Source organism: Thioalkalivibrio sp. ALJ16, assembly GCF_000377345.1.
Lineage (GTDB): Bacteria > Pseudomonadota > Gammaproteobacteria > Ectothiorhodospirales > Ectothiorhodospiraceae > Thioalkalivibrio.
On the sequence record NZ_KB898043.1, the window covers coordinates 1 to 112,819 of the forward strand.

The following is a 112,819-nucleotide window of genomic DNA, read 5'->3' on the forward strand; positions in this document are numbered from 1 at the left end:
TCCAGCCCTCGGTGGGCCGGGTCGGTGACTCCTACGACAACGCCCTGGCGGAGACCATCAACGGGCTGTACAAGACCGAGGTCCGGGCCTACTGGGGGCGTCTTAACGATCTACGCGACGTCGAGTGGGCTACGCTCCAGTGGGTCGACTGGTTCAACCGGCGACGCCTGTTGGAATCCAACGGGTATCGACCGCCGGCAATGATCGAAGCGCAGTACCATCAACCACTTCAGGGGTCCGTTCGTGCAGCGTGACCCAAACCAACGGGTCTCCGGGAAACCCGGGGCGGTTCATGATGTCCCCAGGCGCGGCTTCAGGAGCCGTCCAGGAGATAGAGGCATTGGAGTCGAGGAATGAAGAGCTCAAGGAAAAGATCGAATTGCTAGAGGAGAAATTGGCTGAACGGATGGATGACGATGATCGAGAGCAGGATGCGGGCCGCCGTTTGTTCTTTCGAAACTGAGTTGGTGGTACCCAGTACCTCCGATCTCTCCGAGGGACACTCGTGTTTGGCGGGCGAGTGATCATATTAGGGTCTGATTGGGGAGGGGGCCTCCGCAGGATGAACCGGTGTCCCATACGGAATGAGAGAACGAGGAGGTACCCATCATCTCGGCTAGTGTTTCGCCCGCGTGCCGGAAACGGTCTGGCAGCGCCCGGACCTGGAGTTTATCCGTTGGCACAACGAACAGGTGTACCGCGGCTGAGGGCGGGGCCCTGGTCCGTGTCCACGCGCAATGCCGCAACTTAATGAACACCCACGACTGACCGTCGAAGGAAACAGAATCCGACCATGGCCCTGAAGAAATCCCAGCTCTATTCGTCTCTGTGGCAGTCCTGCAACGAGCTTCGCGGTGGCATGGATGCCTCGCAGTACAAGGATTACGTGCTGACGCTGCTGTTCATGAAGTACGTCAGCGACAAGAAAGATTCGCTGATCGAGGTGCCCGAAGGTGGCAGCTTCGCCGACATGGTCGCGGTGAAGGGCGACAAGGAGATCGGGGACAAGATCAACAAGATCATTGGCAGGCTCGCCGAGGCGAATGACCTGAAGGGCGTCATCGACCAGGCTGATTTCAACGACGAGACCAAGCTCGGCTCCGGCAAGGACATGCAGGACCGGCTCCAGAAGCTGGTCGGCATTTTCGAGACGCTGGACCTGGGGGCAAACCGTGCCGACGGTGACGACCTGCTGGGTGATGCCTACGAGTATCTGATGCGCCACTTCGCCACCGAGTCCGGCAAGAGCAAGGGACAGTTCTACACCCCGGGCGAGGTATCACGCGTGATCGCTCAGGTGGTCGGCATCGGGAGGGATACGCGCCAGGACGAAACGCTTTATGACCCCACATGCGGATCGGGGTCCCTGCTATTGCGTGCGGCCTACGAGGCGCCCAACGGCATGAGCATCTACGGCCAGGAGAACGACAACGCCACCTGGGCGCTGGGCAAGATGAACATGATCCTGCACGACTACCCGACCGCCGAGCTCTGGAGGGGCAACACGCTCTCCGCACCGTACTTCCGCAACTCGGAGGGTGGGCTGAAGACCTTCGACTACGCGGTGGCCAATCCCCCGTTCTCGGCGAAGTCGTGGACCAACGGCGTGGACCCGGCCAACGATGAATTCGGTCGCTTCGAATACGGCATCCCGCCCGCCAAGAACGGCGATTACGCCTTCCTGCTGCATCTGATCAAATCGCTCAAATCGGCAGGCAAGGGCGCGATCATCCTGCCGCACGGCGTACTGTTCCGGGGCAACAAGGAGGCGGATATCCGCCGCGAACTGGTTCGGCGGGGCCTGATCAAGGGCATCATCGGCCTGCCGGGCAACCTGTTCTATGGCACGGGCATCCCGGCCTGCATCCTCGTCATCGACAAGGAACACGCCGGCTCCCGCAAGGGCATCTTCATGATCGATGCCAGTCGCGAGTTCATGAAGGACGGCAACAAGAACCGCCTGCGCTCCCGCGACATCCACAAGATCGTGGATGTGTTCCGCAACGTTCGGGAGATACCCGGTTATTCGCGTCTGGTCCCGGTGGCCGAGATCGCCAGCGAGGCCAATGCCTACAACCTCAACATTCCGCGTTACATCGACTCGGCCCAGACCGAAGACCTGCATGATCTCGATGCCCACTTGAACGGCGGGATCCCGGAACGGGATGTAGAGGGGCTGGGAGATTACTGGGCGGTGTTGCCGTCGGTGCGGGGGGCGCTGTTTGCTGCGGGGGATCGCCCGGGCTACCTGACCGCGCGGGTGCCGACGCGGGAGGTGAAAGATGCGATCCTCAACCATCCCGACTTCCAGGCCTTCGCCGCCACCGTGAGCGAAGTGATGGACGGTTGGGAGCAGGCCCATCGCCCGGCACTCCTGGCCCTGGAACCCGGCATTCAGCCACGTGATGTCATCTACCACCTGGCGGAGGATCTGCTCCAGCGATTCGCCGAGGTGCCCTTGCTGGACCGCTACGCGGTGTACCAGCGTCTCATGGATTACTGGGCCGAGGGGATGCAGGACGATGTGTACCTGATTGCCACGGACGGCTGGGAGGAGGCCGCCCGTGCCCGCGGTGTGATTAAGGACAAGGAGCGCAAGATTGAGGAAGAACCCGACCTGATCGTCGGCAGCGGTAAAAAGGCCAAAAAGTACAAGCTCGACCTGATCCCGCCGGCACTCGTTATCGCCCGCTACTTCGCCGACGAACAGGCCCGGCTCGACACCCTGCAGGCCGAAGCCGAGACCGCCAGCCGCGAGCTGGAGGAATTCATCGAGGAACAGGACGGCGAGGAAGACCCATTGAGCGAGGTCAAGAACGACAAGGGCAAGGTCACCAAAACCGAGATCCCCAAGCGCCTCAAGGCCCTCAGGGACGAACCAGACAGCGAGGAAGAGATCGCCGCCCTCAAACAGTGCAAGAGCCTGATGGATGCCGAAGCCGCCGCCAAGAAGGCGGTCAACAACGCCGACACCGAATTGAACCAGGCGGTGCTCGCACGTTATGGCGAACTGAGCGTGGATGAGGTTAGAACCCTGGTTGTGGACGACAAGTGGCTGGCCGACATCCGCGCAGCCATCCAGGCCGAGGTGGACCGCATCACCAACCAGCTCGCCGGCCGCGTGCGCGAACTGGAAGAGCGCTACGCCGAGCCCCTGCCAGACATCGAGCGCGAGGTGGAGGCACTGGCCGCTCGAGTCACCGGCCACCTGGAAAAGATGAGGATGCGGGTCGATGGCTGAGCGCAGCGAGGCAGTGCAAGAGCAGGTCGTGCGGGATGCGTTGGCCGCCTACGCGGTGAAGCCCGAGAGCGCGACTGCTGAGGACGTGCCGCTTGGGTATAAGCGGACTGAGGTAGGGGTGATTCCGGAGGATTGGGTCGTACTTAGGCTGGGGGATAGAGCGACGTTTAAGAAAGGCTTCGGTTTATCGAAAGCGGATTTGAGTGAAAGCGGCTCACATCAGTGTATACATTATGGCCAGTTATATACGCTTTATGGAGAAGTTATAAATGAGGTTGTTAGTCGGACGGATCGTTCGATAAGGAACGCTACGGTTTCCCGAGAAAAAGACGTTCTAATGCCAACATCGGATGTAACGCCAAGAGGCTTGGCTACTGCAAGTTGTTTAGCTCAGGGTAACGTTTATCTGGGTGGCGACATCCTCGTGATTCGGCCAGATGCGAATGAGTTGGTAGGGGAATACTTGGCATACGCAGTTAAGGTTTTTCGCCATAGAATCATGCGTCTGGTGAGTGGAACCACTGTCTATCACCTCTATCCGAGAGACATGGCGCAATTTAGGTTTCCTGTTCCTAATGTTGGAGAACAACACGCCATCGCCACCGCACTGTCGGACGCGGACGCGCTGATCGAATCCCTCGACCGCCTGATCGCCAAAAAGCGCGCCATCAAACAGGCCGCCATGCAACAACTCCTCACCGGCCAGACCCGCCTGCCGGGTTTCACCGGGGAATGGGAGACGAAGCGATTGGGTAACGTTGCCTCCTTTCACAAGGGAAGCGGTCTTTCCAAGGCGGACTTGCTCGTCGATGGGAGCAGTCCTTGTATTCACTACGGAGAGTTATTCACGCAGTACGGCGAGAGGATTACCAGCGTAAACAGTCGAACAGATCGCAAGGCCGCTTGCTTCAAGTCAATCGAGAACGACGTTCTTATGCCGACATCGGATGTCACTCCTAGCGGCTTGGCAACAGCAAGCTGCATCGCCAATTCTAATGTCATTCTTGGAGGAGATATTCTCATTATTCGGCCGACTGGATCGGAAATCGACGGAACATTTCTCGCCTACAAGATCCGAATGGATCACCGGCAGATAATGCAGCTCGTATCCGGAACGACCGTGTTTCATATATACGGTCGAGATATGGCCGAGTTTACATACAAGGCTCCGGCGATCGAGGAACAGCAAGCTATCGTTTCGGTCCTCTCCGACATGGACACCGAAATAGAGTCTCTGGAGCGCCGCCGCGTCAAGGCCCGCCAGATCAAGCAGGGCATGATGCAGCAGCTCCTCACCGGGCGGGTGCGACTGGTGGCGCCGGGGCCGACGGTAGGCGGCGATAGTGTGGCCGTCGAGCAGGAGAGCGCCGAATGAATCGCGTCTCGGTCAACCCTGAACTCATCACCTGGGCGCGTGAGCGCGCCGGACTGGAGCCGCTCGAGCTGACTGGACGTTTCCCAAGACTGGCGGAATGGGAGAGCGGTGAGGTGCATCCGACACTGCGCCAGCTCGAAGGCTTCGCGCGGGCCGTTCATGTGCCCGTGGGGTATCTCTTTCTCCCGGCGCCGCCGGTGGAGGCATTGCCGATTCCGGATTTCCGCACCCTGGGCGATCGCGATGTCGCGCGACCGAGCCCGAACCTGCTGGATACGCTGTATCTGTGCCAGCAGCGCCAGGAGTGGTATCGCGACCATGCTCGTCTGCATGGGTTAGAGCCGGTGACGTTCGTGGGTAGCGCGCAGGCGGGCAGTGACGTGGTGGAAGTCGCGGGGCGGGTGCGCGAGACGCTGGGCCTGTCCGTGGCGGAGCGCCAGCGGCTGCCCAGCTGGACGGAGGCCTTGCGTCAGCTTGTCTCTCGGGCTGAGGAGGCGGGGGTGCTGGTGATGGCCAGCTCGATCGTCGGCAGTAACAGCCACCGCAAGCTGGATGTGGCAGAGTTTCGCGGCTTCGCGCTGGTGGACGACCTCGCGCCGCTGGTGTTCATCAATGCCGCAGACAGCAAGGCGGCGCAGATGTTCACGCTGGCCCATGAGTTGGCGCACCTGTGGCTGGGGGAGAGCGGTGTATTCGATGTCGAGGCAGGCCGTCTGCCGAACCAGCGCGTCGAGCGCTGGTGCAACCGCGTGGCGGCCGAAGTATTGATGCCGCTGGAGCGATTGCACGGGGTGCACCAACCGGGCGTTGCCGTGCCGGAGGAGATTCAGCGTCTAGCGCGGCGGTTCAAGGTCAGCACCCTGGTGGCGCTGCGTCGGCTGTTTGATGGCGGTCTGATCGATCAGGTGACGCTGTGGGAATGCTACCGCCAAGAGCTGGAACGTATTCGCGCCCTGGATCGTGGCGGTTCCGGTGGGGGTGATTTCTACCGGACCATGGGCGCGCGCACGGGAAAACGCTTTGCCCGGGCCGTGATGTCCAGCACTCTTGAAGGACAAACGCTGTTCCAGGACGCCTTCCGCATGTTGGGGGTGCGCAAGACCTCCACGTTCTATGAAGCGGCACGGGCAATGGGGGTGATGCTGTGAGCTATCTCCTCGATGCCAACGTATTCATCCAGGCCAAGAACCTTCACTACGGCCTGGACTTCTGTCCGGCCTTCTGGGACTGGCTGGTGGTGCAGAATGCGGCGGGCCGGGTGTTCAGCATCGACAAGGTGGCCGATGAAATCGCCGCTGGCGAGGACGAGTTGTCGGATTGGATGCGCGAACACGGTCAGGACCTGTTCCGCAGGACCGATATGGGGGTGGCGTCCCGTTTTGGTGAGGTCAGCGCGTGGGCGACCGCGCAGGATTACGAGCCCGCCGCGATCAATACCTTTCTGCAGGTTGCGGATTACTATCTGATTGCCCATGCGCTGGCGGATGGGGGCGTGGTAGTGACACACGAGGTGCCGGCGAACTCCGCCAAGCGTATCAAGATCCCGAATGCCTGCATTGGGCTCGATCTTCGCTTCATGACGCCGTATGAGATGTTGCGGCAGGAGCGGGCGAAGTTCGTTTTGGGGCCGGGGGCGACTGCAGTCTAGCAGGATATCCAATGACGCCAAGCCGATCCGAAGGACACGTTGAGCAGGCCCCGGAAGCTCTCAGGAACGCCGTAGCCAATGCCCTAGAGCACAAACGGCGGGTGGGACAGTACGCCATGGTCTGGCGCGACGGCCAGACGTTCCGCCTGGCCCCGGAGCAGCTTTGCAGCGCGGGGTACTATTTATCGGGCGCCCCCACTTCGCCAGCCACAGTAAGCGAGCCGGAGCCGGACGACGACGAGGATCCGAAATGAGCACTGTTGGCCAACGCGAACGCGTCACCCAGCAGCAGGTGCTGCGCTTCTTACAGGACGAGCTGGGCTATTCGTACCTGGGCGACTGGAAAGATCGGGACGGTAACCATTGCGTCGAGGAAACGCTTCTACGTGAATGGCTATCCGGGCGGGGTCTGGACGATAACCGCATCACGAAGGCGTTGCGTGAGCTGGACCAGGCGGCTGCGATTAGTGGCAGCCAGACGCTGTATGGCACGAACCGAGCGGTCTACGAGAAGCTGCGCTACGGAGTGCGCGTAAAGCCCTCGATCGATGCACCGACGGAAACGGTCTGGTTGATCGACTGGGAGCATCCGGAGCGTAACGACTTTGCCGTGGCGGAAGAGGTCACAGTGGCGGGGCCGAACACCAAACGCCCGGACGTGGTGCTGTACGTGAACGGGATCGCCCTGGGTGTGCTGGAGCTGAAGCGCTCGACGGTATCGGTGGCAGAGGGTATCCGGCAGAACCTCGATAACCAGAAGCAGGATTTTATCCGGCCGTTCTTTGCCACGGTGCAACTGGTGATGGCGGGTAACCCGACCGAGGGGTTGCGATACGGCGTGATTGAGACGCCGGAGAAGCACTGGTTGCAGTGGAAAGAGGACTCGGTGAACGAGGATCCGCTGCTGCGCGGCCTGGAACAGATCTGCCGCAAGGATCGGCTGCTCGAGATCATCCACGATTTCATCGTGTTCGATGCGGGTACCAAGAAGACGTGCCGGCACAATCAGTATTTCGGCATTCGCGCGGCGCAGGAGTTTGTTCGCCGGCGCGAGGGCGGGATTATCTGGCACACCCAGGGGAGCGGCAAGTCTCTCACGATGGTCTGGCTGGCCAAGTGGATTCGGGAGAACGTCACCGATGCACGAGTGCTGGTGATCACGGACCGGACCGAGCTGGATGAGCAGATCGAGAAGGTGTTCAAGGGGGTGGACGAGCAGATCCATCGGACCCGCAGCGGCGCGAATCTGATCCGGGTTCTCGGAAGCAGCGAGGAGTGGCTGATCGGTTCACTCGTGCACAAGTTCGGTAGTTCGGAGGAAGGGGACGTCGATGAGTTCGTCCGCGACCTGAAGGGGCATCTGCCGAAGGGGTTCAGGGTGCCGGGTAATCTCTTCGTGTTCGTCGACGAATGCCATCGCACCCAGTCGGGCAAGCTGCACGATGCGATGAAGGCGGTGCTGCCCGATGCCACGCTGATCGGCTTCACCGGAACCCCGCTCTTGCAGAAGGACAAGCGCAAGAGCATCGAGATCTTCGGCCCATACATCCATACCTACAAGTACGATCAGGCCGTGAGTGATGGTGTGGTGCTGGATCTGCGCTACGAAGCTCGGGACATCGACCAGCAGCTTACGAACCAGCAGAAGGTGGATGAATGGTTCGAGCTGAAGACCAAGGGGCTCAATGACTACGCCCGTGCCCAGCTCAAAAAGCGCTGGGGCACCATGCAGAAAGTGCTGAGCTCGCGCGATCGGCTGGAGAAGATCGTGGCCGATATCCTGTGGGACATGGCGACACGCGACCGGTTGGTCAGTGGTCATGGTAACGCGATGCTGGTGGCGGGCAGCATCTACTCGGCCTGTCGGCTCTACGAGATGTTTCAGAGCACCGAGCTGAAGGGCAAGTGCGCGATCGTGACCTCCTATGCCCCCTCGACCGCGGACATCAAGGGTGAATCGACCGGGGAGGGCGAGACGGAGAAGCTCCATCAGTACGAGATCTACCGTCAGATGCTGGCCGCGCACTTCGACGAGCCGCCAGAGACTGCGATGGGGAAGGTGGAGACCTTCGAGAAAGAGGTCAAGAAACGATTCATCGACGAGCCGGGGCAGATGAAGCTGCTGATCGTGGTGGACAAGCTGCTCACGGGGTTTGATGCGCCGCCCGCAACCTACCTGTACATCGACAAGAACATGCGGGATCACGGCCTGTTCCAGGCGATCTGCCGGGTGAACCGGTTGCATACGGAGGACAAGGAAGTCGGCTACATCATCGACTACAAGGACCTGTTCAGGTCGCTGGAGCAGTCGATCCAGGATTACACCGGTGGGGCCTTTGATGCGTTTGATTCGGAGGATGTCGAGGGCCTGCTGGAAGATCGGCTGACCAAGGCGCGTGAGCGCCTCGATGAGACGCGCGAGGCCATCCACGCGCTCTGCGAGGCCGTGGAGCCACCGGGCGACAGCGCGGCGTATCGTCGCTTTTTCGTGGGCACGAGTGATGATCCCGACACGCAGAAGGACAACGAACCGAAGCGGGTGGCGTTGTACAAGCATGTGAGTGCCTTCTTGCGTGCGTACGCGAACCTGGCCAACGAGATGGGGCCGGCGGGCTACAGCGATGACGAGGCGGCCGAGATCAAGGCCGAGGTGGAGCACTACGAGAAGGTCCGCGAGGAGGTGAAGCTCGCCAGTGGCGACTACATCGACATGAAGCTCTATGAGCCGGCCATGCGGCATCTTCTGGACAGCTATGTCCGGGCGGAGGATAGCGAGAAGCTTTCCGCGTTCGATGACATGACCCTCGTGGAACTGATTATCGACCGGGGAGAGGAAGCAATTGACGCTTTGCCTGAATCAATCAAGAGCGACACCGAGGCTATGGCCGAAACGATCGAGAACAATGTCCGGCGCTTGATCATCGATGAAATGGCGGTCAACCCGAAGTACTACGAGCGGATGTCCGAGCTCCTCGATGCGCTTATCGAGCAACGGCGGAAAGAGGCTCTCGAATACCGGGAATACCTTGAGAAGGTCATCGAACTCACCCGTCAGGCGGCCGGGGGCAAGGGAGGGTCAACCTACCCCTCGGGCCTCGAGACACCGGCCCAAAGGGCGCTGTACGACAACCTGGGACAGGATGAGACTCTGGCACTTCGGCTGGATGAGCGTGTGCGCAATGTGAAGAAAGCGGACTGGCGGGGCAATACGTTCCGGGAGCGGGAAGTCCAGCGGGCCGTTCGGGCGGTATTGGAGGAGCAGGTCCGTGAGATCGGTGCGTACGATCTCGATGAAGTTATGAAGTTGGTGAAGGCCCAGAGTGAGTACTGAGCTACTGCAAATCGACGTGGGCGGATTGGCCGTAGAGGTCCATCGCAAGTCGATCCGCAACCTTCACGTCGGGGTATACCCACCGGAAGGGCGGGTGCGGGTGGCCGCGCCGGCGCAAATGGACGACGAGGCCATTCGGTTGGCGGTTGTGTCGAGACTGGCCTGGATCCGCCGTCAGCAGCGAATGTTTCAGGCCCAGCCGCGGGAGTCGGGCCGGGAGATGGTGACGGGCGAGAGCCACTACTTCCGCGGTCAGCGTTATCGGCTGAACGTTATTGAAGGAAGGGGGGCAACTGGCGTTCGTCTCGTGGGGAATCACACGATGGAACTGATCGCCGCTCCAGGAAGCGATATCGAGGCCCGACAGCGCGTCCTGGAGCGCTGGTACCGAGCAGAGCTCCGGCAGCGGATCGACGCACTTCTGCCCAAGTGGCAAAGCGTCGTTGGTGTAAATGTGGCCGAATGCCGAATCAAGAAAATGAAGACGAAATGGGGTAGCTGCAACATCGAGGCCCGGCGCATCTGGTTGAATCTGGATCTGATCAGGAAACCTGAGCCTTGCCTTGAATACATCCTGGTACACGAGTTGGTGCACCTGCTGGAGCGGCAGCATAACGATCGCTTCCGGACTCTCATGGACCGCTTCCTGCCGGATTGGCGGTTACGCAGAGATCAGCTCAACCAGTCGCCGCTCGCCCATCAGGATTGGGATTACTGAGGGACTCAAGAGCCAAAATCGATGGCCGGTCGATCGGTCACAATGTCATAGGCGGACTCTCGCCAACGTTTCTCCCGTCACGGCGGGATCCAACTTTGAGGTAACGGATGACAGATTTGACGTGGCGCAAGGCCATCGAACGAGTGCTGAGTGACGCGGGTGGCGCGATGCACTACACGGACATCGCCGAGCAGATCGTGGCAGATGGGCTTCGGAAAAACGTGGGCGCCACGCCTCCGGCAACTGTCAACGCAAATATTTCAGGCTCGATCAGCAAGGAAGGAGACAAGTCGCCATTCCGAAAGGTGGATCGGGGCGTCTACATGCTCAAGGATGACGGTATTGCCGCTACACCGAAGCTGAAGGCAGGAGCCACGCCTGATGCCAAAGAGCCCGACGGGGAAAGTGAAGAGCAATATGATGTCGTTTCCTCTTTCGGGATGTTCTGGCGTCGCGACTTCGTGGTCTGGAGCGGGACACCCAAGATTCTGGGCATCCAGCAGATTGGTTCCGAGCCGGTCGACTTCTGTGGGCAGTTCGGTATTTATCTGCTCTATGACGGGCGTGAAGTGGTCTATGTGGGACGCTCGGTCGACCGGCCCCTTGGCCGACGCCTTTATGAGCACACGCTCGACCGCCTTTCTACCCGCTGGGATCGATTCTCCTGGTTCGGTGTTCTGCCAGTCTCAGACAAAGGAGCACTGCAGAACCAGCCTGAGGCATACGGAGCCGGGAAAATTATCCCTGCATTGGAAGCCATACTGATTGAAGCCTTGGAGCCCCGCCAGAATCGCAAGCGTGGTGATGATCTCTCCGCCGTCGAATATCTCCAAAAGGAAGACCCTGAGGTAGAGAAACGCAAAGCGCAGGCGGTACTGGCCAAGCTCGCTAATAAGTTTTAGCCATTTACATCGCTTGGGGATGGGTGGCTCAACTGCTAGGGCGGCAAGGGAGGGGTGGTTTATTAGTGTTGCATGCGTGGATCTACACCTAATGAAGGATGTGTCATGTCGTTAGGCGGCGGGTTGGAGATTGTTGATTTAGATGAATCCGATCGGGATGAGAGTTTTGTAAAGCGTACAATTGTAGACTCAGTCAAAAAGCATTTTAATAGAATTAAGGTGGAGAATCGGAAAAAGGGGTTCCTGTTAATTGCAAGGAAGAAGGATCTCTGGGGCGGCTCTCTAGTCGCCTTAAGGGCGAATGTGGATATTCGTATAAAAGATGGAAAAGCAAAGGTCCTTATAGAAAAAGAGTTCAGTAAGCGCTGGCTCTTTTGGTTTTATTTGCTTGTGTGTGTTCTTTTGATCCCGTTCGCTGGCATTGGAATATTATTTTTGATGGCCCAATGGGTTTGGCATTCTTGTGAAAAGCGTAGGTATTCGGATGATTTCGATAAGTCGATAAAGATGGCAATGAATCGGATAAGGTTCGATTAGCAGGAATTGATAATTTATTGTGGCGTCTGCGGCTGGTTTTCTCGTTTGGTTTGCGATGTTCCATATCGAGGTCGGACCTCGATAAGTGCCTGTAAAGGAATTCGTTAAGGGGTTTGGAGTCGCTTCTATGGATCTTAGAGGCGCGGTTTTGAGGCGGAAATGACTGGCTGGCGCTGTGGCTCGGGCTGACATGATGTGAAGAGGGTGCACGGAGATGGGAACGAATGCTCCAGTCCAAGATTGCCTGGCTTGACCACGATGCGGAGGCGCGCGAGCGGAGCATGCGCGTGCTGGCGTTGTTCGGGGAGCGTGATACGCGCGACGAACTGGGGCTTGGGGCGATTCGGGATAACCTGGCGGATCTGCTGTTTCCGGGCACGAGTACGATCCAGACGCGTTTGCGGTACATGCTGTTGGTGGTATGGGTGTATCAGCAGGTAGAGGCGGAGCTGGCGCAGGGTGCGCTTGCGGCGGAGAAGGTGCCGGCCCGGGCGGCGGATCTGGAGTTTCGCATTGTGGATGTGCTACGCGAGGCGGACGACCGGGCCGGTGTTTTCGGGATTGGGTCCGGGCGGACGCTGCAGCGATTGCCCAGCTCGGTGTACTGGGCAGGGCTGGCATCCTGGGGCATTCGGGAGGTGCCGCTTTCCCAGGAGCGTTACCACCGCAGTGTGGCCGGCCTGGTGGAACGGCGGCGCGAGGTGGGCGCTCTTGCAGGCGAAGGCGAGCCGGCTGCGGATGTCTCAGAATATCGCACCTGGCATGCCGGCCTGCCGGAAGCGCCCGAGCGGTTCCCGGCAGATGTGTCGCTGGCGCTGGGCCGTGCGGAGGCAGCGTTCATCCTGGACCGGGTACGTGAGTGTCATCCGACGAGTCTGCTGGCCCATCTGTTCGAGCGCTGCGCGCCGGCGGAGGTGGAGTACCCCTGGGAGCACCCGGATCGGGCGGGGTTCAGCGACCGGCAGCAGGCGTTGCTGGATCAGGCGGAGAAGCTTGCGGTGCTCGCGCAGGGGGCGTTCCTGCTCTACAACCTGGCGCTGTCCGAACGGCGCGAACGCGAGGACTGGGTCGAGCACTACGAGCAGCGGATGGATGACTGGACCGAAGCGGCCCGGGCACTGCCGTTGGCGGAGTGGAACCTGGACGATCTGTTTGCGCTGACGGATGGGGGAACGCTGCGGGTACAGCAGAGGGCGCGCGACTTCCTGCGCGACTGGCGCGAGCGGGTATTGGCCTGTGGCAGCGACGGGGCACGGCTGCGGGCGGACGAGGCGGCGCGTGATCTGGTGCGTCGGCGCGAATCGCTGCTGAAGAAGGCGCGTTCGCGCTTCACCAACCCGCAGGCGCTGACACAATGGAGCGGCCAGTCGGGCGCTTCTCGCTACAACTATCGCTGGCCGACGGTGAGCCGGTTCCACCTTGACCTGTACGCGGCGTTGCAGAGGGAGGACGGGTGATGCTCGATCCGAATGGCCGCAGCCTGTACACGAGCCTGCTCACACCACCGCCCGGATACTCGCTGGACCAGGCGCTGGGCACGACCTTCTCGCTGGATATTCCGACGCTGCTGACCATTCCCGTTCATCTCTCCCTGCTGGGGGCGGAGCGGCGGGATGACGGGATCGCGGTGTACGAGTCGGTCCGCCGCACGATGGATCGGGTCACGCTCTATCTCCAGCGCGGCCAGATGCGAGCGCCGAAAGACGGTGAACCCCTGTTCGGGCTGCTGGAGCCGTGCATGGTGGAGGTGGAGCCGCCCGGCGACGGGGTGTTTCACCCCAAGGTCTGGGTGCTGCGCTTCCGGCCGGACGAGGGGGTGCGGCAACCGCCGCTGCTGCGGGTAGCGATTCTGTCTCGCAACGTGACCGACGATCGCTCCTGGGATCTCTCGCTGCAGCTCGATGGCGAGCTGGGCGACGAAAGTATTGAGGCGAACCGGCCGCTGGCGCGGCTGCTAGAGAGCCTGCCGGGACTGGCTACGCGCGAGGTCGATGCGGACCGGCGGGCGCAGGCGCGGGAGCTGGCTTGGGATCTGATGTCCTGCAAGTTTGCGTTGCCCCCTGGTGCCGAGAGTCTGGAGTTTACGGTTCCGGGCCTGCCGGGGATGCGTTGGGAACCCGAGAAGAGCGATCGCCTGGCAGTGATCTCGCCGTTTCTGAAGGATGCCGCGCTGAGTCGGCTGGCCGGTGCCAGCGCTGGTCCGGTGGCGCTCATTTCGCGTCCGGAGGTGCTGGAGCAGGTTTCGCCGGATGTCTGCGGCGCCTTCGATGGCTGTTACGTGCTGCACGAGGCGGCCGAGACGGTGGACAACGAGGGCGAGATCGACCACGACACCCACGGGCTGCACGCCAAGGCATGGATTAGCGAACGAGGTACTCGTACCTCGATCACGCTAGGGTCGGCCAACGTGACGGATGCGGCGTTGCTGGGGCAGCACAACCTCGAGGTGATCGCGACCCTGAAAGGCCCTCGGCGCAAACTGGGTGGCATCGACGACCTGCTGGGCGAAAAGGGCCTTGGGGGCGTGCTGCAGCGCTGGGAGCCCGGGGAGCGCGCGGCGCCCGAGGATGCAGAACTCGTGAGGGCGCGCGAGCGGCTGGAGTGGGCGCGTGCCGAACTTGCGCGCGGTGGGTTGCGGGTGGTTTGCGAGGCGGGCAGTTCGGAGGATATGTGGCGGTGGTGGCTGGTCGGGCATGTGGAACTGCCGGAGTCGGTGAATTGCCGCGTGTGGCCGGTGAGCCGGTCACCCAGTGATGCGGTAGCGCTTGGGGCGGGCGGTGACGCAGGGAGAAGCGAGTTGCCGTATGGCGGCGTGTCGCATCTGACCGGGGTCATTGCCTTTGTGCTTACGGATCCGGCGGCGGACCACGCGCTGCGCTTTGCACTGAACCTGCCGATCGAGGGCTTGCCGGCAGAGGAGCGCGAGGCGGCCATCCTGCGTGCCGTGGTGGAGAATCGGGACGGGTTCCTGCGGTATCTGATGCTGCTACTGGCGAACGACGATGCCGCCGCTGGTGCTTTTATACCGATGGCGGGAAGCGGTCACGGGCACTGGCAAAGGGTGGTGCTGGACGAACTGCCGCTTTTGGAAGAGATGACTCGGTGCTACAGCCGGGAGCCGGAGCGCCTGCGGGATATCGCCGAAATGATCGAGCGCCTGCAGGGGCGCCTGGGCACATCTGACCTGGTGCCGCCGGAGTTCGAGGCGTTGTGGCGGACGTATCAGGAAGCGATGGAGCACCGTGATGGCCGGCATTGAGGGCTTCGATGCCGGGCTGGTACTGGATGGGCTCAAGCCCTTTCAGCGCCGCACTGTGGATTACGCCTTCCAGCGGCTATTCGACCCGGCCGGCAGCGGGCGCTTTCTGGTGGCCGACGAGGTGGGGCTGGGCAAGACGCTGGTCGCTCGGGGGGTCATCGCGCGCAGCCTGGAGGCGCTGAGCGGACAGGGGGAGCGCGTCGACATCATCTACGTGTGCTCGAACGCGGCAATTGCGCAGCAGAACATCCGCCGGATGAATGTACTCGAGGACAGCCATTTTGAACGGGCCAGCCGCTTGACCCTGTTGCCCGAGACGGTTCATCAGCTCAACCGGAATCCGGTCAATTTCATCAGTCTGACCCCGGGGACCACCTTCAACCTTCGCTCCAGCACGGGGATCGCACGGGAGCGGGTGCTGCTGTTCCATCTGCTCGACGGGATGGAGGGTCTGAGCCCGACGGGTCTGAGCAAGGTGCTCCAGTGCAACGTGGGGGAACGCTGGCCGCAATTGCTGCAAGAGGGGCCGGAGGAGATCGAGGCCGACCTGGCCGCCGCGTTTCTAGAGGATATGCGCCAGCAGACGGAACTGCGCGGAGAGCTGCAGCGGATGTGCGAGGTCTTTGAACTACCAGAAGCCGAGTGGCCGGCGGAGACGAATGCCGAGCGCAATGCCCTGGTGGGCCGGCTGCGCCGCAGGCTCGCGCGCGTCTGTCTGGATGCGCTGCGCCCATCGCTGGTGATCCTGGACGAGTTCCAGCGGTTTTCCGACCTGCTGAACGGGGAGACAGAAGAAGCCGAACTGGCCAATGACCTGTTCTCGCTGGAGGGTGCGCGGCTCTTGCTGCTGTCGGCAACTCCGTACCGGATGCTGAGCATGCACGGGGAGTCGGAGGAGGATCACCACCAGAACTTCCTGGATACGGTGGGGTTCCTGTACGGCGACGCGCACGAGGTGGACGGACTGCGTTGGGCACTGGAGACCTATCGCCGCGGCTGCCGGCAACTGGCAGAGGGCGATCACGAGGGTATTCAGCAGGCGCGTGAGGGGCTTCAATCACGGTTGCTACGGGTGATGTGCAGAACGGAGCGCGTGGGCCTGACGCGCCGGCGCGATGCCATGCTTTCCGGGGACGAGCACGTCGTGGATCTGGCGCCCCTGGATCTCGAATATGCCCGGAACATCGATTCCACGGCGCATGCGGCGGGATTGCCGGATGTCATCGAGTACTGGAAGTCGGTGCCGTTCATGCTCAGCTACATGCGCGGTTATCAGATGCGCCGGGAGCTGGATGCCATTGCGACCAAGCCACCAAAGAGGCTTCGGCGGGCGATCGCGCGGGGAATGGGGCTCAGTACGATCGACGTCAATCGCATTGAGGCTTATGAGTCGCTGGATATTCCGCACGCCCGGATGCGCGGATTCATTGAAGAAACCGTGGGTGCTGGTCTGTGGGAGCTTCTGTGGTTGCCGCCTTCGCTGCCCTATACGAAGCTGGCCGGGCCGTGGGCGCGGGCAGGGGAGGTCACCAAACAGCTCGTGTTCTCGGCCTGGAATGCCGTGCCGGATGCGATTGCGACGCTGTGCTCGTACGAGGCGCAGGCGAGGGCGTTTGGCCAGGTAGGCGGGGAGGTCGGGTACAGCAACACCTACGAACGGGTCCGGCCCCTGTTGCGATTCCAGACCGATGCGGATGGGCGCCTGACGGGAATGCCGGCCCTGGCCCGCATCATGCCGGCGCCTCGCCTGGCTCGCGAGGTGGATCCTTTGCGTCTGGCCATCACCCTTGGCAATGGTGAACCGCCGGCGCTCGACGTACTCCTCGCGGAGGCCACGCGGCAATGCCGTGATCTCCTCGCGGAACTACCACCAGGGGACGATCACGGGCGAGTCGACGAACGCTGGTACTGGGCCGCGATCGCGATGCTGGAACGGGATGCGCGCCTGATCGAGTGGATGCGGGCCACGAGTGGCTGGATCGAGGCCATACCTGACCGGGAAGACAGCGAGCAGTTTCGTACCCATCGGGACCAGATGATCCGAGCGATGAAGGGGGAGCTGGAACTTGGGCGGCGCCCGCCGGATCTTGCCGAAGTTCTGGCCCGGTTCGCGCTTGGGGGCCCCGCGGTTTGCGCGCTACGTGCATTGCGGCGGGTGGCTACGGATATCGACTGGAATGATCCGGCACTGTTGCTGGGGGCCGCGCGGGTGGCCAACGGGTTTCGTACCCTCTTCAACCTGCCCGAGAGCGTGGTCCTGATCCACAACCGCGATGCAAAGCCCTATTGGCGGCAGGCATTGGACTACGCGGTGGAAGGCAATCTGCAGGCGGTCCTGGACGAACAGGTGCATCTGTTGCCGGAACAACTTGGAAGGGTGGAGGCATCCGCGACCGAGCGTATTGATGCAGTGGCACGAGCTGTGACGGAATCACTATCGATGCGGGCTGTCGGACTCAAGGTAGACGACGTTAGAGTCCAGAAGCGTCGTATGAAAGTCGATACCTTCTCAATTCGGTGCAGGTTCGCGCTGAGATTCGGCGATGTACGGGATGATACCGATGGCACCGTAGCCCGTGCCGATTCAGTGCGTGCGGCCTTTAATTCACCCTTTCGTCCTTTTGTGCTGGCCAGCACTTCGGTCGGGCAGGAAGGACTGGATTTCCACACTTGGTGTCACTCGGTGGTGCACTGGAACCTGCCGTCGAATCCGGTCGATATGGAGCAGCGCGAAGGGCGAGTTCATCGCTACAAGGGCCACGCGGTGAGGAGGAACGTCGCCCAGCACATCGGCCTGGCCGCCCTTGCGGACTGGGAAGATGGCGGAGACCCGTGGGCTCGTCTGTTCGAGTGCGCCGAAGCGACGGAGTTTGGTCAGCAATCCGACCTGGCACCGTGGTGGATCTACGAGGCCGGGGACGCACGCATTAAGCGGCGAGTCCTGCTCTTGCCGCTGAGCCGCGATGTGGGGCGCCTCAAGCGCATGAAGCGGCAACTAGCGCTCTACCGAATGGTGTTTGGCCAGCCGCGTCAGGAAGACCTGATCGCCTATCTCGATCATGCCCTGCCGGAGGACGCGCCAGAGGACTGGCAGATTTCTCTACTTCCTCCCCCGACGTAACTTCTGGATCCTGATTTCGCAAGAGCTGAGAGGCATTGCGTCGGAAGCCATCCTGATCGAAGCCTTTGAGCCCCGCCAGAATCGCAAGCGTGGCGATGATCTCTCCGCCGTCGAATAACTGCAGAAGGAAGACCCTGAGGTAGAGAAACGCAAAGCGCAGGCGGTACTGGCCAAGCTCGCCAATAAGTTCTAGCGATTTGCGATGTGTGGCCGGAGGCCTAAAGTCATTGGCTGAGTTGCGCCATGCGCTGGTGCTTGTTCAGTGGGAGTGGATATTGACGAGATTCCCAGATCCCCATTTGTATGGCTTGAGGGGATCTGGGATTTACGTGGATAGGGTCATCCGGCGCGGCGACGAGAGTCGTGGTTGATGAGGGGCGGAATCCAGACTTTTCGACCTCCGCAAGGGGATTGCCAGTACCGGTGCATCGGCGCCTGAGATGAGCTCTGCAAGGTCGCATCCGTTTGTGCGCTGCAGCCATCCAGGCCACGCACAACCGTTGCCATCGGTGCTGAATAGCTGTTGCCGTTGCGGTAGGCAACGATGAGTGCCCACAGCGTGTGATAGGCGTCTGCGTCCATCTGCTTTAGGGAAAGCAGCGGTTCCTGGAGAACGTATTCGATGAGCTCTTCATGGGAGCGAGTAGGTACCCGTTCGGCGAATTCCGAAGCAAGGACAATCTTGCCGATGTCATGCATCAGGGCCAGTAGTATGCCGGCTTCCGTTTGCAGCGTCGGCAATGCCATGGTCCGACCTACCGCATGTACCGCTTCGGCGAGTTCGAGGCTGTGGGCGATCAGCCCGCCGGTCTTGGCATGGTGGCATCGCTTGGATGCCGGGAGCGTGAGGTACTGGATGGCGAATTCCTGATCCGAGAAGGCCTCACTGACGAATTCTCGGTAGGGCTCAACAGAAAGGTTCTCCACCACATTGACCAGGCGCTGCAGGCTGCCAGGGTCGGGTGCGCGGTGGACGGGGAGAAGATCCAGCGGCCCCTTCTCGGGCAGTGCCGACCCGACTTCTGGATAAGCCACAACGTGTCGCTGTCCACGCTCTGTATCGATGGTGTGGAGGGCCAGGGATCGGAACTGACCCCCTCCCAAGGGATGTCCTTCCCAGTCTCGAATCCTTGCGAAGGCCGTGAAATAACCGGTCGAATCGTAGACCCGAAGTCGGTAGTAGGGTTCTCCGCTAGGAGCTCGGCCTTCGCACTGGATTTCGACCCGTGCGGCGAAAATGACGGGCTCATAGCATGCGATGTCATCCATCCCGACCATTCGCTGTAGTTCTTGAACGTCCTTAGCCTTCATTGCGCACCTCCGTGTGCTCTTCGGCGTTCCCTTGGAGAGAACGCAGGAGACGATCCATGGCGGAACCATCCTGGCGTGTCAGGTTAGGGACGTACCGCGAATACACGCGGAACAACATCTCGGTCGTGGTATGGCCCAGTTGCCTGGCGATCCACTCCGGGTTCTCTCCAGACGCCAACCAAAGCGTGGCGGCGGTATGCCGGCACTGGTAGGGCTGGCGAGGCTCAAGCCCGAGATAGCGGAGTAATGGATACCAAACCCGCTGAGTGACGTTCTTGGTGTCCAGTGGCCGGCCGGCCTTCGTGACGAAGACGTATTCCTGTTTGCCAGTGGCTCGGAACTGTCGCTGCAGGGCCTCTGCGACCACGGAAGACATGGCGACCTCACGCTGTGAGCCGTCGTTCTTGGTGTATTCCGTCCGCCCCTGGTTGTAGGTCTCGCGAATCAGAATCTGGCCTTTCTCGAAGTCCACGTACTTCCACTTCAGGCCGTGCACTTCACCGGTTCTCAGTCCTGTGAAAAGCCGCACGATGAAGTAGTCGCGGTAGTCGGCTCGAACCGTATTGATGATCTTCTGCGTTTCCTCCCACGTGAACGGCATGATCTCCTTACGTGGTTGTTTGAGCCGTTTCAGATTGTTCATCGGGAACGTAAACTGGAAGCGGTCAGCGGCTTCGGCCAGGACCATCGAGAGCACCCCGAGGGTGTGGTTGATGGTCTTTGGGGACAGGGTCGCGTTGCCTTTCCGGCCTGGAACTTTGGCGAGCTCGGACCGGAAGGCAAGGATGTCCGCTTTGCTGATGTCGCTGACCCTTTGATCACCGAAGTAGGGCAGCAGGTGTCGTCGCAGGGAGCCGCGGTTGGTCTCCAGCGTCTTGAAGCGCCAGGCGACCTCGTTTTCTTGCAGCCACTGTTCCGCGAAATCGCGAAACAGTGGGGTGCTGGCCGTTTCGACGTCCGCTTCGTTCGGGGCGGCGCCTTCCAGCTCGGCGGCGAACCTGACCGCTCGGCTGCTGTTGGGAAAGTACCGACTGTATTCGAAGGTGCCAAGAGTGATCTCGGCTTCGATCTTCTTCGCGACTTTCTCCATGTTTCGCCGGTTGGCTGCGGTGTCATCTAGAGTTGTGCACTCGCGGCACCGAACGCGCTTATAGAAGAAGTCGAAGTAGAGCTTCCCGGTGTCTTTTCTGGCGCGCACTCTAGCCATGACACGCCCCCCCGCTGGCCATGGGGATGGAGGGTACCCCGCCGTCCGTATCCATCATGTCCCGTTCGATCGTTTCCCAGATGAAAAGGATCTTGCGACCGCCGAATGGCCGAAAGTAGTGAATTCCCTCAATGAGGACGCTGTCCTTGAGGCGTTCACGGATCGTGCGCGTGTCGTAGTGGATCCGTTCGGCGAGACCTTCTGTGGTCAGGTACGTGTAGCTCATGTATCGTCCCTCTTATCGATGAAGTCCATTCGTTTCGTGTGTAGCGTATGCGCTTCACACAATGTCAATCGTACACAATCGATGTAGCGTGTCAACTACAAATGGAGTGCTCGGGCGTCATGGCTATACGCATCAAGCTGAAAGAGCTCGTAGCGGAGAAGGAATATCAGGAGGGACGGGTGGTTACCTTTAAGGAAATCGCCGAAGAGGCTGGGGTCCACCGCGTTACGCTTTCGAAGATAGCCAACAACAAGGGCTATAACGTTGGTACGGACACCCTGGACCGCCTGTGCAAGTACTTTGGCTGCCGCATCGAAGAACTTGTTGAGTTCGTCGACGAAGGAGATGCGTCGGACCGTTCCTGAGGACAGGCCGCCGGGATGCGCTCGGAGGACTTCTAACCGGCCACAAGGCACGGAATTTGTCACGGAGCCAGGTACTCGTAGGGCACAAGTAGCCCCAGCAGCGTGTTACAGGTTTGTCACAGAAGTGGCACGAGAGTGTCACGGGACGTGACCTGACCCAAAACGAAAAAGGGACCAGCGACTGTAAGTCACTGATCCCTTTCTCAGGAATATGGCGCGCCCGGAAGGATTCGAACCTCCGACCACCTGGTTCGTAGCCAGGTACTCTATCCAGCTGAGCTACGGGCGCGTCGTCTGGAGGCGCGCATTATCGCGATTGCCCCCGGTGGATGCAAGCCGTTCGCGCCGATTCGTCTCCAGCGGCTATGGCTTGCCCGGTTTCCCGGCTCTCGGCATGGGGTGATAAGGGGTGCTGCGCACGCGATCGTGTTCGTGCATGCGGTAGTGGACGAAGGCGTCCGGGTCCTCGAAGTGCAGAAAGGGGTTGCCGGCGTCCTCTTCTTCCAGCGTGGATTCGGGTTTTTCCGCGTAGTTGTGGCCTGGATGGATGCAGGTGTGCGGCGGGAGGCCGTCACGCAGCCCATTGAGGGTGTGGAACATCTGTTCCGGGTTGCCCCCCTCGAGGTCGCAGCGGCCGCAGCCGAAGACGAACAGGGTGTCGCCGGTGATCAGGTCGTCGCCCGCCGGCAGATGGAAGCACGCGGATCCCGGGGTATGGCCCGGGGTATGCAGGAAGCGGATCTCGGTGTCGCCCAGGCGCATTTCGTCGCCGCCGTGGTGCAGCTGTGGGCGCTCGAGTTGCTTGCCCCAGAATTCGGCCTCGGGCTTCAGCAGGTGCAGACGCGCGTTGGGGTAGTGCTCGAGGATGGCTTCGACCCCGTTGATATGGTCGTGATGACTGTGGGTCAGCAGGATGTCGGATATCTCGACCCCTTGCTCGCGCGCCTGGCGGATGATGGCCTCCGGCTCCCATGCCGGATCGACCACGGCGCCGCGATGGCTGGCGCGATCCTCGATCAGGTAGACGAAGTTTTCCATCGGTCCCAGTTCCTGGCGATAGATGTGATAGGGCAGTTGGCTGCGGTCCATGGGCTCTCCGTGAGTCGTAGCGGGTCTGGTATGGTCGAGCGTGAATCCCATCCTGTTACCAGAAGGAGCGTGATGCCAAATTCCGAGCATGCGTCTGATGTCTCCGTGGTTCCTGGCGAGGTAGACGCGGAGGCCGACTGGGAGGCCCGCTATCAGGCCGGATCCACGCGCTGGGACCGGGGTATGCCCAGCCCGTCCCTGGAGTGCTGGCTGGACGTCACCGACCTGGCGCCGGGGGGCCGCATTGTGGTCCCGGGCTGCGGTTTCGGGCACGAGGTTCCGGCACTGGCCGAGCGTGGTTTTCACGCGATCGGCGTCGATGTGGCCCCCACGCCGGTGCGCCACCTGCGGGAACGCCTGGCGGCCGCCGGTCTGCAGGCCGAGGTCGTACAGGCGGATATGCTGGCCTGGCAGCCGGAAACCCCGGTAGACGGGGTCTACGAGCAGACCTCCTTGTGCGCGCTGGCGCCCGCGCAGTGGGATGCGTACGCCGCGCGCCTGCACACCTGGCTGCGCCCGGGAGGCGAGCTGTTTGCCTGTTTCATGCAGACCGGTGCCGAGGGTGGCCCGCCCTTTCACTGTGCCGAGCCGCAGATGCGGGTGTTGTTCCCGGACTCGCACTGGATCTGGAAAGACGCTCTAGGTCGTACCGATCACACCAACGGCAAGTTCGAGCTCCTGCACCGTCTGATCCGGCGCTGAGCGGTGTGGCGGTGCCCGCGTCGCTGTCGGGGGCGGCCGCAAAAAGAGAACGCCCGCGCCCTCGGAGAGGGGCGGGCGTCGGGTGCTTGCCCAGGGCCGACGGCGCTAGCCGTTGGCGACCTTGCGCTTGATCATCAGCGTTCCGTCTGCGCGTGGGCCGGCGGTCTTGGCGCTGGTGCCGCCCTTGCGCACGGGGCGTTTGCCGGGCGCGGCGGCGTAGGCCGGGCGCTTGCGGTTGGCCGGTGCCGGACCGCGCTTGCCGGCGCTGGGCTTGTCAAAGGCACGTGGGTTGTTGCCGGGGGCACCCGCGCGCGCCTTGTTGGCGGGCTTGCGCGGGGGGGCGCCACGATCTTCGCCGGCGCTGCTGGCCTGACCCGGACGCGGTGCCTGGAGGGTGAGTTCCAGGCGGCGGTTGGCCACATGGATGTTGCCCAGGCGGCGGATGGCCGCGGCGTCCAGCGAGGCCGGGAGGTCCACATGGCTGTGGTCTTCGCGCAGGCCGATGCGGCCGATATCGCGGCCGTTCAGGCCGCCCTCGTTGGCGAGCGCGCCGACGATGGCGCCGGGCGCGACGCCGTTATTGCGGCCAACCGGCATGTAGTAGCGCACCATGTCGGCTTCGGGTTCGCGATCCTTGCCGCGTGACGGGCGTTCGCCGCGCGGCTTGCCGTCGCGGCGCGCCGGGCCGTGTTCGCCCCGCGGGTTGCGGGCGGCAGCCAGAACCGGGTCGGCCCCGGCCTGGGCGCTGGCGTCCAGCGGGCTGCCGGCGGTCGCGAGGGCGATCAGCGCGGTGGCCAGTTCACGCTCGCTGGCCCCGGTGTCGGCCAGCAGGCGGTCCACCAGTGCCGTGTGCGCGCGCGCGGACTCGTCGCTCAGCAGCGCCTGCACGCGTTCGGCGAAGCGCGCCTCGCGGCGTGCCTGTACCGCCTGGCGATCGGGGATGGGCTGTTCCCGCACCGGCTTGCCGGTCAGGCGTTCGATATCGCGCAGCATGCGGCGCTTGCGCGGTTCCAGGAACAGAATGGCGCGGCCCTTGCGCCCGGCACGGCCGGTGCGGCCGATGCGGTGGACATAGACCTCGGCATCGCCCGGGGCATCGAAGTTAAATACGTGGCTGATGCGCGGCACGTCGATACCGCGCGCGGCCACGTCGGTCGCGACGATGACATCCAGCCGCCCGTCGCGCAGATCCTGCACCACGCGTTCGCGCTCGCCCTGTTCCATGTCGCCGTTCAGCGCCGAGGCGGCAATGCCGGCCTGGAGCAGTGCATCCGCGATCTCGACGGTGGAGGCCTTGGTGCGGGCGAAGACGACGGCGCCGTCCAGGGCGTCCTCGGTCTCCATCAGGCGGGTCAGCGCCTCCAGTTTGTGGCGCGCGTCCACCAGGCAGTAGCTCTGGTCAATATCGGTGCCGGCCTCGTTGCCCGCGCCGATGCGGATCTCGCGGGGTTCGCTCATGTAGCGGTGCGCGATACGGCGGATCGGTGCCGGCATGGTGGCGGAGAACAGGGTGGTCTGACGCGTGGCCGGGGTTTGTTCGAGGATCCATTCGATCTCCTCGACAAAGCCCATCCGCAGCATCTCGTCGGCCTCGTCCAGGATCACCATGCTCAGGCCGTTCAGGTCGAGGGTGCCGCGCTTGATGTGGTCAACCACGCGCCCGGGGGTGCCGACCACGATCTGGGGACCCTTGCGCAGGGCACGCAGCTGCTCGCCCATGGGTTGACCGCCGTAGACCGGTAGTACGTCGATCGACGCGAACGGCTGTGCAAACGCGGTCAGGGCCCCGGCGACCTGGTTGGCCAGCTCGCGGGTCGGGGCGAGGACCAGCGCCTGCGGGTGGCGCTGGTCGGCGTCAATGCGCTCGATCAGCGGCAGCCCGAATGCGCCGGTCTTGCCGGTGCCGGTCTGGGCCTCACCGAGCACGTCGTGGCCTTCCAGCAACGCGGGGATGCAGGCGGCCTGGACGGGGGTGGGGGAGGAAAAGCCCATGTTCGACAGGGCGCGGACCAGCGTCTCGGACAGGCCGAGCTGGGAGAACGAGGGGGAATCAGACATTCAGGGGTACTCACGAGGGCCGGAATCCGAGACCCCGGTCAAAAAAACGGATGGCAAACGCAAACCAAGAACTATACAGGAAAAGAGTGGGTAACAACCGAAAAGTTCAAGAAAACTTTCGTGCTACCGGGTAGGAGTCAGCATTTCGGCATATAGGTAGTCGGTAATAACCTTGTTGTGATTCTGTATGCGTGGTCTATCTTTGCCCGCTGTTTGGTCGTTTGATTCCTGCAGGATGCAGGAAGACCGGACGCGAACGCGGGACGGAAACGCCGCCAGTTCACCCCCAGGTGAGCGGTGCTCCGGTTGGTACGCGACCCCCGGAACCGAGGGAGCAGGGGTAGCGGCCGACCCGCGACTGTTGATCACGGAAAAGGTGGCTTGCCCCCGTTGGTCCCGTGCCACAGTCGCGAGTTCCCGCGCGGTTCCCCTCGTTCGAGCAGAGGAAACAAGCGCATGCATCGTAGAGAGTTCCTGAAGGGCGGTATGGCCCTGTCTGCAGGCTTCGCTGTGCCCGGTACGATCGGCCTTCTGGCCTGGTCCCCCCGGGCTGAGGCGGCCGACCTGAGTATCGACCTGTCGGCACGCCGCGGCGATGTCACCATGATTGATGGCACAACGGCGCTGATGTTCGGCTTCTCGGCCACCGGGGCGATGAGCTGGCCAGGGCCCACGCTGGTCTGCCAGGAAGGCGACAGTATTACCGTCAATCTGGACAACACCCTGCATACGCCGGTGGCGTTCAAGGTCGGGGCGACCAATATCCGTTACCAGGCCAGTGCCCAGAACCAGATCTCTTTTACGTTTTCGGCCCCGCCGGCCGGGACCTATCTCTACTACGACGACCAGAACAACGGCGTAAACCGCATTATGGGGCTGCACGGGACCCTGGTGGTGATGCCGGCCGGGATCAAGGACCGACCTTTTGTCGGCGGGCCGCAGTTCGTGCGCCAGTACAAGTGGATGTTCAGCAACGTCGACCCGGCCTGGGGCGAGCAGGTCCGCAACCTGGGGGATTACCAGGTCAGCGCCATTGATCCCGACAGCTTCAATCCGCGGTATTTCACCATCAACGGCCAGGCGTACGAGAACACGCACGAGTACAACACCGAATTGATGGGGCACTACGACGAGGCCGCGTATGTGCGCATGCTCAATGCGGGCGGCATCGTCCATGCGCCGCATTTCCACGGCAATCATGTCGAGATGGTCACTATCAACTACGAGCGCTTCAGCGCACCCTTCAAGAACAAGGACGCCGTGTCCATGTTCCCGCTGGACGTGCGCGACGTGATCTTTCCCTTCAAGGCCCCGCCGGATGCCTATCCGCCGGTCTCCACCAATCAGATTCAGCACTTCCCCATGCACTGCCATGTGGAGATGTCGCAGACCGCAGGCGGTGGATCCTATCCCCACGGGGCGCATGCGCCGATCGTGATGGGTGCGGCACCGCAGACGGAGTCGGATCTGACTCGAAAAGTGGACGAGTTGTCCTGAACCCCACCTGGACAAACGGATTGCAAGGGAGCAAGAAATCATGAGCAGAAATCGAGATGGCGGCGGCATGGGTGGCGGTTGCGATGCCGGGATTACCGGTAATTGCGGGCTGCATATCGATGCACCGAACACCCCCAACCGGGTCACACCCGATGTGGAATTTTTCCTGAACACCTTCATGCAGGGCAGTCAGGTCATCAACGGTGTCGAGGTCCCGATCTGGGGCTTCAACATGGACGGCGGCATGGGCGGTGGCGGCATGGGCGGCGGTGGCGGAGGCGGCGGCATGGGTGGCGCCATGCCTTCGCCCCCGATGCGCGTGCGCCAGGGTCAGATCGTGCATACGCATCTGAATGCGATGGCAATGATGGCCCCCCATACGGTGCACCACCACGGGATCGAGCCTGACACCTTCAACGACGGGGTGGGCCACTACTCGTTCGACGTCCTGGGGCAGTACACCTACCAGTGGCGCGCCTCGCAGGCCGGGACCTACTTCTATCACTGCCATACCAATACCGTCCTGCATGCAGAGATGGGCATGTACGGCGCGTTGATCATTGATCCGCCGAGCGGACCGGGCACGGTCTACGAGGGTGGGCCGAGTTACACCGTGGAGGCCATCTGGGCCGTCGACGACATCGACATGAACTGGCACTGCCTGCCATGGGACGCGGCGCTCTGCGGCGGGGATGCCGGACTGAACGACTTCAATCCGGAGATCTTCTGCATCAATGGCGTGGGCGCTGACCTGAGCGAGACCGATCCCTCGGTGGTGGTCAATGCCTCGCGGCTGGATCGCGTACTGCTGCGCTACATCATGGCGGGATATGTCCCGCAGCGGGTGCGTTTCCCGCAGGAGCTGGGCCCGATCCAGGTGGTCGCCGAGGATGGTCGCCCGTTGCCGCAGATCGAGACGATCCCGGCCGGTGGGGAGATCATCATGACGGCGGCCGAGCGCTATGACCTGATCTTCGAACCGCAGCAGGCCGGGTCCTTCCCGGTGGATATCGATTTCTTCGATTTCCGCGCGGCGAACGGGATGCTGAAGCCGATCGGGTCCATCCGCACCCGTTTCAACATCTCCTGACAGCCGGGGTTCATCCGGATGCCGGTGTAACCGGCTGCAGTCGGCCCGGCCGGATCCCGATCCGGCCGGGCCCATTGATGGGAGCGCACAATGAATCTTTTTTACAAGCCGCTGGCCATGGTCGGGGTTGCCTGGCTAGTCGCCGTGGTCGCCGTTGTGCCCGCCTTCGCGAGCGGTCAGCAGGCGGACCAGCAGCTCTACCAGGCCGTGGCGCGTGGCGACATCGACCAGGCCGAGTCGCTGATCGCGCAGGGTGCGGACGTGAACCAGGCCCATCGACCATGGGAACTGACCCCGTTGCTGGTGGCGGTCGGAATCGACGAGACGCTGACCGATCGCCTGCTGGAGGCGGGCGCCGATGTGAACGCGCGCGAGCGCGAGGGTGTAACCGTGCTGATGAAGGCCGTGCATGGTGGCGATGCCGGCATCGTTCGGCGTCTGCTGAAGGAGCCGGACCTGGACGTGGATGCCCGTGGTCCGAGGGGCAATACGGCGCTGACTTATGCGGTCCTGTACGGCTATCCGGCGATGGTGGAAGCGCTGGTGAATCGAGGGGCCGATGTCGATGTCGTACGTGGCGATGGCGCCACGCCGAAGTCACTGGCCCTGCACATGCATGGGCTGGCGCTGGCTATGCCGGAGGACGAAGCGGGGGACAGCACGGACCATGGCGAGGATGCGGCCCACTCGCATGAACACCACCACGGCCATTCCCATGCGCACGACTCCGGGGCAGGCGCGGCCGAGCATCAAGCCATGGATGGGCCGCATGACCACCATCGTTCGCGCACGGAGGCGGTGGATTCGTACAGCCGGGTGTTGGCGACGCTTGCGCGGGCCGGCGCGACGGACGCGGGCGAGCCACCGCAGCCAGGCGATTCCGGGGGGCATCATGGCCATCATCACCACTAGCCATGCCGCGAGCGCGCGGCACCGCCTTTCCCGGCCCTGCATTGTCCCACCCTTTGTGTCGGGATATAGTCCACTCAACAATCGATGCTGGATGCGATATGTCTCTTAATCCCACGGACCTGTTCAATCTTCTGGCCGACGAGACGCGTCTGCGTTCGCTCCTCCTGATGCAGCAGGAGGGGGAGCTCTGTGTGTGCGAGCTGACGCATTCGCTGGAGATGTCGCAACCCAAGGTCTCGCGGCACCTGGCTGCCTTGCGGCAGCATGGAGTAGTGAGTACGCGGCGCGAGAGTAACTGGATCTATTACCGCCTGGCGCCGGATCTTCCGGACTGGGCCGCCGAGGTGCTCAGCTGTACCCAGCGGGCGACGGGGGGTTCGCAGCCGTTTGTGGGCGATTGCGAGCGTCTGGCTACGGCCCCGAGCCGGGCCGAGTTCCTGAATACGGCCTGAGTGCCCCGGGTGGGGTACGCAAAAGGCCGGGGCCATCGGGCGCCCGGCCTTTTTTGTGGTTTCCGGAATGTACTGCCGCCTGGTGCGGCAGCAACGGCCGCCGTCAGTGCGGTTCGCGGTGCACGCAGTTCAGGATCGCGGTCGCAATGTCACCGGCCTCGATGCCGGGTGCATCCATTCCGATTTCCTTCATGCAGGTGGCCGCCGCGCCACGCAGGGCTTCTTCCTCCAGCGGCTGGCCGTGCAGTGCATCGGCCAGCCGGTCCATGCCGTCCTCGGGAAATACCGTGAAGTCGCCGGAGAGCAGCAGGTCGGCGATGCGGTCGTCCTTTTCCAGCAGCTGTGCGCGTATCAGGCCGCCGGGCGCCTTGTGCGCGCCCTCTGTGAGATGCGTCCCGGCCGCGATCTTGACGCCCATTTCCACGAATTTCCGCCCCTTTCGGTAGGTCCACTCGGGATCGGTCAGCTCGCTCACCTGCTCCTCGATCGCGGCATTTTCCTCGGCGGTGGGCTCGCTCATCTCGACCTCCACCGCGAGATCCTGTGCCACCCGTTTCAGGAAGGCGTCGCGCACCGTCTCGCGGGCCGGTATCTCGCCAAGTTCGCGGGACAGCGTAGTGATGTAGTCCTCCATGCCGGCGCGCAGCTTGTCGCGGAACTTCTCCGACGGCACCTTGAGGCAGCGCGCCATGGTGGCGGTGTCGAAGTCGAACATGAAGCTGCCGACCATCACCGTCGCGTTGCCGATGCTGGCGGCTCCGGTACCACCGATCTTGCGGCCGTCCACGTGGATGTCGTTGACCGGACGGAAGGTCGCGTTCACGCCCAGGTCCTGATAGGTGTTGATCACCGGGTCGATGAACTTTCTGTAGATGTCGGCGACGATCCGCGGCGCCTTCGACGACGGATAGATGAAGTGGAAGAACATCTGGTTGTGGTCCAGGTAGACCGCACCACCGCCGACGTGCCGGCGGATGATGGGCAGGTTCTGTTCCTTGCAGAAATCCTCATCCGCCTCCAGGGCGATCTCCTGGTGCAGGCCCACACAGACGTAGGGCTCGTCCGGGTTGACCAGGGTGAGCACCGGGTCGTCGTCCTTGCCCATGGCCTCGGCGATGCCGTGGTAGACGGCCTGGGAGCGCACGGCCGGCTGCTGGCCGAAGTCGATTACGCGTAAACGCATAGCGGTTTCCTTGTCTTTTTCGTGAGGCAGTCGGTCAGAATTCTGCATTCCAGGTGAGCCCGAAGCCGCGGCCCGGGGCCCAGATGTCCTGTACACCGTTGGCCGGGTCCAGGCGCGCCTCGGTCATCTCGTTGACATGCTCGCGGTAGGTCTTGTTCGCAATGTTGGTCACGCTGAACGTGAGCTCATTGGAACGGAAGCCCGCGCTCGGCCCGAAACGGTAGCCCACGGCGAGATCGGCGGTGGCGAACCCTGAAGTATTGCGTTCGCTGTTTTCCGTAAAGATGTCAGCAGTGCGGCTCTGGCTCGCCACGGCGCGCAGACGCGCATCCCACTGCCAGCCCCGGGCCACGGTCTGACTCAGACCGATACTGGCCTCTGGCGGCGGCATCTGGGTCAGTGGCTCGTCGAAGCGGCTGTCGCGATTCTGCCCGCGGATCCAGGTGCCGCTCGCGTAGCCGGTGATCGCGTCGGTGAAGGCATGCTCCAGCAAGGCCTCGACGCCATGGATGCGGGCCTCGTCGAGGTTGATGGTTTCCTTGGTAGGCTGTGGCGCACCTTCGACCACCCGTCCGCCAATGTAGTCGCGGATCCGGCTCTCGTAAGCCGAGACGGTATAGGAGGTGGCGCCGATCCGGCCGCGGGCTCCGACTTCGAAGGTGCGGTTGCGTTCCGGATCCAGCTGCGGGTTGCTCTGCCAGGTAAAGCCGTCGCTGTAGGGGTAGGTCAGGTAGCGCTCCAGCAGGCTGGCGGAGCGGTAACCTTCGGACAGGCTGAAGTAGGGATTGAAGGCCTCGTCCAGGTGCCAGGTGAGCCCGGCCGACCAGCTGAAGTTGCGGTCGGTCTTGTCCAGCGGTTCGGAAACCCCCATGGCGGCATCGGCGCTTCCGCGCACTTCGTCATAGCGGGCGCCAAGATTGACGGTTGCCGAGTCAAGGTAGGTCTCGTGCTGGACGAAGACCCCTGTGGATTCAATTCGGCCATTCTCGACCAGCGGCGTCGGCGCGGCATTTTCCGGTCGGAACCCGTTGGCCTCGGCGCCGATGAACGAAACGGGACTGGCACGAAGGCGCCAGGCCTCAGTACCGAACAGCAGAACCTGGTCATCGGCGGGCACCAGTTCTGTCTGCACGCGAAGTCCGTCCGTCGTGAAATCGGTATCCGAGGTACGGTAATCGCGTCCGAGTTCCGCGTTCCAGTCGTAGTTGCCCCGCGACAGTTCGTGCCGGTACACCGAGGCCTCGACGCGGGGTGCCCAGGCCCCGGACAGTTCGCCTTCGTAACGAAGCTCGAAGAGGTCGCGTGTCTGGCGCGGGGTGTAGTGGGTGTTGAGTCCCAGAGGGGGCGCGCCAGCGGGTAGTCCGCTGGGATCGTTCTCATTAAAGTTTCGCGAGGCGAGGTACCAGACGTCCTTGCGTTCGTCGCGCTGGGCGCGGAACTGGACCTCGTGGCCCGGCGCCAGCTTGCCGCGATAGCGCAGGTGGTAGGCGTTCTGTTCGGTGCCGGAGTCGCGCAGGCGGTCGCCGTCGCCGTTCTTGTAGTCGTCGGTGTTCAGATACGCGGTGGACAGGTCCAGCACGTTGCGGTCGTTGGAGACGGTCACGCCGACCGCGCCCCGGATGCCGTCATCCACCGAGGTGACACCCAGGCGCGAGAAACCGCGGGTTTCGGGCTCCTCGGTGAAGTCGCCGCCGCGGGTGATGATGTTGATCACGCCGCCCATGGCGCCGGCGCCATAGAGTACGGAGCTCGGACCGCGCACGATCTCGATGCGTTCGATCAGGTCCACGTTCACATAGGACGCCAGCGAACCACGCGCCGGTGGCTGCATGGCGTTGATGCGTACACCGTCCACCAGCACCAGGACCTGGTCGCGCTTGAGTCCGCGGATGATCGGATCGGAGCCCACCGATCCGTCCACCGCCGTGGCGATGCCCGGCTGGCCACGCAGCAGATCGCCCAGGGTGCGCGCCTCGCGGTTGCGGATCTCGCTGGACTCGATCACGGTAACGGAAGCGGGGGTCTCGTCAATCAGGGTTTCGTAACCGGTGGCCGTAACCGAAACCGTGCCGAGCGTTGGTGCACTTTCCTGAGCGGCGGCGAGGGCGGGTGTGGCCAGGAGGCTGGCGAGCGTCAGCCGGCCGAGAGTACGGCGTTTCATCAGCGAAAGGTCCCCAATAAGTTTTTCAGGACGCGCTAAAGTACGGTCGCCGCCGGCGGGTGGCAACTTAAACCCGGAAAGGCCGGGAGCATTCGCGCCGGTGGGCCGCCGCCGCAGCACAGCCGCCAACAGGGAGTCGTCACGATGATCGAGCTGGCAATTGTGGCCCTGACGACGTTCTTCGTGACGATTGGGCCGGTGGATGTGGCCGTGGTGTTCGCGATCCTGAGCCGGGGCGTGGACCCGGCGCAGCGCCGTGCGATGGCCATTCGCGGCGCGCTGGCCGCAACCGCGATCCTGCTGCTGTTTGCGCTGGTGGGCGAGGCCGTGCTGTCGCTGCTGGGGATCTCGCTGGCCGCGCTCTACACGGCCGGTGGCATCCTGTTGCTGCTGATCGGGATCGACATGGTGTTCGCGCGCAGCTCGGGGGGTGTTTCGGCCACGGCGGCGGAGACCCAGGAGGCCCGCATGCGCAAGGACCTGTCGATCTTTCCGCTGGCCACGCCGCTGCTGGCCGGACCGGGGGCCATGGGCGCGGCGATCCTGATGATGAGCCGCGCCGAGGGCGAATGGGCCGCCCAGGTGGTGGTGATCGGCGCCCTGCTTGCGGTGATGCTGCTGGCGCTGGTGTGCCTGCTGGTCGCCGCCCGCCTGCAGCGCTGGCTGGGCGTGACCGGTGCCCACGTCCTTACCCGTATCCTCGGCGTGCTCCTGAGTGCGCTGGCGGTGCAGTTCATCTTTGACGGCCTGCAGCGCAGCGGTCTGTTGGCGGGCTGACGCGGCGGGTACGCGGGCCCTCCGCCCGGTGGCGGAGGGCCCCTTCAAGGGTTGTGCGTCAGAGCAGGTCTTCGGCGATGGCCTCGACCCCGGCCGCTGCGCATTCGTGGTCGACCTGGCCGCTGGGCGCACCGGAGATCCCGATGCCGCCGACAATACGGCCGTTCGCCGTAATCTGCTTGCCGCCACCCAGGATGCTCACCTGAGGCAGGTGCTGAATCCCGTACCCGGCAGCGCCCGGCTCGGTGATTTCGCGCAGATCAAGGGTGTCCGTGCGAAAGCTGACCGCGGTCCAGGCCTTGCTGATTGCGGTGTCCACGGTGTGCGGACCGGCAAAACGATCACGCTTCAGGGCCTGGGGTGTACCGTGGCGATCCACGACCGCGGCGGTGACCTGGGTGTCGCGGTCGCGGCAGGCCTCCACCGCGGCCTCCACCGCCTTCATTGCGATCTCGGGGATCAGGGTCGGGGTGTTGAAGGTACCCTCGCTGGCCTGCAGAGGCGCTGCCGCCAGGGCGAGGAGGAGTGGAGTGGCGAGAAGGGTTCGGGGCGTGAACATGACGGGCCTCCTGAGAGACGGGGGTTGCATCCTGTCCCATAGATGGCCGCATGGCGTTCTTCCACTTGCGCGGGTACGAATCGTGATCCGCCGCGCTCGAGAGGCATGGAAGTTACCGGACTATCCATCCATTACTTTCAAATTGTCATAAAACGCTTGAAATAACGTCGGGCGACCACCCGGGTGGCTTCAGGCGGCGCCACTGGCGCCTGTTCGTTTGTTGCGGGCCACATCCCGAACGGCATGGCGGAAGGCCGCGCGCAATGGTGCGTTCAGGTGGGAGCGCGCACGACCCGGCGGGATGCCCTTGTGGCGGCAGAACAATGCCAGGGCGTAGGCCAGGTCGTCGCGCGACAGGGCCGCCTCGCGTTCGGCGGAGGGGCCTTTGCAGGCACCACACTGATTCACGCGTACGTGGAAGGCCGTGTTCGCGAGCATGATGCCGAAGCCCAGCTGCACGGCCAGCAATTCCGCGATGTGCGGGGTGTTGTCTTCGGCGGCGGGCGCGGGCCGTTCGGCGGTGGGCAGCAGGCGCAGCGCGATCTCGCGGGCGAAGTGGGCGATCAGGGCCTCGGAGTGCGGGACCAGTTGCGGGTCGTAGGGGATGCGCACGGTCCCCGTGGCGGGTACGGCCTCGGCCACCGGCGTGGCCAGCGTGTCCCACGCAATGGGCTGGTCCATCAGGGCTCCGGCGTGCGCGAGTCGGAAGGGGCTGTCGGCAAGCCCGGCATGCGCCAGCACCCGGTCAAACACGAGCTGGGCCATTTCCGGGGCGTTATCCGCGCGGCCGGGAAAGTGCGCTGCGGTCGGGCATACCAGATCGGCGTGCTCGAGCATGCGCCGCCACTGGGGTTGAGCCTCGGACCAGTCGAAGACGGCCTGAATCCAGGCACGGCTCTCCGGATCGAGCGCCGGTGCGCGCTGGAACAGCCGGGGTAACAGGGTAAGCACGCGCGATCGTCCTCGGGGCGAACAGGTCGCCATTGTAGGACAGGCCGGGCAGGCGTCGCGATGGGGCCGGCGCGGTGAGTTCAGGCCCCTGTTTCGGCGTCGGTGTCGGAAAGTGGAGCGGCAAGCCAGCGGGCGAACCAGGAGGCGGCGAGGCGGGCGGCCTGGTCCAGGGTTCCGGGCTCCTCGAACAGGTGCGTGGCGCCGGGCACAATCGACAGCTCGCAGGGCGCCTGCATCCGGTCGCGGGCCTGCTGGTTGAGTGCGATCACCATGTCGTCCTCTCCCCACAATCAACAGCGTTGGGCAGCGCACTGCGGGCAGGGCGTCGCCGGCGAGGTCCGGGCGCCCGCCACGCGAGACGACCGCGCGGATCATCTGTGGCCGGGCGACGGCCGCACGCAATGCAGCCGCGGCCCCCGTGCTGGCACCGAACAGGCCCTGCGGCAGATGTCGGATACCGGGCTCGGCTGCGGCCCAGTCGCAGGCCTGCGCCAGCCGCCGTGCCAGCCGGTCGATATCGAAGCGGTTGGCGTAGCTGCGGTCCTCTTCTTCGGTCAGGAGATCGAACATCAGGGTTGCGATGGCGCGATCCTGAAGTACCTCGGCGACCTGATGGTTGCGCGGACTCAGGCGGCTGCTGCCGCTGCCGTGGGCGAAGATCACCAGTCCAACGGGGTGTTCGGGGCAGGCCAAAATACCCTGATGGAGGGCGCCATCGAGACGCAGGGCGAGGGTGACGGGATTAGCGCGAGACATCGGGTTTGCGCGCGCCGGTGGCGGAGGCCAGCAACAGGATGACCTCGTCATCCGTGGTCTGCTCGAAATTCTCGTAATAGGCGCCCACCGAGCCTCGGTAGTACTCGGGGGTATCCAGCGTGACCAGCTCGTCCACCTCGACCTCGAGCAGAGCGGCCGTATCGGCCGGTGCCACGGGAATGGCGACCACCAGACGTCCGGGTTGGCGCTGGCGGGCGTCGCGGATGGCCGCGCGCATGGTCAGGCCCGTGGCGATGCCGTCGTCGACGATGATCGCGAGCTTGCCCTGCACGTCCGGGCCGGGTCCCGCGCAGTAGAGCTGACGACGGCGCCGGGCCTCGCTGCGCTCGCGGGCCTCGGCCCGTTGCAGCCAGTCCTGGTCCACGCTGGCGGCCTCGCGCGCATTGCATACGCGCTCGCCGTATTCGGGTACCGCGCAGATGGCGTATTCGGGATGGAACGGGTGGCCGATCTTGCGCGGGATCAGCAGGTCCAGCGGCATGCCCAGATGGCGCGCTACGGCGACGCCGAGGGGTACGCCACCGCGGGGTAGGGCATAGATGACGCCGGGCTGCCCCCGGTAGTGCTCAAGCGCAGCCGCGAGTTGTTCGCCGGCATCATTGCGATCCCGAAAATGCATCTGGCCCCCGGTGTCAGGAAGGCGTCCGTGTGTTGATTTTAGATCCATCCGGGCACCCCTGCGGGGCAGGCGTGCCCGGCGCATAAAAAAGGCCCGGGGCCATGCGGCGCCCGGGCCTTTCTCGCCTTGCGGAAGAGGCTAGTTGAAGGCCTCTCCTGGCTTCACCCCCATGGCCTTGAGGATGATCGCCAGCGGGCAGAAGCCGGTGAAGGCGGATTGCAGCAGGTTGAAGCCGACAAACAGCGTCAGGATCAGCCACATCGGCGTGAAGACCCACGCGAGGATGGCGCTGATGATCACGACGGTGCCGGCAAAGGCGAGGACTACGCGGTCAATGCTCATGGGGCTTGTCTCCTGACTGATTATTAGTAAGTACTAATATACGGGTCTGGTGGGTGAATGCAAGGGGCCAGCGCCTGTACCGAAGCACTCGCCATGGGTTCGATCCCCGCACCGGACGGGGGTTCAGGGAAAGATGTTTCCAGGGCGCAGTCCCAGTGATTTCAGGATCATCACCAGCGGGCAGAAGCCAGTAAACGACGCCTGAATCAGGTGGACACCCATGAAGGCGGCCAGCAGCAGCCACCAGGGGCTGGCCAGCCAGGTCAGCAGGGCGCTGAGCAGTACAACGATGCCGGCAAACAGCATGAAGAATCGATCGGTGGTCATGGCGACTCCCTCGCACTGGCGCAACATCCTGTTATTAGCACTCGTTCGCGGCTTCGGCAAGGGCACAACGGGGCGTGCCCTGACTCGCGCGGGCTCGGGATATTGGGGGTGTCCACCCGCAAATGCGAACAGCAGACGCGTGCTCGCCTGCGGTTGGCGGCAGGCGCGCAAGAACGGCGGCGCGGCGTCAGTGCCGGGTCGCCGCGACTAGACGAGGGGAGCGAGTGGAAACCGGCGGCGTCTGGTCCTCAGTCTGCGCATGAAGATCGCGGAAGTTCCCGGAGGTGCCTAGCGCTCCTCGATCGCAACATACTCGCGCGCGGGGTAGCCGGTGTAGAGCTGGCGCGGGCGGCCAATGCGAGACTCCGGGTCCTGCATCATCTCGTTCCAGTGCGAGATCCAGCCCACGGTCCGGGCCAGCGCAAAGATCACGGTGAACATGTTCAGCGGGATGCCCATCGCGCGCAGGATGATGCCGGAGTAGAAATCCACGTTGGGGTAGAGCTTGCGCTCGATGAAGTAGTCGTCCTCCATCGCGATGCGCTCGAGTTCCATCGCGACATCGAACAGCGGCTGATTCTCGGCGCCCATATCGCCCATTTCCGCCAGCAGTTCGTGGCACATCTTGCGGATGATCTTGGCGCGCGGGTCGTAGTTTTTGTACACGCGGTGGCCGAAGCCCATCAGCCGGAAGGAGTCGTTCTTGTCCTTCGCGCGGGCCACGAAGTCCTGCACGCTCTTGTCGGAGTTCACGATCTCCTCGAGCATGCGCACGACCTTTTCGTTCGCACCCCCGTGCAGTGGGCCCCACAGGGAGGCGATGCCGGCGGAGATCGCGGCGAACGGGTTGGCCTCGGAGGAACCGGACAGGCGCACGGTCGAGGTCGAGGCGTTCTGTTCGTGGTCGGCGTGCAGGATCAGGATCAGGTCCAGCGCGCGCACGAACACCGGATTCGGCTGGTAGGGCTCGCTGGGCACGCCGAACATCATGGACAGGAAGTTCGCCGTGTAGGAGAGCTTGTTGTCGGGGTACATGAACGGTTGGCCGTGGGCGTATTTGTACGACCAGGCGGCGATGGTCGGCATCTTGGAGATCAGCCGGTGTGCGGCAATGCGGCGGTGCTCCGGGTTATGCACGTCGACGTTGTCGTGATAAAAGGCCGACAGCGCGCCCACCACGCCGACCATGATCGCCATCGGATGCGCATCGTGACGAAAGCCGTCGAAGAAGCGGCGCACGGCCTCGTGCAGCATCGAGTGCTCCTTGATGATGCGAGAGAAGTCGTGCAGGTCGTCGGCCGAGGGCAGATCCCCGTTCAGCAGCAGGTAGCACACCTCGAGATAGGTGCTTTCCTCCGCCAGCTCTTCGATCGGGTATCCCCGATACAGCAGGGTGCCCTCGTCGCCATCGATGAAGGTGACATCGGATCGGCAGCTGGCAGTCGACATGAACCCCGGGTCATAGGTGAAGTAGCCGAGCTCCTTGTACAGGGTGCGGATGTCCAGGCAGTTGGGGCCGTGGGAACCCTCCTGGATCGGCAGCTCGATGCTCTTGCCGGTGGTGTTGTCGGTCAGCGTGACGGTTTTGCTCATGAAACGGCCTCGTGGGTAAGGGGTCGTCCGGATGCGGATCGGATCAATGGTAAACCATCGACCTGCTGGCGGCAGCGGGTGGGTGCATCACGGTGCGAATGCATCAGGCGCCGTGGTCGCGTGGACGGGTCGTGGCACGGCGCCTGCGCTTGTTTTGATACATGGCTTCATCCGCGCTGGTCTGGGCGGCGAGCAGCGAGCCATTGACGGTCCGGCAGGCGAACCCGATGGAGGCTGCCACCCCTGCGCCTTCCATCGCGCAGGACAGGCGCTCGGCGATTTCGGGGAGGTGGTCGGCCGGGGTGTCCGGCAGCAGCACGGCGAACTCGTCGCCGCCCAGGCGCGCGAGGAGGTCGCGCTCGCGCAGCGCCGCGAGCAGGGCCTGTGCGGCCGTGGCGATCAGCTGGTCACCGGCGGCATGGCCCTGTTCGTCATTGACGGTTTTCAGATGGTCGAGGTCGATCGCGATGATGCCGGCCGGCAGGCTGTGGCTCTCGCAGCGCTGTTCCTCGGCTGCGAGAACCAGCTGCCAACCACGCCGATTGTAGGCGCTGGTCAGTGCATCGCTGTATGCCTCCAGGCGCAGGGCCTCTTGTTCGCGTTCGAGTTCGTCCAGCTGGCGCCGTTGCGCCAGCAGGGACTCGATCACCCGCACCGCGGACTCGATGTCGTCAGCGCGTTCTTCAATGGAGGTGGGCAGGGGCTCCGGGTGCATTGCGCAGAGCACGCCGTACATGCCCTGGTTCTGATCGTGGATGGGGTAGCCGATATAGCTGCCGATGGCGATCGGTTCCGGCTGCGCGGCAAGGGCCTCTCGGTATGCCGGTACTTGCCGGGTGTCGGGTGCGATGTGCGGGCCCTGCCCGGAAAGCATACGGATGCAGAAGGAATGGCTCCAGGCGAACGTGGTACCGGGCTCGATGCCGTAGGCGTGGTCCTCGGCGCGCACCACGATCTGTTCGTTGGCCTCGACGCGAGTCAGCATCCAGGCATCCAGCGGTACGAGGCCGTGCAGCAGCTTCAGGGTGTGGTCGACCCCCTGATTGAAGGCGGATGCGGCTTGATCGTGGGTGGTGTCGGAAGATCGGGCCATAGGCGGTTCCCCGAAGTCTGGATGCGGGCATCAGGACCCGTGCATGGAGGGTGCTTGCGCGCCAATCCTGCGGGACATGGGCCCCGGGCTCAAGCGTCGGCAGGGCGTGCGGTGGGGCGCAGCCCGTTCACCGCGCGCCGGTAGGCGCGCGCCAGACTGCCGGCGCCGGGCTCGCGCAGCGCGTACCCGAGCAGAACCGGGATGCCCTCGGTGCTCAGGGCATCCGCCAGCCGCTGGGCGCGGTCCGGCAGGGCTTCGTCATCCATCGCGGTGGCCAGCAGCGCGAAGCGCCGGCCCTCCAGGCGCGCCAGCAGATCCGTGGGGTGAAGCAGCCCCTGCAGCATCAGCACGGCGCGGACCAGTTCGGTGTCGTCCTCGATGGCCAGTGCCCCCGCTTTCGGGTCGGATGCAAAGAGGTCCAGCACGATCACGCCGGCCGGGTGTCCATGCAGCTGGCATCGGGTCTCTTCGGCCTCCAGGGCCAGGTTCCAGCCGTCGCGGTTCAGGGTGCCCGTCAATGGATCGCTGTGCGCTGCGAGGGCGGTGCGCTGGCGCAGGCGATCCAGCGTCTGTGCGCGCAGGTCCAGGCTCAGCACATGCCCGAGCGCCTCGGCCAGAGCCTGAATAACGGGTTGATGGCGTTCGATCGCCGGATCCATCGGCTCCGGGTGCAGGCCGCAGAGCGTGCCGTGGAGACGGCCGGTCTGATTGAGTACAGGGAAGCCGACATAGCAACCGATACGGAGCTGCTCGTTGATCTTCGCATCCGCATAGGCCGCCACCGCGCGGGCGTCAGGCGCGATGTTGGGGCCGTCGCCGGCATGCATCCGCGTGCAGTAGGAGTGTTCCCAGCTGAACGCGGAACCGGGGCGGATGCGGGGCGACTGGCCGCGGGTGTGCAGGACGATCCAGGCGTCGCCTTCGACCCGTGTGAGCATCCACTGATCCATCGGGAGCAGATGCTGCAGGGCCGCGAGAGTGGCATCGATCGCAGCCGTAAAGTCGACTGCCAGCGGGGTCGCAAGGGTTGTGGGGGAGGGATTGGGCATCAGAACCGGGGCAGGTCGGGGTGGGGCAGTTCCCCGCCATGTATATGCTGACGGCTGAATTCGGCACAGCGAGCGAGGGTGGGTATGGCCTTGCCGGGGTTGAGCAGGCCGAGTGGGTCGAACGCCCGGCGCAGTCGGTGGAACTGTTCGAGTTCCGGGGCGGCGAATTGGGCACACATCCCGTCCAGCTTCTCGACTCCGACGCCGTGCTCGCCAGTGACGGTCCCGCCAACCGCGACACAGAGTTCGAGGATCTGCTGGCCGAAGGTCTCGGCAGTCTCGAGCTGTCCCGGCTGGTTGGCATCGTAGAGGATCAGCGGGTGGAGGTTACCGTCGCCGGCGTGGAACACGTTGCAGACCCCGAGGCCATGTTCCGTGGACAGGGTGTTGATCCGCTGCAGCACGGTGCCGAGCTGATGCCGCGGGATGGTGCCATCCATGCAGTAGTAGTCCGGGGAGATGCGCCCGGCGGCCGGGAAGGCGGCCTTGCGACCGGCCCAGAAGCGAGCGCGTTCGGCATCGTCGCGGGCGGTGCGGACCTCGGTTGCACCCAGCTCCAGGAGTTTCCGGCGCACGACCATCACGTCTTCCGAGACCTCGGCGTTGGTGCCGTCGAGCTCGCACAGCAGGATGGCCGCGGCGTCCACCGGGTAGTCGGCATGCACGAAGGCCTCCGCGGCGCGGATTGCGGCGTTGTCCATCATCTCCAGGCCGGCCGGAATCAGGCCGGCGGCAATGATTCCGGCGACCGCCCGCCCGGCGGCCTCGACCTCGTCGAAGCGGGCCATCAGCACCTGCGTGCGCTCGGCGCGCGGCAACAGGCGTACCGTCACCTCGGTGACGATGCCCAGCATGCCTTCGGAACCCACCATCAGGGCCAGCAGGTCGAGACCGGGGGTGTCCAGGGTCTTGCCGCCCAGCCGGATGATCTCGCCGTCCAGGGTGACCAGTTCCAGCCCGGTGACGTTGTGTACCGTCAGGCCATACTTGAGGCAGTGCACGCCACCGGCGTTCTCGGCGACATTGCCGCCAATCGAGCAGGCGATCTGGGAGGAGGGGTCCGGCGCGTAGTACAGGCCCTGGGGGGCCGCCGCCTCGGAGATGGCGAGATTGCGTACCCCGGGCTGCACCACGGCGCAGCGGTTGGCGCTGTCGATCTCGAGGATGCGGTTGAACCGCGCCATCGACAGCAGCAGGCCGGTTGCACTGGGCAGGGCCCCGCCCGAGAGGCCGGTACCGGCCCCACGCGGGATCAATGGAACGCCGTGTTCCCGGCACAGGCGCAGGCAGGCCAGCAGCTGGTCGCGGGTGCGAGGCAGCGCGACCGCACCGGGGACCTGGCGGTAGGCGGAGAGTCCATCGCACTCATAGGCCCGGCGTTCGGCTTCCGCGGTGATCAGCGCGTCCCCGGGGAGTTCGTCGCGCAGGGCGGCGACCACAGCGGCGAGGGCATCGGCAGCGGTCTCGGAATCCGGTGGGCGGGTAGCAGCAGTGTCCATGAGGTGGATGGTAGGGGCTTGTTCGTGATTAGGGAAACGCGGCCTCCCGTTACAGGGAAACCGTGCCAGGCGCCGTGATTGCGGGCGCCGCGCCCGGATCGGCGGTCGCGGCAGGGGGCGGTATGCAGGAGCCGTCCCCGGTCCGACATGATCATCTGCAGGTGGACTCCGCTCGCCGCCGTGGACGCCAACGGGCGCCAAACGTAGACTTCCCCGTCGTTCATGACTCTCTAGCGGAACCCCGACATGCTTGATATTCGCAGCCTGCGCCAGGATCTGGATGCCACCGTCACGGCACTTTCCCGTCGTGGCTACACCCTCGACCGCGAGCGTTTCGAGGCGCTGGAGGCGCGGCGCAAGGCCCTGCAGGTCCGTACCCAGGAGCTGCAGGCCGAGCGCAACAGCCGCTCCAAGGGGATCGGCCAGGCCAAGGCGCGGGGCGAGGACATCGAGCCGCTGAAGGCCGAGCTCGGCCGGCTGGGGGACGAACTGAAGCAGTGCGAGTCCGACCTGCACGGCGTTCAGGCCGACCTCGACGCGCTGCTGATGCAGATCCCCAACCTGCCACAGGCCGAGGTACCGGACGGCCTTGACGAAAGCGCCAACGTGGAACTGCGCCGTGAGGGACAGCCGCCGGCCTTTGACTTCGAGCCGCGCGACCATGTGGACCTCGGCCTGCCCGGTGGCTGGCTGGACTTCGAGGCGGCGGTGCGCGTGGCCGGCTCCCGTTTTGTGGTGATGCGCGGCGAGATGGCGCGTCTGCATCGTGCCCTGACGCAGTTCATGCTGGATCTGCACAGTGGCGAGCACGGCTACCAGGAGACCTACGTGCCGTATCTGGCGAACCCGGAGTCGCTGGAGGGGACCGGGCAGCTGCCCAAGTTCGACGATGACCTGTTTTCGGTGGACTGTGACCAGCGCTATCGCCTGATCCCCACAGCCGAGGTGACCCTGACCAACCTGGTCCGCGAGCAGATCCTGGACCCGGATCAACTGCCCCTGCGCATGGTCGCGCATACCCCGTGTTTCCGGGCCGAAGCGGGCAACTACGGGCGCGACGTGCGCGGGTTGATACGCCAGCACCAGTTCGAGAAGGTGGAGCTGGTACAGGTGGTGCGCCCCGAGGATTCGGCCGCCGCCCTGGAAGAACTGCTGGGGCATGCGGAAAAGGTCCTGCAGGCGCTGGAGCTGCCCTATCGGGTGATGCTGCTGAGCGCGGGAGACATGGGCTTCGCCGCCGCCCGCACCTATGACCTGGAGGTCTGGCTGCCGGCACAGGACACCTATCGCGAGATCTCCTCCTGTTCCAATTTCGAGGCCTTTCAGGCCCGTCGCATGCAAGCCCGCTACCGGCCGCAGGCGGGCGAGCGCCCGGAGCTGGTGCATACCATCAACGGGTCCGGGGTCGCGGTGGGCCGGGCCCTGGTCGCCCTGCTCGAGAATCACCAGCAGGCGGACGGTTCCATCCGGATCCCGCAGAAGCTGCAGCCCTACCTCGGGGGAACCTCGGTACTGCGGTCGCCGTCCGAGTAGCAGATTCGTTCGGAGCGGTTCCCGATGATGATGCCGTCGATTTCGGCCCGTCGCCGCGAGCGGCTGGCGCTGCTGATGCTGCTGACTGCGCTGCTGGCGTGGGTGCCCATTATGGCGTTCGCGGATGCGGATGAGGAGCAGGAAGGGCTCGTGTTCGACGATACCCCGCGACCGATCGGGCTGCATACCCCGGACTGGTTCGAATTGAGCTTTCTCGACCTGCGCGAGGATCTGGAGGAGGCCGTCGAGCAGGGAAAAATGGGACTCGCTGTCTATTTCGGCATGGACGACTGTCCCTACTGCGAGGCGCTGTTTGACAACAACTTCGCGCAGCCGGACATTCGCGATTACCTGTCCGCGCACTTCAACGTGGTGGCCATCGATGCCCTGGGCTCGCGCGAGCTGACCGATCTCGACGGGGAGACCTGGATGGAGCGGCGCTACGCCGCCGACCAGCGTCTGAATTTCACCCCGTCGATCGCCTTCTACGACGAGGATAGCGAGCGCATTCACCAGATGCGGGGATACTATCCGCCCTATCGCTTTCGTGCGCTCCTGGAATACGTGATCGATCGCCATGATCGCGAGATGGGCTTTCGCGAGTATCTCGACCGGGCGGACCCGCCGCCCAAATTCGATCTCGACGACATCAACGAACGTGACTTCTTCGTGCGCCAGCCATTCGCCCTCGATCGTAGCCGCATCCCGGCGGATCGCCCGCTGGTGGTGTTTTTCGAGCGCGAGGCCTGTCATGCCTGCGATATCCTGCATTCCGAGCCGTTGCAGGACGCGGCGGTGCTGGACCGTATCGGGAAGATGGATGCGGTGCAGCTCGACGCCGATGACGGCGATACCCCGGTCCTGACCCCGGGCGGCGAGCGCACCAGCCCGCGCGCATGGGCGGAACAGCTGGATGTACACTGGGCGCCAACGCTGATCTTCTTCGACGAGCAGGGCGAGGAGATCATCCGCATCGATTCCGTCGTGCATCTCAATCGCCTGCGCAATGTCCTCGACTACGTCCTGACCGGCGGTTACGAGGAATACCCCACCTTTGAACGCTGGCGTGCGCAGCAGCCGCAGCCGTGACCCGAACCGAGGGCCTGCCCGTGCATTTCGAACGCGATTTCGTGATCCGTAACCGCGAGGTGCTGGAGGGCATCGTAGCCCGCTCGCATCGCGTGGCGCTGGGGATTTTCGTGCTGACCTTCAGTGGCTACGGCGCCGCGGTCTGGCTCTGGATGCAGGACAACATGTGGGGCGCCCTGGTGGTGGCGACGGTGAGCTATCTGGTGTTCCGTCAGTTCCGCATGCTGGCGCTGGGCGTGGCGCGCATGCCGTTGCGCGGGGATCCGGCGGCCGTCGAGGCCCTGCGGGCGATCGATGTCGCGCTGGAGCACGACAGGCCGCATCCGGTGCTGGCCGAGGTCGAGGCACACCTGCGGGCGCTGGAGGACGAGCCGCCCAGTGCCGAGGAAGGCAAGTTGACGGGTGAGGAAGAAGCGGACAAGGCCTCGGAAGATGGGGATCGGCGCGACCCGCGCCCCTGATTCCCGGGTCTGAGGGCCCGGGGAAGGCTTCAGAGCTCGACGGGTACGCCGAGCTTCTGTTCGATCACGCGGACCAGGGTCGCATGCAGGTCGTCACCATTGCGGTCGTCGATCCAGGCGCCTTCATCCTCGGAGTAGCCGAAGTGGGCCGGTCCCTCGGGCGATGACAGCCAGATCTGCTGGGCGGCCTCCTGGCGGTTGAGGATCATCTGAGCGCCGTCCTCGAATTCAATGGTCATGACGCCGTCGATCAGGTCGATATCCAGGTCGTCCAGGGCGCTCTGGTCGCTCAGGCGGGTCTGGATGTCGTCCAGGGTTTGCTCGGCAAATACGGCGAAGGACGTCTGACTCATGGGGCTCTCGCTGCGGCTGGGGGTGGGGTCGGCTCGAAAGTATAAATCAGGCACGCCACGCGGCGATCGCCAGCCCCACCCAGCCCAGGATGAAGGCGGTCCCGCCGAGGGGCGCAATGGCGCCCAGCACGCGCGGGGCACCCAGGCCGAGAGCGTACAGGCTGCCGCTGAACAGGACGATGCCGATCACGAAGGCGACGGCGCTGGCACTGGCCCAGCCCGGTGCCAGATGGCTCCACAGTGCGGCGACCAGCAGCAGCGCGAGGGCGTGGATGAAATGGTACTGAACGCCGGTATGCCAGGTGGCGAGGGCGGACGCGGACAGGCGTTCCTGCAGGGCGTGGGCGCCGAATGCGCCGAGGACTACGGCCACCCCCGCGAGCAGGGCCCCAATGACGATCAGCGGCCGAATCAGTGGCTCGCCAGCGCCCATCAGGCGTCGTCGCCCATCTCGCTGTCGAGGTCCTGGCCGGCGACCCAGCCATGTTCACGGGCCCGCTCGATCGCCGCGGCGTGGATGCGCTCGTGGCGTTCACGCAGGTCCGGCGGCAGGTTGCCAATGCGCAGGTCGTACTTGTCCCATTCGGCGTTGACCTGGTCGTGGAGGTGCTGGATGCGGGAGACATCCCAGCCCTCGCAGGTCTCGGTCTCGGGCAGGAGGCCGAAGACCCACGCATCGCGGATGAAATTGCCGATGGAGGTCATGCCGCCGTACATGTCGTTGTAGATGCCGACGTAGGTTCGGTTGGAGCGTCTGGGTGCATTCATGGCGCATAGTGTAGGGCTGCGGTGCAGCCAGGCAAAGCGATTTCTGACAACAGGAAGGCAGGTCACTTGAAGGGAGCCAATGACACAGCGGCGCGGGTGCGCATCCGCGGTCTGCTGAAACTGATGGTGCTGGCCGGCGGGGCCGTGCTGCTGGTGGTGGTGCTGAGCTATGCCCTGTCGCGTCCCGGCGATACCCGGGGCGAGACCCTGCGGGTGGATCTGGGCGCCATCGAGCCGGGTGCGGCCAAGCGCTTGACCTGGCGCAACCGCCAGATACTCGTGGTTCACCGCGATGCCGCCTGGCAGGCGGCCCTGGCGCCGGACGCCGAGCTGGCGGACCCGCGCGCCCGCAGGGGTCAGCAGCCAGACGGGCTGGATCTGCCCCTGCGCAGCTACCGTCCCGAGTGGCTGGTCGTCATCGGTGAAAGCACCGATCTGGGCTGCGAGCTGGATTTGGTGCATCCGCATGAGGCCGAGGACTGGAGCGGTGGATTTGTGGACCGCTGCCGCGGGGGCCGTTATGACGGGGCGGGGCGGGTGTATGCGGGGCAGGATGCACGCCGCAACCTGCCGATACCGGAATACCGCTTCAGCGCCACCGATCAGCTGATCCTCGGCGGGAATTGATGGCGGCAATGCGGCCGGTTTACGCCGGTGCCGACACGGAGCACCCCGAGTAGATATCGAAACGGACGCTCTTGCCTCGCACCGAGGCCTGCGGGGCATCGGGACCAAGCGCCGGGGCGTGCAGCGGTCGTTTGACGATCACCCGTCGTTCCACGTTCGCGCGCAGCGTGGCCAGTGTCTGCTCGGCATCCGGATCGGCGGTATCGTGCATCAGCGCCTGGATCAGCTGCATGTCTTTCTTGACGGCCGCACGTTTGTTGCGCGGCGGAAACATGGGATCAAACACTGCGGCGTCCGCGCGCGGGTGCAGCTGCGCGGGGTCGGCCGCGCCGGAAAACAGGTGAATCCGCTCCACCAGAGGGGCCAGTTCGGCGTGGCTCGCGGCGCGCGCCAGGGCGTCGGCCAGCAGTTCGTAGACGACCGGATGGCGCTCCCACGCGGTGACCCGGAATCCGTGCGCCGCCAGCAGCAGGGTATCGCGGCCAAGGCCCGCCGAGGCATCGATCACGTAGCTATCGCGCGGCAGTTTGCCCAAGGCCCGGATCAGCCCCTCGCGCTGGTGACCGGCGTGGGCCAGCCGGTAGCCCTGGCGCCCGCCGACAAAATCCAGCTGCAGGCGCAGCGCGGGCTGGGTGTCTTCGCGCACCAGGGCAAGCCCGTCGGCGGTCGCCTCCAGCACCAGCTGCGCGGGCCCGGTATGGCGGTAGTCGCAGGCGCCAAGGGCCGCCTGCAGGCGGTCGGCCCGCGCCTCGCCGCCGGCCATCGCGCGGATCGTCAGCGCCATGGCTCAGTAGTGGGGCGGGGGCGGTTCGTCGCCCTCGGGGCCGGCGCTGTGGGCCTCGAGCTCGCGCAGGCGATCGCGCAGCCACTGAACCTGACGGCGCAGTTCGGAATTGGCCTGTTGCAGCTCGAGCTGGACGCGGGCCTGCTCTTCCTGCGTGTATTCCTGGTGCGCCAGGCGGATCTCGAGGTCCTCGAGGCGGCGTTGCAGACTGTCGGGTTGCATGCGGCTTATTCCACCACGTTGCGCGGCGTACCGGCCGCGAAGGCTTGGATGTTGGCGGCAATCTGATCGATGACCCGCTGCCGGGCCGAGCGCGCAGCCCAGGCGGTATGCGGGGTCAGGACCAGATTCGGGATGTCCGGTGCCAGCAGGGGGTGATCGGGTGGGGGCGGCTCGGGTTCCAGGACGTCGATACCCGCCCCGCCCAGGTGCCCGTTGCGCAGGTGCTGCGCCAGCGATTCGGGGTCCACCAGCGCGCCGCGCGCGGTGTTCAGCAGCAGGCTTCCCGGCGGCATCCGTCGCAGCGCGGCGGCATCGATCAGGTGCCGCGTCTGCGCGGTAAGCGGGCAGTGCAGGCTGACCACGTCGGCCTGTGCCAGCAGGGTGTCGAGCGGGATCCGTGCGCAGGCGTCATCCGCGGATGCGGCGGCGTGTGCCGGGTTCAGGCTTGCGGCCACCAGGACCTCCATCCCGAAGGCCCGGGCCATGCGCGCGGTCGCCTGGCCGAGCACACCCCAGCCGATGATGCCCAGGCGCATCCCGGCAAGGGTGCGAATGGGGTGGTCGAGGAGACAGAACTGGTCCGAGGCACTCCAGCGCCCCGCGCGAATATCGGCGCGATAGGCGTCGAGGCGCGTCACCAGGGTCAGCAGCATGGCAAAGACATGCTGCACCACGGAATCGGTTGCGTAGTCGCGTGCATTACAGACGATGATGCCCCGCCGACGGGCATTCTCGACATCAATATTGTTGGTGCCGGTCGCGGCCCCGCAGATCAGGCGAAGGTCGCGGGCGGCGTCCAGCGCGTCCGCGTCGATCACGACCTTGTTGGTCACGATCACCTCGGCACAGGCGATGCGCGCGTCGCGCTGCTGCGGACTGCTGCGGGAGTGGAAGCGCCATTCGGGCAGGGTGTTCTGCAGCGCGGAAAGGTCCAGATCATCGCGATCGACTGTGGCCAGATCCAGAAAGACGCCGCGTTGAAGTGGGCTCATGCTGTGGTTCCGTGCCGGACAGACCCAATGAAAAGGGCCCCGCACAGCGGGGCCCCCGTCGGTCCTGCCAGCTGCAGGGGGCGCCTAGTTGTCACCCATGAAGGCATGGAACAGGTTCAGCAGGTGCAGGAACATCACGTAGAGGTTCGCGTACAGCGAGACCGTCATCATGATGTAGTTCGCCTCCGGGTCGTGGATCATGCGGCTGGTGTCGAACAGGATGGCCGCCGACAGCAACAGCACCACCGCGGCCGAGATCGCCAGCGACAACGCCGGGATGGCCAGGAACAGGTTTGCCACGATCGCGAGCAGGGCGACGATCAGGCCGACCACCAGGAACCCGCCGAGGAAGCTGAAGTCCTTCCTGGTCGCCAGCGCATAGCCGGACAGTGCGACAAAGGCCACCGCGGTGGCGGTGAAGGCGTTGCCGACGATCTGCGGGCCGTTGGGCAGGCCCAGGTACATGCTCAGGATCGGGCCAAGGAAGAAGCCCAGCGTGCCGGTGAAGGCGAACGTCAGTACCAGGCCCAGCGGCGAATTGCGCGCGAAATGGATCGCGAACGGGCCCCCGATCAGCACGGCCAGCAGGACCAGCCAGTGCACGGCCGGAGCGCCGACCGCCATTGCCACGAACGCCATGACCGCGCTGAACGCGAGCGTCAGCGACAGCAGCATGTAGGTCTGACGGATGACCTTGTTGGTGGAGATGGTCTCGCTGATGGAGCCGGTAGCGGACGGGTTGCGACTCGAGCGGACGATTTGGTCTCGGGACACGGGTCAACTCCTCAAGTGGATTCGGGACGGCGTCTAGTGTAGCGACTCCTGCAGCGGGCTGCAGCGAATCGCCGATCCGCTGCGGGGGCATCGGCCCGGCCGAGCGGCCGGGCCCCGCGCATCAGCGAATCGGCTCGCCCACCTTCTCGGAAACCGTCTTCACGGCGTGATCGGTGGACTTGAAGATATTGTCTTCGCCAATCACCTCGTCCAGCCCGGTGCGCTGCATCACTTCCATCACCTGGGCCTTCACCCCGGCGAAGACCAGCGTGATGCCGCGTGCCTTCAGGCGGTGGACCAGTTGATGGATGACCTCTTCGCCGGAGGCGTCGATCTCGTTGATGCCCTTGCCGACGATAATCAGGTACTTGGCCTGCGGGTGCCGCGCCACCAGGTCCAGCACCGCATCCTCGAAGTAGGGCACGTTGGCGAAGTAGAGCGAGCCGTCAAAGCGCATCATGCCGACCTTTTCGTTGGTCTCAAGGCCGTAGCGCTGCGCCTCGCGCAGGGTGCCGTCTTCGTAGCGGGCCAGCTCGGAGACCCGCGGCTGCATGGTGCGGTACAGGTACAGCACGATGGCCAGGCCGGCACCGACGAGGATGCCGTAGTCCAGGTTCGGGGCCATGGCCAGGGTGGCGATGAACGTGACGATCGCGGCGGCGCCGTCGTGCTTGTTGGCCACCCAGGCGTGTTTGATGGCCTTGAAGTTCACCAGCCCGGCCACGGCCATCATGATGATCGCGGCAAGCACGGCTTGCGGCAGGTGATAGATCAGCGGTGTCAGGAACAGCAGTGCCAGGCCGATGATGACCGCCGTAAAGACCGATGCCAGGCCCGACTTGGCGCCCGAGTTGAGGTTGACGGCCGAGCGCGAGAAGGAGCCGCTGACCGGATAGCCCTGGGTGAAGCCGCCGGCAATATTGGCCAGACCCTGACCCATCAGCTCCTTGCTGGGATCCAGGCGCTGGCCGGTACGCGCGGCCATGGCCTTGGCGATGGCGATGGCCTCGGTGAAACCCACCAGTGCGATGACGAACGCGGTCGTCAGCAGGGTGGTCAGCGTTCCGAAGCCGATGTCCGGCAGCGAGAAGCTGGGCAGGCCCTGCGGTACGTTGCCGACCACGGCGCCACCCCCATTCAGGTGAATGCGGTCCTCTTCGATGCGCTCGACCCGCCAGGATGCCCGTTCGGCGCGTTCGCGCTCGGCATCGGTCAGGTGCTGTTCGGCGATAAAGCGGGCCGGTTCGTCGTTTTCGCCGGGCACGCGGCGCAGGCTGATGTCGCGGATCTGGTCACGCAGCTCGGCGAGTTCCGGGCGCAGCTCTTCGCGTTCCAGACGCAGCTGGTCCACCTCGTGACGCAGACGCACCGCCTCCGCACCTTCCTGCTCGCGGAGTTCGGACTCGATGTTGCGGATACGCTCGTCCAGATCCGCAAGGCGCGCGGTGTCACTCTCGATGTTCTGGGCAAGGGTGACCACCTCGGCCGGGGCAATGCGGTCCAGCGAGGTCTCGGCCTTGCGCTCGTACCCCAGCGCCCAGCTCAGCAGGATCGCGGCCACAACGGCTACCAGCACGCCGGGCACCTTGGGGATGAAGCGCTTCATCAGCACCATCAGCGCGATGGCGCCCATGCCGAAGGCGAATGTTGGCCAGTGGATGCTGCCCAGCTCCAGCAGCATGCCCCACAGGCCCAGCAGGAAATGACCGCTGGTATCAATCGGGACGCCCAGCAGCTTGTTGACCTGGGACAGGGCAATGATAATCGCCGCCGCATTGGTGAAGCCCACGATGACCGGATGCGAGATGAAGCTCACCAGTGCGCCCAGCTTGAACAGTCCCAGCATCAGCTGGATCACGCCGACGATGAAGGCCAGCGCGATCGCGAGTACCACGAACTCCGCGGAACCCTCGGCGGCCAGCGGGATCAGCGCGGATGCAGTCAGCAGCGAGACCACGGCCACCGGACCGGTGGCCAGCTGGTTGGACGATCCCCACAGCGCCGCCACCATGACCGGCAACAAAGACGCATACAGGCCGTACACCGGCGGCAGGCCCGCGAGTTGGGCATAGGCCATCGACTGCGGGATCAGGACCAGCGCGACCGAGATGCCGGCGATGAGGTCCGCATTCAGGGTTTGCTTCGTCGGGCGCCAGCTCAGAAAGGGGAATACTCGAAGCAGGATTGAATTCATCGGGTCGCTCGCTTGGCCAGTTCGTGAAGATCGACAACGGCCGGACCCATGCTGCGGCCCCGGAAAGGCCAGGGGCGGTCGGCTGCCAGGGCCGTCGTCATTGTGATGGCAGCCAGATCTGGGCCCGGCAGGAGACGGGCACAGGCGGAAAGGAAAGGCAGATTATAGAGCGGCAGTACATTTTCTTCTATCTAAGCTGTTCTATGTAACGCATATTCCGCGGACTATGAATGAGCCGTGCACAGGGGTGCCCGGTTCGTGCGGGCCTGGAGCGGGCAGCGTGAAAATCGGCTTGTCTTGCAAGGCCGCGGGTGCTCGGCCAGCAGCCGGTGCTGCCTGCGGAGGTCGCGGGTCATTGCAGACCGGGGCGGTCAGCGGGTGGGTGTGGGAGTCATGGTGGCGGAGAGGGAGGGATTCGAACCCTCGAGGGGCTTTCACCCCTGCCGGTTTTCAAGACCGGTGCAATCAACCGCTCTGCCACCTCTCCGAGGCTGGGCATTGTCTGGCAAGGGGGCGGGGCTGGCAACCGCCGGCGCATCGTGGCCCGCGGGTGGCTCGCAAGCCGGCGCAAGAGGCTTGACGGACGAAGCCGGTGGCCCTAACCTTTACGGCGCTTCGGGCGGTTAGCTCAGCGGTAGAGCACTGCCTTCACACGGCAGGGGTCACTAGTTCGAACCTAGTACCGCCCACCAAAAAGTCCAGCAAAAAGGGCGACTTACGGATCTCCGGGGTCGCCTTTTTTGTTTCCTCCTGACGGTCACACGCTTCGTGTCACCAATATGTGACCCCTAGGAGGGCATGCCATGTACAGCTTTACCGAATGGGCCGACCACTACGGCCACACCGATACCCCCGAAGCCCGCCGCGGCTACCAGGCGTATCGCGAGAACCTGGATATCTTGCAGACCTTCGCCAGGACCCCGCCGGAGTTCGACCGCTTCTATGTCGTCCAGGACCGCGACTTGCCCGATGGGAGCCGCCTGCTGGGCGATATCGTCGCCGGGCCGTTCGACACCCGTGAGGAGGCCCAGGACGCACTCAAGGAGCGCCTCGAGTATGGGGTCTATATCGGACGCTGGACGGACGAACGGGAGCCGCTCTACCTTCAGGAACGGCGCAGCCTGCGGTAGCGGATGCAGAACCCACCGGGCCCGGCCTTGCGCCGGGCTTTTTTGTGTCTACCCGATCCAGCAGGTCGGGCCGGTCGCGGGCGAGACGGCGGAGAACGTAACCGTTGTCGTTTCTCTCTGATTCAAACTTGGTATTACCAAGTTCGTTCTCCCTCTCCTTCGCCCGGTTGTCGTTTCCCTCTGGTGCGCCTGGCTTGCGTGCTGGATTCTCCCTCGCGGCCCGCACGGCTTCCTTGGCCGGGATCGACCCCTGGCGCCCGCGGTTCTTGAGGATCTGCGCGCCCTCGGGAACAAAAAACCCCGGTGGGCTGGTACGTCCCACCGGGGTTCGGGCCGGAGCCCCCCGTCCGCGCAGACGGGTTGCCGGGATTTAGGAGCACGGCTCCCGGCGGGCCGTGTGCGGTTCTACCGCCCCTGAAGATTCTCTAGCTGCTCGGCAAGGCCGGCCATCGTCTCGTGAATGATCGTCTCGACTTGCTCGGCCTCCGCCGCTGTCAGCAAGCCACGGCGCTCGAGGTCATCCGGTAGCAGCTTCAGCCGGCTCGACACACGGGCAAAGGCGGTGGCCACGGCTTCCTCGACTTCGGCCACCGGGATCAGCGTGCGGGCGCGCTCTCCGGCTTCCATCTCGCGAATATCAGCCAGGGCCGATTCCTTGCGGGCCCGGGCCTGCTCGAACTGCGCCGCGTGGTCGCTGGTTTTCGACCCCTTGGGCCGCCCTGCGCCGGGTCGTTTACCGCCGTGTCCGTTCATGTGCTTGATTACCAATCAAGTTTAAAGTGCGGAATTTAGGCAACCAACGCGGTTCTGCGGGCACCCGCCTGCTAGGGCCTCACAGGGTCCCATAAGCATTTCCTTATGCCGCATCGCTCGGCAGCCGGCCAGCCCGCGCCAGTTCTTCCTTCACGCGCGCCACGTAGCGCTCGGAGCGATTCGCGAGCATCGCCACCATGCGAACCTCCAGCTTGTTCTTCAGTGCCACCTCGACCCGGTGCCGTGTGTTGTCTCGCAGGGCGGGCATGGTGAGCGTGTCGCCCCCGAACCTTTCACACAGCAGCCCGACTTCCTCGTCCGTCAGGATCTCCCGCAGCCAATGACCGGGGGGAGGGTCTGCCGGGACGTAGAACGACGTGCCGGCGCGCTGGAGGCTGAGATCGTAAGCGGCGCGAAACCCAACGAGTTCGGCGATTTCCTCGATAACGCGCGTGTTCATGCGGCCTCCAGGTGCAAACCGGCCTCGGAGGCTTCCCGGCGGATCTGTGCGGCTTGTTCTTCGAGGTCCGCGATCTCCGCCTTCAGCCGTTCGATATCGGCTGCGCGGGATTCGCCAGCGGGGGCGTGGGTCTCCGCGAAGGTGCGCATCCGCTCGACCAGTTCGTCACGGAACAGCCAGGCGATCAGCATTGCCGTATCCGTTCCGTCGATCTGGTTGTCCTGGTGCTCCTGGTTGGCCGGGCCTGGTCCGGGCGCAAACAGGTCGAGCACCAGTTGCTTGCGCCAGTTTTCTTGCATGCGACTGCGCAGCACCGCACCGTGCGGCCCCAACAAGTTCTTGTTGTCCGGGATCGCTGCCCCCGTCTGAAGCATCGCCTCGGCTGTCCGCGACTCCACAAACGCGCCCTTAAGGCGCTTCTCATACCGCCCGGCCATCTCGTCGATCGACAGTTGGGCACGGTGAAGGATCTCGCCAACGTTCGGGCCGGAGCTGGTGATCGCCTTCAGCTCATCGCGCTTGGCCTGGATCTTTGCCATCAGGCCATCGTGCGCGCCCTTCATCTCGTCCTGGATGGCTTTCTGGCTTTCGGCCAGAGAACCCAGCTTGCTCTTGAAATCGGTTTTCGCAGGCATGTCACTTCCTCCCGGTGTTCGTGTCGAGCATGTAGTAGGTGATCGCGGCCAGGCTGTACCGGATGCCGTCTCGGGTCTCCGTGTAATCGGGTCCGGTTCCGGCCCGGCGCATGCGTTCCAGGTCGCCGACGGTGCAACCGAGCGCGGCGGCGCAGTCGAGTTCGGTCCAGTTCGGATCGTTCTCGCGTCGAATTTCCGCTTCGGCCTGCTCCATGCTGAAGTTGACCGGGAGTAGGTTCAGGACCGACCGGCGGTCAATTTTCTTCGCACTCCTGGGGGCCTTCACCCGCCGGACGGGGCCGGCCTTCGGCTTGTCCCGCTTCGGGGCGGGTCGGTCCAAGTACGCCTTGGCCGGCCCGCTCGGGATCATCGGGTCGCGTTGGGCGAATCGTCTTGTCATGGGCGGGGTCTCGCTTGTTGTGCCGCGTGTTCAGCGCAGGCGGCTACGTTCAGGACCGCCAGGGGGCGGGGGTCATCGCGGCGGCTCGGGTCTGGGTTCGCCGCCAGGGCAAGCGTCATCCGATTGGCCACGTCCTGCAGGGCATCGGCGTACTCGCGGGCGGACAGGTTGCTTCTGCCGAGCGTCGCCACTTCCAGGACCGCCGCCTCGACGACTCGGTCGTGTGTCATCGCGCGGCCCTCTGGTGTCGGCTCAGCATGGCGCGCAGGTACGCGACCAAGAACCTCCACTGGCTTTCGATCTCTGCTGGATTCATGCGCGGGCCTCGGTTCACTCATAGACAATGATAAATGATCTGGCTTCGTATGAATAGTGACACACTATGACGTAGGCGTGGTCGATAGGTCGCGGCGGTAGGCCGGCGGCATCCAGTGCTTCAGCTCCCCGGCATGGATCGCCGCGCTTGTTTCCATCGGCGCGTGCGTCACTAGGCGGCGCAGATCCCGCTCCATCCGCTGCGCGGCCTGGTGGTGGCCTGCGGCGTACAAGCTCAGGCGGGCACTAGCGGCCTGGCGGATCTCCCGCAGCACGTCGCGCGGATCGCGGATCGGTTGAACGTTGCTCACGCGGTGGCCTCCCTCAGCCAAGCATTCGCAGCACGCCGTCCGGCGTTGTCTCGCTTAATCTCGGACGCCTCAGCATCAGCGGCCGCCAGCCATTCCCGGCGGTATCCCGCCAGCATCTCGTGCCGGTCCGTGCGGCCGACCAGACACCGCTCGATAAAGAACCGATCCTCACGTAGTAACGGCAGGCCCGCCAGCGGGTCATGGCGCACACGCTCGGCAGCGGCCACCTCTGCCTCCGTGCTGTGTGTGGTCTCACTGGATGAATCATCCAGTGATGGGCGCAGTCGGGCGCTCTCACTTAGATCACGCAGCCAGGCATCGGCTAGTGCGCGTTCGTCAGGCATCACGTCACCTTGCCGCCACCGGCTGGCCACGGACCGCGCGAACCACGTCAGTTCGTCCAGGGTCAGCAGGCCAGCCGCCAAGTCTTCGCGATCCTCGTTACTCAGCAGCGCCACCAGGCAGTCCGGTGCCAGTTCGGCAGCTTCGGCGGCCTGTTGCAGGGCCTGATTCCGTGCAACGAGACCCCCTCCGGAAACCCCCTCTCGTTGCACGCGTTGCAGGGCTTCGGTTGCCGGCTCGTTGCGCCCTTCGTTGCGCTGTAAAACACGTTGCGCTGCGGCCTTCAGGCTGGTTGGTTGCGCGCCTGTTGCATGGCTGGTTGCGCCTCCAGGGGTGTCTCGTTGCATTGTTGCGCCCCCCGGGGGTGCAACCGTGCAACAAACGGTGTCCCGGTTCATCGTGCACCCCCTTTGTTCGGGGTGACCCCCAGGGCCCGCAAGTGCCGCGAGACGGTGGAGCGATTGCACTCCAGCTCGGTCGCTATCTCCACCGGGCGCAAGCCGTCCTCGTGCAATGCCAGGACGCGCTGTCGGGTCGAATCCTCGACACTGCGGCACGTCCATTCCAGGCGCCCCGCTCGCAGCTCCAGCCGCGCCTCGAAGGGCTCCACGTCCTCGCCATGGATGCCGCGCGCCTTCTCGAAGTGGATCTCGAACGCGGCCCCCTGGTCAGGCGTGTACTCGGCAGGTCGGCGCAGGTTAATCACCGTATCCAGGACATCCTCGCGTCGGCTGGTGCCTCGCTGCGCACCGCCTTTGCCCGCGTGGTGAACGAACAGCACAGACCGACCGGCAGCACGATGTCGTAGTGCCCAGGTCTGGACGGGCAGCCAGGATTCCGCCTCGTTTTCCTTGCCGCCATGGGCAAGGGTGCTGAGGTTGTCCACTACGATCAGGCTGGTGTCATCGGGCAGGGCGGCGTCCACCGCCGCCTGGCCTTCTTGGCTCGCTAGGTTGGGCATTCCGTCGCGGTGCAGGTCGGGCGTCAGTAGGTGGAATGCGCCAGGGCTTGCCTCCGCATCGCTGGCGGCCACGATCCCGGCCAGCCGCTCCTGCATGGCGGCGGCGGGCATTTCACCATCAAGATAAACGACAGTGGCCGGGGCCGGCGCATGCCATCGCCCGAAAAGCGACCCGCCGGACGCGACCGCGTAGGCGACGTGTAGCGCGACAAAGGTCTTGCCGACTCCGCGCGGCGCAAACAGCATCGCCAGCCCTTGCCGGGGCAACCAAGGAGACAGTAGGTTCTCGCGGGGCGGGAACTGCATACTCAGGAAGTCACCCAGGCTAACAGGGTGCAACGTCGGCTCGGTTTCAACCGGGCACGCCTCTGGCGCACGTTCGATTGCCGTCGCAATAGGGTTGCCGGTCATGCCCCACCCCCTGCGGCCAGCAGGGTGGCCAAGTCGTTCCAGTCGCTACCCCCCGCTCCCGGCGGAAAATCAGGAATCGCCAGGCGCGCACCAGCCGCAGCCGCAGCCGTTCGGGCCTTGGCAATGCCAACATCATCTGCATCAGCGCAGACCACGATGTCCGCATCCGGCCACCGTTCCCGCACCGCCAGCGCGACGGGCTCCAGATTGCCCGCGTCGATGGCCGCCAGAACACGAGCAGCGGGGTCGGCTTCGGCGAGGGTACAGGCGGTGGCGAAGCCTTCGGCGATCAAGGTCGGGCCGCCGTCACCCAACGCAACCGGGATGCAGCAGCCCCGCTTACGCCCGCCAGGCAGCAGCAGTTTGTCGCCGTCAGGGCCGATCGTTTGCAGGCTTGTAATCGTTGCATCGCTGGGGTCGATAACCGGCAGCACCAGGCGGTCACCACGCTGGCGGGCGTGATGCGGCCCGACCCGCTTGTTCACCAGATACGGGTGATTCGGATCGGCGGGGTCGGCTGCGCGCCATTGCTGCCGTGCTCGGTCGGCTGCGCGTTCGTGCCGCTGTTGCGTCTCTTCGTCCCGCTGGCGGCGGGCATCGTCCATCCTCTGCCGCAGGGCCTCGCGGTCGGCAGGGGTCAGGTCACCACGGGACCGGGCGCACCAGGTTGCGGAAACTCCATGCTTCCAAGATCCGTAAGCGGCTGCGGGAATGCCGTCCAGATGCAGAACGCACCAGCCGTTGCGCGTGCCGGCCTTGTCGCCGTCAACGCGGTAGCGGACCAGTGAGCCATCCGCGCGCAGATCCTCCGGGTTGTACGGCGCCACGCCATCGCGGGCCATCGCGGCCAGGATCTCCTGCAGCGGATCGGTGCTGCTATAATCACCGTATCGGTGCCAGCCGATGCCCCCCGCCCCGTGCGCCGCCCCCCTGGCGCCGGGGCTTTTTCGTGTCCCAATCATTCCGCACCTTCCTTGCCGCGCAGCCAGGCGTCCAGGGCCTCGCGACGCCAGCCGACGCAGCGGGCGCTATAGCGGATCTTCCTCGGGAAAGTTGGATCCTTCTCGGAAATACTGTGCAGCTTGCTTCGCGACATTCCGAGATAGGGCGCGGCTTGCTTGGGCCGCAGGACTGCGGCGGCGTTTTTTTCCTCGGTCATTCGTGGTTGCCTCAAGTTGTTCGTGTGAGGCATACGGTGCCGAGCGGGCTTCCGCCCTTGTGGATACAAGTGCCGCGCGGGCAATCGACTTCTATCCGGTGCGTTCCTTCCACACGGCCTTGATATGGCCGGTCAGGTCGATATGCGCATCATCGGCGTCTGGATTGCCTTCAATCCGAGCGACGCCATGCAGCCAGTGAGCGAATTCCGCAAACGCCGGGCGGCTGCGTTCGGCGTCAGGTGTCACGGCTGCGTAGCAGCGCCAGGCATCCTCCACGGCGTGACGGCGGCCCCGTTGCTGGCGGGCGCCCATTGGTCGCGGCTGGCTGGATCGCCGGTCCGCTATCTCCGCGATCCGGTCAAGCTGGTCGAGTAGCAGCGACACGTCCTGTTGCCCCTGTGGCGGGAACTTGGGGTCAAGCCAGGGCACTTGCCACCGCAGGCCGGCGCCCCACAGTTCGCCAAGTGAGTAGGGGTTCATGCTGGCCAAAGCCTCGCGCAGTTCCCGCGCCTTCGTCGCGACTCTGGCGTGTTCGCGGTCCCGTTCTTGGCCGGGCGGTGACTGGTCGAACGCTCGCAGGCTTGAAGTCGCAGCCTGTAGCGCCCATTCGACGTGTGCCCGGTTCTCGCGCGTATCGTCCGCACCCAATACCCGCAGGCCAGCTTCAACCGCGCTCACGGTTCGCCTCACCGCTGCCTGCCGGCGCCACGGCCTGGCCGTACTGCCTCATGATTTCGCGGGCGGTGTCCGGGCATAGGTGCCCATAGTGACCTTCGATCATGGCTGCCGACTTGTGCCCGGCCAGCTTGGCGACCGTCAGCAGCGGCACCCCAGCGGCCACCAGTGTCGAGATGAAGTGATGCCGCAGCGCGTAGAACGTCAGATCGTCGGGCAGTCCGCCCAAACGCTTCACGCGGCGCCACGGCTTGCCATGTGCCTTTTTGTCCATGCGCCGGCCTGTAATGGGTGATGGGAACACTAGGCCGGTGGCTGGTTTCCCTTGCTGTGCCCACCAGGCCCGCACCACGTCGAGGGCACCGGGCGGCAAATCCATTTCCACGCGGGCCGGTTCGGGGTGGTGGCGGGTCTTCGCCGGTATTTTTACCAGGCGCCCGAAGGCCGGGTTCAGTTCCAGCCAGGTGAGGGCGTACAGATCGCCCGGGCGTAGTCCCGTGTACAGGGATAGATAGGCGAACGGGATAAACCAGTGGGGGTACGCCACCGCGTCCAGGTCGGGCAGCTCCGGCTTCCCGTGTGCCCGACTGTTGCGCCGCTGCTGGCGCAGTTCGTCCGCGAAGGAATCCAGGCCGACATGCAGGCGGTGGATCTCGTCATCGGTCAGCAGGCGACGGGTCGCGGCCCGCCGTTCGCGCAGGGCCTCGGTGCGTTCGGTTTCCGCAGGCTTGTCGAGCGCCACGTCCCGCAGCGGATCGTCTTCTATGACGCCATCCCGCACCGCCTGGCGCAACAGCGTGCGCAAGGCTCCGTAGGCTCGCTTTATGGTTGCGGGTGCGCGCCCCAGTCCCTCCCTCCAGGACTGCCACGCCATCACGTCGGCGCGGGTCAGTGTCGCAAGGTCGCGGTCGTACCAATGGTTAAAGTTCGTCCGCAGGATCGCCAGCGTTTCACCGCCCGCCGTTCGCCGCGCCTGATAGCGGGCATACGGGCCTTCGATATACGCCCGCAGGGTGCGGGTGCCCGCCAGGGCCTTTTCCTCGCGTGCCTCGCGTTTCCGGCGTTCCTTCTCCGCCAGCACGTCCGCACCCTCGGTTCGCCAGGCCAGGGCCTTCTCTGCGGCCTGCTGAGGCTTGAGCGCCGGGTATCGCCCGATAGTCGCGGTCCGGCGCTTGCCGGTCGGGTCTGTGTACCGATACCGCCAGCTCCCGCCCTTGGCCGTTCGGATCAGGTGCAGGCCGGTCACACGGTCACACCATAGGGTCGCGCGGCCCTCGGCAGATTCCAGGAACCGCCGGGCGGCGGCGTCGGTGATGCTGGTATCAAGGGCCTTGGCAGCCATCGGGTCACCCGTTTCGTGTCACCATTTGGTGACCATGAAGGTAACACAAACGTGAACTACGGTGCCCTACCTTGCACAAACCGTTTCCGTAAGTCTATGATTGTAGGCGTGTGGCCCTTGGTAGGGCTGGACATTGGTTGCCTTCACACGGCAGGGGTCACTAGTTCGAACCTAGTACCGCCCACCAGATCTGAATCAGGAAAAGCGGCCTTGGGAAACCAGGCCGCTTTTTTTGTGCCTGCCGCGTGCAGGTCGATGTGGCGTGAAGGGCCCAGACCGTGGATTTCGGGCACGCGGACGGCGGTTCAAGAAAGGGGAAGAGTCGCGGATTTCTCGCGTTCGAATGCCGATATTTCGGTGGGCCCAGCATGCAAAAGGGGCCACAGAGGGCCGCTTTGCAGAATCTGGTGGAGAGGGCGGGATTACTCGGCACCGGGTGCCTCGCCCTTCGGGTCGTCACCTCCGGTGCCGCTCTGGCATCGCTGCGCGCTGCCAGTCGAACCATGGTTTGTGATTCCTCGGGTTCGAATCCCGGTACTTTGGTGGGCTCAACATGCGAAAAGGGCCACATGGGCCCCTTTGCAGAATCTGGCGGAGAGGGAGGGATTCGAACCCTCGGTACTCGCGAGAGTACAACGGTTTTCGAGACCGCCCCGTTCGACCACTCCGGCACCTCTCCTTGGGTCGCTGGTACACGAGGCGGAAACCTCGTGCCCACGGCGGAGCGAATCCTAGCAGATCCGGAGCCGGTAGGGGTAGCGCGGCTGTCTCAGGGCATCAGCCGCGTGATCTCCCAGGTATCCCCGGCGCGGTGGAACTGGAAGCGGTCGTGGAGCCGGTTCGGGCGACCCTGCCAGAATTCGAACAGCTCCGGCTGCAGGCGATAGCCGATCCACGCCGGATCGCGCGGGATGTCGCCGTCGGGGTATTGCTGTTCCAGCGCGTGCACCCGCTGTTCCAGTGTCTGGCGGTCGGGGATCGGGTGGCTCTGGGTCGATGCGGCGGCGGCGAGCTGGCTGCCGCGCGGGCGCTGGTGGAAGTAGTCGTCCGCCAGTTCGGCAGGCAGGGCGCTGACCGGCCCCTCCACGCGGATCTGGCGTTCGGTCTCGGGCCAGTAGAACAGGAGGGCGGCCCGTGGGTTCTCGTTGAGGTCCTGACCCTTGCGGCTGCGTGAATCGGTGTACCACGCGAGGCCCTCGGCATCGACGTGCTTGAGCAGGACGGTGCGCGCGGAGGGCTGGCCATCGGCATCGGCGGTGGCAAGGATCATCGCGGTAGGGTCCGGGTTGCCGGCTTCGCGCGCGGCCTCCAGCCATTCGTTCAGAAGGGCGAGGGGGCTTGCATTCAGATCGGTGCGGCGCAGCTCCGCGTGAGTGTAGTCACGGCGGGTATGGCGGTGGTCGGCGGTGCTCATGGGGCTCCCGGGGCTAGGGTCTGGCGTTCATCATACGGCGCTGTGGAAGAATCGGAAATTTGTTCGTTTTTCACTGTCAGAGTTCTGAATCTCCCATTCAAACGCAATGCAAGGAGTACCTGATGGCCGAGCCGATCATCGCCGCCGTGGAACCCAAGGGCGTGGAGCTCAAAAAGGGCGAGGAGTATGCCTTCTGTCGCTGTGGGCGCTCGCAGGACCAGCCCTTCTGCGACGGGTCGCACCAGGGGACCGGGATCGAGCCGCTGGTGTTCACGGCCGAGGAGGATGGCGAGGCCTACCTGTGCCAGTGCAAGCAGTCCGGCAACCTTCCGTATTGCGACGGTAGCCATGCGCAGTTCGATGCGGATGCGGTCGGGGGACCGGCCGACGGGTCCGATGCGCCGGAGGAGGAAGCGGACTCGGACACGGGCATGCCAAAGGCGCGGAACAGCGAGGCCGAGCCGCATGTGGAGTGGATCCATGCGCTGGCGCGTGATGGGCTGGAAGGGATCGGGCACCATGGCCCGACGGTCGCGATGGGGGTGCCGCGCGACCGGCTGCCGAGCTGGGACGAGATCCAGCTTCTCGCGGCGCAGCTGGCGTCACGGCCGCTCGACGACGATGCGGAGGTGGGCACCCGTCTGGTGATCGGGCCGGAAGCGAAGCGGCCGCTGGAACTGGACGTCCCCCTGCTGGTGTCGGACATGAGTTTCGGCGCGTTGTCCCGCGAGGCGAAGATCGCGCTGGCGCGCGGGGCGCAGCGCGCCGGTACCGGCATTTGTTCCGGCGAGGGCGGCATGCTGGATGCGGAGCAGGCCGAGAATTCGCGCTACCTGTTCGAGCTGGGGCCGGCCGGCTTCGGTTATTCCGATGCCATCATGGACCGGATTCAGGCCTTTCATTTCAAGGCGGGGCAGGCAGCCAAGACCGGTGTGGGTGGCGTGCTGCCGGGTAGCAAGGTCAGTGACGAGATCGCGGAGGTGCGGGGGATCGAACCGGGCCAGGACGCGCTCTCGCCCGCGGCCAGCGCGAAACTGGAAACGGCTGCCGATTTCCGTCGGTTTTCCGACGAGGTACGGGAGAAGACGGGCGGCGTTCCGATCGGCTTCAAGCTATCGGCCAACCACATCGAGGCCGACCTGGCCTTTGCCCTGGAGGCGGGGGCGGACTATCTGATACTCGACGGGCGCGGCGGCGGAACGGGTGCCGCGCCGGCACTGCTGCGCGATCACATCAGCGTCCCGACCATTCCCGCGCTGGCGCGCGCCCGCCGCTTTCTGGATGCAAACGGCGCGTCGGGGCGGGTCACGCTGCTGGTAACGGGCGGTCTGCGCACCCCGGCGGACTTCATCAAGGCCATGGCGCTGGGTGCGGACGGGATTGCGCTGGCCAATTCCGCGATCCAGGCCGTGGGCTGTGTGGGGGCCAGGATGTGCCACACCAACCGGTGCCCCAGCGGCGTCGCGACCCAGGACCCGAAGCTGCGCCGCCGGCTTGACCCGCAGGAGGGCGCGGAACGGCTGGCGCGATTCCTTGGTGGATCGGCGGCGCTGATGCAGGTGCTGGCCCGCGCCTGTGGCCACGCCAATCTCGAGGATTTCGGGCCGAACGATCTGACCACGTTCGACCGCGACCTGGCGCGTCTGGCCGGGATTCAGTACGCGGGTGTGCTGGAGGGTTCCTGAGCGCGCAGCGGTGTCTCCGAGCGGGTGGGTGGTCCGCGGTAGTAGCCGGCTGCTGCTCACGCTTGAGGCGGCCCGGATTTGATCTGGATCAGGCTCGGGGCAGGCGGCGTGCGGTAAACTGGCGCGATACCAGAAGGGAGCCGCGATGAGCTACTCCGACGTACACCAGAGTTATGGACGCTGCCGGCGTTCCGGCAATTTCGTGGATCGCTTTTACGAGCGCTTCCTGGCCGCCGACGAGCGGGTGGCACAGGCCTTTGGCACCACCAACTGGTCGCAGCAGAAGCGGGCACTGGGTCAGGCGGTGTCGACCGCGATCAGCTATGCGGAGGGCGAGCGCTTCGTCGCCCCGACCATGGAAAAGATGGCGGAGGTCCACAGCCGCCACGGTCGGGTCCCCGTGGATCCCGAGCTGTACGGGATCTGGCTGGACTGCATGGTCGAGACCGCGCGCGAGGTGGATCCGCGCTGGGACGAGGCACTGGCGCCGCGCTGGCGCGAGGCCCTGACCCCGGCGATCGAGCTGTTCGTCGAGCGCTATTAGAGTTCCCCGGGTTAACGGGCCCGACGTGGGCGGTGACCACCCGGACACGCACGCGCTCCGATAGCGGCGGCTATTTCCCGCCTGCGCGCATGAGCGGTTGATCTCCGGGGCTCGCGCGCGTGTAATGCGCGCATTTCCTGTTGCCGGCGCGCGCCGGAAGAAGCCTGGTCATGTCCGCAGCACCCGATACCCTGTTCTCCCGCCGGCCCTACTGGGCCAAGCGTTTCGGCACGGCCCCGTTTCTTCCGACCACGCGCGAGGAGATGGACGCCCTTGGCTGGGACAGCTGCGATATCGTCCTGGTGACCGGTGACGCCTACGTGGATCATCCCAGTTTCGGGATGGCGATTATCGGGCGTTTGCTGGAGGCGCAGGGGTTCCGGGTTGGTATCCTGGCGCAGCCCGACTGGACCTCGGCCGAACCGTTTCGTGCGCTCGGCCGGCCCAATCTGTTCTTCGGCGTGACCGCCGGGAACATGGACTCCATGGTCAACCACTATACCGCCGAGCGGAAGGTGCGTTCCAACGACGCCTACACCCCGGGTGACGTGCACGGCCGCCGCCCGGATCGCGCGGTGATCGTGTATGCCCAGCGTGCGCGCGAGGCCTACAAGGATGTGCCGATCGTGGCCGGGGGCATCGAGGCCAGCCTGCGCCGAATCGCCCATTACGACTACTGGCAGGACAAGGTTCGCCGTTCGGTGCTGCTGGATTCGCGCGCGGATATCCTGCTGTTTGGCAATGCCGAACGGGCGCTGGTCGAATTGGCCCATCGGGTCGCGGCGGGCGAGCATCCGCGCGAGATCACGGATCTGCGGGGTACGGCGTTCCTGCGTGACGACGTACCCGCGGACTACGTCGAGCTGGATTCGAGCGAGGTCGACACCCCCGGACCGGTGGATGCGAACCCGGACCCCTACGCGATGGTCACGGCCGAGACCTGCGCCGACGCCGACGTGTCCACTGCGGACGGGGCGGGCCTGGAGGCCGCGTCAGGTGCCCGGGTGGTCCGTTTTCATCGCGATATCCCGCGCGGCACCCCGCGCGAGCGCACGGTCATCCGCATCCCGGCCTTCGAGCAGGTCCGTGGCGACCCGGTGCTTTATGCCCACGCCTCGCGGGTGCTTCATCTGGAGACCAACCCGGGCAATGCGCGCGCCATCGTGCAGCGCCATGGCGACAAGGAGGTGTGGCTGAATCCGCCGCCGATTCCCCTGTCGACCCCGGAGATGGATGCGGTATTCGATCTGCCCTATGCGCGCGCCCCGCACCCGTCGTACGGCGATGCGCGCATCCCGGCCTGGGAGATGATCCGCTTCTCGGTGAACATCATGCGGGGCTGCTTCGGGGGGTGCACCTTCTGCTCCATCACCGAGCATGAGGGGCGCATCATCCAGAGCCGTTCCGAGGAGAGCGTGCTGCGGGAGATCGAGGAGATCCGGGACAAGGTTGACGGCTTCACGGGCGTGATCTCCGACCTGGGTGGCCCGACCGCGAACATGTACCGCCTGGCCTGCAAGGACCCGAAGATCGAGCGCTCCTGCCGCCGCCTGTCCTGTGTCTACCCCGGGATCTGCAGCAACCTGGATACCGACCACAGCAGTCTGATCCGGCTGTATCGCAAGGCGCGGGCCCTGCCCGGTATCAAGAAGATCCTGATCGCCTCCGGCCTGCGTTACGACCTGGCGATCGAATCACCCGAGTACGTGAAGGAGCTGGTCACCCATCACGTCGGGGGCTACCTGAAGATTGCCCCGGAACACACCGAGAGCGGCCCGCTGTCGCGGATGATGAAGCCGGGCATGGGCACCTACGATCGTTTTCGGGCGCTGTTCGAAAAGTACTCGCGGGCGGCCGGCAAGGAGCAGTACCTGATCCCGTACTTCATCGCGGCCCACCCGGGCACCACGGATCAGGACATGCTGCAGCTGGCCCTGTGGCTGAAGCGCCATGACTTCCGTGCCGACCAGGTGCAGGCCTTCCTGCCCAGCCCGATGGCGCTGGCTACGGCCATGTGGCATTCCGGGCGCGACCCGCTGCGCGGCATTCGCCGCAAGGTCAGCGAACGCGTGCCGGTTGCGCGCGGGGTACGCGCGCGGCGGTTGCACAAGGCCTTTCTGCGCTACCACGACCCCAACAACTGGCCGCTGCTGCGGGATGCGTTGCAGCGCATGGGGCGGGCGGATCTGATCGGGAACGGCAAGCACCACCTGGTGCCCACCTGGCAGCCGGCGGGGACCGGGCAGGGCGGTGCGCGGCCCGCCGCGGGCGGCCGCATCACCCGTGGGGGCAAGGCGCTGCGGCGGCGTGGCCAGACCTTCCAGACCCAGCACAACGGTGTCGAGGCGGCAGCGCGCCCGGGGGCAACGCCCGCGGGGAGTGGCAAGCCCGCCGGGCCGAAGAAACCCCGAAAGGGTGCCGGCGCACGCCGGGGGCGACCCGCGGGCCGGCGTCCGCGCGGCTGATGCCGCGCGGGTTCAGGAGGTCGTGTCCGCTACCGGAACCTGGCCCTCGAGACTGATGTTCTTCCCGGTGGTGGTGCGGTCGCCGGGGTCCAGGAAGTAGAGGTAGGGGCCCACGACCGCGTCCGGCTCCGGCAGCAGGTCGGCGTTCTCGCCGGGGTAGTGGCCGGCCCGGAAACGGGTACGCACGGGGCCGGTGTCGACGCCGTTCACGTGGATGAAGCGCGGCTCGTTGCGGTGCTCGTGAGCGAGGATGTCGATTAGCGCATCCTGCGCGGCCTTGGCCATGCCGAAGGCCCCCCAGAAGGCCTTGCGCGCGTTCTGGGTCGATACCACCAGGCTGCCGGTCGGGCTTTTTTCCAGCAGCGGCAGCACCGCCTGCACCAGGAAAAACGGCCCGTGCAGGTTGCTGTTGATGACCTTGAACCAGAGCTCCGGGTCATAGTTCTTCATCGGCATCAGCGCGCCCGCCCAGCCGGCGTTCAGCACCAGCCCGTCCAGCCGACCCAGCGAGTCGCGGATGTTTTCCGCGAGGTCACCGTAGTCCTTGACGGTGGCCCCTTCCAGGTTGAGGGGGTAGATGGCCGGCTGCGGATGCCCGGCCTGCTCGATCAGGTCGTAGACCTGTTCCAGGCCCTTGAGGTCCTTGTCCAGCAGGACGACGGTCGCGCCGGCGGCGGCACAGGCGCGGGCCACCGCGCGGCCAATCCCGTCAGCGGCCCCGGTCACGAGGATGACGCGCTGGTCGAAGGCACCCGGTTGCGGGCGGTAGGCGAGCAGGCGTGGGATATCGAGGTCGGTCAAGGATGGTCCTCCAGGAACAGGTGGGCCGATTCTAGTCCAGATTGTACGGCCGCTTCGAGCGTCGAGGGCAGTGCACGGGTCAGGTAATCCCCGGCCAGAATGCAGCCGCGCCAGGGTGTGTGTGGCGACGGACGCTGGCAGTCCAGCCCTGGCCGCGCATCCACGGTGGCCCGGCGTTCGCACACCGTATGCCCTGCCTCGGGGGTGCCCAGTTGCGGGAACGTTGCGGCCAGGGAACGGGCGACGGTGCGCCACCGGGCCTGCGCCGTCAACGGCTGCTGGTCGTCGGCGGCCGAGATCACCACGGCCAGCCAGTGCGGCGCATCCGCCAGGTGCCGCGGGATCAGCCACTGGCCATGCTGGTCCAGCAGCCCCTGCAGCGGTCCGATCTCGCCGGGGGGGGTCGGGTAGCGCAGGTAGACCGTGCAAATACTGCGCGCCCCCATGGCCTGCAGTGCCTGCTTCGTGGGCAGCCAGGGCCCCGATGCGGGCAGCAGACGGGCGGCGGCCGCGGGGGTGGTTGCCAGGATCAGGCCGCGGGCCGGGAGTGGGTCGCTCGCGCGGCTATGGATACGAAATGGAGCCACAGGGTCGTCGGGCCGCTGTTCCAGCGCGGTCACCCGGCGGCCGAGGTCGATCCGGGCCCCGCGCGCGCGCAGCTCCTGCAGTGCAGGCTCCGGGAACAGGGCGCCGAGGGGACGCGCCGGAATCAGCAGACGTGCGGCCTGCGGCCCGTGATTGAGGGCCAGGCGCAGCACATGCTGGAAGATGCGGGCGGAGGCATGGCGTGTCGGCGTATTCATCACCGCCAGGCAGAGCGGGTCCCACAGTGCGTGTATCAGGGCGGGTGGCTGGTGGCGCGCGAGCAGCCAGTCTTGTACCGGGAGGTCGTCGCGCAGCGGCCGGTGCAGCATAGCGGCGGCTCCCAGCAGCGCCCGCAGCCGGTCGCGGAGGTCGGTTTGCGACAAGGCGCGGTACAGGGCGGCCGCGAGTGCCGGCAGGCGCGGTGAACGCGGCTCCAGGTGGAACGCGGGCTGTTCGTCCGCCTGGCCCGGCGCGAACATGCGCAGGCCGAAGGGCAGTGCATGAAAGCCGGTATCGGTGTCCACCCCGAGGGCGCGCATCTGCGCCAGGGTCTCCCGGCATGCGCCGACCAGTACGTGCTGGCCGTTGTCCAGTTCGGTGCCGTCCAGACTCAGGCTGCGGGCGCGGCCCCCCGCCGTCTTGGCGGCCTCGATCAGGTGCACGCGGTGACCAGCGCGGGCAAGGGTCAGCGCGGCGGTGAGCCCGGCCCAGCCGGCGCCCAGCACCACCACCGGCGGTGAGTGACCGGAGGGCATGGGTTCAGGCCGCGCGGCGGCGGTGTTCGCGCTTCAGGCGGCGCGCGGTGCGCCAGGCGATCCAGAGCTTGCGGATCGGGGTCAGGCGCACCCGATGTTCCAGCACGCGATAGCCGTCGCGATCGATCTCGTCCAGCAGGGTGCGGTAGATCGCCGCCATGATCAGGCCCGGCCGCTGCGGATAGCGGTCCGTTTCCGGCAGGTGCTCCTCGGCGCGCTGGTAATAGCGGCGTGCGCGCTCGGCCTGCTCGGCGAACAGGGCCTGATGACGCGCATCGGTGACGTTGACCTGGAATTCCTCGGGTTTCACGCCGTGCTTTTTCAGCTCGTCCAACGGGATGTAGACGCGGCCGCGCATCGCGTCCTCGTGGACATCGCGCAGGATGTTGGTCAGCTGCAGGGCCATGCCGAGGTCGTGTGCGTATTTCAGCGTGCGGCGGTCGGAGTACCCGAATATCTGTGCGGACAGGATGCCCACCACACTCGCCGCGCGATAGCAGTACAGCGACAGCGTGGTGAAGTCCGGGTAGCTGTCGTAGTCGAGATCCATCTGCATGCCGTCGATGATCTCGTCAAAGTGCTCGCGGCCGAGATCGAAGGGGGCGAGGTGCGGCTGCAGGGCCTGCGAGATCGGATGGCGCGGCTCGCCCGCGAACAGGCGTTCAATCTCCTCGCGCCACCATTGCAGCTTGGTGCGGGCCACGCTCTCTTCGGAGACCTCGTCGACGATGTCGTCCACCTCGCGGCAGAAGGCATACAGCGCGGTAATCGCGCGGCGCCGGTCGGGTTCCAGGAAGCGGAAGGCGTAATAGAAGCTGGAACCGCTCTGTGCGGCCCTTTCCTCGCAGTATTCGTCGGGGGACATGCGTTCTCGGGATCGCGTTCCGGCCAGGGAGGGCAAGGCTAGCACAGCCGCCGCGGTTTGCGGGGATGGCGCCGGACGGGTGCGCCTTTGACCTACATCAAGCGGAGGGGCGCGGCGGCGCCGTAGGCTGGTCGCGAACGGGTGGCCATTGGCGTCACCCGCCACGCCGGAGACTCGCATGGAACAACGTCTGGTATTCGACCCGGAGGTGCTGCGTCGCTACGACGTGAGCGGGCCGCGCTACACCTCGTATCCCACCGCGCCGCAGTTCCACGAGGGATTCGATGCCAGTACCTATGCTCGCGTGGCACGGGAAAGCAGCGTGGCGGACCCGCATGCACCGCTCTCGCTGTACGTGCACGTGCCGTTCTGCGACACCGTGTGTTTCTACTGTGCCTGCAACAAGGTCGTGACCGGCAACTACCGCAGGGCGGAGGCCTACCTGGACGCCCTGGAACGAGAGATTGCGCTGCAGGCCGCGCTGTTCGGCCGCGGGCGCCCGGTACGCCAGCTGCATCTTGGCGGGGGCACGCCCACGTATCTGTCGGACGCCGATCTCGCGCGGGTCATGCATGCGCTGGCGCGGCATTTCTGGCTGGAGACCGGGCCCGAGCGCGAGTTCTCGATCGAGATCGACCCGCGTGCGGTGGGACCGGATACGCTCGCGCATCTGGCCAGGCTGGGCTTCAACCGGGTATCCCTCGGGGTGCAGGACGTGAACCCGGAGGTACAGAGGGCGGTTAACCGCATCCAGCCGTTCGCGGTGACCGAGCAGGCGGTGCGCCAGGCCCGCGCGAACGGTTTTGTGTCCACCAACGTTGATCTGATCTATGGCCTGCCCCTGCAGACGGTGGCGACCTACACCGCCACCCTGGACCGGGTGCTGGAGCTGCGCCCCGAGCGTCTGGCGATCTACAACTACGCGCATCTGCCGGAGATGTTCAAGACACAGCGGCAGATCCGCGAGGCGGACCTGCCGCCGGCCGCGGAGAAGCTGGCCATTCTCGAGGCGACCATCGAGCGCCTCACCGCGGCCGGATATGTCTACATCGGTATGGATCACTTCGCGCTGCCGGAAGACGAACTGGCCGTGGCCCAGCGCGCGGGGACGCTGCAGCGCAACTTTCAGGGCTATTCGACCCGGGCGGAATACGACCTGGTGGCGCTGGGTCCGACCGCGATCGGTCGCGTGGGTAACAGCTACAGCCAGAACCTGCGCGAGGTGGAGGCCTGGCAGACGCGCCTGGAGGCGGGCCGTCTGCCCGTGTTCCGCGGCCTGGAGCTGTCAGCCGACGACCAGTTGCGACGGGATGTGATCCGCGAACTGATGTGCCATTCCCGGATCGACTTCGCCGCGATCGAGGCGCGCCACGGGATCGATTTTCACGCGACCTTCGCGGATGCCCTCACGCGCCTGGAACAGATGCAGGCGGATGGTCTGCTGGAAATCGACGCGCAGCAACTGCGGGTACAGCCGCGCGGGCGCCTGCTGCTGCGTAATATCGCGATGGCCTTCGATGCCTACCTGCAGCGCGAAGAGCGGCCGCGCTACTCGCGTGTGGTCTGAACACCGGTGACGGGTATCAATCGCCTGCCCGCCTAGCGGCGACGCGGGCGCAGGCTGTGGGCGAGGATGACCCAGACGTCGCGGGCACGCAGGCGGGGGCGCGCGAATACGTCGTCCTGCTGGCGCAGGCGCCAGAGGATGCGGGCACCGCCGTTGATGATCGCGCGAATCTCCAGCCCCATGCGCCCGCGGAGCAAGCCGCCGAGGGGCGCGCCGGCCCGCAGCAGGCGATCGGCGCGAGCGTACTGGAACTGCATCAGGTTGCGTAGCTGGAAGCTGGACTGGCCGGCGGCGAGCATGGCCTCGGTCACCCCGTACTGGTCCATCTCGTCCTGCGGCAGGTAGATACGGTTGTTCTCGCGAAGGTCCTGCTGCAGGTCCTGGTAGAAATTGATCAGCTGCAGCGCCGAGCAGATTGCGTCCGAGTAGCCGAGCATCGATTCCGTGGGCTCGCCATCGAGATGGAGCATCAGGCGCCCGACCGGATTCGCCGAGCGCCGGCAATAGTCCATGAGCTCGCCAAAACTGGCATAGCGGGTCTGCTCGAGGTCCTGGAGGAAGGCGTCGATCAGGTCGCGGAAGGGTTCGGCGGGGAGGTCGAAGCGGGCGCGGGTATCGGCCAGCGCGATCCACTCCGGTTCGTGTTCCGCTGCCGGGTCCTCGAGGATCTCCACGCGTTCCTGCATGGCGAGCAGGTCCGCGCGGCGCGCGGCGAGCGGGCGCGGGTCTTCGTCCGCCAGGTCATCGGCGTCGCGGGCAAAGCAATAAATGGCGGCGACCGGGCCGCGCAGGTGCCGGGGCAGCAGCCAGGAGGCTACCGGGAAGTTCTCGTAGTGGGCCGTGGCGCGCCGACGGCAGTGGCGGTAGGCGTCCTTGACGCGGGGCGGGATGGGCCGCTGCCGGCCGCTGCCGCCTTCAGCTCGCAAGCCCGGTCTCCGGGGTCGGTGTGTTGGCGTACCAGGGCCAGAATGCGTCGGGGTGCTCCAGGCGGCCATCGGCGCCCCATTGTTCCGGGGTCTGATCGGTGTCGATGTAGCCCCAGCCGGCGATCAGCGTGCTCATGCCAGCGGCGCGTCCGGCGGCGATATCGCGCTCGGCATCGCCCCAGTAGCAGTGGCGTTCGGGGGGGAGCCCGGTCTGGCGGGCGGCCAGCCACATGGGCTCCGGTGCCGGCTTGCGCTGGGGCAGGGTGTCGCCGCTGACCACGGTCGCCATGCGTGCGTGCAGGCCCAGGGCGTCGAGCAGTGGATCGGTGAGCCAGCCGGGCTTGTTGGTCACGACGCCGAGCGCCCAGCCGCGATCCTCGCAGGCCTCCAGCAGGTCAGGCAGCCCGGGGAACAGGCAGGTGGCCTGACACAGGTCGCGGGCGTAGATCTCGAGGTAGCGCTTCTTCAGGTGTTCGGCGAAGTCCGGAGCGGCATCCGGAAACCCGAGCGCGACCAGTGCCTGCGAGCCATGCGAGACGTGATTGCGCACGCGTTCGAAGGGCAGCGGGGCGCGGTCGTGCTCGGCCATCAGCTTGACCAGCGCGGCGTGCATGTCGGGTGCGGTGTCGAGCAGGGTGCCATCCAGGTCGAACAGCACCGATCCGAGCATGCTCCTCATGCGGGGCCTGCGGTTTCTTCGCGGCGGGCCGCCATCAGGTAGTTCACGTCGGTACGCGGGACCAGACGGTACTGGCCGTTCAGGGGCGAGTAGGTGAGGCCGGTCATCGCCGTCACGCGGAAGCCATGGCGGCGCAGGGCCGTACCCAGCTCCGAGGGACGGATGAAGCGCGCGTACTCGTGCGTGCCCGTGGGCAGCATGTTGAGGACGTACTCGGCGCCGACGATGGCCTCGGCGAACGCCCGCGGGGTGCGGTTGATGGTGGACAGGAACAGCCAGCCGCCGGGACGTACCAGCCGCACGAGGGCGTCGATCACGGCCTCGGGGTCGGGGACGTGTTCCAGCATTTCCAGGCAGGTCACGATGTCGTAGGCGCCGGCATGGTGTTCCGCGTGGGCCTCTGCGGTGGTGTGCAGGTAGTGGATCTTCAGCCCGGCCTCCGTGGCATGTTCGCGCGCGACCTCCAGGTGTTCGGCGCCAGCATCGAGGCCGGTCACGCGCGCCCCGCGCACGGCCATCGTCTCGGACAGGATGCCTGCGCCACAGCCCACATCCACAACGGTCTTGCCCTCCAGCCCGGCGTGCTGGTCGATCCATTCCAGGCGCAGCGGGTTGATGGCGTGCAGCGTGGCGAAGGCCCCGTTCGGGTCCCACCACTCCCGGGCACGGTGCGCAAACTTGTGGACCTCGGCGTGATCGACGTTGTCGTGACGGCGGGATTCGGGCTCGGGGCTCATGGGCATCTCGATCAGGCGGTGAGGGGCTGCTGTGTCTCCAGTACCCGCGTGCGCCAGTACTCGGCTTCGGCATGGAGCTCATACAGGTCCAGCGTAAGCAGTTGGCGGTTGCGGAGCAACGGCTGGCCCGCCACGTAGACGCTGCGCACGGCGTCACGGGTTGCGGCATACACGATCTGGGCGCAGGGATCATGCGCGGGCTGAAGCTCCGGCGCCTGCAGGTCCACGGCCACCACGTCCGCCTGCTTGCCGGCCTCCAGCGATCCGATGTGATCGTCCAGGCCGAGGGCGCGGGCGCTGCCCAGCGTGGCCATCTCCAGGGCGGCGCTGGCGGGTAGCGCGGAGGCATCGCCGCTGACGCCCTTGGCCAGGAGTGCGGCGGTGCGCATCTCGCCGATCATGTCGAGGTCGTTGTTGGAGGCGGTGCCGTCCGTGCCCAGGCCCACATTGATGCCTGCCGCCTGGAGGCGGGCGATGGGGCAGAAACCCGAGGCCAGCTTGAGGTTGGATTCCGGGCAGTGCGCGATGGACACCGGACGCCCCTGCAGCTGTTCCAGGTCGCTGTCGGCGACCTGAGTCATGTGGACCGCGATGAACGGCTGATCAAGCATTCCAAGGCGGGCCAGGCGTGCCAGGGGACGTTCGCCGTGGTCGCGCAGGCTGTCGCTCACCTCGCTGGCGGTCTCGTGGACATGCATGTGGATGGGCACGCGCAGCTCGCGCGCTCGGGCTGCCACCCGCTCCAGGCTGGCATCACCCACGGTGTACGGTGCGTGTGGCGCCACGTTGAAGCGGATGCGGGGGTGGTCGCCCCAGGCGTCCACGACGTCGGCACCGCGCTGGAAGTATTCGTCGGCCGTGCGGGCCCACGGGGTCGGGAAGTCGAACACCGTCAGCCCCAGCGAGGCACGAATGCCGGTTTCGTCCACGACCCGCGCCGCATCCTCGACAAAGAGATACATGTCGCCGAAACAGGTGGTCCCGCCGCGCAGCATCTCGGCGACCGACAGGCGTGTTCCGGAACGCACGAATTCGGGCGACAGCAGTTTGCCTTCGGCCGGCCAGATGTAGCCCTTGAGCCATTCCATCAGCGGGCGGTCGCTGCCCACGCCACGCAGCAGGCTCATCCCGGAATGGGTATGCGCATTGACAAGCCCCGGGATCAGTGCCTGACCGGGGTGATCCTGGATATCGGCATCCGGATATTGCGCCTTTGCCTCGTGCTGCGGCAGCACGGCGGTGATCTCCCCGTCGCGGACGACCAGTGCATGGTCTTCGAGTACCGTGTTGCGGGGCACGACCGGGACAATCCGGGGGGCGGCGAGGATCAGGGTCGGGGTATTGGGCATGGAAGGCTCGTGCACGCGGTTCCAGGGCGCGCATGGTACCCGAAAGGGGCGGCGTTGCGCCGCCCCGGACGGGGTGGGTCAGGTTACATGCGGTTGATGGCCAGACGGCCTGGACCGGTCAGGGCCAGCGCGATGGCGGCAAACAGGAACATCCCCTGCAGTTCCAGGGCCCAGCCCCCGGTCCCTGTCAGCTGGAAGACCTCGTCGGCATGCGCCAGGCCGATCGCAAAGACCATGTTGATCGCGATCAGTACCGCGCCGATTCGGGCATACAGCCCAAGGATGACGAGGATGGGCGCCAGGATCTCGCCGACGTAGACACCGTAGGCCAGGATGGCGGGCAGCCCCGCGTTGGTCAGCATGCCCTCGATGCCGCTGATGTCGCCTGTGATCTTGGCGACGCCGTGCATGAGGATGAGGATCCCGAGGGCGAGCCGCAGGATGAGTTTCCCGCTGTCGTCGAGTGTGTTGTCCATGGCAGTGCTCTCCTTGCTGGTGCAGTGGGCTTGGGTGTTGGGTCGGGTCCGGGATGGCCATGTGCGTCACACCGCGGTGTCACTCTCGGCCATCCGCGGAGGCGGGTCCCTGGCGGCTTCGTTGCCGTTGACTGTCCGTTATGGCTACCGGCCCCTGCATCAGCGCGTACCTCCCTGGCCGCTGTGCAGGGGCCATCCAGCCCTCAGCCCGCCGCGCGACCCAGGCGCTGGGCGCGCGCGACTTCCGCCACGTGGCGACCCTGTGATGCCGCCATGGCGAGTTCGTTCTCGCTGGGCTGGCGCGAGCCGTCGCCGTCGGCCAGGGTGGTGGCGCCGTACGGCGTACCGCCGCTGATCTCGGACATGTCGACCAGGCGCTTCTCGGTGTAGGGCAGGCCGACGATGGTCATCCCGTAGTGCATGAGATTGACAATAGTCGAAATCAGCGTGGTTTCCTGCCCGCCATGCTGCGAGGCGGTGGATCCAAACACGCTGCCGATCTTGCCGACCAGTTTGTCGCCAAACCACAGGGCCCCGGTCTGGTCGAGGAAGTTCGCCATCTGGGCGGACATGCGGCCAAAGCGAGTGGGGGTGCCGATGATAATGGCATCGTAATCCGCCAGCTCCTCCGGCTTGGCGATCGGCGCGGCCTGGTCGAGCTTCGCGCCTGCGTTGCGGGCGATCACATCGGGCATCAGTTCCGGCACGCGCTTGATGGTCACCTCGGTATCGGGCACCTCGCGCGCACCGCGGGCGACGGCCTCGGCCATCTGTTCGATATGACCCCAGGTGGAGTAGTACAGGATCAGGATCTTGGTGCTCATGGTCTCGCGTCCTCCGCGTTGACGTTCCGGTTAGGTATCACCTTAGATCCGGTTTAACCGAATGAAAATGGCGAAAATAGCCGCCAAAGTTTCGATTAAATCGAACATTCAACGCTGCTCGATGGATGAACCGCGCCCCTGCTGCTGCAGGACCATGGCCTCCAGGGCGGTGGCGGTATCCGGGTACCCGTAGAGGAAGCCCTGGAAGTGGCGGCACCCGAGGCCAAACAGGAAGGCGCGCTGCTGTTCGTTTTCCACCCCCTCGGCGATAACGTCCAGGTCCAGGGTGTTCGCTAGATTCACCACCATCTGGGCGATGGCGGCATCATTGGTGTCGTCCAGCACGTCCCGCACGAAGGACTGGTCGATCTTGAGCTGGGCCAGGGGCAGACGTTTGAGATAGGCCAGCGAGGAATATCCCGTGCCGAAGTCGTCCAGCGCGAACTCGATCCCGAGCGTCCGCAGTTCCTCGATGTGCGCGATTACCGTCTCGACGTTGTCGAGCAGCATGCTCTCGGTAAGCTCCAGCTTGAGCCGGTAGCCCGGAGCACCGGTACTGACCAGCGTCTCGGTGAGGTCGGCTACAAAGCGCTTGTGCCGGAACTGGCGGGCACTGACGTTCACCGAGAGGGTCAGTTCACGAAATTCCGGTTTTTGCTGCCAGGCCGCCAGTTGCTCGCAGGCTATGTACAGCACCTTGCGCCCGATCGGCACGATCAGTCCGGTCTGCTCGGCGACCGGGATGAACTCGGACGGCGAGACGGCCCCGCGCTCCGGGTGATTCCAGCGCAGCAGCAGTTCCGCACCGATAACCGCCCCATTGGCCTCCACCTGCGGCTGGTACTGCACCGAGAAGGCATCCGCATCGAGTGCGTGGCGCAGTTCGCTTTCCAGCTCGAAGCGCGCCTCGACCGCGCGGTGCAGGTCGGGGTCGTAGAAGCGCAGCGTATTGCGCCCGGCGTTCTTGGCCCGGTACATGGCCAGGTCGGCCTGTTTCAGGATCTCTTCCACGCCGAGTTGGCGGCCGCTGAACAGGGTGGCACCGATACTGGGCGTGATGTGCCGTTTCTGCCCGGCCAGATCGAACGGTGTGCGCAGGATCTCGATCAGCTTGCGGCCGACGGCCTCGGCCTGGGTGGCGGCCCGTGCCGGGTCGCGGTGGAGATCGTTGAGGATCACCACGAACTCATCGCCGCCCAGGCGTGCCAGGGTGTCGGCCTCGCGCACCGAGTCCAGCATGCGCTCCGCCACCTGACGCAGCAGGTCATCGCCGACGGCGTGGCCCAGGGTGTCGTTGATGTCCTTGAAGTTGTCCAGATCGATGAACAGCAGCGCCCCGTGCAGGTTCGTGCGTTCGGTGTTGGCCAGGGTCTGACTCAGGCGGTCGTGGAGCAGTGTGCGGTTGGGCAGGTGGGTGAGCCCGTCAAAGAATGCCAGCCGCCGGATCTCGTCTTCGGCCTCCTTGCGGTCGGAGATGTCGGTCATCGTGCCGAAGGTCGCGGTCACGCGCCCACCGTCGTCGAAGCGGGCGCTGGCGTAGACATTCACCCAGCGCACCTCGCCGTCGCGTGTCTGCAGGCGGATCTCCTCGGACTGGGCGTGCGAGCTGCCCTCCAGCAGGCTGGCGCAGAAGTGGTGGGTGTCTTCGCGGTCTTCCGGGGCCACAAAGTTGCATATTGGCTGGCCAAGGGTCTGTTCGACACTGAAGCCGGTCAGGGACTCCCAGGCGGGGTTCAGCAGGGTCAGGTGGCCTTCGGCATTGGTTCGGAAGATGACTTCCGAGATGTGATCCACCACATCGCGATAGCGGTTCTCGCTTTCCGCCAGCGCATCGCTGGTGCGCCGGTGCGCGGTGATGTCCAGCGTAAGCCCGCGCAGGCTCTCGCGCCCATCGCCGTCGTGCGCCCAGGACAGGATGTCGCGCAGCCAGATCCACTGCCCGTCACGATGGGCAAAGCGGTAGTCGACCGAGCGCGGGGCCTCGCGGCTTTCGCGTGCCGCGTTCTGGACGCGCGGGAGGTCAACGGGATGGATGTGCCGCGCACGGAGTTCGCCCCGCCCCAGGTTGCGCGCCGGGAACCCGAGCAGCCGACGGGTGTCGCCGGCCACGAACTCCCATTCGTGGGTGCCGGGGTTGGCCTCCCAGAGGATGGCGTTGGCGCCACCGAGCATGGATTCCAGACGTGCGACCGACCGGTTGAGCTGCTGATTCTGTTGTTCCAGCGCGGCCTGGGTGGAACCGAGGTGGGCGGCGACGTCGTTGATGGTGCGTGCGAGGTCGCCGAACTCGTCGTTCGAACGCACGCGGATGCGGTGGTCCAGGCGCCCGCTCTGCAGGGCTTTCCCGCCCTGGTTAAGCAGGCGTAGACGGCGGGTGACCACCAGACTGAATACGATCGCGGCAACCATGGACAGCAAAAGAACGCCGATGGCCAGAGTGACATTGCGCTGCAGAAGATTGGTGGACATGGCGTCGATGGCATTTGTGGAGTATCCGACCGCGAGGGAACCCAGTGGCTGGCCGGCCAGTTCGATCTCCTTGAATACCTCGATCTGTCCGGGGGCGGTGCGAATGTGGCCTGGTTGCTCGGGAAGCGCCTCCGGCGAGATGCCCGAGGAGGCCATCGGTTGATCCTGAGCATCGAGCACGACTGCGTAAAGCACGTTGGAGTCGCCCGCGACCAGATCCAGCAGGTCCTGCAGCATCTCCGGGTCGGCGTATGCCAGCCCTGGGGTCAGCGCGCTGGACAAAAGGCGTCCCTGTTGCTCGGCAAAGCGCTCCAGCATCTGCGACTGGTTTTGCTGCACCTGGGAGATGCCACTGAACATCAGCGCGACAACCATCACGACCTGGATCGCGACGGTGCCAATGATGATCTGCCAGGCGAAATTCAGGCGCATACGGAACCGTCTAGCCGTGCTGTTGTGGCAAGACTATTGAAGGGCGAAGCTTGCTTTTGGCTGAGTCGGTGAGCGTCATGAGGGGGTCTTTGGCTGGATATGCGCCAGTGCACGCGGTCAAGCGGTGTGTGAACCGAGACGTGCATTCTACGGGGAGTTTGTGGTGGCTGCCCATGATGGAGCACAAAGACCGGGTGCCTTCAGTGAGTCATTGCGTCTCGCATGGACGGAAGTTGTCTTTGGAAGGTGTCGGGACGAAAAGGCCGATAGTCGCTCTCCTCAACCGTAATAAAGCCACGGTGGCGGATCTTCTGGAGTACCTCTTGCCCCTCAGGAGTTTTACGCAGCCCGATCAGGCGCTCCTCCAATTCTGGCGAGCCCAGCAGCACATCGTTGCTGGCAAGCAGGGTCATTCCCGGGAAACTGGGCGAATTGGCAATGATCCGAACGAGGGTGCCATCACCCAGCGACATCAAACGCTGGACCGTGGTGTCATGGGGTAGTCGTGCGATCAGATCGCCGTCGGTCACGACCACGAGGGCATCGGCTTCCCCGCGAGCAAACGTAGTCAATGCCCCGGAGTGGTGATGGTGGTGTCGCACCGTCGGGGCTGAGGACCCATACGGCCATTCGAGATACGAAAGCGTGTATTTCAGAAAAGCGGCCGCAAGACTTTCCTCGAAAGGGGCCGCGATCGTCGTATCCGCCAGGTCTTCTATTTGGGTGAACTGAGCTTCCGACCTGACCACGAGCACGATCGCGAGTCGATCGACTGTGGCTGCGACTGGACGGTAGCCCGTTTCTTCCGTAAGCAGGGGCACAACGTGCGGCGATGTAAAGACGAAGTCGTAGCGCTCGGCTGCGATCCTTCGGAGGAAGGCGCTGCGTGTGCGCGCTGATTGAAGTTGGACGGGCTCACCGATCTGTTCCGCAAGCCAGTCACGAAGTGGCGCGTAGCGCTCGAAGAGTGCTGGAGGGCTGAGAAATGGCTGTATACCCAGCGAACGTGTCTCAGATCCATGTGCGGGCATATGGGCAAGGAGCAGCAGGGCGAGCAAGCAGGCGACGGTCCCCGGGATACGGAGAGATGGGCGTGATACCGAAAGCCCCAAATGAAACGCAGAAACCTTGGACATGATCAGTGTGCCACCTCTCGCAGAGGAGCAGATGCGCTCGTGCGCATCTCCTAATTAAACCTGTAGCAGAGCTGTTGGGCTTATACCAGAAGCGGGAAGCGATCCGCGCTAAGGCAGCGCGGGTTTTGACCGGGACTGCCTTGATAGTCGGAAAAATGACGGTTTTGGAGGCTGACCGCGATTGTCGAAGGGTGCTTGTGTCAATAAATTATCGAGCGGTTGATTGCGGGCGCCGCCTCTGATCGTGCCGTATCGACTGGCTTGTTTCTTGCTCAGGCCGTGGAGTGATGAACGCGTGTCCCACGCTATGGCAGGAGAAGTTATGACAGCGACACTTGACCGGATTGCCGAGGCCCTGCTGGCGACGCTGCAGGGCATGAGCCCGATGACCGTGATCGGGTTGTTTACGCTGTTGCTGTTCGCGCTGTTTCTGCTGGCGCTGCTGGCGACCGCCCTGCGCCGTGCACGCGCCCTGCAGGGGGCGGCGCCGGCCCTGCTGACGACGCTGGGGATTCTCGGAACCTTCCTGGGGGTGGCGATCGGATTGCTGGACTTTGACTCCGGCCGCGTGGAGGCGAGCATCCCGGCGCTGCTGGAGGGGCTCAAGCTGGCGTTTGTCACCAGCATCGTGGGCATCCTGCTGTCGGCGGTGCTCCGCCTGGTTCAGGTGCTGACGCCGGGGCACGGTACGCAGGCCGCGGCCACCGCTGTTGATCCGGATACCGGTCCCCGGGGGGAAGCGGCGGGCAGGGCCGAGATGCTGCAACTGCTGGCGCAGCAGCGCGATGCCGCGCTGGGCACGGCGGAGGCGGTACGGGTGCTTGACCAGCGGCTGGAGACGCGGCTCGATCACCAGCATCAGGCCCTGCTCGCGGCGCTGGACGCGATGGCCGAGCGTTTGACCGAGCTGAGCAGCACCCATCTGGTCGAGGCACTGGAGCGGGTGATCCACGATTTCAACAGCCGGCTCGGCGAGCAGTTTGGCGAGAATTTCCGCCGTCTGGATGCCTCGGTGGAGCGCCTGGTCGAGTGGCAGGAACGTTACCGGGAGCAGATGGACAGTCTGCAGCGGGCCTTTGAACAGGCACGTAGCGGGGTCGAGCAGACCGAGCAGACCCTCGAGCGCATGACCGGGCAGGCCCTGCAGATCACCCGTCACGTCGAGGATCAGGAGGCGACGCTGGCCAGCCTGCGGCGCGAGACGGTCGAGCTGGAGGCGCTGCTCGGCAGCATCGCGGCGTTGCGCGACCGCGCCACGGAGGCCTTCCCGGCGATGGATGCGCGTCTGGAAGCGATGCTCGAGAGCATTGAAAACGCGGTACAGGCGGGGCAGTCCGCGCAGCGCCGCCACCGCGGGCTGGCCGCGGCAGAAGGGGCGGTTTGATGCTGTCCTGGGTGGCGGGCGCCCGGCGTGACTCGCGTGGCGGCGCGGCCGGTCACGAAGCGGATCAGGGTTCGCACTGGCTTGCGGTAGCGGACCTGATGGCGGCGCTGATGATGATCTTCCTGTTCCTGGCGCTGCTGCACATGGTGCAGGTGGAGCGCGAGAGCGCGGCGCATACCGAGGTTCGCGACGAGGCAGCGGCACTGCGCGCGGCAATCTATTCCGTGCTGGAGGCGGAATTCCGCGAGGATCTGCCGCGCTGGAATGCGGAGCTGGATCGCGACAGCCTGACCCTGCGTTTCCGCGAGCCCGAGGTCCTGTTCGAGCGCAGCTCGGCGCGCATTCGGCCGCGTTTCGAGGCCATCCTGGAGGACTTTATCCCGCGCTACGCGGAGCAGCTGCGGCCGTTTGCGGAGGTCATCCGCGAGGTCCGGATCGAGGGGCATACCTCCAGCGAATGGGCCGGCAGCGAGGACGAGCTGGAGTCCTATTTTGGCAATATGGACCTGAGCCAGCGGCGCACGCGGGCGGTGCTGGAATACGCCTACCAGCTGGAGCCGCTGCGGGAGGACGACTGGTTTCGGTCACGTGTGGCCGCGGTGGGCCTGTCGTCTTCGCGGCGCATCCTGGATGCCGCGGGCGAGGAGGATCGGGCGGCTTCGCGACGGGTGGAATTCAGTGTGCTCACCGATTTCGAGACGCGCCTGCTGGGCGGCGGCTGAGCGTCAAGGCACCACGGGTTGAGGCTCAGATCGCCGCCAGCAGCGCCTCGCGCAGCTTTTTCTGCTCTTCGCTGTCGAGCGGCTGTCGGCCGGGCCGGCTGAGCAGGAAGCTGTCCTCGACCTGCTCGCCAGCGGTGGCGATCCGGGCCGTACTGACATCGATGCCCTGTTCCGCAAGGATGTGTCCGATAGTGGATAGCAGGCCGGGACGGTCCAGGGCGCGCAGGCGCATGCGTGTCGCCTGACCGCTAGAGGCGGGCTCGAATTCGATGCGGGTGTCGACGTCAAAATGCTTCAGTCGGCGTGGAAGCTGGCGGCTGACCGGGGTACTGGGGCCGTCGCTGTGGCGCAGTTCCCGTTCCAGGCTTGTGCGGATTTCCTCGCAGCGGTAGCCGGCGTCCACCGTCTGTCCGCCGCCGCTCTCGAGTACCAGGAAGGTATCCAGTGTCCGGCCGCTGGCGGTGGTGATGATGCGGGCATCCACGATATCGAGGCCCAGCTGGGTCAGGGTGCTGGTGATGCGCGCGAAGATCTGCGGGTGGTCGTCGGCGCAGACGAAGATCTCGGTACTTCCGCGCGAGGTCTTGGGCCGGACCAGGATCAGCGGGAGCTCGGTGGCGGCGGGCGACAGCAGGGCCTGGCCGTGCCAGGCGATCTCGTCGGCCGAATGGCGCAGGAAATACTCGTCATCCAGTTCGTCCCAGAGGGCGCGTGCGCGCTCGCTGTCGAATCCCTGGTGCTGAAGCTGCTCCAGCGCCTCGGAGCGGGTTTGGTGGATCTGTTCTTCCAGATCGGGGGGCGTGTCCAGGCCGCGCTCCAGTAACGTGCGGGTCGCGTGATACAGGGTCTGCAGCAGGGAGTCCTTCCAGCTGTTCCAGAGCTCCGGGTTGGTCCCGCGGATGTCGGCGATGGTGAGGAGATACAGGAGGTCCAGGCGCTCGCGTGTGCGGACCTCACGGGCAAAGCCAAGCACGACCTCGGGGTCGGAGATGTCCTTGCGCTGCGCCGTCAGCGACATCAGCAGGTGCGAGCGCACCAGCCATGCAACGGTGCTGGCATCCGCGTCCGAGAGGTCGTGCTGCTGGCAGAAGTGCAGTGCGTCGTGGGCCCCGAGTTCGGAATGGTCGCCGCCGCGACCCTTGGCGATGTCGTGGAACAGGGCGGCGAGGACCAGGCGTTCCGGGCGTTCCAGGTCGGCGTGAATGCGACTGGCCAGTGGCTGTTCGTGGGCGAACTCCGGCAATGCCAGGCGCCGCGCATTGCGCACCACATTAAGGGTGTGTTCGTCGACGGTGTAGGCGTGAAACAGGTCGTACTGCATGCGGCCGATAATGCGGCCGAACGCGGGCAGGTAGTTGCCCAGCACGCCGTAGCGGTTCATGCGCCGGAGCTGGCTGGTGATGCCACGCGGGGCCCGCAGGATGTCCATGAACAGGGCGCGGCACACCGGGTTGCGCCGGAAGTGGCCGTCGATCAGGTGGCGGTGGGCGCGGATCAGACGGATAGTGGAGGCGCGTATCCCCTGGATCTCCGGGTGTTCCTGCAGGAGCCGAAAGACCTCCAGCAGCGCCGGGGGGTAGATCATGAAGACCTGGTCGTGGGCGGCTTCCAGATAGCCGCCACGGGTCTGGAAGCGCTGGTGGATGCGCACCGGTTCCTGCAGTGATCGCGGGTCGTCGAGGATGGCCTCGTTGAAGTGCTGCAGGAGCAGTTCGTTCAGACGCTCGAGGTCGTTGATGGTGCGGAAGTAGCGCTGCATGAACTGTTCGACGGCGCGGTTGTGGTTCTGGTCCACGAAGCCGAAGTTGTTTGCAAGCTGGCGCTGCAGGTCGAACAGCAGGCGATCCTCGCGTCGCCCGGTCAGCATGTGCAGCGCGAAGCGTACCCGCCACAGGAAATTCTGACCCTCCATCATCTCGCGGAACTCGCCCTCACGCAGGAATCCGAGGGAGACCAGTTCCTCGATGCGCTCGGCCGCGTAATGACGCTTGGTGACCCAGCCGATCATCTGGATGTCGCGCAGGCCGCCCGGGCCTTCCTTTACGTTTGGTTCCAGGCGATAGGCGGTCTCGCCGAAGCGTCGGTGGCGCGCCTGTTGCTCCGCCAGTTTGGCGGCGTAGAAGCTGCGCGAATCCCAGATCCGGTCCGGCTCGATGGCGCTGCGAAACTGGTTGAACAGGCCCAGGTGGCCCGCGAGGTAGCGCGCCTCGATGAGGTTGGTGGCAACCGTGATGTCGTCCCGGGCCTCGCGGGTGCAGTCCTCGATGCTGCGAACGCTGTGGCCGACTTCGATACCGATATCCCAGAGGAAGGTGACGAACTCGCTGATGCGCTCGAAGTAGGCGCGATCACTGGCGCCTTCCATGATGATCTGGATGTCGATATCGGAGGCGGGGTGCAGCTCGCCGCGCCCGTAGCCCCCGACCGCGACCAGGCAGAGGTGAGCGTCGTCCGCAAGACCCTTCTGGGCCCAGATCAGCTTGAGCAGTTCGTCGATGCGTTGCGCGTGCCCGTGGATCAGGTCGGCGATGGGCATGCCGTCACGAAAGCCCTGGTACTGCTGCTCCAGGATGGCCTTGCGGCGGTCGCGGAACAGGGCGATGTTGCCCGGGTTGCGGCTGAGGCGCTGGTAGTCGTCACCCCAGTCGGGGGTGAAGGCCGGGGTTTCCAGTTCGCCGGGGGTGCTGCCCGCGGGATTCATGGGATCTCCTTGGAAAGGGCGGGCGGGTGCGCGGATCGGGCGGCGATCAGGCCGCGATCTCCTGGGGCGGGGTCTCGTCCCTGCGCAGGGTCAGGATCTCGTAGCCGTCGGCGGTGACCAGGATGGTGTGTTCCCACTGGGCGGAGGGGCTGTGATCCTTGGTCACCGCAGTCCAGCCATCCGCGAGGATGCGGGTATGGCGGCGCCCGGCGTTGACCATGGGTTCGATGGTGAAGCACATGCCTTCCTGCAGCGCCATGCCAGTGCCCGGCTTGCCGTAATGGAGGATCTGCGGATCTTCGTGGAACCCGCGACCGATGCCGTGGCCACAGAATTCGCGCACCACCGAGCAGCGCTGACCCTCGGCGTACTGCTGGATGGCGTGGCCGATGTCCCCCAGTGTGGCGCCTGGGCGCACCTGCTGGATGCCCAGGTACATGCTGGTACGGGCGACATCAATCACGCGCTGGGCCTGAATGCCGGCCTTGCCGATCACGAACATGCGGCTGGTGTCGCCGTGGAATCCGTTCTTGATCACGGTGATGTCGATGTTGAGGATGTCGCCGTTCTTGAGCTTGCGATCACCCGGGATGCCATGACAGACCTGGTGATTGACCGAGGTACAGATCGACTTCGGGAAGCCGCGATAATTCAGCGGCGCGGGGATGGCGTCCTGGGTGTTCACGATGTAGTCGTGACAGATCCGGTCCAGTTCCCCGGTGGTGATGCCGGCCTGCACGTGGGGTTCGATCATCTCCAGCACTTCGGCCGCGAGGCGCCCGGCCACGCGCATGTGTTCGATCTCTTCGGGGGTCTTGATGGAAACGGACATGAGGACTCCGGCCGCGGCGCCCGGAGGGCCTCGGCGTTTGGTTCGGATAAGCGTCCTATGCTATAAAGCGCGCGCCTCGCTGGCAATTCGGCGGGGCCGGAGGCCGCCTTTTGCGGGGCGATTTTCGAAACCTTAATCCACACACGCATCGGCACGGTCTGTCGGGTGCCCGCCCGCGAAGATGATTCGCTTCGGGTTTCAGGCCGGGATGCGTGGAGGCTCAACCCGTTACAGGAGAAACCTCATGTCCCTCGTGACTATGCGACAGATGCTGGAGGCCGGTGTGCACTTCGGCCACCAGACGCGCTACTGGCATCCGAAGATGGCCCCGTACATCTTCGGCGAGCGCAACAAGATTCATATCATCAACCTCGAAAAGTCCCTGCCGATGTTCAACGATGCGTTGAATTTCCTCGGCAAGGTCGCCGCCGACGGTGGCCAGATCCTGTTCGTCGGGACCAAGCGTTCGGCCCGCGACGTGGTGGCCGAAGAGGCGCATCGCTGCGGTATGCCGCACGTGAGCCATCGCTGGCTGGGTGGCATGCTGACCAACTTCAACACGGTCAAGCAGTCGATCAAGCGCCTGAAGGACCTCGAGACGATGGACGCCGACGGCAGCTTTCAGGTGCTCAACAAGCGCGAGGCACTGAGTCGTCGCCGCGAAAAGGAAAAGCTGGATCGCAGCCTGGGCGGTATCAAGGACATGAACCGCATGCCCGACGCGATGTTCGTGATCGATGTCGGCTACGAAAAGATTGCCGTGGCCGAGGCGAAGAAGCGCGGCATCCCGGTGGTTGCGGTGGTGGACTCGAACCATTCGCCGGAAGGCGTGGATTACGTGATCCCCGGCAATGACGATGCGATGCGTGCGATCCAGCTCTATGTGGCTGCGATCGCCGACACCATCATCGAGGCCAAGGGTGCGGTGACGACCGGTGGTGTGAGCGAAGAGGCATTCGCCGAGCCGGCCGCCGCGACGAGCGAGACCGATACCGCGTCGCCCGCCAACCCCGCTTGATAACCGGGGCCGGTCGCCCGCAGGCGGCCGGCCCGCGTACGATTCAGGAGCAAGTGACGATGCAGATTACTGCTGCACAGGTAAAAGAACTTCGCGAGCGCACTGGCGCCGGCATGATGGAGTGCAAGAAGACGTTGACCGAGACCGGCGGCGACCTGGAGGCGGCCATCGAGGCGATGCGCAAGTCCGGTATGGCCAAGGCCGACAAGAAGGCCGATCGCGTGGCCGCCGAGGGCCGGGTCGAAATCGCGAGCGAGGGCTCGAATGCGGTGATCGTCGAGATCAACTGCGAAACCGACTTCGTTGGCAATGATGACAACTTCCGCGCGTTCGCGGCCAATTGCGCACAGGTGGCGCTGGGCTCCGCGGTCGATTCCGTCGAAGAGCTGATGGCCGAGACGGTCGATGGCCAGACCCTGGAAGAGCAGCGTACCCAGCTGGTTGCCAAGGTAGGGGAGAACGTCCAGGTCCGTCGCTTCCAGCGCATGAACGTGGACGGCGTGTTCGGTGCGTACCAGCATGGCGCACGTATCGGCGTGCTGGTGGGCCTGAATGGCGGCGACGAGGCACTGGCGAAGGATGTGGCCATGCATATCGCGGCCAGCCAGCCGGTGTGCGTCGACGAAAGCCAGGTGCCGAGCGAGATGCTCGACAAGGAACGCGCCATCTTCAAGGCCCAGGCCGAGGAATCCGGCAAGCCGGAGAACATCATCGAGAAGATGATCGAAGGCCGCATTCGCAAGTACCTCGCCGAGATCACCCTGGTCGGCCAGCCGTTTGTGAAGGATCCGGACCAGACGGTCGGCAAGCTGCTGGAGGCCAGTGGTGCATCCGTGGCCGGCTTCATCCGCTTTGAAGTGGGCGAAGGGATCGAAAAGAAGACCGAGAACTTCGCGGAAGAGGTCATGGCGCAGGCACGCGGCGCCTGACCCAGCAGGACCCCGGGGCGGCCGCAGGATGCGGCCGCTTCCGGATGTACGGGCCAGAATAGACTGGCAAGCGAGAATAACCGAGCCCGAGATCAAGGAACCCCATGAGTCAGGACAGCCAGCCCGCGTATCGGCGCATCCTTTTGAAGTTGAGCGGGGAGGCCCTGATGGGCCAGCAAGCCTACGGGGTTGACCCGGATGTACTGGCGCAGGTGGCCGAAGAGGTTTCGGAGCTCTCCCGCATGGGGGTCGAGGTCGGCATCGTGATCGGTGGCGGCAACATCTTCCGCGGTGCGGGACTGGCCCAGGGCGGCATGGACCGCGTCACCGGCGACCATATGGGTATGCTGGCGACGGTCATTAATGCCCTGGCGCTGCAGGACGCGATCGAACGGGCCGGCCGCTTCTCCCGGGTCATGTCCGCGATCCGCATCAATCAGGTCTGCGAGGACTACATCCGCCGGCGGGCGGTACGCCACCTGGAGAAGGGACGTATTGTCGTGTTCGCCGCAGGGACCGGCAATCCGTTTTTCACCACCGATTCCGCGGCCAGCCTGCGTGCGATCGAGATCAATGCCGATATCATGATCAAGGCCACCAAGGTCGATGGTGTGTACGACGCGGACCCGATGAAACGCAAGGACGCCCGCCGCTACGAGCGGCTGACGTTCGACGAGGCCCTGACCCAGCGCCTCGGTGTGATGGACACCACCGCCCTGGTGATGTGCCGTGACAACGGCCTGCCGATCCGGGTAATGAACATGTTTGCCAAGGGCGACCTGATGCGGCTCGTGATGGGCGAGCCGATCGGCACCCTGGTCGAGGGATCCAGCAATGAGTGACGCCACGATCAAAGATGCGCGCGAGCGCATGGACAAAAGCCTGGAAGCGCTCCGCAACGAGCTGGCGAAGATCCGCACCGGACGCGCCCACCCGTCGCTGCTCGAGCACGTACATGTCGATTACTACGGCTCCGAGGTGCCGATCAACCAGGTCGCGAATATCAGCGCCGAGGATGCACGCACCCTGACGGTCGTACCGTACGAGAAGGACATGGTCGGCAAGCTGGAAAAGGCGATCATGACCTCCGATCTGGGCCTGAACCCGGCCAGCATGGGTACGGTCATTCGCGTCCCGCTTCCGGCACTGACCGAGGAGCGCCGGCGCGACCTGGTGAAGGTCGTCAAGGCCGAGGCTGAGAATGCCCGTGTCGCCGTCCGCAACATTCGTCGTGACGCGAACAACGGGTTCAAGCAGCTCGTGAAGGAGAAGGAGATCTCCGAAGACGACGAGCGCAAGGCGCAGGAACAGGTCCAGAAGCTGACCGACGACCACATCGCGCGGATCGACGCGATGCTGGCGGAAAAGGAAGCCGAGTTGATGGAAGTCTGACCGGCGTCCCCCATGCCGGTTACGCACAAAGTCCCGCAGGCGCTCCCCGCGCATGTTGCCATCATCATGGATGGCAACGGCCGCTGGGCGGAGGCCCGTGGGCAGCAGCGCGCAGATGGTCACCGCGCGGGCCTCGAGGCCACGCGCCTGGCCGTGCGCTTCCTCGCCGAGCAGGGCGTTCGCACCCTTACGCTATTTGCCTTCAGCAGTGAGAACTGGGGGCGCCCGCGTGAAGAGGTGGAGGCGCTGTTCGAGCTGTTTGTCTCTGCGATCGAGGCGGAGCTGCCCGAGCTCGTGGAGCGCGGCATCGCCCTTCGCTTCATCGGCGATCGTGCGAGTTTTCCGCCGGATCTTCAGACCCGCATGAGCGAGGCCGAGCAGGCGTCGGCCGACAACGATCGTATGTGTCTGGTGGTGGCCCTGGGCTATGGCGGGCGTTGGGATATCGTGCAGGCCGCACGCCGCTGGGTGGCGGACGGCGCCCCCGGTGCGGATGCCGAAAGCGACTTCGCGGACTACTTGAGTACTGCTGGTCTGCCGGATGTCGATCTCCTGATCCGTACCGGCGGCGAGCGTCGGATCAGCAATTTCCTCCTGTGGCAGGCGGCGTACGCCGAACTGCTGTTCATCGACACCTTCTGGCCGGATGTGACGGCGGATGAACTGCGGCAGGGGCTGACCTGGTATGCCAGCCGCCAGCGCCGTTTCGGACGCGTGCGGCCGGCAGAGGACGCGCGCGAGGCGGTCCGCGATGCTTAGGCAGCGTGTCCTGACCGCGCTGGCGCTGGGTTTGCCGGCACTGGCACTAGTCGCCTGGGGGCCGAACATCGCGGTACTGGCGCTGGTGGTGCTGATTCTGGCGCTCGCCAGCTGGGAATGGGCGGGTCTGGCCGGGGCGCCGGGTACGCCGGCCCGGGTTCTGCTCGGAGCGGCGGTCGTGATTCCGGTCGCGGTGCTGGGCTCGGCGCCGGTGGCCGGGCTGCATTACCTGTTGCTGGCACTGGCTCTCGTCTGGTGGCTGGTGGTGCTGCTGGTCCTGCCGTTTTATCGCGAACACGAGGCGCGAGTGGCCGGGCGCTTCAATGCCCTGTTCACGGTTGCCGGGATCCTGGCCCTGGTACCGGCGGGCATGGCCCTGGTGTGGCTGCACGCCCTGGCGCCGTTGCTGGTGGTGTACCTGGTGGTGCTGGTGGGTCTGGCGGATACCGGCGCCTACTTTGCCGGCAAGTCCTTCGGGCGCAATCCGCTGGCACCGCACATCAGCCCCGGCAAGACGCGGGAAGGGCTGTTCGGCGGGCTGCTTACGGTCCTGGCCTTTGCCATCGTGGTTGCGGCCGTCTGGGGGCTGGCTCCGATGGATGCGCTGGTGTTCGTGCTGCTGTCGGTGCTGATTGGCCTGGTTTCGGTGGTCGGTGATCTGTTCGAGAGCATTCTGAAACGCGAGGCGGATGCCAAGGACAGCGGTTCCTTGCTACCCGGTCACGGGGGTATTCTGGACCGGTTCGACAGCATGATCGCGGCGGCGCCGGTGTTCCTTGCCGGCTTGCTCTGGCTGGCGCTGATTCCGGTTCCGGCGACAGGACTCTAGCGTCTGCCGGGTTCGGGAACGGTGCGGGGGCCGGGGCGCTGCCTGTCCCGTGTTGGCGGGTACGGACGGACGTGCGAAGAAGAATCGGTGTTCCCTGGGGGAACGGGTAGGGTATTGATGAAGACGACGCAGCTCACCATCCTGGGCTCGACCGGCAGTATCGGGCTGAGCACGCTTGATGTGGTCGCGCGTCAGCCGGAGCGTTTCCGGGTGTATGCCCTGACCGCGCACCGCAACGTGGAACGGATGCGGGAACAATGCCTGGCGCATGCGCCCGAGGTGGCGGTGATGGCCGATCAGGAGGCCGCGCAGGCCCTGCGTGCTGCACTTGCGGCAAGTGGTTCGCGTACCGAGGTGCGCTCGGGACCGGAGGCGCTGGCCGAGGTCGCGCGGGCGCCGCAGGTGGATGCGGTGATGGCGGCGATCGTCGGGGCCGCCGGGCTGTTGCCGACGCTGGCGGCGGCGGAGGCCGGCAAGCGGGTGTTGCTGGCCAACAAGGAGGCGCTGGTCATGTCCGGCGCCCTGCTGATGGACGCGGTGCGGCGGTCGGGCGCCTGCCTGCTGCCGATCGACTCCGAACACAATGCGATTTTCCAGTGTCTGCCCACGGGCTATGTGTGTGCGGAGTCGGTGTCGCCGCACGGTGCCAGCCGGATATGGCTGACCGCGTCGGGGGGGCCGTTTCGCGACCGGCCGCTGGATCGCTTTGGCGGGATTACGCCGGAGGAGGCCTGTGCCCACCCGAACTGGGATATGGGGCGCAAGATTTCGGTCGATTCCGCGACGATGATGAACAAGGGGCTGGAGGTCATCGAGGCCTGCTGGCTGTTCGCGGTCGAGCCCTCGGCGATCCAGGTGGTGCTGCATCCCCAGAGCATCGTGCATTCCATGGTGGCCTACGAGGATGGTTCGGTCCTGGCGCAGCTCGGCAACCCCGATATGCGGACCCCGATTGCGCATGCCCTGGCCTGGCCGGAGCGTATGGAGTCGGGCGTGCAGCCGCTGGATCTCCTGGCCATGGGCAAGCTCGAATTCTCGGAGCCGGAACCGGCCCGGTACCCGGCGCTGGGGCTGGCCTATCAGGCGCTGGAACGGGGCGGGACCGCCACGGCGGTACTGAATGCCGCCAATGAGGTCGCGGTCGAGGCGTTTCTGGACGAGCGCCTCCCGTTCAGCGAGATCCCGGCGCTGATCGCCGCGACCCTGGACGCGGTCGAGGCCGAGGCCGCCGATTCGCTGGAGCGCGTCCTGGCGGCTGATTACAGGGCGCGCGAGGTGGCCCGGAGCCTGGTCACGAACGCCGAGCAGGCAGTGTCATGACCTTCCTGACCAGCGTTCTGGCTTTCATTGTGGCCATCGGGGTGCTGGTCACCGTGCACGAGTACGGGCACTACCTCGCCGCGCGTCTGATGGGGGTGAAGGTACTGCGCTTTTCCGTCGGCTTTGGCCGCCCCTTGTTCAAGCGCCAGTTCGGGCGCGACCGAACCGAATTCGTGATCGCCGCGCTGCCGCTGGGTGGCTACGTCAAGATGCTGGATGAGCGCGAAGGGGATGTCGCGCCTGCAGAGCGTGAGCGCGCGTTCAACCAGAAGAGCCTGCGTGCGCGCACCTTTGTGGTGTCCGCGGGGCCGGCGGCGAACTTTCTGCTGGCCATTGTGGTGTACGCCGTGATGTTCATGGTTGGGGTCGGCGGGGTCAAACCGGTGCTCGGCGAGATCGTACCGGATACGCCGGCGGCGGAGGCAGGCCTGGAACGCGGGCAGCAGATCCTGCGAGTGGGCGAGCGCGCGGTGTTGGACTGGGAGCAGGCCAATCTGCGACTGCTGGACCATGCCGTTCGCGGCGAACGCGTGACGCTGCTTCTGCGTGACGCCGATGGAGGCGAGATCGAGCGGGTCGTGGATCTGCGCGATAGGCAGGCCCTGCTCGGCGAGGGCCAGTTCCTGGAAAAGCTGGGCCTGCGCCCGTACCGGCCGCTGCTGGAGCCGCGGATCGGATCGGTCGAATCCGGCAGCCCGGCGGCGGCAGCCGGGCTGGCACCGGGGGACCAGGTGCGCGCGGTCAACGGGGATGCGGTGGATGACTGGAATCGCTGGGTAGAGATCGTGCGGGCGCGCCCCGAGGAGGAGTTGCGGGTCCGGGTGGAACGCGATGGTGGCCTTGTGGAGCTGCGCATGACCCCGGAGTCGGTGCAGGATGGTGAAACCACGTTCGGGCGCATTGGTGCCGGGGTGGATACGGATCAGGCGGCGGCCCGCGAACTGGCGGTGCTGGTGCGGCAGGGCCCGATTGCCGCGGCGGTCTCGGGGGTGGAACGCACCTGGGATGTGTCGGTTCTGACCCTGGGGATCCTCTGGCGCATGGTCACCGGGGATGCCTCGGTCAAAAATATCAGTGGACCGGTTACCATAGCCGAGTTCGCAGGGGTCTCGGCGGTGATCGGGATCTCGGCCTTTCTGGGCTTTCTCGGGTTGGTGAGCGTCTCGCTCGGGATCATCAACCTGCTGCCGATCCCGATGCTGGACGGCGGACATCTGCTGTACTACGCCGCAGAGGCGGTGAAGGGCAGCCCGGTGTCGGAACGGACCCAGATGATCGGGCAACAGGTGGGGATTCTGGCGATAGCCGGACTGATGACCCTGGCCCTGTACAATGATTTGACACGACTGTTCGGCTAGGCGACGGGTGGCGGGATCGCAGCGAGGTCCCGGCATCCCGCCCGGCGAGCGGCCTTTTTTTGGCGGAGAGCATGGCGCGAAACAGCTTGAGAGGAATGGCCCTGGTGGGCCTGCTGGGTCTGGCGGGCACGGCCTGGGGGCAGACCTATCAGATCGAGGACATCGAGATCGAGGGCCTGGAGCGAATCACGGCGGGCACGGCACTCAGCTATCTGCCGGTACAGGTGGGCGATACCTTCGATGACAGCCGCAGTCCGGAGGTAATCCGCGAGCTGTTCCAGACCGGTTTTTTCGATGATGTCGAGATCGCCCGCCGCGGCGATGTCCTCGTGGTCATTGTCTCCGAGCGTCCGGCGATCAATGAGATCAATTTCTCCGGGAACCGCGATATTCGCGACGAGGGCCTGCGCGAGGCGCTGAACTCCGCGGGCCTGCGCTCGGGCCGGGTGTTCAACCGCACCATGCTGGACCGGATCGAGAGCGAGCTGCGCCAGCAGTATTTCGCGCGTGGACGCTACAACGTTCAGATCGACGTGGAGATTGTCGAGCTGCCGCGTAACCGTGTGGATGTCGAGATCGACATCGTCGAGGGACCGGTGGCGAAGATCCGGCAGGTGAACGTGGTCGGCAACGAGGCCTTTACCGATCGCGAGCTGACCCGCCGCTTTGAATCCGGCGTTCCGCGCTGGTGGGCGTTCTTTAGCCGCCGCGACAACTATTCCCGCGAGAAGCTCTCGGGCGACCTCGAGCAGCTGCGTTCGCACTACCTGGATTCCGGTTTTCTGGAGTTCGATATCGACTCGACACAGGTGACCCTCACGCCGGACCGCCGGGACCTGTTCATTACCATCAACGTCGACGAGGGGGATCGCTACCGCGTCACCGGGGTGGATCTGGCCGGCGAATTCGTGGTCCCGCGCGAGGAACTCGAGGGGCTGATCGAGGTGGATGTCGATGCCCCGTTCTCGCGCAGCCAGGTCACGCAGTCCGCCGAGCGCATCAGTGAACGGCTGACGCGCGAGGGCTTCGCGTTCGCGAACGTGAATCCCGTGCCCGAGGTCGACGAGGAAAACCGCGAGGTGCAGATCACCTTCTTCGTGGACCCCGGTCCGCGGGTCTACGTGCGCAATATCCGCATCACCGGCAATCGCAACACCGAGGAGCGGGTCTACCGTCGCGAGCTGCGGCAGATGGAAAGCTCTTGGTACAACGGCGCCCTGGTGGACCGCTCGCGGGTCCGCATCCAGCGGCTGCCTTTTGTGCAGAGCGTGAACGTCGAAACCGAGCGGGTGGCGGGCACGGATGACGAGGTAGATCTCAACATCACGGTCACCGAGCAGCAGTCCGGGGCGCTGTCCCTGGGTGCCGGGTTCTCCCAGAACCAGGGCGTGCTGCTGACCGCGAGCCTCAGCCAGGACAATTTCCTCGGTACCGGCAACCGCTTCTCCACCGAGCTCAGCAACAGCCGGGTCAATCAGATCTTCCGCCTCAGCGTGACGAACCCGCACTTCACCCCGGCTGGCGCCAGTCGCGGCTTCTCGGTCTTCTACCGCAAGATCGACGCCGAGCGGGCCAATATCTCGCGGTATTCGTCCAACCGCTATGGTTTTGACGTGACCTACGGGATCCCGCTGTCGGAGTTCGACCGTCTCCAGGTACGACCGGGTTTCGAACACGTCGAAATACAGACTGTCGATGGAAATGGGGGCCTGGTGGGTACTCCGGATGAAATCATCGACGAGCTGGACGAATTCGGCCGCTCCGCCAACCTCTACAAGTTGGATACGAGCTATGTCCACGACACCCGTGACAGCACTACCTTTGCCTCGCAGGGGCGTCGGCATCGCGTCGGGCTGGAACTGACCATTCCCGGGAGCGACCGCGAGTTCTACAAGCTGACCTACTCCGGGCAGGAGATCTTCCGGCTGTCGGACCGCTATTCGTTCAGCATGTCGGCCGGGCTGGCCTATGCCGATGGATATGGCGGCGACGAGGTGCCGTTCTACGAGCGCCTGTTCGCGGGCGGTATCCGCTCGGTCCGTGGCTACGAGGACAACCGTCTGGGCGATCTGCGTCCCCTGCGCGACGGTGATCCCGCCACGCGGGACTCCAACAACGACCCGTACGGCGGGCGGTTCCGGACCACGCTGTCCGCAGAGCTGTTCTTCCCGCTGCCATTCGCCGCCGACAACGATGCGGTGCGCATGAGTACCTTTGTCGACGCGGGTAACGTGTTCAACGATATCTCCGACTTCGATGCCAGCGAATTGCGGGCCTCGGCCGGGGTCGCGGTGACCTGGTTCTCGCCGGTGGGGCCGCTGAGCTTCAGTGTGGCGGAGCCGTTCAACGACCAGCCGGGTGATGATTTGCAGCGCTTCCAGTTCCTGCTGGGTGCCAGTTTCTGAGTATGGTGGACGACAGCGATGCATAGGCATCGGGAGGGGTCATGAGATCCGGGGTAGCCTGGTTGGCGGCGGTGGCCGTGGTCGCGGCGGGCTGGCTGGCCGTGCCGGCGGTGGCGGGTGCGCAGAATGTGGCGTTCGTGACGATGAACCGCATCCTTGAGGATTCGCCACAGGCCGAGGAGGCCATGCGCGAACTGGAACGCGAGTTCTCGCCACGCGACTCCGAACTGGTGGCGGAGCGCGAGGAGCTGCAGCGCCTGCGTGACCGCCTCGAGCGCGATGGCGACCTGATGAATCCGTCCGAGCGGGCCGACCTGGAACGAGAGTTCTCGCAGCGCTCGCGCGAGTTCCGGCGCGCGCAGGAGAGCTTCAGCGAAGACCTGAACGTTCGCCGCAACGAGGAGCTGGCCAAGCTGCAGCGGCGCATCAACGATGCCATCGTCGATCTCGCGCGCGAACGCGACATCGACCTGATCCTGACCGAGCGCAACGTGCTCTACGCCAGTGACCGGATCGACATTACGGACGATATCCTTGCTGCAATGCAGCGGGACTGAACGCGGCTGCCTGGCGCGCGAGCTTGCGCAGCAGCTCGGCGGGCGTCTGGCAGGCGATGCCGATTGCCGGGTCACCGGCCTGGCGCCGCTGGCCAGTGCGACATCGACGGACCTGGCATTCCTGATCGATCCCCAGCGCCACCCGGAGGCCCTCGAACAGAGCGCCGCGGGGGTCGTGCTGGTGCCGGAAGGCGCCGACCTCGAGCCGGAGGCCGGGCGCGCCCTGATCTTTCTGCAGGATGTGTATCGGGGTTATGCCGGCGCGAGCCGGCTGTTCGGGGCCGGCCGCCGTGCCCGTGCCGCGGGCATCCACCCGGCCGCGGTGGTCGACGACGCGGCGCGGGTCGCGTCCGATGCCCATGTCGGGCCGGGTGCGATCATCGGGCGTGGGTCCCGCGTCGGCGCCGGGGCCGTGGTGGAAGCGCACTGCGTGCTGGGTGCGGGCGTCGTGGTCGGGGCCGGGAGCTTTCTGCACCCGCGGGTCACCTTGCTGGACGGGGTGCAGGTTGGCGAACGCTGCATCCTGCACAGTGGCTGCGTGATCGGCGCCGACGGCTTCGGTTTTGCGCCGGGGGCGACCGGCGATTGGGAGAAGATCGAGCAGCTGGGCGCGGTGGTGATCGGGTCGGACGTGGAGATCGGCGCCAACACAACCATTGACCGCGGCGCCCTCGTGGATACCCGTGTCGGCAACGGCGTGAAGATCGACAACCTGGTTCATGTTGCCCATAACGTCGAGATTGGCGACCATACGGCCATTGCGGGATGTGTGGGAATTGCGGGGAGCGCGCGTATCGGGGCGCACTGCGCGATCGGTGGCGGGGCGGGCATTCTCGGCCATCTCGCCATTGCGGATCATGTCACGATCCACGCGATGACCCTGGTGACGCGTTCGATCGAACGGGCAGGGCAGTACGCCTCGGGCGTGCCGCACCAGGAGGCGCGGCTGTGGAATCGCATGCTGGCGCGCCTGCGAAGAATGGCTCGATAGGGAGTACGGATCCGTATTCCCATGGAACCCCCGGCCGCCCCCGGTCGGACCGAACGTCGTACTCGATGTCCGCTCGGCGGCCTGGATGCGGCACAACAAGTCTAGAAAAGGACATCTGCGTGGATGACTTCAACGTCCAGGAGATCATGCGCTACCTCCCGCACCGGTACCCGTTCCTGATGGTGGACCGGGTGCTGGACTGGGAGGCGGGCAGCTACTTGACCGGCATCAAGAACGTCAGCATCAACGAGCCCTATTTTCAGGGACATTTCCCGATCAAACCGGTGATGCCCGGTGTGCTGATCCTGGAGGCGCTGGCCCAGGCCACCGGCCTGCTCGCGTTCAAGACCGAGGAGGCTCGCAACGAAAACCAGGACAAGCAGCAGCTGTATCTGTTTGTCGGGATCGACGAGGCCCGTTTCCGCCGTCAGGTGACCCCCGGGGACCAGCTGCATCTGCGGGTGGACCTGAAGCGCACCGTGCGCGGTATCTGGCGTTTCGACGCGGTGGCGAAGGTTGGCGATGACGTGTGTGCCAGTGCCCAGCTGATGTGCTCCGGTCAGGAAATTCCGGCGTGATCGATCCACGCGCGGAGGTCCATCCCAGTGCCGAGCTGGACAGCTCGGTCGAGGTCGGCCCGTTCTCGGTCATTGGCGCCAACGTGAAGATCGGCGCGGGCACCCGGATCGGGCCGCACGTGGTGATCAGCGGGCCCACCGAGATCGGTCGGGAGAACCGGATCTTTCAGTTCTCCTCCATTGGCGAGGAACCCCAGGACACCAGCTACCGCGGCGAACCCACCCGCCTGGTGATCGGCGATCGCAACGTGATCCGCGAGTCCGTGACCCTGCACCGAGGGACCGAGAAGGGACTTGGCGAGACCGTGATCGGCCATGACAACCTGATCATGGCCTATGTGCACATCGCGCACGACTGCACCATCGGCAGCAAGATCATCTTCTCGAATGCGACCTCGCTCGCCGGGCATGTCGAGATCCAGGACCACGCGACACTGGGCGGCTTTACCCTGGTTCACCAGTTCTGCCGGGTGGGGACGTTCGCGTTCACCAGCATGGGTGCGGCACTGAACCGCGACCTACCTCCCTATTGCCTGGCGAGCGGCAATTATGCCCGTCTGATCGGGATCAACAAGGTCGGCTTGAAGCGCAACGGCTTCTCGAATGAGGCCATCCAGGCCCTGCACCGGGTGTTCATCCAGGGGATGCGCGGCCGGGCCGGGCGCGAGAGCCATCTCGACACCATGTTCGAGGAGACGGACGTACCCGAGGTGCGCAATCTGATCGGGTTCGTGCGTGGCAGCCGTCGCGGCATACTGCGCGGGGGGCGTCCGCACTGATTGCGGTGGCCGCGGCCCGGCGTGGCCGCTCCGCCGTCGCGGTCAGTCCTCGTTCGCGGTGACGGCAGTCGTGTCCTGGAGGTGTCCGTACAGCAGCATCTCCCGCGCCATTTCCGCCACCCGCTGGTCGGCGCCTCCGGAACCCAGCCGTTCCCGTACGTGCCCGAGACGCTCGCGCATGCGCTCAAGATCCAGCGGCTGATCCAGCAGGGTGGCCGCATCGGCCGCGAGGCGTTCCGGCTGGGCATCCTTCTGCAGATATTCCGGAACCACCCGTGACCCGGCCACGATATTGACCAGCGCGATGTCCTTTACCTTGACCAGCCGCGAGAAGACCGCATGGCTGAGCGCGCCCATGCGGTAGAACACCAGCATGGGGGCCCGCAGCAGGCCGGCCTCCAGGGTGGCCGTGCCGGAGGCGATCAGCAGCAGGTCGGCACCGGCCATCAGGGAATGGGTTGCCGCGTCGCCGCCCACGAAGTGCAGGCGCAGGTCCTGTGCGGATGCCAGTGCGGCGAGGCGTTCTGCGGTCACGCCGGGCGCGAGGGAGACCACGAATTCGAGGTCGGGGTGGCTACGGCGCAGGCGGAGCGCGGTTTCCACCAGCAGCGGCCAGTGGCGCTTGAGTTCCCCGCTGCGGCTGCCCGGCAAGAGGCCAACGATACGGGTATCACCGGGCAGCCCGAGACGCTCGTGGACGGGGATCCTGGGCGGTTGCACGCGGTCGACCAGCGGGTTGCCGACGTAGCGCACCGGGATACCGGCCTGCCGGTACATCTCGGTTTCGAACGGGAACAGGACGGCCATCGCGTCCACGCAGCGACGAATACGCCGGATGCGACCGGGACGCCAGGCCCAGAGCTGGGGGCTCACATAGAACAGGACGCGGATGCCCAGGCGGCGGGCATGGGCCGCCAGGCGCAGGTTGAACTCGACGTAGTCCACCAGCACCAGCAGGTCCGGTCGGGTGGCCTCCAGGTGGGTGCACATGCGCCGAAACAGGCGCCGAAGGCGCGGATAGTTGACCAGCACGTCGACCAGGCCGACCACAGCCAGTTCTTCGACATCGATCAGCGTCTCCACGCCGGCGGCGCGCATCTGGGTGCCGCCCATGCCGCTGTAGCGCAGGCCGGGTTCGAGGTCACCCAGCGCGTGCACCAGGCCGGCGGCGAGCGCGTCGCCGGAACTTTCGCCCGCGCAGATGACGACGTGTCGGCTCATCGCCGCCAGTGGCACGTCACCGGCCCGGAGGGCAGAGCCGGGTTCACGCGAGGGCGTCGCGGATGGTGCCGCAGATCATGTCGATAGTGGCGTCCTCGAGCTCCGGGAAGATCGGCAGCGACAGGCAGCGGGCCGCGACCGACTCGGTAACGGGCAGCGAGGCCGGACGGTTGGCGAGATCGGCAAAGGCCTTCTGCTGGTGCAGCGGGACCGGATAGTAAATTGCGTTGGCGATGTCGGCCGCCTTCAACGCCTGCATGATGGTGTCGCGATGGTCACTGAGCAGGGTGTACTGGTGATAGACGTGCACCCCGATACCGTCCTCGAACGGCACCTCTACGGGCAGGCCGGCGAGTCCGTCGCGATAGCGTGCGGCGACGCGGCGGCGCTCGGCGTTGTAGGTGTCGATGTGCGGCAGCTTCACGCGCAGGATGGCCGCCTGCATCTCGTCCAGACGGCTGTTGTAGCCGATCTCGTCGTGATAGTAGCGTTCGCTGGAGCCATGGTTGCGCAGGCGCCGCAGGGTCTCGGCCGAGGTCGGGCAGCTGGTGGTCACCAGGCCGCCGTCCCCGAACGCCCCGAGATTCTTGCTGGGGAAGAACGAGAAACACCCGAAGGCGTTGCCGGCCCCGGTCTGCACGCCATCCACGGTCGCGCCGAAGGACTGGGCGCAGTCCTCCACGATCATCACCTTGTGTGCCTTGGCGATCGCCTCGAGGCGCGGCATGTCGGCCGGCTGGCCGAACAGGTGCACGGGCAGGATCGCGCGCGTGCGTTCGGTGATCGCCGCCTCGACCTGATCCGGGTCGATGTTGAAGGTGCGCGGGTCGATGTCCACGAATACCGGGTCCGCACCGACGTAGCGAATGGCCTCGGCGGTGGCGATGAAGGTGAACGGGGTGGTGATGACCTCGTCGCCAGGACCAATGCCGGCCGCCGCCAGCGCCAGGTGCAGGGCGTCGGTGCCGGAGGCGCAGGTGATCGCATGGCCGACTCCCAGGTACGCGGCCAGCTCCTGCTCCAGGGACTGTACGTTGGGTCCGAGGATGAAGCGGGCCCCCTGGAGCACGTCCTCTAGCGCGGCATCGATTTCGGGGCGCAGGGTCTGGTACTGGCGCTGCAGGTCGACCATCGGGATCACGGCTTGACTCCTGTTGGGTTGGCGTCGAGGTGGCTGTGCGGACCGTCGGCCCGGCTCATGATGTTGAGGTTTTCGTAGACCAGATCGGTGATGCGGCTGGCCGTTTCCAGGGCACGCTGCCCGTCGCGGCCGCTGACCACGACCGGCCCCTGGCCGCGCACCGCGGCCACGAAGGCCTGGATCTCGGCCAGCAGGGCATCGGCCGCATCGAACACGCTCTCGTCGCGGTGGATCGCCGGGGCCCCGGTCGCCGGATCCGGCTCGCCGATGTGGTTCAGCGACAGGATGCGGTTCTGGAAGTCCACCGAGGCGTAGGCGTGCGACTGGAAGATGCGCATCCGCCGCTCGGTCTTGGTGCTGACCCGGCTGGAGGTCACGTTGGCCACGCAGCCATTGGCGAACTCGAGGCGCGCATTGGCGATGTCGATGTCCTGGGTCAGCACCCGCGCGCCGGAGGCGCGGATGTCCGCGAGCGGGGCATCCACCAGCGACAGGATGATGTCGATGTCGTGGATCATCAGGTCCAGGACCACGGAGACGTCCGTGGCGCGCGGGGTGTACGGCGCGAGTCGGTGCGATTCGATGAAGCGCGGATGCAGCGGGCTCTCGGTCAGGCGCCGCAGGGCGGCGTTGAAGCGCTCGAGGTGGCCGACCTGCAGCACGACCCCCTTGTCCTCCGCGATCCGGTTCAGGGCCTCGGCCTGCTCCAGCGTCGCGGTAATCGGCTTTTCCACCAGCACATGGCAGCCCGCTTCCAGGAAGTCGCGGGCGATATCGAAATGCAGGGTGGTCGGGGCCGCGATGGACACGGCGTCGACCTTGCCGAGCAGGGCGCGGTGATCGGTCTCGGCGGCACAGCCGTGTTCAGCCGCGATGCGGGCGGCGGTGTCGGCGTCGGCATCGACCACGGCCACCAGTTCGGTGTCGGGCAGGGCGGCGTATTTGGCGGCATGCCATTTACCGAGATGGCCTACGCCGACGGCGGCGCAGCGTAACGGGGTTTGGGACATGGGTAGGCTCGGGTTCGGAGGGGGTGTGCTAGGATTTTCGGCGCTATTGTAACGGATCGCGGGCGCGGCGCATGGTCGCGGGCGATCAATGGTCTGCAGTTCACCGTTGTGGGGTATTCATGTCCGGAATCGAGGCGGGCCAGCGGTACGTGGCCGGCGTGGACGAAGTAGGGCGCGGGCCGCTGGCCGGCCCGGTTGTGGCCGCAGCCGTGATCTTGCCGGAGGACTATGCGGGGGTTGGCCTCGCGGACTCCAAGAAGCTCGGCGTTCGCCGGCGCGAGATCCTGGATCGGCAGATCAGGGCCGATGCGCTGGCGTGGTCGCTGGGGCGGGCCGAGGCCGCGGAGATCGATGAACTGAATATCCATCGTGCAACCCTGCTGGCGATGCAGCGCGCGGTCGCGGGGCTGACCATCGCGCCTGCCCATTTGCTGGTGGACGGGCGCTTCACCCCCGAAGGCCCCTGGAGCGCGGAGGCGATCGTCGGGGGTGATGGCTCGGTGCCCGCGATCAGCGCGGCCTCCATCATTGCGAAGGTGGCGCGCGACGCCTGGCTGAATGAGCTGCACGAGGTCTACCCGGAGTACGGCTTTGACCGCCATGCCGGTTACCCCACCCCCGCGCATCGCGAGGCTCTGGAACGCCTGGGGCCCTGTCCGCAACACCGGCGCAGCTTCGCGCCTGTGGCCCGGGCCCTGGCGGCCGCGGACGCGGTGACCGGGCGATGACTACGACCTCACCTGGATTCGTGCATCTGCGGGTGCATTCCGAGTACTCGCTGGTGGACGGTCTGGTGCGGCTGAAGCCGCTGGTCCGGGCCGTGGCGGAGGCCGGCATGCCGGCGGTTGCGGTGACTGATCACTGCAACCTGTTCGGGCTGGTCAAGTTCTATCGTGCGGCGATTGCACAGGGCGTGCAGCCCATTATTGGCGCCGATGTACTGGTCCGCGATGCCCGGGCCGATGGCAGCCTGGCGCGGATGACGCTGCTGGCGCAGAACGATCCCGGCTACCGCAACCTGACTCGCCTGATCTCTCGGGCCTGGCAGGAGGGTCAGGAGAAGGGCATCCCGCGCGTGGACTGTGCGTGGCTGGATGCCGCCGCCGAGGGCCTGATCGCGCTGTCCGGAGGGATCGACGGCCTGTTCGTGAGCGGGACGGGGGTTGCCCGTGCCCTGCTGGCGGAGGATCTGGAACCGTGGATGCGGCGCTTTCCGGGGCGTTTCTACCTGGAACTGGTGCGCAGTGACCGGCCCGGTGAGGAGGCCTGGATCGAGCAGGCCCTGGCGGCCGCCGAGGCCTTTGATCTGCCGGTCGTGGCGACGAACGATGTGCGGTTTCTGCGTTCGGAGGATTTCGAGGCGCACGAAGCGCGTGTCTGTATCCACGATGGCGTCACCCTGGATGACCCGAGGCGTCCGCGCCGCTATTCCGAGGCGCAGTACCTGCGATCGCCCGCGGAGATGGCGGAACGCTTCGCGGATATCCCCGAGGCGCTGGCCAACAGCGTGGCCATTGCGCGGCGCTGCAGTGTCCGGCTGACGCTGGGGCAGTCGGTTCTGCCCGATTTCCCGGTGCCCGAGGGATCCACGGTGGAGGATCACCTGCGCGTCACCTCCGCGCGCGGGCTGGAGGCGCGGCTGGAACGCTTCTGCTTTGCGCCGGTCGAGGACTACCAGGCACGGCTCCAGCGCGAGCTGGACGTGATCTGCCAGATGGGGTTTCCCGGGTACTTCCTGATCGTGGCCGATTTCATCCAGTGGGCCAAGGACAACGCGATCCCGGTGGGGCCTGGTCGTGGCTCCGGGGCCGGATCACTGGTGGCCTATGCGCTGGGTATTACCGACCTGGATCCATTGCGTTACGAACTCTTGTTCGAGCGGTTTCTGAACCCCGAGCGGGTCTCCATGCCCGACTTCGATGTCGATTTTTGCATGGAGAAGCGCGATGACGTGATCGATTACGTGGCCGCGCGTTACGGCCGCGACAAGGTCTCGCAGATCATCACCCACGGCACCATGGCGGCCAAGGCGGTGGTGCGCGATGTCGGTCGCGTCCTTGGGCATGGCTATGGTTTCGTGGACCGGATCGCCAAACTGATCCCGTTCGAGCTGGGCATGACCCTGGAGAAGGCCCTGACCGAGAGCGAGGAGCTCAAGGCCCTGTATGACGAGGACGAAGAGGTCCGGGCGATCATCGATCTCGCGCGCAAGCTCGAGGGGCTGACCCGCAATGCCGGCAAACATGCGGGTGGGGTGGTCATCGCGCCGTCCGCGCTGACCGATTTCTCGCCACTGTACTGCGAAGATGATGGCGGCTCGCTAGTGACCCACTTCGACAAGGACGACGTCGAAGCGGTGGGGCTGGTGAAGTTCGACTTCCTCGGTCTGCGCACCCTGACCATCATCGACTGGGCCGTGCAGAACGTTCGCAAGATGGATGCCTCGACCCTGGTGGATCTTGACGCGATCCCGCTGGATGACCCGGCGACCTTCCAGTTACTGAAGGATGCCCAGACCACGGCGGTGTTCCAGCTCGAATCCGGGGGCATGAAGGAGCTGATCAAGCGCCTGCAGCCCGACAGCTTCGAGGAGATCATCGCCCTGGTGGCGCTGTATCGCCCGGGCCCGCTGCAGTCCGGCATGGTGGACGACTTCATCGACCGCAAGCACGGTCGGGCCGAGGTCAAGTATCCGCACCCTGACCTGGAGCCGATCCTGCAGCCAACCTACGGCGTGATCCTGTACCAGGAGCAGGTCATGCAGATTGCCCAGGTGCTGGGGAACTACACCCTCGGCGGCGCGGATCTGCTGCGCCGCGCGATGGGCAAGAAAAAACCCGAGGAGATGGCCAAGCAGCGGGCGATTTTCCTCGAGGGGGCCCTTGGCCGCGGGGTCGACGAGGGGGTCGCGACCTACATCTTCGACCTGATGGAGAAGTTCGCGGGCTACGGCTTCAACAAGTCGCACTCCGCCGCCTACGCGCTGGTGGCGTACCAGACCGCCTGGCTGAAGGCGCATTATCCCGCGCCGTTCATGGCCGCCGTGCTGTCCGCCGACATGGACAATACAGACAAGGTCGTAGGCCTGATCGAGGAATGCCGCAACATGGGGCTCGCGGTGCTGCCCCCGGACGTGAACCAGTCGGACTACCGCTTTACCTGCAAGGATGCGCAGACGGTGGTGTATGGACTCGGCGCGATCAAGGGCGTGGGCGAATCGGCCATCGACACCCTGCTGCGGGCCCGCGCGGACGGGGGTGGCTTTCACGGGCTGGTCGATCTGTGCCAGCGCGTGGAGCTTGGCAAACTGAACAAGCGAGTGCTGGAGACCCTGGTCCGGGCCGGGGCCCTGGATGCGATCGGCGTCAACCGCGCCACGCTGCTGAAGGATATCCCGATGGCGGTAGCGGCGGCGGAACAGACCGAGCGCAACGCCAGTCTGGGGGTGGTCGATCTGTTTGGCGATCCCGCGGCCGCGGTCATCCCGGAAAGTGAAACCCTGCCGGAGATGGAAGATGACGACCGTCTCCGCGGTGAAAAGGACACGCTGGGGCTGTACCTGACCGGCCACCCGGTGGAGCGCTATCGCGCGGAGCTGCTGCGCCTGACCGGCACCACGTTGCAGGCACTGGAGGCGAAACTGGAGGAGCGCCCGGACGAGCCCCAGGGCCAGAAGTGGCGCGGCAAGCAGGAGAGTGTGCGCATCGCCGGCCTGATCGTCGCGGTGCGCCTGCGCAATACCCAAAGCGGCCGCATGGGGATCATCACCCTGGACGATCGCAGCGGGCGGGCCGAAGTCATGCTGTTCAATGACGACCTGGCACGTTACAAGGAGCTGCTGGAGCCGGATGCCCTGCTGGTGGCGGAGGGACCGGTCGCGCTCGACGAATACGCCGGGGGCATCCGCATGCGGGCGCGTGCCATCCACAGCCTGGACGAGGCGCGGGCACAGTGGGCGCGCGCCCTGCACCTGTGCCTGGAGGGCGTGGTGCCGGAGCAGGTGAGTCACCTGCGCGGGCTGATGGAGGCCCATCGCGAGGGGCCTTGCCGGGTCCACATGTGCTATCGACGCGAGGATATGGAGGCGGACATCAGTCTGCCCGAGGGCTGGACCATCCGTCCCGACGAACGCCTGCTGCGGGGCATCCAGCAGTCGCTTGGCCCGGGCTGCGAGGCCCGCGTACTGTACGGGCACTAGGCGCAATCGGCATCGGGTTCGCGGGCCTGTCGCACGGACGAAGATGCGCGGGTGCACCTGCAACGCAGCGACGATCGTCGCAATTGGTTACAATTCGCGTCCTTCACCGGTATCCACAACCAGTCTTCGGGACCCTGCATGAATCCGGATTTTCTCGACTTCGAACAGCCCATTGCCGAACTGGAGGCGAAGATCCGTGATCTGCGCTATGTCGGCGACGACGCCGAGGTCAATATTCAGGAGGAGATCCAGCGCCTGGAGGACAAGTGCCGCTCGCTGACCGAGAGCATCTTCGCCAAGCTGTCTCCCTGGCAGGTGGCGCAGATGTCGCGTCACCCGCGCCGTCCCTACACGCTGGATTATATCCCCGAGCTGTTCGACGAGTTCGAAGAGCTGCACGGTGACCGCGCCTATGGCGACGATCCGGCGATCGTCGGTGGCGTGGCGCGTCTTGATGGCCGGCCGGTGATGCTGATCGGCCACCAGAAGGGTCGGCAGACCCGCGACAAGATTCACCGCAATTTCGGGATGCCGCGGCCGGAGGGTTACCGCAAGGCCTTGCGTCTGATGGAAATGGCCGAGCGCTTCCACCTGCCGGTCCTCACGTTTATCGATACCCCCGGTGCCTATCCGGGCGTCGGGGCGGAGGAGCGTGGCCAGAGCGAGGCCATTGCGCGCAATCTCCGGGTAATGGCCCGTCTCGATACCCCGATCATCGCCACTGTGATCGGTGAGGGCGGTTCCGGTGGTGCGCTTGCGATTGGCGTGGGTGATGCCACCCTGATGCTGCAGTACTCGACCTACTCGGTGATCTCGCCGGAGGGCTGCGCCTCGATCCTCTGGAAGAGCGCGGAGAAGGCATCGGATGCTGCCGAGGCACTGGGCATTACCTCGGAGCGCCTGAAGGAGCTCGGGCTGGTCGACCGTATCGTGCCGGAGCCCCTGGGCGGCGCCCATCGTGACCCCGAGGCCATGTCTGCGCGCCTGCGCACGGCACTGCTGGACACCCTGGTCGGCCTTGAGGGGCTGGATCCGCGCAAGCGTCTGGATCGGCGCTATCGCCGACTCATGGATTACGGTGCCTTCCAGGAAGCCGCCTCCTGACCCGCGCGCGGCGGCGGACGACCCCGTCGTCGCCGCGCTCCGCGACTTTCTCAAGCCTGCTTCGGGCCCGCGCCGGGTCCGCGTTGCCTTCAGTGGCGGCCTCGACTCGAGCGTGCTGTTGCACGCCGCGACACGACTGGGTGTCGCGGGGCTGGAAGCCATGCATGTGGACCATCGCCTGCGACCGGATGCGCCGCTGCAGGCCGAGCACTGTGCGGCCATGGCCGGAGCGCTGGGCTGTCTGTTTCAGTTGCGGGTGCTGGCGCCACTGGACCGGACGGACGGCGGGCTCGAGGCGGCCGCGCGCAAGGCACGCTATGCCCGGTTGCGCGAGGGCCTCGGTGCGGACGACCTGATCCTGACCGCGCAGCATGCCGACGATCAGGCCGAGACCTTTCTCCTGGCGGCCCTGCGCGGCAGCGGTCCGGACGGGCTGCAGGGCATGCGCCCCCGGCGCCGTGAGGGCGCAACCTGGCTGGGACGGCCCTTCCTGAACCTGCCGCGCGCGGCACTGATCGAGTATGCGCAGCGCGCGCACCTGGACTGGTACGACGATCCCAGCAATCGTGATCTGCGCTTTGACCGCAACTTCCTGCGCCATTCGGTAATGCCGCGGCTGCGCGAGCGCTTTGGCGGCAGCGCGGGGCTGGCGCGTGCCGCGGCGTGGCAGCAGGAAGCGGTGGCCCGGCTGCGCGCCCGGGATGCCGCGCGCCTGCCAGCGCCAGATGATATGGCCCGGCCATGGCTGGAGCTCGATCGCCTGCGCCCGCTGCAGGCCAGCGAGCAGCGCGGCCTGCTGCGGCAGTGGCTGCGCCAACAGGGGCTGCGGCCACCGGGGCACGAGCGCCTGCAGGAGTTCCTGCGTCAGGTGCTGGCCGCCAGCCCGGATGCCTCGCCCTGTGTGGCATGGGACGACGGCTGGATGCGGCGGTATCAGGGTCGGGTATACGCCGGGCCGGGTCCCGCGACGGCAGCGGACGCCGAGCCGCCACCCGATCACCTCTGGCCTGTGGAGCAGCGGGAATTCGTCCTGCCCGATGGCCGCTGCCTGAATCGTGACATGCTGCCGGCCCTGGGAGTGGAGCGGGACGCGGCCCTGACCGTTAGCTATCGGCGCGGTGGTGAGCAGGTGCTTACGGCGGGCGGCCGGCGCAGTCTGAAAAAGCTCCTGCAGGCCCGGGGGATCCCGCCCTGGGAGCGCCAGCGGATCCCGCTCCTGCGCCGGAGTGACGGCGAGCTGGTGGCCGTGGTCTGGCCGGAGATGGCTAACGCCCGGAGTTGACGGGCACGCAGGATCCGACGATTCTTGGGGCGTATTCATGGTCTTCCGGGTGAGCGGCACGTGACAGGTTTCGCGGCACAGTGCGGACGAAGGGGTATCGGGATGCTTGCGGCCGGTCTGCTGCTTGCCTCGCCACTGGCGGCGCAGTCGCTGGTGCTGACCACCGAGAGTTACCCGCCTTTTAATTTCGAGACCGATTCCGGAGAGCTGGACGGAATCTCTGTCCGGGTGATGGACGTGCTGCTGGAGGCCGCGGGCGTGGAGGCGGATATCCGCCTGTTGCCCTGGAGCCGTGCGTACGCCGAGGCCCAGGCGGAGCCCGGTACCTGCGTCTTCTCCACCACGCGTACCGAAGAGCGCGAGGACCTGTTCACCTGGGTCGGTCCGCTGGTGGACAACGAATGGCACGCGTTCGTACTCGAGGACTCCGATGTGGACGCCGAATCGCTGGAGGATCTCCAGCGCTACCGTGTTGGAGGCTACCGTGATGATGCCGTGGCGCTGTTCGTGGAGGCGCAGGGCATCGCGGTGGACACCGCCCCGAATGACCGCCTGAATGCACGCAAGCTCGCCGCCGACCGGATCGATGTCTGGGTCAGTGGCGAATACCTGGCGCCCTGGTATGCCCAGCTGGAGGGGATCGGGGAACTGCGTTCGCTGTTTGCGTTCAACGACACGGTGATGTCGCTGGCCTGCCACCCGGACACCGACCGCGCCCCGCTGGACCGAATGCAGGAAGAACTGGACGCCATGCGCTCCGACGGGCGTTACGCGGCGATCCTGCAGGATGTGCTCGAGAGCAATGGAGGGGTGCATGAGTGAGGCAGCAGCCGAGGCCCGGACGGATTCCCCGGCCCTGATCGCCGAAGAGGTGCTGGGCTTTCAGCGCAACATGGCGCGCCGCGGCATTATCTTCTCGTTCACCGGATACATCTCCGAGGGCATCCTGAAGGCCCTGGGCGATGCCCTGCGCCAGAAGATTCGACTCGAATCCACCGACAACAAGACCGTCAACCGGGTGTTTTCGGTGTTCGTGGAACAGGTGCAGAACATCATCCGCTACTCCGCGGAGCGTATCGAACACGATGACGAACCCCCGGTTGAGCTGAGCTCGGGGATGATTACCGTGGGCTCGGAGAACGGCCGCTTCTTCGTGATCTGCGGCAATGTGATCGGACGCAAAGATGCCGACGTGCTGGCTGGCCGGCTGCGCGAGCTCGCCGCAATGGACAGCGCCGAGCTGCGGCGCTTCTACAAGGAGAAGCTGCGGGAACCGCCGGACGAGGGCAGCAAGGGTGGCAGTATCGGCCTGATCGAGATCGCGCGGCGGGCCAGCGAGCCGATCCAGTTCGATTTTCAGCATATCTCCGATGCGCAATCCTACTTTGTTCTCAAGGCCTATATCTGATGGCAGTCGTCGAATCGATCCAGCACGAGGCAACCGATCGGACCCCAGCAGTCCTGTTTGATTTTGGTGCGGGGCAGTACCGGCTCTCGGGCGAGTCCTATCCGGAGGATGCGGCCAATTTCTATGGTCCCCTCACCCTCGGGCTGCGTCAGGCGCTGGAGGACCGGGTCAGCGACGAGGTGGAATTTACCGTCGAGATGATCTATTTCAACAGCTCCACCGCGAAGGCCCTGATGAACATGTTCCAGATTCTGGAAGATGCGGCCGAGTCCGGCGTGGGCGTGCGGATCAACTGGTGTTACCACGAAGACGACGAGACCATGGAGGAGTTCGGCGAGGACTTTTCCGAAGACTTTGTGCACGCTGACTATCGAATGTGCCCGCAGTCATGAGTGCTCCCTCCCGCGATAATCCGATGGACCCGACCCAGCGCACACAGAAGACCCAGGAGGTCGAGAGCCTGGCCGACTTTTCTCTGTTCGAGCAGGAAAAGGCGGTCATGCAGCGCTCCGAGCAGATGCTCGAGGCCCTGGATGCCGTCGCGGACGGGGTGAAGGTATTGGCCAAGGCCTACTCGGAGAGCTACCGCGCCCAGCGGCGCATGATGCGCATGAGCGATCGCATGCAGGCGGACCTGCAGGATGCAAACCGCCAGTTGCGCGAGCAGGCGGAACACCTGGCCCAGCTCAACAACGCGCTGTCCGACGAGGTGCGCGAGCGCGAGCGCCTGACCGCGGAGCTGGAACGGCTCGCACTGGAGGATGCGCTGACCGGGCTGTTCTCGCGCCGGCGTGTGATCGACTGCGTCGAGGGCATGGCCGAAGGCGTTGGAGAGCAGTCGCAGACGCTGACCGTGATGATGCTGGATCTGGACGACTTCAAGACCCTGAACGACACCCATGGCCATGCCGCCGGGGATTTCGCCCTGGAGAGCTTCGCCGAGATCCTGCGTGGCGAGCTGGGTGCGGAGCAGTATGCCGGCCGCATGGGTGGTGAGGAGTTCCTGGTGGTCGCGGCCGATCTGGACTGTGATGCCGCCGTTGCACTCGCGGAGCGCATCCGCAGCGCGGTGGAAAATGCCTCCTTGCACTGGAAAGGCGAGCCGCTGTCGCTCGCGGTTTCCATTGGCCTGGTAGTCACCACCGACCCGTGGCCGAACGCCGGAGAGCTGGTAGCCCTCGCGGATGATCTCCTTTATCGCGCCAAGAACGAAGGCCGCAATCGCGTGATCGTGCAGATGCGCGGCCAGTGCGGGTGATGGCTGCCGGCACCCGCCGCCGAACCCGCAGTCTGGTTGCCAAGCTGGCCGTTGCCACCCTCCTGGCGGCGCTGGCTCTGAGCCTCCTGAGCAGCGCCTACGTGATTGCCTCCGACTGGAATGCCTTCCGCGCCGAGACCTCGGAACAGATGGACCGGCTGCAGCGCCTGGTCGAGCCCCCTGCGGCCGAGGCCGCCTTTCAGCTGAGCGCAGACCAGGCCGATTCCCTTGTGCAGGGGCTTCTGGTCTTCGAGGAAATCCGCCAGGTGGAGATCCTCGACGACTTCGGCAATACCCTGGCGAAGGATTCCCGCGAGGGCGACGGCGAGGCGGCCGACTGGGCCCTCTGGCTGTTCGGCGACCTGCAGACCCACGAACGCGATCTGACCCATCCCGGGACCCGTGGCAATGTACAGGGCGTAGGACAATTGCGCGTGGAGCTTGACCCCGGCGTGCTGGGGCGGGTCTTTGTCGCAAGGCTGCAGACCGGGGTGGTGACCAGCGTGACCCAGGCCGTAATCGTCTCGGTCGTGGTGGTGCTGCTGTTCTATGTGCTGATGCTGCGGCCGATGCTGCGCATTTCCCGTGCGGTCGCGGACACCGACCCGGACCAGCCCGCGCAGTGGCCCATGCCGCGGCTGGGGCACCACGAGAACGACGAGCTCGGGGCCCTGGGCCGGTCGCTCGACCGTCTGTTGCGGGCGTTCCAGGAAGGACTGGATGCGCGCGACGGGGCGCGCGGCGAACTGAAGGCGCTGAACGCGGACCTGGAACGGCGTGTGGAGGAACGCACCCGCCAGCTGGAACGGGAGAAGGCGGAGACCGAGCGCGCTATGGCCCAGGTGGACGAGGCCAACCGCGAACTCGAGCGCAGCAACCGGCTGGTGGTGGAAAGCATCCGCTACGCACGCCGCATCCAGACTGCGATGCTGCCGGACAAGCATGCCCTCGACGCGCATATGGACGAGGTGCAGATCTTCTGGGAGCCGCTGCATCTGGTCGGGGGCGATTACTTCTGGGTCGAGTCCATCGAAGGCCGCAGTATCCTGGTGGTGGCGGACTGCACCGGGCATGGCGTGCCGGGGGCCTTCATTACCCTGGTGGTGGCCTCGGCACTGGACCGCATCCTGCACGAACACCGGCTGCTGGAGCCGTCCGCGATCCTGCGCGAGATGGACCGACTGGTGCGCTCGCGGCTGCGTCAGGATGGTCAGGATTCGGACTCCGACGATGGCCTCGAGGCCGCCGTCTGCGTGTACTGCCCGGATGAT

106 protein-coding genes, 4 tRNA genes, 1 other RNA gene and 1 pseudogene (1 of these 112 cut by a window edge) are annotated in these 112,819 nt (G+C 65.3%); 54 read left to right on the forward strand and 58 right to left on the reverse strand.

Annotation, left to right across the window (positions count from 1 at the left end; all coding sequences use genetic code 11):
• The 13 genes from D000_RS0107505 to D000_RS0107565 all read left to right on the forward strand — a co-directional run.
• The coding region (locus D000_RS0107505) for an integrase core domain-containing protein (RefSeq protein WP_018872920.1) at nt 1-254 on the forward strand (254 nt) is incomplete at its 5' end.
• On the forward strand, nt 251-463 hold the full coding sequence (locus tag D000_RS14185; protein WP_155999261.1) for a hypothetical protein: 213 nt from the start codon (nt 251-253) through the stop codon (nt 461-463). The genes D000_RS0107505 and D000_RS14185, both read left to right, overlap by 4 nt.
• A 330-nt stretch (nt 464-793) precedes the next feature.
• The gene (locus tag D000_RS0107515) at nt 794-3,241 is read left to right on the forward strand and encodes a type I restriction-modification system subunit M (RefSeq protein WP_018872922.1); all 2,448 of its coding nucleotides are present in this window, start codon (nt 794-796) and stop codon (nt 3,239-3,241) included.
• Nucleotides 3,234-4,616: a restriction endonuclease subunit S gene (locus D000_RS13855; RefSeq protein WP_081616652.1), complete on the forward strand. Its 1,383-nt coding sequence runs from the start codon at nt 3,234-3,236 to the stop codon at nt 4,614-4,616. The genes D000_RS0107515 and D000_RS13855 overlap by 8 nt, the downstream gene beginning before the upstream one ends.
• On the forward strand, nt 4,613-5,764 hold the full coding sequence (locus D000_RS0107525) for an ImmA/IrrE family metallo-endopeptidase (RefSeq protein ID WP_018872924.1): 1,152 nt from the start codon (nt 4,613-4,615) through the stop codon (nt 5,762-5,764). The genes D000_RS13855 and D000_RS0107525 overlap by 4 nt, the downstream gene beginning before the upstream one ends.
• Nucleotides 5,761-6,264, forward strand: a complete 504-nt coding sequence (locus D000_RS0107530; protein ID WP_018872925.1) for a DUF4411 family protein — start codon at nt 5,761-5,763, stop codon at nt 6,262-6,264. The genes D000_RS0107525 and D000_RS0107530 overlap by 4 nt, the downstream gene beginning before the upstream one ends.
• Nucleotides 6,265-6,514: 250 nt before the next feature.
• Nucleotides 6,515-9,595 (forward strand): type I restriction endonuclease subunit R, encoded by a 3,081-nt coding sequence (locus D000_RS0107540; RefSeq protein ID WP_018872927.1) that lies wholly within the window; start codon nt 6,515-6,517, stop codon nt 9,593-9,595.
• On the forward strand, nt 9,585-10,313 hold the full coding sequence (locus tag D000_RS0107545) for a M48 family metallopeptidase (RefSeq protein ID WP_026279838.1): 729 nt from the start codon (nt 9,585-9,587) through the stop codon (nt 10,311-10,313). The genes D000_RS0107540 and D000_RS0107545 overlap by 11 nt, the downstream gene beginning before the upstream one ends.
• Before the next feature lie 107 nt (nt 10,314-10,420).
• A complete protein-coding gene (locus tag D000_RS0107550; protein ID WP_018872929.1) occupies nt 10,421-11,215 on the forward strand; it encodes an HTH domain-containing protein in 795 nt (264 codons plus the stop codon).
• A gap of 105 nt (nt 11,216-11,320) precedes the next feature.
• Nucleotides 11,321-11,752, forward strand: a complete 432-nt coding sequence (locus tag D000_RS14190; protein ID WP_155999264.1) for a hypothetical protein — start codon at nt 11,321-11,323, stop codon at nt 11,750-11,752.
• A gap of 224 nt (nt 11,753-11,976) precedes the next feature.
• Nucleotides 11,977-13,209, forward strand: coding sequence for a DUF6361 family protein (locus D000_RS0107555; protein ID WP_018872930.1), 1,233 nt, complete (start codon nt 11,977-11,979; stop codon nt 13,207-13,209).
• Complete coding sequence (locus tag D000_RS0107560; protein ID WP_018872931.1) at nt 13,209-15,011, forward strand: phospholipase D family protein; 1,803 nt, start codon at nt 13,209-13,211, stop codon at nt 15,009-15,011. The genes D000_RS0107555 and D000_RS0107560 overlap by 1 nt, the downstream gene beginning before the upstream one ends.
• Nucleotides 14,998-18,132, forward strand: coding sequence for a helicase-related protein (locus D000_RS0107565; protein ID WP_018872932.1), 3,135 nt, complete (start codon nt 14,998-15,000; stop codon nt 18,130-18,132). Before D000_RS0107560 ends, D000_RS0107565 begins: the two co-directional genes overlap by 14 nt.
• A gap of 339 nt (nt 18,133-18,471) precedes the next feature.
• On the opposite strand, the gene D000_RS0107570 is transcribed toward D000_RS0107565, so the two are convergent.
• Genes D000_RS0107570 through D000_RS0107580 form a run of 3 tightly spaced genes read right to left on the reverse strand, consistent with a single transcriptional unit; the run spans nt 18,472 to nt 20,876 of the window.
• The gene (locus tag D000_RS0107570) at nt 18,472-19,443 is read right to left on the reverse strand and encodes a TraI domain-containing protein (RefSeq protein WP_020610531.1); all 972 of its coding nucleotides are present in this window, start codon (nt 19,441-19,443) and stop codon (nt 18,472-18,474) included.
• Entirely contained in the window at nt 19,433-20,650 is a 1,218-nt protein-coding gene (locus D000_RS0107575) for a site-specific integrase (protein ID WP_018872933.1), read from the reverse strand. Before D000_RS0107575 ends, D000_RS0107570 begins: the two co-directional genes overlap by 11 nt.
• Complete coding sequence (locus D000_RS0107580) at nt 20,643-20,876, reverse strand: hypothetical protein (protein WP_018872934.1); 234 nt, start codon at nt 20,874-20,876, stop codon at nt 20,643-20,645. Before D000_RS0107580 ends, D000_RS0107575 begins: the two co-directional genes overlap by 8 nt.
• Nucleotides 20,877-20,995: 119 nt before the next feature.
• Between D000_RS0107580 and D000_RS0107585 the strand changes: the two genes are divergently transcribed.
• Complete coding sequence (locus D000_RS0107585; RefSeq protein ID WP_018174061.1) at nt 20,996-21,241, forward strand: helix-turn-helix transcriptional regulator; 246 nt, start codon at nt 20,996-20,998, stop codon at nt 21,239-21,241.
• 212 nt (nt 21,242-21,453) lie between these two features.
• Here D000_RS0107585 and D000_RS0107590 read toward each other — a convergent pair.
• Both D000_RS0107590 and D000_RS0107595 read right to left on the reverse strand, forming a co-directional pair.
• Nucleotides 21,454-21,530: transfer RNA gene (locus D000_RS0107590), tRNA-Arg, on the reverse strand.
• A gap of 74 nt (nt 21,531-21,604) precedes the next feature.
• Nucleotides 21,605-22,330 carry an MBL fold metallo-hydrolase gene (locus D000_RS0107595; protein ID WP_018872936.1) on the reverse strand — a complete coding sequence of 242 codons (726 nt, stop codon included), beginning with the start codon at nt 22,328-22,330 and terminating at the stop codon, nt 21,605-21,607.
• A gap of 72 nt (nt 22,331-22,402) precedes the next feature.
• Here D000_RS0107595 and D000_RS0107600 point away from each other — a divergent pair, with 72 nt between their 5' ends.
• Nucleotides 22,403-23,032, forward strand: coding sequence for a methyltransferase domain-containing protein (locus D000_RS0107600; RefSeq protein WP_018872937.1), 630 nt, complete (start codon nt 22,403-22,405; stop codon nt 23,030-23,032).
• Between the two features lie 105 nt (nt 23,033-23,137).
• Here D000_RS0107600 and D000_RS0107605 read toward each other — a convergent pair whose 3' ends face one another.
• The gene (locus tag D000_RS0107605) at nt 23,138-25,090 is read right to left on the reverse strand and encodes a DEAD/DEAH box helicase (RefSeq protein WP_018872938.1); all 1,953 of its coding nucleotides are present in this window, start codon (nt 25,088-25,090) and stop codon (nt 23,138-23,140) included.
• Nucleotides 25,091-25,576: 486 nt separating this feature from the next.
• Here D000_RS0107605 and D000_RS0107610 point away from each other — a divergent pair, with 486 nt between their 5' ends.
• The 4 genes from D000_RS0107610 (at nt 25,577) to D000_RS0107625 (ending at nt 29,041) form a co-directional block, all read left to right on the forward strand.
• On the forward strand, nt 25,577-26,587 hold the full coding sequence (locus D000_RS0107610) for a multicopper oxidase domain-containing protein (protein WP_018872939.1): 1,011 nt from the start codon (nt 25,577-25,579) through the stop codon (nt 26,585-26,587).
• A 40-nt stretch (nt 26,588-26,627) separates the two neighbouring features.
• Nucleotides 26,628-27,677, forward strand: coding sequence for a multicopper oxidase domain-containing protein (locus D000_RS0107615; RefSeq protein ID WP_038047633.1), 1,050 nt, complete (start codon nt 26,628-26,630; stop codon nt 27,675-27,677).
• 90 nt (nt 27,678-27,767) lie between these two features.
• On the forward strand, nt 27,768-28,589 hold the full coding sequence (locus D000_RS0107620; protein ID WP_018872941.1) for an ankyrin repeat domain-containing protein: 822 nt from the start codon (nt 27,768-27,770) through the stop codon (nt 28,587-28,589).
• Nucleotides 28,590-28,687: 98 nt separating this feature from the next.
• Nucleotides 28,688-29,041 carry a metalloregulator ArsR/SmtB family transcription factor gene (locus D000_RS0107625; RefSeq protein ID WP_018872942.1) on the forward strand — a complete coding sequence of 118 codons (354 nt, stop codon included), beginning with the start codon at nt 28,688-28,690 and terminating at the stop codon, nt 29,039-29,041.
• A 103-nt stretch (nt 29,042-29,144) separates the two neighbouring features.
• Here the strand turns inward: D000_RS0107625 and D000_RS0107630 are convergent, their stop codons facing one another.
• Together D000_RS0107630 and D000_RS0107635 are read right to left on the reverse strand one after the other, a co-directional pair.
• Nucleotides 29,145-30,224 carry a hypothetical protein gene (locus D000_RS0107630; RefSeq protein ID WP_018872943.1) on the reverse strand — a complete coding sequence of 360 codons (1,080 nt, stop codon included), beginning with the start codon at nt 30,222-30,224 and terminating at the stop codon, nt 29,145-29,147.
• Between the two features lie 34 nt (nt 30,225-30,258).
• Nucleotides 30,259-32,385: a TonB-dependent siderophore receptor gene (locus D000_RS0107635; RefSeq protein WP_018872944.1), complete on the reverse strand. Its 2,127-nt coding sequence runs from the start codon at nt 32,383-32,385 to the stop codon at nt 30,259-30,261.
• 144 nt (nt 32,386-32,529) lie between these two features.
• Between D000_RS0107635 and D000_RS0107640 the strand changes: the two genes are divergently transcribed.
• Entirely contained in the window at nt 32,530-33,162 is a 633-nt protein-coding gene (locus D000_RS0107640) for a MarC family protein (RefSeq protein ID WP_018872945.1), read from the forward strand.
• Between the two features lie 58 nt (nt 33,163-33,220).
• On the opposite strand, the gene D000_RS0107645 is transcribed toward D000_RS0107640, so the two are convergent.
• The 10 genes and pseudogenes from D000_RS0107645 to D000_RS0107695 form a co-directional block, all read right to left on the reverse strand.
• On the reverse strand, nt 33,221-33,721 hold the full coding sequence (locus D000_RS0107645) for a heme-binding protein (RefSeq protein ID WP_018872946.1): 501 nt from the start codon (nt 33,719-33,721) through the stop codon (nt 33,221-33,223).
• A 189-nt stretch (nt 33,722-33,910) separates the two neighbouring features.
• Complete coding sequence (locus D000_RS0107650) at nt 33,911-34,672, reverse strand: hypothetical protein (RefSeq protein WP_018872947.1); 762 nt, start codon at nt 34,670-34,672, stop codon at nt 33,911-33,913.
• Nucleotides 34,673-34,752: 80 nt separating this feature from the next.
• Nucleotides 34,753-35,428: pseudogene (locus tag D000_RS13440) on the reverse strand (dienelactone hydrolase family protein).
• Nucleotides 35,415-36,068, reverse strand: a complete 654-nt coding sequence (locus tag D000_RS0107665) for a phosphoribosyltransferase (protein WP_018872949.1) — start codon at nt 36,066-36,068, stop codon at nt 35,415-35,417. The pseudogene D000_RS13440 and the gene D000_RS0107665 overlap by 14 nt, the downstream one beginning before the upstream one ends.
• A gap of 138 nt (nt 36,069-36,206) precedes the next feature.
• Nucleotides 36,207-36,410, reverse strand: coding sequence for a DUF2892 domain-containing protein (locus tag D000_RS0107670; protein WP_018872950.1), 204 nt, complete (start codon nt 36,408-36,410; stop codon nt 36,207-36,209).
• Nucleotides 36,411-36,533: 123 nt separating this feature from the next.
• Nucleotides 36,534-36,737: a DUF2892 domain-containing protein gene (locus D000_RS0107675; protein ID WP_018872951.1), complete on the reverse strand. Its 204-nt coding sequence runs from the start codon at nt 36,735-36,737 to the stop codon at nt 36,534-36,536.
• Between the two features lie 288 nt (nt 36,738-37,025).
• A complete protein-coding gene (locus tag D000_RS0107680) occupies nt 37,026-38,330 on the reverse strand; it encodes a citrate synthase (RefSeq protein WP_018872952.1) in 1,305 nt (434 codons plus the stop codon).
• A 103-nt stretch (nt 38,331-38,433) separates the two neighbouring features.
• A complete protein-coding gene (locus D000_RS0107685; RefSeq protein WP_018872953.1) occupies nt 38,434-39,423 on the reverse strand; it encodes a diguanylate cyclase in 990 nt (329 codons plus the stop codon).
• Between the two features lie 89 nt (nt 39,424-39,512).
• On the reverse strand, nt 39,513-40,472 hold the full coding sequence (locus D000_RS0107690) for a GGDEF domain-containing protein (protein ID WP_018872954.1): 960 nt from the start codon (nt 40,470-40,472) through the stop codon (nt 39,513-39,515).
• Nucleotides 40,472-41,971 (reverse strand): FAD-linked oxidase C-terminal domain-containing protein, encoded by a 1,500-nt coding sequence (locus D000_RS0107695; protein WP_018872955.1) that lies wholly within the window; start codon nt 41,969-41,971, stop codon nt 40,472-40,474. Before D000_RS0107695 ends, D000_RS0107690 begins: the two co-directional genes overlap by 1 nt.
• Before the next feature lie 246 nt (nt 41,972-42,217).
• Here D000_RS0107695 and serS point away from each other — a divergent pair, with 246 nt between their 5' ends.
• From serS to D000_RS0107710, 3 genes are all read left to right on the forward strand, one after another.
• Entirely contained in the window at nt 42,218-43,504 is a 1,287-nt protein-coding gene (serS, locus tag D000_RS0107700) for a serine--tRNA ligase (protein WP_018872956.1), read from the forward strand.
• Between the two features lie 111 nt (nt 43,505-43,615).
• Nucleotides 43,616-44,593 carry a thioredoxin fold domain-containing protein gene (locus tag D000_RS0107705; RefSeq protein ID WP_231371009.1) on the forward strand — a complete coding sequence of 326 codons (978 nt, stop codon included), beginning with the start codon at nt 43,616-43,618 and terminating at the stop codon, nt 44,591-44,593.
• A gap of 20 nt (nt 44,594-44,613) precedes the next feature.
• Nucleotides 44,614-45,054, forward strand: coding sequence for a hypothetical protein (locus tag D000_RS0107710; protein WP_018872958.1), 441 nt, complete (start codon nt 44,614-44,616; stop codon nt 45,052-45,054).
• Nucleotides 45,055-45,083: 29 nt separating this feature from the next.
• Here the strand turns inward: D000_RS0107710 and cyaY are convergent, their stop codons facing one another.
• Genes cyaY through D000_RS0107725 form a run of 3 tightly spaced genes read right to left on the reverse strand, consistent with a single transcriptional unit; the run spans nt 45,084 to nt 46,175 of the window.
• Entirely contained in the window at nt 45,084-45,407 is a 324-nt protein-coding gene (gene cyaY, locus D000_RS0107715; RefSeq protein WP_018872959.1) for an iron donor protein CyaY, read from the reverse strand.
• Nucleotides 45,408-45,453: 46 nt separating this feature from the next.
• On the reverse strand, nt 45,454-45,840 hold the full coding sequence (locus D000_RS0107720; RefSeq protein WP_018872960.1) for a DUF423 domain-containing protein: 387 nt from the start codon (nt 45,838-45,840) through the stop codon (nt 45,454-45,456).
• Nucleotides 45,840-46,175 (reverse strand): hypothetical protein, encoded by a 336-nt coding sequence (locus D000_RS0107725; RefSeq protein ID WP_018872961.1) that lies wholly within the window; start codon nt 46,173-46,175, stop codon nt 45,840-45,842. Before D000_RS0107725 ends, D000_RS0107720 begins: the two co-directional genes overlap by 1 nt.
• 123 nt (nt 46,176-46,298) lie before the next feature.
• Here D000_RS0107725 and D000_RS0107730 point away from each other — a divergent pair, with 123 nt between their 5' ends.
• The gene (locus D000_RS0107730) at nt 46,299-46,802 is read left to right on the forward strand and encodes a ubiquinol-cytochrome C reductase, iron-sulfur subunit (RefSeq protein ID WP_369772922.1); all 504 of its coding nucleotides are present in this window, start codon (nt 46,299-46,301) and stop codon (nt 46,800-46,802) included.
• Between the two features lie 19 nt (nt 46,803-46,821).
• Here the strand turns inward: D000_RS0107730 and D000_RS0107735 are convergent, their stop codons facing one another.
• The 6 genes from D000_RS0107735 to D000_RS0107760 all read right to left on the reverse strand — a co-directional run bounded on the left by D000_RS0107735 (nt 46,822) and on the right by D000_RS0107760 (nt 52,255).
• Nucleotides 46,822-47,586, reverse strand: coding sequence for a class I SAM-dependent methyltransferase (locus D000_RS0107735; RefSeq protein ID WP_018872963.1), 765 nt, complete (start codon nt 47,584-47,586; stop codon nt 46,822-46,824).
• Nucleotides 47,587-47,589: 3 nt separating this feature from the next.
• Complete coding sequence (locus D000_RS0107740) at nt 47,590-47,808, reverse strand: SlyX family protein (protein ID WP_018872964.1); 219 nt, start codon at nt 47,806-47,808, stop codon at nt 47,590-47,592.
• 5 nt (nt 47,809-47,813) lie between these two features.
• Nucleotides 47,814-48,800 (reverse strand): NAD(P)-dependent oxidoreductase, encoded by a 987-nt coding sequence (locus D000_RS0107745; protein ID WP_018872965.1) that lies wholly within the window; start codon nt 48,798-48,800, stop codon nt 47,814-47,816.
• Nucleotides 48,801-48,884: 84 nt separating this feature from the next.
• A complete protein-coding gene (locus tag D000_RS0107750) occupies nt 48,885-49,574 on the reverse strand; it encodes a Bax inhibitor-1/YccA family protein (RefSeq protein ID WP_018872966.1) in 690 nt (229 codons plus the stop codon).
• Between the two features lie 121 nt (nt 49,575-49,695).
• Nucleotides 49,696-51,768 carry a SulP family inorganic anion transporter gene (locus D000_RS0107755; RefSeq protein WP_018872967.1) on the reverse strand — a complete coding sequence of 691 codons (2,073 nt, stop codon included), beginning with the start codon at nt 51,766-51,768 and terminating at the stop codon, nt 49,696-49,698.
• Between the two features lie 397 nt (nt 51,769-52,165).
• Nucleotides 52,166-52,255, reverse strand: a tRNA-Ser gene (locus D000_RS0107760).
• Nucleotides 52,256-52,385: 130 nt separating this feature from the next.
• Between D000_RS0107760 and D000_RS0107765 the strand changes: the two genes are divergently transcribed.
• Together D000_RS0107765 and D000_RS0107770 are read left to right on the forward strand one after the other, a co-directional pair.
• Nucleotides 52,386-52,460 (forward strand) — tRNA-Val (locus tag D000_RS0107765).
• A gap of 111 nt (nt 52,461-52,571) precedes the next feature.
• The gene (locus D000_RS0107770; RefSeq protein ID WP_018872968.1) at nt 52,572-52,898 is read left to right on the forward strand and encodes a hypothetical protein; all 327 of its coding nucleotides are present in this window, start codon (nt 52,572-52,574) and stop codon (nt 52,896-52,898) included.
• A gap of 405 nt (nt 52,899-53,303) precedes the next feature.
• Here D000_RS0107770 and D000_RS14380 read toward each other — a convergent pair whose 3' ends face one another.
• The 15 genes from D000_RS14380 to pdxH form a co-directional block, all read right to left on the reverse strand.
• Nucleotides 53,304-53,651, reverse strand: coding sequence for a DUF1441 family protein (locus D000_RS14380; protein ID WP_018872969.1), 348 nt, complete (start codon nt 53,649-53,651; stop codon nt 53,304-53,306).
• Nucleotides 53,652-53,754: 103 nt separating this feature from the next.
• Entirely contained in the window at nt 53,755-54,111 is a 357-nt protein-coding gene (locus D000_RS0107780; RefSeq protein WP_018872970.1) for a hypothetical protein, read from the reverse strand.
• The gene (locus tag D000_RS0107785; protein WP_018872971.1) at nt 54,108-54,746 is read right to left on the reverse strand and encodes a hypothetical protein; all 639 of its coding nucleotides are present in this window, start codon (nt 54,744-54,746) and stop codon (nt 54,108-54,110) included. The genes D000_RS0107780 and D000_RS0107785 overlap by 4 nt, the downstream gene beginning before the upstream one ends.
• Before the next feature lies 1 nt (nt 54,747).
• Nucleotides 54,748-55,146 carry a hypothetical protein gene (locus tag D000_RS0107790; protein ID WP_018872972.1) on the reverse strand — a complete coding sequence of 133 codons (399 nt, stop codon included), beginning with the start codon at nt 55,144-55,146 and terminating at the stop codon, nt 54,748-54,750.
• The gene (locus D000_RS13445) at nt 55,143-55,376 is read right to left on the reverse strand and encodes a hypothetical protein (protein WP_018872973.1); all 234 of its coding nucleotides are present in this window, start codon (nt 55,374-55,376) and stop codon (nt 55,143-55,145) included. The genes D000_RS0107790 and D000_RS13445 overlap by 4 nt, the downstream gene beginning before the upstream one ends.
• A 150-nt stretch (nt 55,377-55,526) precedes the next feature.
• A complete protein-coding gene (locus D000_RS0107800) occupies nt 55,527-55,772 on the reverse strand; it encodes a hypothetical protein (protein ID WP_018872974.1) in 246 nt (81 codons plus the stop codon).
• A complete protein-coding gene (locus tag D000_RS0107805; RefSeq protein WP_231371006.1) occupies nt 55,769-56,461 on the reverse strand; it encodes a hypothetical protein in 693 nt (230 codons plus the stop codon). The genes D000_RS0107800 and D000_RS0107805 overlap by 4 nt, the downstream gene beginning before the upstream one ends.
• 47 nt (nt 56,462-56,508) lie before the next feature.
• Complete coding sequence (locus D000_RS0107810; protein WP_018872976.1) at nt 56,509-57,486, reverse strand: AAA family ATPase; 978 nt, start codon at nt 57,484-57,486, stop codon at nt 56,509-56,511.
• Nucleotides 57,483-58,448 carry a toprim domain-containing protein gene (locus tag D000_RS0107815; RefSeq protein ID WP_018872977.1) on the reverse strand — a complete coding sequence of 322 codons (966 nt, stop codon included), beginning with the start codon at nt 58,446-58,448 and terminating at the stop codon, nt 57,483-57,485. Before D000_RS0107815 ends, D000_RS0107810 begins: the two co-directional genes overlap by 4 nt.
• Nucleotides 58,445-58,645, reverse strand: coding sequence for an AlpA family transcriptional regulator (locus D000_RS0107820; RefSeq protein ID WP_018872978.1), 201 nt, complete (start codon nt 58,643-58,645; stop codon nt 58,445-58,447). The genes D000_RS0107815 and D000_RS0107820 overlap by 4 nt, the downstream gene beginning before the upstream one ends.
• Before the next feature lie 91 nt (nt 58,646-58,736).
• Nucleotides 58,737-59,324: a hypothetical protein gene (locus D000_RS14195; RefSeq protein WP_155999267.1), complete on the reverse strand. Its 588-nt coding sequence runs from the start codon at nt 59,322-59,324 to the stop codon at nt 58,737-58,739.
• A complete protein-coding gene (locus tag D000_RS0107830; RefSeq protein WP_018872980.1) occupies nt 59,311-60,663 on the reverse strand; it encodes an integrase family protein in 1,353 nt (450 codons plus the stop codon). The genes D000_RS14195 and D000_RS0107830 overlap by 14 nt, the downstream gene beginning before the upstream one ends.
• 405 nt (nt 60,664-61,068) lie before the next feature.
• Nucleotides 61,069-61,214: non-coding RNA, RtT sRNA (locus D000_RS13865), on the reverse strand.
• Between the two features lie 38 nt (nt 61,215-61,252).
• Nucleotides 61,253-61,342, reverse strand: a tRNA-Ser gene (locus D000_RS0107840).
• Nucleotides 61,343-61,432: 90 nt separating this feature from the next.
• Nucleotides 61,433-62,077, reverse strand: coding sequence for a pyridoxamine 5'-phosphate oxidase (gene pdxH / locus D000_RS0107845; RefSeq protein ID WP_018872981.1), 645 nt, complete (start codon nt 62,075-62,077; stop codon nt 61,433-61,435).
• Nucleotides 62,078-62,199: 122 nt separating this feature from the next.
• On the opposite strand from pdxH, the gene D000_RS0107850 reads away from it, so the two are divergent.
• The 3 genes from D000_RS0107850 to D000_RS0107860 all read left to right on the forward strand — a co-directional run bounded on the left by D000_RS0107850 (nt 62,200) and on the right by D000_RS0107860 (nt 66,771).
• Nucleotides 62,200-63,762 carry a glutamate synthase-related protein gene (locus D000_RS0107850; protein ID WP_018872982.1) on the forward strand — a complete coding sequence of 521 codons (1,563 nt, stop codon included), beginning with the start codon at nt 62,200-62,202 and terminating at the stop codon, nt 63,760-63,762.
• Between the two features lie 145 nt (nt 63,763-63,907).
• The gene (locus D000_RS0107855) at nt 63,908-64,306 is read left to right on the forward strand and encodes a globin (RefSeq protein WP_018872983.1); all 399 of its coding nucleotides are present in this window, start codon (nt 63,908-63,910) and stop codon (nt 64,304-64,306) included.
• A 170-nt stretch (nt 64,307-64,476) separates the two neighbouring features.
• A complete protein-coding gene (locus D000_RS0107860) occupies nt 64,477-66,771 on the forward strand; it encodes a YgiQ family radical SAM protein (RefSeq protein ID WP_018872984.1) in 2,295 nt (764 codons plus the stop codon).
• Nucleotides 66,772-66,783: 12 nt separating this feature from the next.
• Here D000_RS0107860 and D000_RS0107865 read toward each other — a convergent pair whose 3' ends face one another.
• Genes D000_RS0107865 through hpnD form a run of 3 tightly spaced genes read right to left on the reverse strand, consistent with a single transcriptional unit; the run spans nt 66,784 to nt 69,777 of the window.
• Nucleotides 66,784-67,572: an SDR family NAD(P)-dependent oxidoreductase gene (locus tag D000_RS0107865; RefSeq protein ID WP_018872985.1), complete on the reverse strand. Its 789-nt coding sequence runs from the start codon at nt 67,570-67,572 to the stop codon at nt 66,784-66,786.
• On the reverse strand, nt 67,569-68,912 hold the full coding sequence (hpnE, locus tag D000_RS0107870) for a hydroxysqualene dehydroxylase HpnE (protein WP_018872986.1): 1,344 nt from the start codon (nt 68,910-68,912) through the stop codon (nt 67,569-67,571). The genes D000_RS0107865 and hpnE overlap by 4 nt, the downstream gene beginning before the upstream one ends.
• 4 nt (nt 68,913-68,916) lie before the next feature.
• Entirely contained in the window at nt 68,917-69,777 is an 861-nt protein-coding gene (hpnD, locus tag D000_RS0107875; RefSeq protein WP_018872987.1) for a presqualene diphosphate synthase HpnD, read from the reverse strand.
• A gap of 178 nt (nt 69,778-69,955) precedes the next feature.
• Between hpnD and hemN the strand changes: the two genes are divergently transcribed.
• A complete protein-coding gene (gene hemN / locus D000_RS0107880; RefSeq protein WP_018872988.1) occupies nt 69,956-71,344 on the forward strand; it encodes an oxygen-independent coproporphyrinogen III oxidase in 1,389 nt (462 codons plus the stop codon).
• Between the two features lie 32 nt (nt 71,345-71,376).
• On the opposite strand, the gene hpnC is transcribed toward hemN, so the two are convergent.
• The 8 genes from hpnC to D000_RS0107920 all read right to left on the reverse strand — a co-directional run bounded on the left by hpnC (nt 71,377) and on the right by D000_RS0107920 (nt 80,267).
• The gene (gene hpnC, locus D000_RS0107885) at nt 71,377-72,234 is read right to left on the reverse strand and encodes a squalene synthase HpnC (protein ID WP_026279846.1); all 858 of its coding nucleotides are present in this window, start codon (nt 72,232-72,234) and stop codon (nt 71,377-71,379) included.
• Nucleotides 72,235-72,259: 25 nt separating this feature from the next.
• On the reverse strand, nt 72,260-72,949 hold the full coding sequence (locus tag D000_RS0107890; RefSeq protein ID WP_026279847.1) for an HAD family hydrolase: 690 nt from the start codon (nt 72,947-72,949) through the stop codon (nt 72,260-72,262).
• Nucleotides 72,946-73,686 carry a bifunctional 2-polyprenyl-6-hydroxyphenol methylase/3-demethylubiquinol 3-O-methyltransferase UbiG gene (gene ubiG, locus D000_RS0107895; protein WP_018872991.1) on the reverse strand — a complete coding sequence of 247 codons (741 nt, stop codon included), beginning with the start codon at nt 73,684-73,686 and terminating at the stop codon, nt 72,946-72,948. Before ubiG ends, D000_RS0107890 begins: the two co-directional genes overlap by 4 nt.
• Before the next feature lie 11 nt (nt 73,687-73,697).
• Nucleotides 73,698-75,035 carry a TRZ/ATZ family hydrolase gene (locus tag D000_RS0107900; protein WP_018872992.1) on the reverse strand — a complete coding sequence of 446 codons (1,338 nt, stop codon included), beginning with the start codon at nt 75,033-75,035 and terminating at the stop codon, nt 73,698-73,700.
• A gap of 83 nt (nt 75,036-75,118) precedes the next feature.
• Nucleotides 75,119-75,511 carry a DoxX family protein gene (locus D000_RS0107905; protein WP_018872993.1) on the reverse strand — a complete coding sequence of 131 codons (393 nt, stop codon included), beginning with the start codon at nt 75,509-75,511 and terminating at the stop codon, nt 75,119-75,121.
• A 203-nt stretch (nt 75,512-75,714) separates the two neighbouring features.
• Nucleotides 75,715-76,335 carry an NAD(P)H:quinone oxidoreductase gene (wrbA, locus tag D000_RS0107910; RefSeq protein ID WP_018872994.1) on the reverse strand — a complete coding sequence of 207 codons (621 nt, stop codon included), beginning with the start codon at nt 76,333-76,335 and terminating at the stop codon, nt 75,715-75,717.
• A gap of 108 nt (nt 76,336-76,443) precedes the next feature.
• Nucleotides 76,444-79,236, reverse strand: a complete 2,793-nt coding sequence (locus D000_RS0107915; protein ID WP_018872995.1) for an EAL domain-containing protein — start codon at nt 79,234-79,236, stop codon at nt 76,444-76,446.
• 200 nt (nt 79,237-79,436) lie between these two features.
• Nucleotides 79,437-80,267, reverse strand: coding sequence for a phosphate/phosphite/phosphonate ABC transporter substrate-binding protein (locus D000_RS0107920; protein ID WP_051074951.1), 831 nt, complete (start codon nt 80,265-80,267; stop codon nt 79,437-79,439).
• Between the two features lie 427 nt (nt 80,268-80,694).
• Between D000_RS0107920 and D000_RS0107925 the strand changes: the two genes are divergently transcribed.
• Nucleotides 80,695-81,756 carry a hypothetical protein gene (locus D000_RS0107925; protein WP_018872997.1) on the forward strand — a complete coding sequence of 354 codons (1,062 nt, stop codon included), beginning with the start codon at nt 80,695-80,697 and terminating at the stop codon, nt 81,754-81,756.
• Complete coding sequence (locus D000_RS13450; RefSeq protein ID WP_018872998.1) at nt 81,756-82,478, forward strand: OmpA family protein; 723 nt, start codon at nt 81,756-81,758, stop codon at nt 82,476-82,478. Before D000_RS0107925 ends, D000_RS13450 begins: the two co-directional genes overlap by 1 nt.
• Nucleotides 82,479-82,503: 25 nt before the next feature.
• Here the strand turns inward: D000_RS13450 and glnD are convergent, their stop codons facing one another.
• Nucleotides 82,504-85,179 carry a [protein-PII] uridylyltransferase gene (gene glnD / locus D000_RS0107935; protein ID WP_018872999.1) on the reverse strand — a complete coding sequence of 892 codons (2,676 nt, stop codon included), beginning with the start codon at nt 85,177-85,179 and terminating at the stop codon, nt 82,504-82,506.
• Between the two features lie 46 nt (nt 85,180-85,225).
• Nucleotides 85,226-86,011: a type I methionyl aminopeptidase gene (gene map, locus D000_RS0107940; RefSeq protein WP_018873000.1), complete on the reverse strand. Its 786-nt coding sequence runs from the start codon at nt 86,009-86,011 to the stop codon at nt 85,226-85,228.
• Between the two features lie 244 nt (nt 86,012-86,255).
• Between map and rpsB the strand changes: the two genes are divergently transcribed.
• The 13 genes from rpsB to lpxA all read left to right on the forward strand — a co-directional run bounded on the left by rpsB (nt 86,256) and on the right by lpxA (nt 98,926).
• Nucleotides 86,256-87,029: a 30S ribosomal protein S2 gene (gene rpsB / locus D000_RS0107945; RefSeq protein ID WP_018873001.1), complete on the forward strand. Its 774-nt coding sequence runs from the start codon at nt 86,256-86,258 to the stop codon at nt 87,027-87,029.
• Nucleotides 87,030-87,088: 59 nt separating this feature from the next.
• Nucleotides 87,089-87,958 (forward strand): translation elongation factor Ts, encoded by an 870-nt coding sequence (tsf, locus tag D000_RS0107950; RefSeq protein ID WP_018873002.1) that lies wholly within the window; start codon nt 87,089-87,091, stop codon nt 87,956-87,958.
• Nucleotides 87,959-88,062: 104 nt separating this feature from the next.
• Nucleotides 88,063-88,800 carry a UMP kinase gene (pyrH, locus tag D000_RS0107955; RefSeq protein ID WP_018873003.1) on the forward strand — a complete coding sequence of 246 codons (738 nt, stop codon included), beginning with the start codon at nt 88,063-88,065 and terminating at the stop codon, nt 88,798-88,800.
• Nucleotides 88,793-89,350 (forward strand): ribosome recycling factor, encoded by a 558-nt coding sequence (frr, locus tag D000_RS0107960; protein ID WP_018873004.1) that lies wholly within the window; start codon nt 88,793-88,795, stop codon nt 89,348-89,350. Before pyrH ends, frr begins: the two co-directional genes overlap by 8 nt.
• Before the next feature lie 12 nt (nt 89,351-89,362).
• A complete protein-coding gene (gene uppS / locus D000_RS0107965) occupies nt 89,363-90,109 on the forward strand; it encodes a polyprenyl diphosphate synthase (protein WP_018873005.1) in 747 nt (248 codons plus the stop codon).
• The gene (locus D000_RS0107970; RefSeq protein ID WP_018873006.1) at nt 90,102-90,938 is read left to right on the forward strand and encodes a phosphatidate cytidylyltransferase; all 837 of its coding nucleotides are present in this window, start codon (nt 90,102-90,104) and stop codon (nt 90,936-90,938) included. Before uppS ends, D000_RS0107970 begins: the two co-directional genes overlap by 8 nt.
• 117 nt (nt 90,939-91,055) lie before the next feature.
• Complete coding sequence (ispC, locus tag D000_RS0107975) at nt 91,056-92,258, forward strand: 1-deoxy-D-xylulose-5-phosphate reductoisomerase (protein WP_018873007.1); 1,203 nt, start codon at nt 91,056-91,058, stop codon at nt 92,256-92,258.
• Nucleotides 92,255-93,616 (forward strand): RIP metalloprotease RseP, encoded by a 1,362-nt coding sequence (gene rseP / locus D000_RS0107980; RefSeq protein WP_018873008.1) that lies wholly within the window; start codon nt 92,255-92,257, stop codon nt 93,614-93,616. Before ispC ends, rseP begins: the two co-directional genes overlap by 4 nt.
• Nucleotides 93,617-93,687: 71 nt before the next feature.
• The gene (gene bamA / locus D000_RS0107985; RefSeq protein WP_369772921.1) at nt 93,688-96,021 is read left to right on the forward strand and encodes an outer membrane protein assembly factor BamA; all 2,334 of its coding nucleotides are present in this window, start codon (nt 93,688-93,690) and stop codon (nt 96,019-96,021) included.
• A 41-nt stretch (nt 96,022-96,062) separates the two neighbouring features.
• Nucleotides 96,063-96,578: an OmpH family outer membrane protein gene (locus D000_RS0107990; protein ID WP_026279849.1), complete on the forward strand. Its 516-nt coding sequence runs from the start codon at nt 96,063-96,065 to the stop codon at nt 96,576-96,578.
• Nucleotides 96,556-97,569 (forward strand): UDP-3-O-(3-hydroxymyristoyl)glucosamine N-acyltransferase, encoded by a 1,014-nt coding sequence (gene lpxD / locus D000_RS0107995; protein WP_018873011.1) that lies wholly within the window; start codon nt 96,556-96,558, stop codon nt 97,567-97,569. Before D000_RS0107990 ends, lpxD begins: the two co-directional genes overlap by 23 nt.
• Nucleotides 97,570-97,688: 119 nt before the next feature.
• A complete protein-coding gene (gene fabZ, locus D000_RS0108000) occupies nt 97,689-98,147 on the forward strand; it encodes a 3-hydroxyacyl-ACP dehydratase FabZ (protein WP_018873012.1) in 459 nt (152 codons plus the stop codon).
• A complete protein-coding gene (lpxA, locus tag D000_RS0108005; RefSeq protein ID WP_018873013.1) occupies nt 98,144-98,926 on the forward strand; it encodes an acyl-ACP--UDP-N-acetylglucosamine O-acyltransferase in 783 nt (260 codons plus the stop codon). The genes fabZ and lpxA overlap by 4 nt, the downstream gene beginning before the upstream one ends.
• Nucleotides 98,927-98,968: 42 nt before the next feature.
• On the opposite strand, the gene lpxB is transcribed toward lpxA, so the two are convergent.
• From lpxB to D000_RS0108020, 3 genes are read right to left on the reverse strand one after another with little or no spacing between them, the layout of a single operon-like run.
• Nucleotides 98,969-100,147, reverse strand: coding sequence for a lipid-A-disaccharide synthase (gene lpxB, locus D000_RS0108010; protein ID WP_018873014.1), 1,179 nt, complete (start codon nt 100,145-100,147; stop codon nt 98,969-98,971).
• Between the two features lie 43 nt (nt 100,148-100,190).
• Nucleotides 100,191-101,288: a DegT/DnrJ/EryC1/StrS aminotransferase family protein gene (locus tag D000_RS0108015; RefSeq protein WP_018873015.1), complete on the reverse strand. Its 1,098-nt coding sequence runs from the start codon at nt 101,286-101,288 to the stop codon at nt 100,191-100,193.
• Nucleotides 101,285-102,298, reverse strand: coding sequence for a Gfo/Idh/MocA family protein (locus D000_RS0108020; protein WP_018873016.1), 1,014 nt, complete (start codon nt 102,296-102,298; stop codon nt 101,285-101,287). The genes D000_RS0108015 and D000_RS0108020 overlap by 4 nt, the downstream gene beginning before the upstream one ends.
• A 119-nt stretch (nt 102,299-102,417) precedes the next feature.
• Between D000_RS0108020 and rnhB the strand changes: the two genes are divergently transcribed.
• The 9 genes from rnhB to D000_RS0108065 form a co-directional block, all read left to right on the forward strand.
• Nucleotides 102,418-103,026: a ribonuclease HII gene (gene rnhB, locus D000_RS0108025; RefSeq protein ID WP_018873017.1), complete on the forward strand. Its 609-nt coding sequence runs from the start codon at nt 102,418-102,420 to the stop codon at nt 103,024-103,026.
• Complete coding sequence (gene dnaE, locus D000_RS0108030; RefSeq protein ID WP_026279850.1) at nt 103,023-106,496, forward strand: DNA polymerase III subunit alpha; 3,474 nt, start codon at nt 103,023-103,025, stop codon at nt 106,494-106,496. The genes rnhB and dnaE overlap by 4 nt, the downstream gene beginning before the upstream one ends.
• Nucleotides 106,497-106,634: 138 nt before the next feature.
• The gene (locus D000_RS0108035) at nt 106,635-107,600 is read left to right on the forward strand and encodes an acetyl-CoA carboxylase carboxyltransferase subunit alpha (protein WP_018873019.1); all 966 of its coding nucleotides are present in this window, start codon (nt 106,635-106,637) and stop codon (nt 107,598-107,600) included.
• Nucleotides 107,575-108,882: a tRNA lysidine(34) synthetase TilS gene (gene tilS, locus D000_RS0108040; RefSeq protein ID WP_026279851.1), complete on the forward strand. Its 1,308-nt coding sequence runs from the start codon at nt 107,575-107,577 to the stop codon at nt 108,880-108,882. Before D000_RS0108035 ends, tilS begins: the two co-directional genes overlap by 26 nt.
• 102 nt (nt 108,883-108,984) lie before the next feature.
• Nucleotides 108,985-109,704, forward strand: coding sequence for an ABC transporter substrate-binding protein (locus D000_RS0108045; RefSeq protein ID WP_018873021.1), 720 nt, complete (start codon nt 108,985-108,987; stop codon nt 109,702-109,704).
• Nucleotides 109,697-110,290: a SiaB family protein kinase gene (locus D000_RS0108050; RefSeq protein ID WP_018873022.1), complete on the forward strand. Its 594-nt coding sequence runs from the start codon at nt 109,697-109,699 to the stop codon at nt 110,288-110,290. Before D000_RS0108045 ends, D000_RS0108050 begins: the two co-directional genes overlap by 8 nt.
• Complete coding sequence (locus D000_RS0108055) at nt 110,290-110,682, forward strand: DUF1987 domain-containing protein (RefSeq protein WP_018873023.1); 393 nt, start codon at nt 110,290-110,292, stop codon at nt 110,680-110,682. Before D000_RS0108050 ends, D000_RS0108055 begins: the two co-directional genes overlap by 1 nt.
• Before the next feature lie 23 nt (nt 110,683-110,705).
• Nucleotides 110,706-111,548 (forward strand): GGDEF domain-containing protein, encoded by an 843-nt coding sequence (locus tag D000_RS0108060; protein WP_018873024.1) that lies wholly within the window; start codon nt 110,706-110,708, stop codon nt 111,546-111,548.
• Nucleotides 111,548-112,819: the 5' portion of a PP2C family protein-serine/threonine phosphatase gene (locus D000_RS0108065; RefSeq protein WP_018873025.1), read on the forward strand. Its footprint extends 408 nt past the window's final position; 1,272 of the gene's 1,680 nt are visible here — the first part of the coding sequence; its start codon is at nt 111,548-111,550; the stop codon falls past the right edge of the window. Before D000_RS0108060 ends, D000_RS0108065 begins: the two co-directional genes overlap by 1 nt.

Bases quoted from the DNA above. Each gene is read 5' to 3' on its own strand.
- D000_RS13450 (WP_018872998.1), top strand. From the start codon at position 81,756: ATGCTGTCCTGGGTGGCGGGCGCCCGGCGTGACTCGCGTGGCGGCGCG.
- D000_RS0107830 (WP_018872980.1), bottom strand. From the start codon at position 60,663: ATGGCTGCCAAGGCCCTTGATACCAGCATCACCGACGCCGCCGCCCGG.
- D000_RS0107810 (WP_018872976.1), bottom strand. From the start codon at position 57,486: ATGACCGGCAACCCTATTGCGACGGCAATCGAACGTGCGCCAGAGGCG.
- D000_RS0107790 (WP_018872972.1), bottom strand. From the start codon at position 55,146: ATGACAAGACGATTCGCCCAACGCGACCCGATGATCCCGAGCGGGCCG.
- glnD (WP_018872999.1), bottom strand. From the start codon at position 85,179: ATGAATCCCGCGGGCAGCACCCCCGGCGAACTGGAAACCCCGGCCTTC.
- D000_RS0107690 (WP_018872954.1), bottom strand. From the start codon at position 40,472: ATGCCCAATCCCTCCCCCACAACCCTTGCGACCCCGCTGGCAGTCGAC.
- D000_RS0107600 (WP_018872937.1), top strand. From the start codon at position 22,403: ATGCCAAATTCCGAGCATGCGTCTGATGTCTCCGTGGTTCCTGGCGAG.
- D000_RS0107725 (WP_018872961.1), bottom strand. From the start codon at position 46,175: ATGAATGCACCCAGACGCTCCAACCGAACCTACGTCGGCATCTACAAC.
- lpxB (WP_018873014.1), bottom strand. From the start codon at position 100,147: ATGAGCCGACACGTCGTCATCTGCGCGGGCGAAAGTTCCGGCGACGCG.
- D000_RS0107970 (WP_018873006.1), top strand. From the start codon at position 90,102: ATGCTTAGGCAGCGTGTCCTGACCGCGCTGGCGCTGGGTTTGCCGGCA.
- D000_RS0107905 (WP_018872993.1), bottom strand. From the start codon at position 75,511: ATGGACAACACACTCGACGACAGCGGGAAACTCATCCTGCGGCTCGCC.
- D000_RS0107820 (WP_018872978.1), bottom strand. From the start codon at position 58,645: ATGACCGAGGAAAAAAACGCCGCCGCAGTCCTGCGGCCCAAGCAAGCC.
- D000_RS0108050 (WP_018873022.1), top strand. From the start codon at position 109,697: ATGAGTGAGGCAGCAGCCGAGGCCCGGACGGATTCCCCGGCCCTGATC.
- D000_RS14380 (WP_018872969.1), bottom strand. From the start codon at position 53,651: ATGAACGGACACGGCGGTAAACGACCCGGCGCAGGGCGGCCCAAGGGG.
- rseP (WP_018873008.1), top strand. From the start codon at position 92,255: ATGACCTTCCTGACCAGCGTTCTGGCTTTCATTGTGGCCATCGGGGTG.
- D000_RS0107815 (WP_018872977.1), bottom strand. From the start codon at position 58,448: ATGATTGGGACACGAAAAAGCCCCGGCGCCAGGGGGGCGGCGCACGGG.
- D000_RS0107680 (WP_018872952.1), bottom strand. From the start codon at position 38,330: ATGAGCAAAACCGTCACGCTGACCGACAACACCACCGGCAAGAGCATC.
- D000_RS0107720 (WP_018872960.1), bottom strand. From the start codon at position 45,840: ATGGGCGCTGGCGAGCCACTGATTCGGCCGCTGATCGTCATTGGGGCC.
- uppS (WP_018873005.1), top strand. From the start codon at position 89,363: ATGCCGGTTACGCACAAAGTCCCGCAGGCGCTCCCCGCGCATGTTGCC.
- tsf (WP_018873002.1), top strand. From the start codon at position 87,089: ATGCAGATTACTGCTGCACAGGTAAAAGAACTTCGCGAGCGCACTGGC.
- D000_RS0107565 (WP_018872932.1), top strand. From the start codon at position 14,998: ATGGCCGGCATTGAGGGCTTCGATGCCGGGCTGGTACTGGATGGGCTC.
- D000_RS0107665 (WP_018872949.1), bottom strand. From the start codon at position 36,068: ATGCATTTTCGGGATCGCAATGATGCCGGCGAACAACTCGCGGCTGCG.
- D000_RS0107850 (WP_018872982.1), top strand. From the start codon at position 62,200: ATGGCCGAGCCGATCATCGCCGCCGTGGAACCCAAGGGCGTGGAGCTC.
- D000_RS0108045 (WP_018873021.1), top strand. From the start codon at position 108,985: ATGCTTGCGGCCGGTCTGCTGCTTGCCTCGCCACTGGCGGCGCAGTCG.
- D000_RS0107925 (WP_018872997.1), top strand. From the start codon at position 80,695: ATGACAGCGACACTTGACCGGATTGCCGAGGCCCTGCTGGCGACGCTG.
- frr (WP_018873004.1), top strand. From the start codon at position 88,793: ATGAGTGACGCCACGATCAAAGATGCGCGCGAGCGCATGGACAAAAGC.
- D000_RS0107920 (WP_051074951.1), bottom strand. From the start codon at position 80,267: ATGCCCGCACATGGATCTGAGACACGTTCGCTGGGTATACAGCCATTT.
- D000_RS0107990 (WP_026279849.1), top strand. From the start codon at position 96,063: ATGAGATCCGGGGTAGCCTGGTTGGCGGCGGTGGCCGTGGTCGCGGCG.
- D000_RS0107640 (WP_018872945.1), top strand. From the start codon at position 32,530: ATGATCGAGCTGGCAATTGTGGCCCTGACGACGTTCTTCGTGACGATT.
- D000_RS0107915 (WP_018872995.1), bottom strand. From the start codon at position 79,236: ATGCGCCTGAATTTCGCCTGGCAGATCATCATTGGCACCGTCGCGATC.
- D000_RS0107705 (WP_231371009.1), top strand. From the start codon at position 43,616: ATGGCGTTCGCGGATGCGGATGAGGAGCAGGAAGGGCTCGTGTTCGAC.
- D000_RS0107890 (WP_026279847.1), bottom strand. From the start codon at position 72,949: ATGAGGAGCATGCTCGGATCGGTGCTGTTCGACCTGGATGGCACCCTG.
- D000_RS0107620 (WP_018872941.1), top strand. From the start codon at position 27,768: ATGAATCTTTTTTACAAGCCGCTGGCCATGGTCGGGGTTGCCTGGCTA.
- D000_RS0107595 (WP_018872936.1), bottom strand. From the start codon at position 22,330: ATGGACCGCAGCCAACTGCCCTATCACATCTATCGCCAGGAACTGGGA.
- D000_RS0107730 (WP_369772922.1), top strand. From the start codon at position 46,299: ATGGTGCTGGCCGGCGGGGCCGTGCTGCTGGTGGTGGTGCTGAGCTAT.
- D000_RS0107695 (WP_018872955.1), bottom strand. From the start codon at position 41,971: ATGGACACTGCTGCTACCCGCCCACCGGATTCCGAGACCGCTGCCGAT.
- D000_RS0107560 (WP_018872931.1), top strand. From the start codon at position 13,209: ATGCTCGATCCGAATGGCCGCAGCCTGTACACGAGCCTGCTCACACCA.
- D000_RS0107550 (WP_018872929.1), top strand. From the start codon at position 10,421: ATGACAGATTTGACGTGGCGCAAGGCCATCGAACGAGTGCTGAGTGAC.
- D000_RS0107645 (WP_018872946.1), bottom strand. From the start codon at position 33,721: ATGTTCACGCCCCGAACCCTTCTCGCCACTCCACTCCTCCTCGCCCTG.
- D000_RS0107625 (WP_018872942.1), top strand. From the start codon at position 28,688: ATGTCTCTTAATCCCACGGACCTGTTCAATCTTCTGGCCGACGAGACG.
- D000_RS0107675 (WP_018872951.1), bottom strand. From the start codon at position 36,737: ATGACCACCGATCGATTCTTCATGCTGTTTGCCGGCATCGTTGTACTG.
- D000_RS0107525 (WP_018872924.1), top strand. From the start codon at position 4,613: ATGAATCGCGTCTCGGTCAACCCTGAACTCATCACCTGGGCGCGTGAG.
- bamA (WP_369772921.1), top strand. From the start codon at position 93,688: ATGGCGCGAAACAGCTTGAGAGGAATGGCCCTGGTGGGCCTGCTGGGT.
- D000_RS13855 (WP_081616652.1), top strand. From the start codon at position 3,234: ATGGCTGAGCGCAGCGAGGCAGTGCAAGAGCAGGTCGTGCGGGATGCG.
- D000_RS0107555 (WP_018872930.1), top strand. From the start codon at position 11,977: ATGCTCCAGTCCAAGATTGCCTGGCTTGACCACGATGCGGAGGCGCGC.
- D000_RS0107570 (WP_020610531.1), bottom strand. From the start codon at position 19,443: ATGAAGGCTAAGGACGTTCAAGAACTACAGCGAATGGTCGGGATGGAT.
- D000_RS0107735 (WP_018872963.1), bottom strand. From the start codon at position 47,586: ATGGCGCTGACGATCCGCGCGATGGCCGGCGGCGAGGCGCGGGCCGAC.
- cyaY (WP_018872959.1), bottom strand. From the start codon at position 45,407: ATGAGTCAGACGTCCTTCGCCGTATTTGCCGAGCAAACCCTGGACGAC.
- pyrH (WP_018873003.1), top strand. From the start codon at position 88,063: ATGAGTCAGGACAGCCAGCCCGCGTATCGGCGCATCCTTTTGAAGTTG.
- D000_RS0107670 (WP_018872950.1), bottom strand. From the start codon at position 36,410: ATGAGCATTGACCGCGTAGTCCTCGCCTTTGCCGGCACCGTCGTGATC.
- hpnD (WP_018872987.1), bottom strand. From the start codon at position 69,777: ATGTCCCCCGACGAATACTGCGAGGAAAGGGCCGCACAGAGCGGTTCC.
- ispC (WP_018873007.1), top strand. From the start codon at position 91,056: ATGAAGACGACGCAGCTCACCATCCTGGGCTCGACCGGCAGTATCGGG.
- D000_RS0108055 (WP_018873023.1), top strand. From the start codon at position 110,290: ATGGCAGTCGTCGAATCGATCCAGCACGAGGCAACCGATCGGACCCCA.
- hpnE (WP_018872986.1), bottom strand. From the start codon at position 68,912: ATGCCCTCCGGTCACTCACCGCCGGTGGTGGTGCTGGGCGCCGGCTGG.
- D000_RS0107605 (WP_018872938.1), bottom strand. From the start codon at position 25,090: ATGTCTGATTCCCCCTCGTTCTCCCAGCTCGGCCTGTCCGAGACGCTG.
- D000_RS0107770 (WP_018872968.1), top strand. From the start codon at position 52,572: ATGTACAGCTTTACCGAATGGGCCGACCACTACGGCCACACCGATACC.
- D000_RS13445 (WP_018872973.1), bottom strand. From the start codon at position 55,376: ATGACACACGACCGAGTCGTCGAGGCGGCGGTCCTGGAAGTGGCGACG.
- D000_RS0107855 (WP_018872983.1), top strand. From the start codon at position 63,908: ATGAGCTACTCCGACGTACACCAGAGTTATGGACGCTGCCGGCGTTCC.
- D000_RS14190 (WP_155999264.1), top strand. From the start codon at position 11,321: ATGTCGTTAGGCGGCGGGTTGGAGATTGTTGATTTAGATGAATCCGAT.
- D000_RS0107615 (WP_038047633.1), top strand. From the start codon at position 26,628: ATGAGCAGAAATCGAGATGGCGGCGGCATGGGTGGCGGTTGCGATGCC.
- D000_RS0107585 (WP_018174061.1), top strand. From the start codon at position 20,996: ATGGCTATACGCATCAAGCTGAAAGAGCTCGTAGCGGAGAAGGAATAT.
- D000_RS0107610 (WP_018872939.1), top strand. From the start codon at position 25,577: ATGGCCCTGTCTGCAGGCTTCGCTGTGCCCGGTACGATCGGCCTTCTG.
- map (WP_018873000.1), bottom strand. From the start codon at position 86,011: ATGTCCGTTTCCATCAAGACCCCCGAAGAGATCGAACACATGCGCGTG.
- D000_RS0107540 (WP_018872927.1), top strand. From the start codon at position 6,515: ATGAGCACTGTTGGCCAACGCGAACGCGTCACCCAGCAGCAGGTGCTG.
- D000_RS0108020 (WP_018873016.1), bottom strand. From the start codon at position 102,298: ATGTCCCAAACCCCGTTACGCTGCGCCGCCGTCGGCGTAGGCCATCTC.
- D000_RS0107755 (WP_018872967.1), bottom strand. From the start codon at position 51,768: ATGAATTCAATCCTGCTTCGAGTATTCCCCTTTCTGAGCTGGCGCCCG.
- D000_RS0107860 (WP_018872984.1), top strand. From the start codon at position 64,477: ATGTCCGCAGCACCCGATACCCTGTTCTCCCGCCGGCCCTACTGGGCC.
- dnaE (WP_026279850.1), top strand. From the start codon at position 103,023: ATGACTACGACCTCACCTGGATTCGTGCATCTGCGGGTGCATTCCGAG.
- D000_RS0107780 (WP_018872970.1), bottom strand. From the start codon at position 54,111: ATGAACACGCGCGTTATCGAGGAAATCGCCGAACTCGTTGGGTTTCGC.
- D000_RS0107630 (WP_018872943.1), bottom strand. From the start codon at position 30,224: ATGCGTTTACGCGTAATCGACTTCGGCCAGCAGCCGGCCGTGCGCTCC.
- D000_RS0108060 (WP_018873024.1), top strand. From the start codon at position 110,706: ATGGACCCGACCCAGCGCACACAGAAGACCCAGGAGGTCGAGAGCCTG.
- serS (WP_018872956.1), top strand. From the start codon at position 42,218: ATGCTTGATATTCGCAGCCTGCGCCAGGATCTGGATGCCACCGTCACG.
- D000_RS0107575 (WP_018872933.1), bottom strand. From the start codon at position 20,650: ATGGCTAGAGTGCGCGCCAGAAAAGACACCGGGAAGCTCTACTTCGAC.
- D000_RS0107900 (WP_018872992.1), bottom strand. From the start codon at position 75,035: ATGCCCAATACCCCGACCCTGATCCTCGCCGCCCCCCGGATTGTCCCG.
- D000_RS0107745 (WP_018872965.1), bottom strand. From the start codon at position 48,800: ATGAGCCCACTTCAACGCGGCGTCTTTCTGGATCTGGCCACAGTCGAT.
- rpsB (WP_018873001.1), top strand. From the start codon at position 86,256: ATGTCCCTCGTGACTATGCGACAGATGCTGGAGGCCGGTGTGCACTTC.
- pdxH (WP_018872981.1), bottom strand. From the start codon at position 62,077: ATGAGCACCGCCGACCACCGCCATACCCGCCGTGACTACACTCACGCG.
- D000_RS0107515 (WP_018872922.1), top strand. From the start codon at position 794: ATGGCCCTGAAGAAATCCCAGCTCTATTCGTCTCTGTGGCAGTCCTGC.
- hemN (WP_018872988.1), top strand. From the start codon at position 69,956: ATGGAACAACGTCTGGTATTCGACCCGGAGGTGCTGCGTCGCTACGAC.
- D000_RS0107685 (WP_018872953.1), bottom strand. From the start codon at position 39,423: ATGGCCCGATCTTCCGACACCACCCACGATCAAGCCGCATCCGCCTTC.
- D000_RS0108035 (WP_018873019.1), top strand. From the start codon at position 106,635: ATGAATCCGGATTTTCTCGACTTCGAACAGCCCATTGCCGAACTGGAG.
- rnhB (WP_018873017.1), top strand. From the start codon at position 102,418: ATGTCCGGAATCGAGGCGGGCCAGCGGTACGTGGCCGGCGTGGACGAA.
- D000_RS0107740 (WP_018872964.1), bottom strand. From the start codon at position 47,808: ATGCAACCCGACAGTCTGCAACGCCGCCTCGAGGACCTCGAGATCCGC.
- D000_RS0107580 (WP_018872934.1), bottom strand. From the start codon at position 20,876: ATGAGCTACACGTACCTGACCACAGAAGGTCTCGCCGAACGGATCCAC.
- ubiG (WP_018872991.1), bottom strand. From the start codon at position 73,686: ATGAGCCCCGAGCCCGAATCCCGCCGTCACGACAACGTCGATCACGCC.
- D000_RS0107785 (WP_018872971.1), bottom strand. From the start codon at position 54,746: ATGCCTGCGAAAACCGATTTCAAGAGCAAGCTGGGTTCTCTGGCCGAA.
- wrbA (WP_018872994.1), bottom strand. From the start codon at position 76,335: ATGAGCACCAAGATCCTGATCCTGTACTACTCCACCTGGGGTCATATC.
- D000_RS0107805 (WP_231371006.1), bottom strand. From the start codon at position 56,461: ATGCAACGAGACACCCCTGGAGGCGCAACCAGCCATGCAACAGGCGCG.
- D000_RS0107635 (WP_018872944.1), bottom strand. From the start codon at position 32,385: ATGAAACGCCGTACTCTCGGCCGGCTGACGCTCGCCAGCCTCCTGGCC.